Origin of the sequence: Kribbella orskensis, assembly GCF_004342085.1 — a bacterium.
In the GTDB taxonomy this organism is placed as follows: domain Bacteria; phylum Actinomycetota; class Actinomycetes; order Propionibacteriales; family Kribbellaceae; genus Kribbella; species Kribbella orskensis.
Genome location: NZ_SLWM01000001.1, coordinates 731935 through 847277, shown reverse-complemented (window position 1 = coordinate 847277; position 115343 = coordinate 731935). Strand labels below are relative to the sequence as shown.

General features: G+C 69.0%; 99 protein-coding genes (2 of these 99 only partly in view). 53 read left to right on the top strand and 46 right to left on the bottom strand.

What is annotated here, in order from left to right; genetic code table 11:
• The 3 genes in view from trpS to EV644_RS04120 are tightly spaced (at most 28 nt apart) and all read left to right on the top strand, a layout consistent with a single transcriptional unit that may run on beyond the window.
• Positions 1–926, top strand: the 3' portion of a protein-coding gene (gene trpS, locus EV644_RS04130) for a tryptophan--tRNA ligase (RefSeq protein WP_132186879.1). The gene continues 130 nt to the left of window position 1, outside the view; 926 of the gene's 1056 nt are visible here — the last part of the coding sequence; its start codon lies beyond the left edge, outside the window; the stop codon is at positions 924–926.
• Between the two features lie 8 nt (positions 927–934).
• Positions 935–1447, top strand: coding sequence for a 2'-5' RNA ligase family protein (locus tag EV644_RS04125; protein WP_132186880.1), 513 nt, complete (start codon positions 935–937; stop codon positions 1445–1447).
• A gap of 28 nt (positions 1448–1475) precedes the next feature.
• A complete protein-coding gene (locus EV644_RS04120; protein WP_132186881.1) occupies positions 1476–2594 on the top strand; it encodes a YihY/virulence factor BrkB family protein in 1119 nt (372 codons plus the stop codon).
• A gap of 19 nt (positions 2595–2613) precedes the next feature.
• Here the strand turns inward: EV644_RS04120 and EV644_RS04115 are convergent, their stop codons facing one another.
• The 3 genes from EV644_RS04115 to EV644_RS04100 form a co-directional block, all read right to left on the bottom strand.
• Complete coding sequence (locus EV644_RS04115) at positions 2614–3786, bottom strand: D-alanyl-D-alanine carboxypeptidase family protein (RefSeq protein ID WP_132186882.1); 1173 nt, start codon at positions 3784–3786, stop codon at positions 2614–2616.
• A gap of 188 nt (positions 3787–3974) precedes the next feature.
• Positions 3975–4931 carry a DUF4034 domain-containing protein gene (locus tag EV644_RS04105; RefSeq protein WP_132186883.1) on the bottom strand — a complete coding sequence of 319 codons (957 nt, stop codon included), beginning with the start codon at positions 4929–4931 and terminating at the stop codon, positions 3975–3977.
• A gap of 52 nt (positions 4932–4983) precedes the next feature.
• On the bottom strand, positions 4984–6645 hold the full coding sequence (locus tag EV644_RS04100) for a peptidase M16 family protein (RefSeq protein WP_132186884.1): 1662 nt from the start codon (positions 6643–6645) through the stop codon (positions 4984–4986).
• 232 nt (positions 6646–6877) lie between these two features.
• Here EV644_RS04100 and EV644_RS04095 point away from each other — a divergent pair, with 232 nt between their 5' ends.
• From EV644_RS04095 to EV644_RS04080, 4 genes are all read left to right on the top strand, one after another.
• Positions 6878–7603, top strand: a complete 726-nt coding sequence (locus EV644_RS04095; protein ID WP_132186885.1) for a gamma-glutamyl-gamma-aminobutyrate hydrolase family protein — start codon at positions 6878–6880, stop codon at positions 7601–7603.
• A gap of 113 nt (positions 7604–7716) precedes the next feature.
• Complete coding sequence (locus EV644_RS04090) at positions 7717–8451, top strand: FadR/GntR family transcriptional regulator (RefSeq protein WP_241997756.1); 735 nt, start codon at positions 7717–7719, stop codon at positions 8449–8451.
• Between the two features lie 191 nt (positions 8452–8642).
• Positions 8643–11399, top strand: a complete 2757-nt coding sequence (locus tag EV644_RS04085; RefSeq protein WP_132186886.1) for an AAA family ATPase — start codon at positions 8643–8645, stop codon at positions 11397–11399.
• 59 nt (positions 11400–11458) lie between these two features.
• Positions 11459–11713 carry an SCO4848 family membrane protein gene (locus EV644_RS04080; protein WP_132186887.1) on the top strand — a complete coding sequence of 85 codons (255 nt, stop codon included), beginning with the start codon at positions 11459–11461 and terminating at the stop codon, positions 11711–11713.
• Here the strand turns inward: EV644_RS04080 and EV644_RS04075 are convergent.
• Positions 11703–12494, bottom strand: a complete 792-nt coding sequence (locus EV644_RS04075) for an AraC family transcriptional regulator (RefSeq protein WP_199239623.1) — start codon at positions 12492–12494, stop codon at positions 11703–11705. The two genes, EV644_RS04080 and EV644_RS04075, sit on opposite strands and share 11 nt — an antisense overlap.
• A gap of 63 nt (positions 12495–12557) precedes the next feature.
• Here EV644_RS04075 and EV644_RS04070 point away from each other — a divergent pair, with 63 nt between their 5' ends.
• Positions 12558–13391 carry a M55 family metallopeptidase gene (locus tag EV644_RS04070; RefSeq protein WP_132186888.1) on the top strand — a complete coding sequence of 278 codons (834 nt, stop codon included), beginning with the start codon at positions 12558–12560 and terminating at the stop codon, positions 13389–13391.
• A gap of 56 nt (positions 13392–13447) precedes the next feature.
• Here the strand turns inward: EV644_RS04070 and EV644_RS04065 are convergent, their stop codons facing one another.
• Positions 13448–13744 carry a hypothetical protein gene (locus EV644_RS04065; RefSeq protein WP_132186889.1) on the bottom strand — a complete coding sequence of 99 codons (297 nt, stop codon included), beginning with the start codon at positions 13742–13744 and terminating at the stop codon, positions 13448–13450.
• A 77-nt stretch (positions 13745–13821) separates the two neighbouring features.
• On the opposite strand from EV644_RS04065, the gene EV644_RS04060 reads away from it, so the two are divergent.
• Positions 13822–14256, top strand: coding sequence for a DUF2000 domain-containing protein (locus EV644_RS04060; RefSeq protein WP_132186890.1), 435 nt, complete (start codon positions 13822–13824; stop codon positions 14254–14256).
• A gap of 74 nt (positions 14257–14330) precedes the next feature.
• Here the strand turns inward: EV644_RS04060 and EV644_RS04055 are convergent, their stop codons facing one another.
• The 4 genes from EV644_RS04055 to sdhC are packed head-to-tail and all read right to left on the bottom strand — an operon-like array spanning position 14331 to position 17643.
• Complete coding sequence (locus tag EV644_RS04055) at positions 14331–15035, bottom strand: succinate dehydrogenase iron-sulfur subunit (protein ID WP_132186891.1); 705 nt, start codon at positions 15033–15035, stop codon at positions 14331–14333.
• A complete protein-coding gene (gene sdhA, locus EV644_RS04050) occupies positions 15035–16777 on the bottom strand; it encodes a succinate dehydrogenase flavoprotein subunit (protein WP_132186892.1) in 1743 nt (580 codons plus the stop codon). Before sdhA ends, EV644_RS04055 begins: the two co-directional genes overlap by 1 nt.
• A gap of 13 nt (positions 16778–16790) precedes the next feature.
• Positions 16791–17252, bottom strand: a complete 462-nt coding sequence (locus EV644_RS04045) for a succinate dehydrogenase hydrophobic membrane anchor subunit (protein WP_132186893.1) — start codon at positions 17250–17252, stop codon at positions 16791–16793.
• A 1-nt stretch (position 17253) separates the two neighbouring features.
• Positions 17254–17643, bottom strand: coding sequence for a succinate dehydrogenase, cytochrome b556 subunit (gene sdhC / locus EV644_RS04040; protein ID WP_132186894.1), 390 nt, complete (start codon positions 17641–17643; stop codon positions 17254–17256).
• 278 nt (positions 17644–17921) lie between these two features.
• Between sdhC and EV644_RS04035 the strand changes: the two genes are divergently transcribed.
• Positions 17922–18743, top strand: coding sequence for an MBL fold metallo-hydrolase (locus tag EV644_RS04035; RefSeq protein WP_132186895.1), 822 nt, complete (start codon positions 17922–17924; stop codon positions 18741–18743).
• Here EV644_RS04035 and EV644_RS04030 read toward each other — a convergent pair.
• The 3 genes from EV644_RS04030 to EV644_RS04015 form a co-directional block, all read right to left on the bottom strand.
• Positions 18740–19840, bottom strand: coding sequence for a glycosyltransferase (locus EV644_RS04030; RefSeq protein WP_241997760.1), 1101 nt, complete (start codon positions 19838–19840; stop codon positions 18740–18742). The genes EV644_RS04035 and EV644_RS04030 overlap by 4 nt on opposite strands.
• Positions 19840–20964 carry a glycosyltransferase family 4 protein gene (locus tag EV644_RS04025; RefSeq protein WP_199239621.1) on the bottom strand — a complete coding sequence of 375 codons (1125 nt, stop codon included), beginning with the start codon at positions 20962–20964 and terminating at the stop codon, positions 19840–19842. The genes EV644_RS04030 and EV644_RS04025 overlap by 1 nt, the downstream gene beginning before the upstream one ends.
• Before the next feature lie 368 nt (positions 20965–21332).
• Entirely contained in the window at positions 21333–22706 is a 1374-nt protein-coding gene (locus tag EV644_RS04015; protein ID WP_132186896.1) for a hypothetical protein, read from the bottom strand.
• 213 nt (positions 22707–22919) lie between these two features.
• Between EV644_RS04015 and EV644_RS04010 the strand changes: the two genes are divergently transcribed.
• Positions 22920–23687 carry a DUF4253 domain-containing protein gene (locus tag EV644_RS04010; protein WP_132186897.1) on the top strand — a complete coding sequence of 256 codons (768 nt, stop codon included), beginning with the start codon at positions 22920–22922 and terminating at the stop codon, positions 23685–23687.
• A 2-nt stretch (positions 23688–23689) separates the two neighbouring features.
• Here EV644_RS04010 and EV644_RS04005 read toward each other — a convergent pair whose 3' ends face one another.
• Complete coding sequence (locus EV644_RS04005; protein WP_132186898.1) at positions 23690–24652, bottom strand: hypothetical protein; 963 nt, start codon at positions 24650–24652, stop codon at positions 23690–23692.
• Between the two features lie 132 nt (positions 24653–24784).
• Between EV644_RS04005 and EV644_RS04000 the strand changes: the two genes are divergently transcribed.
• Entirely contained in the window at positions 24785–26365 is a 1581-nt protein-coding gene (locus tag EV644_RS04000) for an acyl-CoA mutase large subunit family protein (protein WP_132186899.1), read from the top strand.
• 5 nt (positions 26366–26370) lie between these two features.
• On the opposite strand, the gene EV644_RS03995 is transcribed toward EV644_RS04000, so the two are convergent.
• On the bottom strand, positions 26371–27558 hold the full coding sequence (locus EV644_RS03995) for an amidohydrolase (protein ID WP_132186900.1): 1188 nt from the start codon (positions 27556–27558) through the stop codon (positions 26371–26373).
• Between the two features lie 257 nt (positions 27559–27815).
• On the opposite strand from EV644_RS03995, the gene EV644_RS03990 reads away from it, so the two are divergent.
• The 6 genes from EV644_RS03990 to EV644_RS03965 all read left to right on the top strand — a co-directional run bounded on the left by EV644_RS03990 (position 27816) and on the right by EV644_RS03965 (position 34722).
• Positions 27816–28895, top strand: coding sequence for a BMP family lipoprotein (locus EV644_RS03990; protein WP_132186901.1), 1080 nt, complete (start codon positions 27816–27818; stop codon positions 28893–28895).
• Positions 28896–29005: 110 nt separating this feature from the next.
• A complete protein-coding gene (locus EV644_RS03985; RefSeq protein ID WP_132186902.1) occupies positions 29006–30556 on the top strand; it encodes an ABC transporter ATP-binding protein in 1551 nt (516 codons plus the stop codon).
• Positions 30557–31765, top strand: a complete 1209-nt coding sequence (locus tag EV644_RS03980) for an ABC transporter permease (RefSeq protein WP_132186903.1) — start codon at positions 30557–30559, stop codon at positions 31763–31765. It abuts the gene before it with no gap.
• On the top strand, positions 31762–33051 hold the full coding sequence (locus EV644_RS03975; protein ID WP_132186904.1) for an ABC transporter permease: 1290 nt from the start codon (positions 31762–31764) through the stop codon (positions 33049–33051). Before EV644_RS03980 ends, EV644_RS03975 begins: the two co-directional genes overlap by 4 nt.
• 10 nt (positions 33052–33061) lie before the next feature.
• Positions 33062–33445: a cytidine deaminase gene (locus EV644_RS03970; protein WP_255511265.1), complete on the top strand. Its 384-nt coding sequence runs from the start codon at positions 33062–33064 to the stop codon at positions 33443–33445.
• Positions 33445–34722, top strand: coding sequence for a thymidine phosphorylase (locus EV644_RS03965; RefSeq protein WP_132186906.1), 1278 nt, complete (start codon positions 33445–33447; stop codon positions 34720–34722). The genes EV644_RS03970 and EV644_RS03965 overlap by 1 nt, the downstream gene beginning before the upstream one ends.
• A gap of 18 nt (positions 34723–34740) precedes the next feature.
• Here EV644_RS03965 and EV644_RS03960 read toward each other — a convergent pair whose 3' ends face one another.
• The 4 genes from EV644_RS03960 to EV644_RS03945 form a co-directional block, all read right to left on the bottom strand.
• A complete protein-coding gene (locus tag EV644_RS03960) occupies positions 34741–35430 on the bottom strand; it encodes a hypothetical protein (protein ID WP_132186907.1) in 690 nt (229 codons plus the stop codon).
• Between the two features lie 112 nt (positions 35431–35542).
• Positions 35543–36142 (bottom strand): uridine kinase family protein, encoded by a 600-nt coding sequence (locus EV644_RS03955; RefSeq protein WP_199239620.1) that lies wholly within the window; start codon positions 36140–36142, stop codon positions 35543–35545.
• A 43-nt stretch (positions 36143–36185) separates the two neighbouring features.
• Positions 36186–36989 (bottom strand): phosphotransferase, encoded by an 804-nt coding sequence (locus EV644_RS03950; protein WP_132186909.1) that lies wholly within the window; start codon positions 36987–36989, stop codon positions 36186–36188.
• Positions 36990–36995: 6 nt separating this feature from the next.
• Positions 36996–37955, bottom strand: a complete 960-nt coding sequence (locus EV644_RS03945) for a sugar-binding transcriptional regulator (RefSeq protein ID WP_132186910.1) — start codon at positions 37953–37955, stop codon at positions 36996–36998.
• A 150-nt stretch (positions 37956–38105) separates the two neighbouring features.
• Here EV644_RS03945 and EV644_RS03940 point away from each other — a divergent pair, with 150 nt between their 5' ends.
• The 6 genes from EV644_RS03940 (at position 38106) to EV644_RS03915 (ending at position 44846) form a co-directional block, all read left to right on the top strand.
• Positions 38106–39476: an ABC transporter substrate-binding protein gene (locus EV644_RS03940; RefSeq protein ID WP_132186911.1), complete on the top strand. Its 1371-nt coding sequence runs from the start codon at positions 38106–38108 to the stop codon at positions 39474–39476.
• An 81-nt stretch (positions 39477–39557) separates the two neighbouring features.
• A complete protein-coding gene (locus EV644_RS03935; protein WP_132186912.1) occupies positions 39558–40532 on the top strand; it encodes a carbohydrate ABC transporter permease in 975 nt (324 codons plus the stop codon).
• Positions 40529–41422, top strand: coding sequence for a carbohydrate ABC transporter permease (locus EV644_RS03930; RefSeq protein WP_132186913.1), 894 nt, complete (start codon positions 40529–40531; stop codon positions 41420–41422). The genes EV644_RS03935 and EV644_RS03930 overlap by 4 nt, the downstream gene beginning before the upstream one ends.
• 5 nt (positions 41423–41427) lie before the next feature.
• Positions 41428–42894, top strand: coding sequence for a mannitol dehydrogenase family protein (locus tag EV644_RS03925; protein ID WP_132187605.1), 1467 nt, complete (start codon positions 41428–41430; stop codon positions 42892–42894).
• Positions 42895–42955: 61 nt separating this feature from the next.
• A complete protein-coding gene (gene xylB, locus EV644_RS03920) occupies positions 42956–44383 on the top strand; it encodes a xylulokinase (RefSeq protein WP_132186914.1) in 1428 nt (475 codons plus the stop codon).
• Between the two features lie 40 nt (positions 44384–44423).
• On the top strand, positions 44424–44846 hold the full coding sequence (locus tag EV644_RS03915) for a DUF3592 domain-containing protein (RefSeq protein ID WP_132186915.1): 423 nt from the start codon (positions 44424–44426) through the stop codon (positions 44844–44846).
• Positions 44847–44869: 23 nt separating this feature from the next.
• On the opposite strand, the gene EV644_RS03910 is transcribed toward EV644_RS03915, so the two are convergent.
• Both EV644_RS03910 and EV644_RS03905 read right to left on the bottom strand, forming a co-directional pair.
• Entirely contained in the window at positions 44870–46123 is a 1254-nt protein-coding gene (locus tag EV644_RS03910; RefSeq protein WP_132186916.1) for a sensor histidine kinase, read from the bottom strand.
• A complete protein-coding gene (locus EV644_RS03905; protein ID WP_132186917.1) occupies positions 46120–46812 on the bottom strand; it encodes a response regulator transcription factor in 693 nt (230 codons plus the stop codon). Before EV644_RS03905 ends, EV644_RS03910 begins: the two co-directional genes overlap by 4 nt.
• Positions 46813–46942: 130 nt before the next feature.
• On the opposite strand from EV644_RS03905, the gene EV644_RS03900 reads away from it, so the two are divergent.
• The 8 genes from EV644_RS03900 to pepN all read left to right on the top strand — a co-directional run bounded on the left by EV644_RS03900 (position 46943) and on the right by pepN (position 55391).
• A complete protein-coding gene (locus tag EV644_RS03900) occupies positions 46943–47278 on the top strand; it encodes a hypothetical protein (protein ID WP_132186918.1) in 336 nt (111 codons plus the stop codon).
• Positions 47275–48318, top strand: coding sequence for an AAA family ATPase (locus tag EV644_RS03895; RefSeq protein ID WP_132186919.1), 1044 nt, complete (start codon positions 47275–47277; stop codon positions 48316–48318). Before EV644_RS03900 ends, EV644_RS03895 begins: the two co-directional genes overlap by 4 nt.
• Positions 48315–49253: a DUF58 domain-containing protein gene (locus EV644_RS03890; RefSeq protein WP_132186920.1), complete on the top strand. Its 939-nt coding sequence runs from the start codon at positions 48315–48317 to the stop codon at positions 49251–49253. Before EV644_RS03895 ends, EV644_RS03890 begins: the two co-directional genes overlap by 4 nt.
• On the top strand, positions 49250–50197 hold the full coding sequence (locus tag EV644_RS03885; protein WP_132186921.1) for a VWA domain-containing protein: 948 nt from the start codon (positions 49250–49252) through the stop codon (positions 50195–50197). Before EV644_RS03890 ends, EV644_RS03885 begins: the two co-directional genes overlap by 4 nt.
• A 22-nt stretch (positions 50198–50219) precedes the next feature.
• On the top strand, positions 50220–51149 hold the full coding sequence (locus EV644_RS03880; RefSeq protein ID WP_132186922.1) for a S1C family serine protease: 930 nt from the start codon (positions 50220–50222) through the stop codon (positions 51147–51149).
• Positions 51150–51502: 353 nt separating this feature from the next.
• Positions 51503–52384, top strand: a complete 882-nt coding sequence (locus tag EV644_RS03875; RefSeq protein WP_132186923.1) for a LysR family transcriptional regulator — start codon at positions 51503–51505, stop codon at positions 52382–52384.
• Positions 52385–52443: 59 nt separating this feature from the next.
• Complete coding sequence (locus tag EV644_RS03870) at positions 52444–52911, top strand: YkvA family protein (protein WP_132186924.1); 468 nt, start codon at positions 52444–52446, stop codon at positions 52909–52911.
• Positions 52912–52934: 23 nt separating this feature from the next.
• The gene (gene pepN / locus EV644_RS03865) at positions 52935–55391 is read left to right on the top strand and encodes an aminopeptidase N (protein ID WP_132186925.1); all 2457 of its coding nucleotides are present in this window, start codon (positions 52935–52937) and stop codon (positions 55389–55391) included.
• On the opposite strand, the gene EV644_RS03860 is transcribed toward pepN, so the two are convergent.
• Positions 55378–55917 carry an RNA polymerase sigma factor gene (locus tag EV644_RS03860; RefSeq protein WP_132186926.1) on the bottom strand — a complete coding sequence of 180 codons (540 nt, stop codon included), beginning with the start codon at positions 55915–55917 and terminating at the stop codon, positions 55378–55380. The genes pepN and EV644_RS03860 overlap by 14 nt on opposite strands.
• Positions 55918–55985: 68 nt before the next feature.
• Here EV644_RS03860 and EV644_RS03855 point away from each other — a divergent pair, with 68 nt between their 5' ends.
• A complete protein-coding gene (locus EV644_RS03855) occupies positions 55986–56999 on the top strand; it encodes a serine/threonine-protein kinase (RefSeq protein WP_132186927.1) in 1014 nt (337 codons plus the stop codon).
• Positions 57000–57041: 42 nt separating this feature from the next.
• On the opposite strand, the gene EV644_RS03850 is transcribed toward EV644_RS03855, so the two are convergent.
• The 4 genes from EV644_RS03850 to deoC are packed head-to-tail and all read right to left on the bottom strand — an operon-like array spanning position 57042 to position 61342.
• Positions 57042–58070, bottom strand: coding sequence for a S66 family peptidase (locus EV644_RS03850; protein WP_132186928.1), 1029 nt, complete (start codon positions 58068–58070; stop codon positions 57042–57044).
• 10 nt (positions 58071–58080) lie between these two features.
• Positions 58081–58956, bottom strand: a complete 876-nt coding sequence (locus EV644_RS03845) for an aldehyde dehydrogenase family protein (protein ID WP_132186929.1) — start codon at positions 58954–58956, stop codon at positions 58081–58083.
• Positions 58946–60382 carry an aldehyde dehydrogenase family protein gene (locus EV644_RS03840; RefSeq protein ID WP_132186930.1) on the bottom strand — a complete coding sequence of 479 codons (1437 nt, stop codon included), beginning with the start codon at positions 60380–60382 and terminating at the stop codon, positions 58946–58948. Before EV644_RS03840 ends, EV644_RS03845 begins: the two co-directional genes overlap by 11 nt.
• A 3-nt stretch (positions 60383–60385) precedes the next feature.
• Positions 60386–61342 carry a deoxyribose-phosphate aldolase gene (gene deoC, locus EV644_RS03835; RefSeq protein WP_132186931.1) on the bottom strand — a complete coding sequence of 319 codons (957 nt, stop codon included), beginning with the start codon at positions 61340–61342 and terminating at the stop codon, positions 60386–60388.
• Between the two features lie 106 nt (positions 61343–61448).
• Between deoC and EV644_RS03830 the strand changes: the two genes are divergently transcribed.
• Positions 61449–62009 carry a PH domain-containing protein gene (locus tag EV644_RS03830; protein ID WP_132186932.1) on the top strand — a complete coding sequence of 187 codons (561 nt, stop codon included), beginning with the start codon at positions 61449–61451 and terminating at the stop codon, positions 62007–62009.
• Positions 62010–62360: 351 nt separating this feature from the next.
• Positions 62361–62807: a hypothetical protein gene (locus EV644_RS03825; RefSeq protein ID WP_132186933.1), complete on the top strand. Its 447-nt coding sequence runs from the start codon at positions 62361–62363 to the stop codon at positions 62805–62807.
• Between the two features lie 42 nt (positions 62808–62849).
• On the opposite strand, the gene EV644_RS03820 is transcribed toward EV644_RS03825, so the two are convergent.
• Together EV644_RS03820 and EV644_RS03815 are read right to left on the bottom strand one after the other, a co-directional pair.
• Positions 62850–64505 carry a phospho-sugar mutase gene (locus EV644_RS03820; protein ID WP_132186934.1) on the bottom strand — a complete coding sequence of 552 codons (1656 nt, stop codon included), beginning with the start codon at positions 64503–64505 and terminating at the stop codon, positions 62850–62852.
• 56 nt (positions 64506–64561) lie between these two features.
• A complete protein-coding gene (locus EV644_RS03815; protein WP_132186935.1) occupies positions 64562–65023 on the bottom strand; it encodes a gamma-glutamylcyclotransferase in 462 nt (153 codons plus the stop codon).
• Between the two features lie 31 nt (positions 65024–65054).
• Between EV644_RS03815 and EV644_RS03810 the strand changes: the two genes are divergently transcribed.
• Positions 65055–66434, top strand: coding sequence for an NAD(P)H-quinone dehydrogenase (locus EV644_RS03810; protein ID WP_132186936.1), 1380 nt, complete (start codon positions 65055–65057; stop codon positions 66432–66434).
• Positions 66435–66481: 47 nt separating this feature from the next.
• Here the strand turns inward: EV644_RS03810 and EV644_RS03805 are convergent, their stop codons facing one another.
• From EV644_RS03805 to EV644_RS03795, 3 genes are all read right to left on the bottom strand, one after another.
• Positions 66482–67255: an SDR family oxidoreductase gene (locus EV644_RS03805; RefSeq protein ID WP_132186937.1), complete on the bottom strand. Its 774-nt coding sequence runs from the start codon at positions 67253–67255 to the stop codon at positions 66482–66484.
• 432 nt (positions 67256–67687) lie between these two features.
• Positions 67688–68539: a hypothetical protein gene (locus EV644_RS03800; protein ID WP_132186938.1), complete on the bottom strand. Its 852-nt coding sequence runs from the start codon at positions 68537–68539 to the stop codon at positions 67688–67690.
• An 82-nt stretch (positions 68540–68621) separates the two neighbouring features.
• A complete protein-coding gene (locus tag EV644_RS03795; RefSeq protein WP_132186939.1) occupies positions 68622–69113 on the bottom strand; it encodes a winged helix-turn-helix transcriptional regulator in 492 nt (163 codons plus the stop codon).
• 144 nt (positions 69114–69257) lie between these two features.
• On the opposite strand from EV644_RS03795, the gene EV644_RS03790 reads away from it, so the two are divergent.
• The 3 genes from EV644_RS03790 to EV644_RS03780 all read left to right on the top strand — a co-directional run bounded on the left by EV644_RS03790 (position 69258) and on the right by EV644_RS03780 (position 72939).
• Positions 69258–70445 (top strand): N-acetylmuramoyl-L-alanine amidase, encoded by a 1188-nt coding sequence (locus EV644_RS03790; protein WP_241997761.1) that lies wholly within the window; start codon positions 69258–69260, stop codon positions 70443–70445.
• The gene (locus EV644_RS03785) at positions 70442–71620 is read left to right on the top strand and encodes a SpoIID/LytB domain-containing protein (RefSeq protein ID WP_241997762.1); all 1179 of its coding nucleotides are present in this window, start codon (positions 70442–70444) and stop codon (positions 71618–71620) included. The genes EV644_RS03790 and EV644_RS03785 overlap by 4 nt, the downstream gene beginning before the upstream one ends.
• Before the next feature lie 119 nt (positions 71621–71739).
• Positions 71740–72939, top strand: a complete 1200-nt coding sequence (locus EV644_RS03780; protein ID WP_132186941.1) for a glycoside hydrolase family 76 protein — start codon at positions 71740–71742, stop codon at positions 72937–72939.
• Between the two features lie 73 nt (positions 72940–73012).
• Here the strand turns inward: EV644_RS03780 and EV644_RS03775 are convergent, their stop codons facing one another.
• From EV644_RS03775 to EV644_RS03765, 3 genes are all read right to left on the bottom strand, one after another.
• Positions 73013–73894 (bottom strand): peptidylprolyl isomerase, encoded by an 882-nt coding sequence (locus EV644_RS03775; protein WP_132186942.1) that lies wholly within the window; start codon positions 73892–73894, stop codon positions 73013–73015.
• Positions 73895–73964: 70 nt separating this feature from the next.
• Complete coding sequence (locus tag EV644_RS03770; RefSeq protein ID WP_132186943.1) at positions 73965–75740, bottom strand: ATP-binding protein; 1776 nt, start codon at positions 75738–75740, stop codon at positions 73965–73967.
• Between the two features lie 67 nt (positions 75741–75807).
• Positions 75808–76257, bottom strand: coding sequence for an Lrp/AsnC family transcriptional regulator (locus tag EV644_RS03765; RefSeq protein ID WP_132186944.1), 450 nt, complete (start codon positions 76255–76257; stop codon positions 75808–75810).
• A 74-nt stretch (positions 76258–76331) separates the two neighbouring features.
• Between EV644_RS03765 and EV644_RS03760 the strand changes: the two genes are divergently transcribed.
• Positions 76332–77264, top strand: coding sequence for an SMP-30/gluconolactonase/LRE family protein (locus EV644_RS03760; RefSeq protein ID WP_132186945.1), 933 nt, complete (start codon positions 76332–76334; stop codon positions 77262–77264).
• Between the two features lie 41 nt (positions 77265–77305).
• Positions 77306–78226, top strand: coding sequence for an SMP-30/gluconolactonase/LRE family protein (locus tag EV644_RS03755; RefSeq protein WP_132186946.1), 921 nt, complete (start codon positions 77306–77308; stop codon positions 78224–78226).
• Positions 78227–78310: 84 nt separating this feature from the next.
• Here EV644_RS03755 and EV644_RS03750 read toward each other — a convergent pair whose 3' ends face one another.
• Positions 78311–79750, bottom strand: coding sequence for an Nramp family divalent metal transporter (locus tag EV644_RS03750; protein WP_132186947.1), 1440 nt, complete (start codon positions 79748–79750; stop codon positions 78311–78313).
• A gap of 157 nt (positions 79751–79907) precedes the next feature.
• Between EV644_RS03750 and EV644_RS03745 the strand changes: the two genes are divergently transcribed.
• Together EV644_RS03745 and EV644_RS03740 are read left to right on the top strand one after the other, a co-directional pair.
• Positions 79908–82925, top strand: a complete 3018-nt coding sequence (locus EV644_RS03745; protein ID WP_158292735.1) for a helix-turn-helix transcriptional regulator — start codon at positions 79908–79910, stop codon at positions 82923–82925.
• A gap of 203 nt (positions 82926–83128) precedes the next feature.
• Positions 83129–85330 (top strand): hypothetical protein, encoded by a 2202-nt coding sequence (locus EV644_RS03740; RefSeq protein ID WP_132186949.1) that lies wholly within the window; start codon positions 83129–83131, stop codon positions 85328–85330.
• Positions 85331–85352: 22 nt separating this feature from the next.
• Here EV644_RS03740 and EV644_RS03735 read toward each other — a convergent pair whose 3' ends face one another.
• Both EV644_RS03735 and EV644_RS03730 read right to left on the bottom strand, forming a co-directional pair.
• Entirely contained in the window at positions 85353–85793 is a 441-nt protein-coding gene (locus EV644_RS03735; protein WP_132186950.1) for a YdeI/OmpD-associated family protein, read from the bottom strand.
• A gap of 1 nt (position 85794) precedes the next feature.
• On the bottom strand, positions 85795–87954 hold the full coding sequence (locus tag EV644_RS03730) for an MMPL family transporter (protein ID WP_241997763.1): 2160 nt from the start codon (positions 87952–87954) through the stop codon (positions 85795–85797).
• 173 nt (positions 87955–88127) lie between these two features.
• Here EV644_RS03730 and EV644_RS03725 point away from each other — a divergent pair, with 173 nt between their 5' ends.
• The 5 genes from EV644_RS03725 to EV644_RS03695 are packed head-to-tail and all read left to right on the top strand — an operon-like array spanning position 88128 to position 97278.
• Positions 88128–89510, top strand: coding sequence for an MFS transporter (locus EV644_RS03725; protein WP_132186951.1), 1383 nt, complete (start codon positions 88128–88130; stop codon positions 89508–89510).
• Positions 89507–95071, top strand: a complete 5565-nt coding sequence (nirB, locus tag EV644_RS45995; RefSeq protein ID WP_241997764.1) for a nitrite reductase large subunit NirB — start codon at positions 89507–89509, stop codon at positions 95069–95071. The genes EV644_RS03725 and nirB overlap by 4 nt, the downstream gene beginning before the upstream one ends.
• Positions 95068–95418, top strand: coding sequence for a nitrite reductase small subunit NirD (gene nirD / locus EV644_RS03705; protein WP_132186952.1), 351 nt, complete (start codon positions 95068–95070; stop codon positions 95416–95418). The genes nirB and nirD overlap by 4 nt, the downstream gene beginning before the upstream one ends.
• Positions 95411–96535: a uroporphyrinogen-III synthase gene (locus EV644_RS03700; protein ID WP_241997765.1), complete on the top strand. Its 1125-nt coding sequence runs from the start codon at positions 95411–95413 to the stop codon at positions 96533–96535. Before nirD ends, EV644_RS03700 begins: the two co-directional genes overlap by 8 nt.
• Positions 96532–97278, top strand: coding sequence for a sirohydrochlorin chelatase (locus tag EV644_RS03695; protein WP_132186953.1), 747 nt, complete (start codon positions 96532–96534; stop codon positions 97276–97278). Before EV644_RS03700 ends, EV644_RS03695 begins: the two co-directional genes overlap by 4 nt.
• A gap of 4 nt (positions 97279–97282) precedes the next feature.
• On the opposite strand, the gene EV644_RS03690 is transcribed toward EV644_RS03695, so the two are convergent.
• The 3 genes from EV644_RS03690 to EV644_RS03680 all read right to left on the bottom strand — a co-directional run bounded on the left by EV644_RS03690 (position 97283) and on the right by EV644_RS03680 (position 99214).
• On the bottom strand, positions 97283–97867 hold the full coding sequence (locus tag EV644_RS03690; protein ID WP_199239619.1) for a dihydrofolate reductase family protein: 585 nt from the start codon (positions 97865–97867) through the stop codon (positions 97283–97285).
• 31 nt (positions 97868–97898) lie between these two features.
• Positions 97899–98459 (bottom strand): dihydrofolate reductase family protein, encoded by a 561-nt coding sequence (locus tag EV644_RS03685; protein ID WP_132186954.1) that lies wholly within the window; start codon positions 98457–98459, stop codon positions 97899–97901.
• Between the two features lie 125 nt (positions 98460–98584).
• Positions 98585–99214 (bottom strand): hypothetical protein, encoded by a 630-nt coding sequence (locus EV644_RS03680; protein ID WP_132186955.1) that lies wholly within the window; start codon positions 99212–99214, stop codon positions 98585–98587.
• Positions 99215–99597: 383 nt separating this feature from the next.
• Here EV644_RS03680 and EV644_RS03675 point away from each other — a divergent pair, with 383 nt between their 5' ends.
• A complete protein-coding gene (locus EV644_RS03675; protein WP_132186956.1) occupies positions 99598–100149 on the top strand; it encodes a GNAT family N-acetyltransferase in 552 nt (183 codons plus the stop codon).
• A 53-nt stretch (positions 100150–100202) separates the two neighbouring features.
• Here the strand turns inward: EV644_RS03675 and EV644_RS03670 are convergent, their stop codons facing one another.
• The 3 genes from EV644_RS03670 to EV644_RS03660 all read right to left on the bottom strand — a co-directional run bounded on the left by EV644_RS03670 (position 100203) and on the right by EV644_RS03660 (position 103397).
• Positions 100203–101033 carry an amidohydrolase family protein gene (locus EV644_RS03670; RefSeq protein ID WP_132186957.1) on the bottom strand — a complete coding sequence of 277 codons (831 nt, stop codon included), beginning with the start codon at positions 101031–101033 and terminating at the stop codon, positions 100203–100205.
• Positions 101034–101132: 99 nt separating this feature from the next.
• The gene (gene nicT / locus EV644_RS03665; protein WP_132186958.1) at positions 101133–102167 is read right to left on the bottom strand and encodes a Nickel transporter NicT; all 1035 of its coding nucleotides are present in this window, start codon (positions 102165–102167) and stop codon (positions 101133–101135) included.
• A gap of 195 nt (positions 102168–102362) precedes the next feature.
• On the bottom strand, positions 102363–103397 hold the full coding sequence (locus EV644_RS03660) for a DUF4331 family protein (protein WP_132186959.1): 1035 nt from the start codon (positions 103395–103397) through the stop codon (positions 102363–102365).
• 185 nt (positions 103398–103582) lie between these two features.
• On the opposite strand from EV644_RS03660, the gene EV644_RS03655 reads away from it, so the two are divergent.
• A complete protein-coding gene (locus EV644_RS03655; RefSeq protein WP_132186960.1) occupies positions 103583–106399 on the top strand; it encodes an ATP-binding protein in 2817 nt (938 codons plus the stop codon).
• A gap of 10 nt (positions 106400–106409) precedes the next feature.
• On the opposite strand, the gene EV644_RS03650 is transcribed toward EV644_RS03655, so the two are convergent.
• Positions 106410–107342 (bottom strand): polyphosphate kinase 2 family protein, encoded by a 933-nt coding sequence (locus tag EV644_RS03650; RefSeq protein ID WP_132186961.1) that lies wholly within the window; start codon positions 107340–107342, stop codon positions 106410–106412.
• 146 nt (positions 107343–107488) lie between these two features.
• Between EV644_RS03650 and EV644_RS03645 the strand changes: the two genes are divergently transcribed.
• A complete protein-coding gene (locus EV644_RS03645; RefSeq protein WP_132186962.1) occupies positions 107489–108316 on the top strand; it encodes an alpha/beta fold hydrolase in 828 nt (275 codons plus the stop codon).
• Positions 108317–108335: 19 nt separating this feature from the next.
• On the opposite strand, the gene EV644_RS03640 is transcribed toward EV644_RS03645, so the two are convergent.
• Together EV644_RS03640 and EV644_RS03635 are read right to left on the bottom strand one after the other, a co-directional pair.
• Positions 108336–111110: a cation-translocating P-type ATPase gene (locus tag EV644_RS03640; RefSeq protein WP_132186963.1), complete on the bottom strand. Its 2775-nt coding sequence runs from the start codon at positions 111108–111110 to the stop codon at positions 108336–108338.
• Between the two features lie 102 nt (positions 111111–111212).
• The gene (locus EV644_RS03635; protein WP_241997766.1) at positions 111213–111605 is read right to left on the bottom strand and encodes a MerR family transcriptional regulator; all 393 of its coding nucleotides are present in this window, start codon (positions 111603–111605) and stop codon (positions 111213–111215) included.
• Positions 111606–111678: 73 nt separating this feature from the next.
• On the opposite strand from EV644_RS03635, the gene EV644_RS03630 reads away from it, so the two are divergent.
• Both EV644_RS03630 and EV644_RS03625 read left to right on the top strand, forming a co-directional pair.
• Positions 111679–112845, top strand: a complete 1167-nt coding sequence (locus tag EV644_RS03630) for an acyl-CoA dehydrogenase family protein (protein WP_132186965.1) — start codon at positions 111679–111681, stop codon at positions 112843–112845.
• Positions 112846–112873: 28 nt separating this feature from the next.
• Positions 112874–114403, top strand: coding sequence for an acyl-CoA carboxylase subunit beta (locus EV644_RS03625; protein WP_132186966.1), 1530 nt, complete (start codon positions 112874–112876; stop codon positions 114401–114403).
• Between the two features lie 42 nt (positions 114404–114445).
• On the opposite strand, the gene EV644_RS03620 is transcribed toward EV644_RS03625, so the two are convergent.
• Positions 114446–115343: the 3' portion of an SMI1/KNR4 family protein gene (locus EV644_RS03620; RefSeq protein WP_132186967.1), read on the bottom strand. The gene runs 275 nt beyond the window's last position; the window shows 898 of its 1173 coding nt (coding positions 276–1173); its start codon lies beyond the right edge, outside the window — the gene reads right to left on this strand; the stop codon is at positions 114446–114448.

The window sequence follows — 115343 nt, the reverse complement described above, 5'->3', positions numbered from 1 at the left end:
CGCTGCAGGAGGACCACGACGCGTTCTACTGCGTCGTGGACCTGCACGCGATCACCGTCGAGTACGACCCGAAGGTGCTGCGCGACCGCACCCGCCGGTCCGTCGCCCAGTTGCTGGCGGCCGGGATCGACCCGGCGCGGTCGACGCTGTTCGTCCAGTCCCACGTGCCCGAGCACGCCCAGCTCAGCTGGGTGCTCGGCTGCATCACCGGGTTCGGCGAGGCCAGCCGGATGACCCAGTTCAAGGACAAGTCGGCCAAGGGCGGCGCCGACCGGGCCACCGTCGGCCTGTTCACGTACCCGATCCTGCAGGCCGCGGACATCCTGATCTACCAGGCGGACCGCGTCCCGGTCGGCGAGGACCAGCGCCAGCACCTGGAGCTGACCCGCGACCTGGCGCAGCGGTTCAACCACCGGTTCGGCAAGACCTTCCGGCTGCCCGAGCCGTACATCGTCAAGGAGACGGCGAAGATCGCCGACCTGCAGGACCCGACCTCGAAGATGAGCAAGTCGTCGTCCTCGCCGGCCGGCATCATCGACCTGCTGGACGACCCGAAGGTCAGCGCGAAGAAGATCCGCTCGGCGGTGACGGACTCCGGCCGGGACGTGATCTTCGACCCGGAGAACAAGGCCGGCGTGGCGAACCTGCTGACCATCTACTCCGCGCTCAGCGGCCGCAAGATCAGCGAGCTCGAGGACGAGTACGCCGGCCGTGGCTACGGCGACTTCAAGAAGGACCTGGCCGAGCAGGTGGTCGAGTTCGTCACCCCGTTCCGGGAGCAGACGCTCGCCTACCTGGACGACCCTGCCCAGCTCGACGCGATCCTGGCCTCGGGGGCCGAACGCGCTCGCGCCGTGACCGAGCCGACGCTGCAGCGGGTCTACGACCGCCTCGGCTTCGTGCCGGGCCCGGCGTTGGGCCGGTAGGCCCCCGGATGGCGACGATCGGTGTGGCGATCCCGATCGCGGAACCCTACGGCACCGAGTTGCAGAAGTACCGGGCCGAGTTCGGCGACCCGATGGCCTCGTCGATCCCCACCCACGTGACGCTGATGCCGCCGACCGAGGTGCCCGACGAGGACCTGGCGGCGATCGACGACCACCTGCTCGCGGTGGCCGCGCGGTTCCCGAGCTTCCGGATCCGGCTGCGCGGTACGGCGACCTTCCGGCCGATCTCGCCGGTGGTGTTCGTCCCGCTGGCCGAGGGGATCTCGTCCTGCGAGGTGCTGCAGTCGCAGGTGCGTTCCGGGCCGCTGGAGGTCGCTCTGCGCTTCCCGTACCACCCGCACGTGACCGTGGCACACGACCTGGACAAGGAGGCTCTGGACCGAGCGTACGACGCCCTGTCGGAGTACGACTGTGCCTTCGACGTGGACGCGTTCAGCCGGTACGAGCACGGCGCGGACGGCGTGTGGCGCCCGCAGCGGTCGTTCCCGCTGGCAGGCTAGTTCTCTTCACCCGGGGTACAGGAGTCGCATGGGGATCATCGGTCGGGCCAAGGCCATCTGGGCTCGCCTCAGCCGGACACAGCTGTGGCGCGCGTGGAGCCGGTACGGCATCCTCCGCGGCAACCGGTTGGCCGGGGCAACGAGCTACTTCGCGTTCCTGTCGATGTTCCCACTGATCACGCTGGCCGCGGCGATCGTCGGCAAGCTGCTGGACGAGAAAGCCGTCGAGAGGCTCAAGGTCGCGCTGGAGAAGAACCTGCCCGGCATCGGCGACAAGGTCGACCTGGACGCGCTGATCAGGAACGCCGGCACCATCGGGTTGATCTCGGGTGTCGCCCTGCTGCTCACCGGCCTCGGCTGGATCGACGCGTTGCGCGCCTCGATCCGGTCGATGCACGAGCTGGACGACCAGCCTCGCAACATGATCAGGGTGAAGGGGGAGAACCTCGGGGCGCTGATCGGCCTGGGGCTGATCGGCGTGATCGCCACCGGCGCATCCTCGATCCTCACCGGCCTCTCCGAGCGGGTCGTCGGCTGGCTGGGCCTCGAAGACACCTGGTTCGCCAGCTGGGGGCTGGAGGTGTTCAGCGACCTGGCCGGGATCGGGGCCGGCGCGGTGCTGTTCCTGTACCTGCAGACCGCGTTGCCGCGGATCCTCCTGCCGCGCAAGGTCGCCGTGATCGCGGCACTGGCCGGCGGCGTCGTCTTCTTCCTGGCACAGAAGCTGGGCAGCAGCTACGTCGAGCACGTGATCGGCACCAACGCGGCGTACGGGGCGCTGGCCCTGCCGCTGGCGCTGCTGGTGTGGATCTACCTGATGACCCGGGTGATCATGCTGATCGCCGCCTGGGCCAAGGAGGCCACCCTCGACCACCGCTGGCACACCGGCGAGGCCGAAGAAGCCGCCTTCGCCGCCATGCACTTCCGAACCGAGGCCGCCACTCCGTACGCGGCCCGTTCCGCTGGTTCCGAGCCGATCAACCCCGACGGACTGCTCCCTGGCCCGCCCGGCAAGAAGTACAAGGTGGTTCCGATCCCGGCTCGCAAGGCTGACACCGTCGCGGTAGCCGCCGGAGCGCTCCTAGGCGCCACAGCCACCGCTCTGCTCGTCCAACTGGGCCGTGCCACCCGCTCGTTGCGCAAGTAGCCGCATCAGGAGCAGGGGATCAGTGGCGGCGGCCTCGGGCGGCTGCTCGGGCTGCCTTGGCTCGGAGCTTGAGTGCTCGCGGGCGACGCAGGAACAGGCTGAGCAGGAGCACCGGCGGCGCCGCGTAGGCCCAATCCGGGACCCGGAGAGCAATGGCCTGTACTGCGACGCCTGACGCGAGTACGGCGCGACTGCGCCTCGGCGGAGCCACGGGTGCCTTCTTGGAGACGTTCGGCCCGCTCCCTTCGGCTGTCTTTGGCGCGGCGACCACCGGCTTCACCAACGTCCCGACCGGCGTCAGGGCGTCGTACGACCTGAACGCCCAGTTGAGCAGTTGGGTGGCGTCCTCGGTGATGCCGTGCGGAGCGTTCATCAGGGTGACCACCAGCGTGTGGCCGTCGCGACGGGCGGCGCCGATGAAGGTGTTGCGGGCCAGCGTCGTGTACCCGGTCTTCACCCCGAGCGCGCCGTCGTAGTTGAACAGCAGCTTGTTCTGGTTGGCGACCTGGTACGTGCCCTGCTTGGCGAGCGGGAAGTTGGTGTACTTCGTCGCGGCGTACTTCGCGAAGTCGGGCCGGCCGAGTCCCGCCTTGGCGAACAGGGCCAGGTCGTACGCGCTGGAGTACTGGCCGTCCGCGTCCAGCCCGGTCGGGTCGGTCACGTGGGTGTCGAGCGCGCCGATCTCCGCGGCCTTCTTGTTCATCCGCTGGATGGTCGCCGGTACGCCGCCCTCGTCGTGCGCGGCGAGCGCGTGCACGGCATCGTTCCCAGACGCCAGGAACATGCCCTGGAAGAGCAGGTCCACGCTGTAGCGCAGGCCCGGGTAGACCCCGACCTTGCTGCCCTCGATGCCGGCGTCCTGGTCGGTGCCGATGACCCTGTCGGCCTTGTTGAGCCTCGGCAGCAGGACCAGAGCGGTGAGCGTCTTGAGCGTGCTGGCGGGCCGGAGCTTGGCGTGCGGAGCCTTGGCGGCCAGGATCGAGCCGGTTGATATATCAGCCACCACGTACGCCGACGCCTGCACCGCCGGCGGCGTCGCTCCGTCAGCGACAACCGTCGGCCCCGTGGTCAGCTGTGCGCCGCCGACCGGGCCCTGGGGGCCCGAGCCGGCGGCGGTCGCCGCAAGCGGACCAGCCGCCACGAGTGCCATGCAGGCACCCGCAGTAGCGCAGGCCGTCAGGAGGACACGCATCGGCGGCACTCTAGACGCCTGCCGGTCTAGAAGTCACGCGCGGTATGCGGTCCAGGCGTTGCTGATGCGGGTGCTCTGGCCGGGGGTGAACTGGTTGTAGCAGGAGTCGTAGGAGTAGTCCATGTAGTTGTGGATCGGGTCCAAGCCGGGCAGTGCGCCGAAGCCGGCCCCGGCCGGCGGTCGAATGGCTACCGGACAGCAGCGGAGGCGAAGGCGTTGGCACGGGCGGTAGTGAACGACGTCCGCTCGTCGCCGCCCAGATACCCCCAGGGGTGCTTCGTGACGTTGTCCCCGAGCCGCTCGAACACGGCAGCCGCAGCCGGGAGGTCGCCGCTCTGGCTGAATGCGAGCGCGAAGGTGTTGAGGTACTCCGGCCAGCCCGGCCGGAACTCCGCGGCCGGATGCCAGATGGACAGACCGGCGGCGGTCCGCAGATCTGCCCGGACGTCCGCGCGAGCCATGTAGTGCTCGGCCGCCGCTCCTTCGAGATCGATCATCTGTTCCAGGTGGGCCAGCACGACCAGGGCGTGCAGCATGCTGCCGTCGGACCCGCGCGCCACCGCGTCCCGGGCGAAGTGGTGCATCCACTCGTGGCTGCCGGACCACTTCTTGCACAGTGTCTGCATCCACTCGCCGTGGGCTTTCAGGTTGGTGGGGTGCCGCTCGATCGCCTGGCGGAAGCGGAACTCGCCGTCCTCCAGCGGAAGCTGCAGTCCACGGGCCGTCCGCACCAGGAAGGCCCAAGCCGTGACCTCGTCCGGGGTACGCGCGATCACGTCGTCAAGGCAGGTCTCAGCGATCCGGAGCCGTTCGAAGAAGAGCCTGAACTGCTCGTCGCGCGTGTACTGCGCCCCGTAGCCGCCGCGGGCCCGCCACGCCCAGGCCACGGCGTGACAACCGCGGACCAGTTGAGCCAGTGGATCGTCGGCCGCCAGGTGCCCGATCCAGTTCTGTACTCCGGGAGCGGATCCGCAGACCTCGAGGAAGAACGCCCTGTCGTCCGGGTGCTCGGCACGGACCAGGATGTCCCGGGCCATCGGCCAGTCCCGCTCCGTCAGCGCTTCGCACAGCATGCGGGCTGTCGGATCGCCCATGAAGGGGTCGATCTCCGGCATCGGCTCGGTCGGGCGGCGTCGCAGCCTCATCGGGGCGTACCTCCGGGGTCGAGGCGAGCTGTGCATGCGACGGTCCGGGCGGTCATTGGCTGCTCCTGCGGTGGCGGGTATAGGCGATGGCGCCAAGGATGGCGCCGCCGACGAGGGTCCTGCCCAGCAGTTCGGTGAGACCCATCCCTTCCGTCAGGGCCAGAGCGACGGCACAGACGCCCGCGATGGCCAGCAGCGCCACGGGGTCGTTCAGCCAGAACCTCAGCCGCTGCTTGAGCGTCACCGAGATGTGCGGGATCAGATCGGGCGTCCGCTCGGGGAGTGGCACGTGGAGTGAGCGAGGCACTGCCGAGTCGACCAGCGCCACAGCGTCGTGACCCTGCCGCCACAGCGTCGGCTCGATGGTCACCTGGTAGCCATCCCGGCGGATCAGCTGCCGGCCTCCGTCCGGATAGGCGATCATGGCTGCCACCTCGTCGTACGCCGCCGCCGCCTCGCCGCCCGTGGTCTGCAGGTGAGCCGCTGTCCGGCCGATGACCAGCGCGCCCGTCGTCACCGGGCTGCCGACGGGCCGGAACCGGCGTCCGCTCGCCACCTGCTTCGATGCCGGCGGGGCGTTCAGCCAGGTCAGCTGGGGATCACCGGAGCCGACGGGATCGACGGACACCAGCAGGTCGTTCCAGAGGCTCCGCGCGGCCTGCTGGACAGCTGCGACGGTGACTGCATCCGTTTCGGCGGCCAGCTCTTCGGTGCCCGTCGTGGCCCGGCGGCCGAGCAGCACGTCGCGTGCGGCCATGAACGGCAGCCAGTTCGCGGCCGGCTCGGTCGTGAAGCGCCGAATCTGCCGGTCGAGATCGTCGCGCAGCTCCGCCGGTTCCGGCCCTCTGTCGCGCAGCCGGCGCACCACAGCGGTGGTCTCAGCCACCACGGTCGGCAGAGCCTCGGGGATGACGTCCATGCCGGTGGTCAGCATCGCGTGGTCGGCGTCGACCAGCTCGTACGAGGACCAGGCGCTGTAACCGACACCCGAGTCGTGCCGCAGACCGCGCTGCAGGGCTCGCTCCAGCGCTCGCAGCAGGGCGGCCGCGGCGTACGACCGGGACACCGTCCCCGACAGCGCCACCGCGTTCGGGCGGCCGGCGAAGCCCGCAGGGATCGGCTGGTCACACGGCCGGGCCGGAAGGGGGAGGTCGTGCGAGCCGGGACGCAACGGCAGCTCGAGCCCGGCCGGTGGCGGCCCCGAGAGTGCGAGCACGGCGTTGCCTTGGGCGTAGGACCACGCGGCGAGCGCTCGCAGCCGGTCGGCATCGGCCGTGTACAGCCCTAGTTCGTCGTACCCCGCCAGTCCGGGTCCCCGGGCGCCGTACCGCCAGAGCAGGTGGGACCCAACCGCGCCACCACCTCGCGTCGCGCTCTCGGCGCGAAGTACCCGGCGCTCGTGCTCGAGCTCCGAGAGGTCCGGTGTGGTGAGCCAGCGGCAGACCTCGCGCAGGAATGCCACCACTTCGTCGGGCTCGCCCTCGACGTCGAAGCTCGAGTGGAGCAGGCTGACGTGACCGTTGACAGGGGCCCGGATCGAGTCCCGCCCGTGCAGTGCCAGGTGTTCGAGCAGGTGCAGCCAGCCGCGCGTCGGCAGCGACTCGTCCACCATGCCCGCCCGGAACCACAGACTGGCCCGAAGCGTTCCCTGCCCCGGCACCCAGAAGACCGGGACACCGTCCACCTCGGTCGTTCGCAGCTTGTCGCTGCCCATGCCTGGATCCCCCCAGCTCTCGACGAATGCCGGACCATCTTGCCGGAAGTCGAGGGTCTGGGCCGTTCTTTTTCCACAGTTGCAGCTTTTGACAGTGCGGCCAGGGGTTTCATCCGAGTTCCGACTCGGCCTCTTGGATGGTTCCGCCCACTCGCGGCCTCACATTGACATCAGGGCAGGCGCTTGCGTCAATGGACTGACCGCAGACCAATAGAACTCCGGGAGCGCAGCCATGGTTTCGAACGCCTCTGACCGACGGCCGCGGATCGGCATCACCACGTACCTCGAGCCGACGATCTGGGGAGTCTGGGAGCGGGACGCCTCGCTGCTTCCACGCGTCTACCTCGACTCCGTGGTCGCGGCCGGCGGCGTGCCCTTGCTGCTGCCGCCGGTCGGTACCGACCCTTCGGTGCTGGAGATCCTCGACGGCCTGGTGATCGCCGGTGGCTGCGACGTCGACCCCGGCTCGTACGACGCCGCGCCGCACCCGGAGACCGTCGACACCCGGCCCGGGCGGGACGAGCACGAGGCGATCCTGATCCGGGCGGCGCTCGACCATGGCCTGCCGCTGCTGGCGATCTGCCGCGGACTCCAGATGCTCAACGTCACACTCGGCGGGACCCTGCAGCAGCACCTGCCGGACGCGGTGGCGCACGACGAGCACCGGCCGTCGCCCGCGGTGTTCGGCCGGACGGAGGTGAAGATCGAGCCGGATTCCCTGACCAGCAAGCTCTTCGGCGAGCGAACCACCGTGCACTGCTACCACCACCAGGCCGTCGACGTCGTCGCCCCGGACCTGCGGGTGACGGCCCGAGCAGGCGATGGAACGATCGAAGCCGCGGAAGTGGCGGGCCACGACTTCGCCCTCGGTGTGCAGTGGCATCCCGAGGAGAACCCCGACGACCTCAGGCTCTTCACCGCCCTGGTGGCTGCCGCGAGAAGGAGAACAACCCGGTGACGCGCAACGTGATCAACCCCGCCTACGTGTCGCCACTCTGATGCCGGTCCGGCCCCCTCTGGCGCGCGGAGGGACCTAACCTGAGAGACGACCACGGGGGAGAAGGTGAGTAGGTGAGCGAGCAGGACGGCGGCATCCGGGCGGGCGAGGCGTTGTTCCGCCCGGTCCGGACCGGCAACCCCTTCGAGGAGACCGTCGAACGCTTGCTCCAGGCAATCAAGCTCGGGGTTGTCGGGCCGGGCGACCGGCTGCCGTCCGAGCGCGACCTGGCCGCCCGCCTGAACGTCTCCCGGGTCACCCTCCGGGAGGCGATCCGCGCGCTCACCGAGGCCGGGTACGTCGAGTCCCGCCGCGGGCGGTACGGCGGGACCTTCGTCAACGAGCGGCTGCCCAAGCCGCGGCGGGTCGGCCCCAAGCGACTGGCCCGTGAACTGGGCGGCGGCCTCGAGGACGCGCTGGTGCTCCGCTCGGCGCTCGAGGAGGGGGCCGCCGAGGCCGCGGCATCCCGCAAGCTGAGCGCCGACGACCGTGAGCACCTGTGCCGCTGCCTGGCCGACACGGACGCCGCCAAGCTCGCCGACTACCGCCGGATGGACTCCCGGCTGCACCTCGCCGTCGCTGAGGTGAGCGGTTCGCCGTCGCTCGCCTTCGCCGTCGCCGACGTCCGGATGCGCCTGAACGCGCTGCTCGACGCGATCCCGCTGCTCGAGCGCAACATCGTGCACTCCGACAAGCAGCACCGGGCGGTGGTCGAGGCGATCCTGGCCGGCGACCCGGCCGCGGCGCGCCGGGCGATGGGCCAGCATCTGGCCGGCACCGCCGCCCTCCTCCGAGCCTTTCTCACCTGAGCAGATGGGTGGCGCGGACGGGGAATCAGCGTGCCTGCGGGCGACACGCCGGAATTCGGCGCACGATGACCGGGGTGAACAGATGGGTAACGGAAGGGTGGCGGACAGCTGTCCATATGTGACACTCGCCGTGTCCGGTGGCGTTCGGCTGTGATATCAGCGAGGGTAAACCTTCGGGGAGCAGGTGATCGATGACTGACGACGAGCTGGTCGGGCGCGCCGGACTGGTCGAGCGTGCCAAGAAGCAGCTCGAGACCAGTGGCAGCGTGCTGCTTTACGGCCCGACCGGGATCGGGAAGTCCGCCGCCGGCCGGGCGCTGGTCGCCGAGCGCACCAGGGCCGGATGCCGGGTCCTGAGCGCCGCGCCGTCGCAGAGCGAGGCCGGCCTGCCGTATGTCACGCTCCTCGATCTCCTGTCCAACCAGCTCGAGCTCGCCTGGCAGGTGCTGCCCGACCACCTCCGTCAGCCGCTCGAGGTCGCTCTGCTCAAGGCCAGCGCCCCGGACACCGTGCGGGACGAGCTGGCCGTCCGCCTCGCCGTGCTCCACGTACTGCGGCGCCTGGCGGCGTCTGGGCCGGTGCTGCTCGTGGTGGACGACATCCAGTGGGTCGACCCGTCCAGTCTGGAAGTCCTGACCTTCTGCGCGCGCCGGTTGACCGAGGGCGTCCACATGCTCGCCACGGAACAGGTGGCGGACGGGGACCTGCCGGTGATGGCCGAGGCGTGCCCCGAGCCGGTGCTGCAGCTGGAAGTCCCGCCGCTGGCCGAGCCCGACGTACTGGCTCTGCTGCGCAACAGGTTGTCCAGCCCGCTCCAGGTGCGTACTGCGCGGCGGATCTTCACCGCCAGCGCCGGGAACCCGTTCATGGCGCTGGAGCTGGGCCGGGCCGTGCTGCGCCACCCGCAGGGAGTCTCGCCGAACGACCCGCTGCCGGTCTCGAGTCGGCTGAAGACGCTGCTCGGCGACCGGATGGCAGACCTCAGCCCAGCCGCGTACGAGTTGCTCCTGCATGCTGCGACCTCGCCGCGGCCGACCACCACCCAGCTCGCGCAATCGCTCGACCGCTCCGTCGACGCCGAGCTGGCGGAGGCCGAAGGGCTCGGGCTGATCGACGTCTCCTCCGAGCGGCTGCGGTTCTCCCACCCGCTGCTCCGGGAGTTCGTGTACGCCGAGGCGACGTCCGCGGCTCGGCGGCAGGCTCACGCCCAGCTGGCCGCGGTGGTCGACGAGCCGGTGGAGAACGCGACGCACAGGGCTCTGGCGACCCAGGAGGCGGACGCAGACCTCGCCACTGCCATCGAGGAGGCAGCGGTGGTCGCGGGCGGCCGTGGCGCGCTCGGTGCAGCCGCGACCCTGTGGCGGCTCGCGGCTGAGCGCACGCCGACCGAAGACCGGGACGACCGGGCCCGCAGGCTGACCAGCGCCGCAGACGCAGCCGCTGCGGCCGGGCATCTCGTCGAGTCCGCCGAGATGGCGCGCCTCGCAGTACAGGCTGCTACTCGTCCGGACACCAAGGTGTCCGCGTTGCTGCTCCTGGTGGACGCCGCGTGGCCCGAGCGGGAGCACCGGATCGAGTTGCTCGCCGAAGCCTTCGATGCGGCCGCCGGCGACGACCGGCTCGAGGCGCGCGTCCGGATCATGCGCAGCCACAGCGCGTACTTCGACCGCAGCCTCGACGCGGCTCAGGAGGACGCCCGGGTGGCCGAGGGGCTCGCCCGCAAGTCCGGTGACACCGAGGCCATCGTGGACGCGTTGAGCGCGGCCAGCTCGGTCCAGATCGCCCGGGGCGGCGAGCAGACCTCGGACGCCCTGCTGGAGCAGGCGGCCGAGCTCGCGGGTGGGTTGCCGCTCACCAAGACGGTGGTCAACGCCCGGCAGATGGCGGCGATGCGCGAGTTGTTCCGGGGCCGGACCGACGAGGCGATCGCCTCGATCAGCTCGCTGGTCGAGGAGGTCCGGGCCGGCGGCGCGATCCGCTGGCTGGCGTCCGTGCTGATCTCGGCGACCGCGATCTACGAGCGCAGCGGCCACGGAGCGGAGGCCCTGGCCGCGGGCCACGAGTGCTACCAGCTGATGCAGGACCTGGGCGACGAGCCCGAGGTCGGCATGGTGATCGCCAGCCGAGCGGAGTGGGCCGGCGGCACGGCGTCGATGGCGCGCGAGCTCGCCGAGGCGGCGCTGGAAGGCGTCAAGCTGATCGGCAACGACGAGTGGACCGGCCCGGCGCTGGCCGCGGTCGGTCTGGTCGGGGTGCTGACTGGTGACCCGCAGCGGGCCGTCGAGGCGTTCGACGCGATCGCCGAGTCGGTCGAGGCCGCGATGCCGTACGACCCGGCCGTGATCCCCTGGCACGCCGACTACGCGGAGGCGCTGGTCGCCGCCGGGCGGCTGGACGACGCCGCGGCGCTGATCGCGGAGATCCGTGAGCGCGCGGAGACCCTCGACCGCGGTGTGATCCGGGTCGGCCTGGCTCGCTCCGAAGCGCTGCTGATCGCGAAGCAGGGAGATCCGGCCGCAGCGCTGGAGCTCCTGGAGAAGACCATCAACAGCGCGGGCGACCGGGTCTACCCGCTCGACATCGCGCGGTGCGAGCTGACCCGGGGCCGGGTGGCGCGGCAGGCCCGTCGCCGGTCGGTGGCGCGGACCGCGTTCCTGGACGCGATCGAGCAGTTCGAGGCGTTCGGAGCACCCGCCTGGCGCGAGGTGGCCGAGACCGAGCTCGCGCGACTCGACGTACCGAGCCGGAGCCGGCAGCCGTCCGAGCTGACCGACAACGAGCTGCAGATCGTCGCGATGGTCCGCGACGGCTCGACCAACCGCGAGATCGCCGCTGCCCTGTACCTGAGCGTCAAGGCGGTCGAGTCGCAGCTCACCCGGCTGTACCGGCGCTTCGGCGTGGCCAACCGCACCCAGCTCCTGCGCACCGTCGACCGCGGCGGGTCTTGACACTGACCAGGCATGGGGCCGAAGCCGCCGCGCTACGCCGTCCGGGGGACAATGGCGTGGTGAAGCTCGAGCGAAAGCACGCCCTGGTCCTGATCGGGATCGCCGTCTGGAACGTCGTCACCTACGTGACCTTCATCAAGAACCTGGCCGGTACGTCAGGACGCCCCACCGGGTACTACGTCGCGCACACGGTGCTGATCGTCGTGAACCTGCTGATCGCCGCCCTGCTCGGTACCTGGGGAGTCCGCGCCTACAAGGCGGCCCAGGCCGATCGGTCCGGCCAAGGTGATCGATCCGTTGAGGTCAAGGCCTGACGAAGCGGCTCGGGCTGACCCCGAGCATCTTGCGGAAGTGCCGGTTCAGGTGCGACTGGTCGTAGAAACCGGCCAGCCCTGCGACTTCCGCCGGTGGCCGCCCCGCCAGCAGGTACCGCCTGGCCAGGTCCACCCGCCGGCCGGTCAGGTAGCGGTGCGGCGGCATCCCGTACTCCCGGCTGAACGCGCGGACCAGATGCGCCGGGTGCGCGTGGACGAGCTTCGACGCCTCGTCGAGGGTGATCCCGGTCGGCAGATGCCCGTCGAGCACCTCGCGCAACCTGGCCGCCACGCCCGCGTCCCGGCGTACAGGTGGATCGGTGACCTGGCGGCGCAGGTGCTGGCTGAGGCGCTCCTCGATCAGCGTCAGGCGGCTCTGCGCCTCGAACTCCTCCCGCCCGTCGACCAGTACGCCGTGCAACTGGTGGATGCGGTGGCGGAGGACCGGATCCACGAACTCGGGCTGATCCACCGCGGCGCCGATCAGGCCGTCGCCCAGCCGGTCGGGCTCGAGGTAGAGGACGCGCTTGCGGAATCCCTCGGGACGGACCGAGCGGCCGTCGTGCGGCACGTTCGGCGGTAGCAGGGACACCTGCGCCTGGGACAGGCCGTGCTCGCGGTGATCCAGGTCGTACTGCACCACGCCCTCGTCCACGATCAGCACGGTCCACGCGTCGTGGGTGTGCGTCGGGTAGGCGTGGGACGGGAAGTACGCGTGCAGGACCTCGACGACCCCGCTCAGTGCGGGCCGCCAGGCGCTGAGCTGCGCGGTGCCGTCCACCTGATGGACGGTACCCGGTCTCCGACAGAATGAGGGTCCGGGTCCTGGACGGAAGGTGGAGTGTTGAAGGTCTACATCAGCGCGGACATGGAGGGCATCACCGGATTGGTCGACGCGGAGGACGTCCAGCCAGGGGGCCGCGACTACGAGCGCGGCCGGCTGATGATGACCGAGGACGTGAACGCGGCGATCCGCGGCGCCTACGCGGCCGGTGCGGAGTCCGTGCTGGTGAACGACGCGCACGGCCCGATGCGGAACATCCTGCCCGACGCGCTCGACCATCGCGCCCTGCTGATCAAGGGCCGGCCGAAGCCGATGGGCATGATCGAGGGCCTAACCCGCGAGTACGACGCCGCCCTGTGCGTCGGTTTCCACGCGCGTGCCGGCGTGCTCGGGGTGCTCAGCCACAGCTTCATGGGCCACGAGATCGAGGACATCTGGCTGGACGACCGCCTGACCGGCGAGATCGGCCTCTTCCAGGCCACCGCCACCGCGCTGGGTGTCCCGGTCGCACTCCTCACCGGCGACGACGCCGCCTGCGACGAGGCGGTGGCCTGGGATCCCTTCATCGCCACGGTGCCGGTCAAGCACGCGAAGGACCGCTTCGCCGCCCAGTTGGTCCCCGGCTTCGAGGCCCGCGCCGCCATCGAATCCACCACCGAAGACGCCCTGGCCGCCGTCGCGCCACTCGCTGCCGCCGACCCTGCCGAGGACCACCACCTCGCCGTCCGCTGGCAGTCCGCCTCGGTCCCGGCCCACCTGATCGCCATCCCGGGCGTCACCAAACGCGACGACCGCACCGTAGAGCTCACCGGCCCGATGCCGACCCTCTACCGCATCTTCAACCTCTACCTGCGCGTAGCCACCGCGGTCACCACCAACCCGCCGTACTGCTGAGCTTGCGTCAACGCCTCAAGCCGATGCTGGCAAGCATCTGGCCACGTCGGCCCTGTTCAGCGGGTGCGGATCAGGTGGAGGGCGGTGGGGAGTTCGAGGCCGAGGTTCAGGCGATTCCAGGCGCGGGGAAAAGCGTCGCGGGGGTTGGTGGTCGGCGCGCGGAGGGCGAAGGCGAGGGCGGTGATGATCGCCTGGCCGATGGCGAACAGGACGATGCCGATGGTCATCTGGGTGCCTTCGGCTCCGGTGGCCTGGCTGTAGATGATCACCACGACCCCGACGAGCCAGCTCAGGAAAGCCAGTACGTAGGCCGCGGCGAGGAGGCGGGGCTTCGGCAGTTTCGTCCAGTCCATGGGCGACAGTATGGGGCCTGGCGGGTGGTTTAGAACGTACAAGACCCGGGGCTTGGTTCGGGGGCAGATTTGGGGTTGTGGACAGCGAGAATGACGGGCCGGTCAGGTTCGAAACGAAGATCGCGGTGCTGCTGCGGGACGACCTGGCGGGGTGGCAGCGGTTGAATGTGACGGCGTTCCTGGTGAGTGGGATCGCGGGGACGCGGCCGGAGGTGGTGGGTGAGCCGTACGAGGATGCCGACGGGACGCGGTACCTGCCGATGTTCCGGCAGCCGGTGCTGGTGTTCGAGGGGTCGAAGGAGTTCATGGCGGTCGCCCACCAGCGGGCCTTGAGCCGGGAGCTCGAGCACTCCGTGTTCACCCACGATCTGTTTGCCACCGGCAACGACCGCGACAACCGCGCCGCCGTGCGAGCCGTCGCCCGCGACGAGCTCGACCTGGTCGGCATCGCCCTGTACGGCCCGAAGAACGCCGTCGACAAGACCCTCAAGGGCGCCCGCATGCACCCCTGACCGCGGCACAAACCGTAACGTCCGAAGAACTGAGGGTCAGAGCCCTCGGTTCTTCGGACGCAAAGCGGGTTGGATCAGACGCGCCGGAAGATCAAGGCCCGCTTGACCTCCTGGATGGCCTTGGTGACCTCGATGCCGCGCGGGCAGGCCTCGGTGCAGTTGAAGGTGGTCCGGCAGCGCCAGACGCCCTCCTTGTCGTTCAGGATCTCCAGCCGCTGCTCGGTGCCCTCGTCGCGGCTGTCGAAGATGAACCGGTGCGCGCCGACGATCGCCTGCGGGCCGAAGTACTGGCCGTCGGACCAGAAGACCGGGCAGGAGGTCGTGCAGGCGGCGCACAGGATGCACTTGGTGGTGTCGTCGAAGCGGTCCCGGTCGGCCTGCGACTGGATCCGCTCCCGGGTCGGCTCGTGCCCGCTGGTGACCAGGAACGGCATCACCGAGCGGTACGCGTCGAAGAACGGCTCCATGTCGACGACCAGGTCCTTGAGCACCGCCAGGCCCTTGATCGGCTCGACGGTGATCTCCTTCTCCGGGTTCAGGTCCTTGATCAGCGTCTTGCAGGCCAGCCGGTTCCGCCCGTTGATCCGCATCGCGTCCGAGCCGCAGACGCCGTGCGCACAGGATCGGCGGAACGTCAGCGTGCCGTCCTGCTCCCACTTGATCTTGTGCAGCGCGTCCAGGACCCGGTCGGTCGGCTGCAGGGTGACCGAGTAGGTCTTCCACTCGGCCTCGTCGACGACCTCGGGGTTGTACCGAAGGATCTTGACCTTGACGTCCATCAGTACTTCCGCTCCATCGGCTTGTAGCGAGTCTGGACGACCGGCTTGTAGTCCAGCCGGATATTCACGTTGCCCTCAGCATCGATCGACCGGTAGGCCATCGTGTGCCGCATGAAGTTCACGTCGTCGCGCTTGTCGTAGTCCTCGCGGAAGTGCCCGCCGCGGGACTCCTTGCGCGCCAGCGCCGAGACGACCAGCACCTCGGCCAGGTCGATCAGGAAGCCCAGCTCGACCGCCTCGAGCAGGTCGGTGTTGAACCGCTTGCCCTTGTCCTGCACGGCCACGTTCGCGAAGCGCAGCTTCAGCGCCTCGATGTCGGTCAGCGCCTGCTTGAGCGAGCCCTCGGTCCGGTAGACCTGCGCGTTCAGGTCCATCGTGGCCTGCAGGTCGGAGCGGATCGCCGCCACCCGCTCGTCGCCGGTCGCGTTCCGCATCCCCTCGATCAGGTCGACCACGAAGGTCTCCGGCTGCTCGGGCAACTCCTCGAAGGGGGCGGTCTCGGCGTACTCCGCGGCCGCGATCCCGGCGCGGCGGCCGAACACGTTGATGTCGAGCAGCGAGTTCGTGCCCAGCCGGTTCGCGCCGTGCACGGAGACGCAGGCGACCTCGCCCGCGGCGTACAGGCCGGGGATGACGTCCTCGTTGTTCGCCAGCGCCTCGCCCTTGATGTTGGTCGGGATGCCGCCCATCGCGTAGTGCGCGGTCGGGAACACCGGGATCTGCTCGGTGTACGGCTCCACGCCCAGGTAGGTGCGGGCGAACTCGGTGATGTCCGGGAGCTTCGCGTCGATGTGGGCCGGCTCCAGGTGGGTCAGGTCGAGCATCACGTACGCGCCGTCCGGGCCGCAGCCACGGCCTTCGCGTACTTCGTTCGCCATCGCCCGGGCCACCATGTCGCGCGGTGCGAGGTCCTTCACGGTCGGCGCATACCGCTCCATGAAGCGCTCGTTGTCCTTGTTGCGCAGGATCCCGCCCTCGCCGCGAGCGGCCTCGGACAGCAGTACGCCGAGCCCGGCCAGACCGGTCGGGTGGAACTGGAAGAACTCCATGTCCTCCAGCGGCAGGCCCTTGCGCCAGACGATGCCCATCCCGTCGCCGGTCAGGGTGTGCGCGTTCGAGGTGGTCCGGAAGACCTTGCCGAAGCCGCCGGAGGCGAACACGATCGACTTGGCCGAGAAGATGTGCAGCTCGCCGGTGGCCAGCTCGTAGGCGACCACACCGGTCGCGCGACCGCCGACCATCAGCAGGTCGAGCACGTAGAACTCGTTGAAGAACTCGACGTTCTGCTTGATGCACTGCTGGTAGAGCGTCTGCAGGATCATGTGTCCGGTCCGGTCCGCCGCGAAGCAGGACCGCCGGACGACGGCCTCACCGTGGTTGCGGGTGTGGCCGCCGAAGAAGCGCTGGTCGATCTTGCCCTCGGCCGTCCGGTTGAACGGCAGGCCCATCTTCTCCAGGTCGAGCACCGCGTCGACGGCCTCGCGGCACATCACCTCGGCCGCGTCCTGGTCGACCAGGAAGTCGCCACCCTTGACCGTGTCGAAGGTGTGCCACTCCCAGTTGTCCTCCTCGACGTTGGCCAGCGCGGCGCACATGCCGCCCTGGGCCGCGCCGGTGTGGGACCGGGTCGGGTAGAGCTTGGTGAGCACCGCGGTCCGGGTCCGCTTGCTGGACTCCAGGGCCGCGCGCATACCCGCTCCACCCGCGCCGACGATCACGACGTCGTACTGATGCCGCTGCATCTGAAAACTGTCCTTACTTGCAGACCGACAGCGTGGAGCTGGGGTCGAGGCAGGGGTCGAAGGTGAAGATGACCAGGGTGCCGAGCACGACGATCACGATCGTGGCGGTGATCAACAGGCTCTTCAGCCAGAACCTGGTCTGGTCCTTCTCGGCGTAGTCGTTGATGATCGTGCGCAGGCCGTTGGTGCCGTGCAGCATCGCCAGCCACAGCATCAGCAGGTCCCAGACCTGCCAGAGCGGGTTGGCCCACTTGCCGGCCACGAAGCCGAAGTCGAGCGCGGTGATGCCGCCGCCGAGCATCAGGTTCACGAACAGGTGGCCGAGCACCAGCACCACCAGGGCGAGCCCGGACAGCCGCATGAACAGCCAGCTGTACAGCTCGAAGTTGGTCTGGCCGGACCGGTTCCGGCCGCCGCCCTTGAGCGAGCGGGCCCGGCTGGACGACCGGGGCTGGGCGATCTCGGGAGTCGTCATCTCAGCCTCCGAACACGTGGGTCAGATGCCGGATCACGAACGGCACGAACAGGACCACCCAGACGACGCCGACGCCGATCATCAGCTTGCGCTGGTTGCGCGGGCCCTTGGCCCAGAAGTCCACCAGGATCAGCCGGATGCCGTTGAAGGCGTGGAACAGGATCGCCCCGACCAGCCCGACCTCCATCAGTCCGACGATCGGGTTCTTGTAGGTGCCGATGACCTCGTTGTAGGCCTCCGGTGAGACCCGCACCAGGGCGGTGTCCAGCACGTGCACCAGGAGGAAGAAGAAGATCCCGACGCCGGTGATCCGGTGCGCTACCCAGGACCACATGCCCTCGTGGCCGCGGTAGAGGGTCCCTGGGATGAGTTTCAGCGGCTTGCTGGGCAAACCGATCCTCCGATCGGACGACAGACCTCAGCCGGTGAGCGCGGCGACTCCGGGGCGTCAGGTCAGCAAAGGGGCCGCGATCGGCTCGGCCCGGAAGGGAACCAGGCCGTTCTTGATGCTATCGCCGCTCCGCGCCCGTTCTGGCCCGCTCCCGTGTGACATCGCTCTCTGCAAGGGTCGCGAGCCGTCGAAGTGGCCTGCCGGCCCGGTGCTCGATTGGACCATGGCGGACGCCCCTCTCGCGGCCTAGCGTGAGCCAGGACACGATTGGGGAGGCGATGACAGTGAGTTTCTGGATCTGCGAGACCTGCGCGGTCGAGCACTCGGAGCAGGTCGACGTGTGTGCCATCTGCGCCGACGAGCGGCAGTGGGTACCCGCCGACGGCCAGCACTGGACCACGCTGGAGGAACTGTCCACCGCGGGGTACAAGGTGAAGCTCAAGGAGGTCGAGCCCGGCCTGCACGGCGTGACCTCCGAGCCCGGCGCGGGCATCGGGCAGCAGTCGATGATCGTCCGCACGCCCGAGGGGAACCTGCTCTGGGACCCGATCGGCTTCCTGGACGACGACGCCGTCGCCCGGGTCCGCGAGCTGGGCGACGTGGCCGCCGTCATCGCGAGCCACCCGCACATGTACGGCGTCCAGGTCGAGTGGAGCCACCGGCTGGGTGATGTCCCGGTCTACGTCTCCGAGGCCGACAAGGAGTGGGTGGCCCGGCAGGACCCGGTGATCCGGACCTGGTCGGGAACGCTCGACCTGCTGCCCGGCATCACCCTGATCCAGCCGGGCGGGCACTTCCCGGGCAGCGCGGTGGTGCACTGGGCGGACGGGGCCGAGGGCAAGGGAGTGATCCTGGCCGGCGACACAATCTTCGCGAACCCGGACCGCACCTCGGTGAGCTTCATGCGCAGCTACCCGAACCGGATCCCGCTGTCCGGCGCGGTCGTCGACCGGGTGGCCAAATCGCTGGACGTGTTCTCCTACGACCGGCTCTACGGCAACTTCGGCGCCTCGATCCCGACCGACGCCCGCGCCGTCGTCCGCCGCTCGGCCGACCGTCACGCGGCCTGGGCCCGCGGCGACTACGACCACCTGACCTAAGCAGCTAGCCGTCCCAGTGCCAGACGGGTGTGCAGCTTGAGCATGTGCCGCACACAGGACTCCCAGTCGTAGAGCTCAGCCCTTCGCCGGGCTGCAGCTCTACGACCTGGCACGGTGGCCAGTTCCAGTACTGCGTCCGCCAGCGCCGCGGGGGCCGGCCTCCCCCAGCGCCCGCAGGTCGCGTCCACGAGTTCGCGAGCACCACCCGTGTCGGCCGTGACCACCGGCGTTCCGGCGGCCAGCGCCTCCAGTACCGCGAGGCCGAACGTCTCACCCGGGCAGACCGACAAGGCGATGTCCGCCTCCGCCAGGTGACGAGCCAGGGTGACCCGGCCATCGACGTACCCGTGGAAGACGACGGGGGCCCGGCCGGCGATCGCGATGAGTTCGTCGAGGTGTGGTCCCGAGCCGTAGACGTCCATCCGCAGCGGGACACCGCGCCGGTGGAGCTCGGCGGCAGTGGCGACGGCCAGGTGCGGGCTCTTCTCGCGGGACAGCCTGCCCGCGTGGACGAGCTTGAGGATGCCGTCGTCGGCCGGCGTCGCCCGGGACGGGTGGAACGTGTCCAGGTCGACGCCCAGCGGGATCCGGACCAGCGGCGTGGTGACCTCGTCGAACTCGGCCGCCGCGTAGCGGGAGGTGACCACCACAGCGTCGTACGTGCGGCTCAGGAGGCGATAGAGGGCTCCGACGCCGGCGGCTACACCCAGCTGGCGGCCAGTGCGGAGGGACAGCATCGCGTCGAGTCGCTCGTGGCTGAAGAGGACCGAGCCGATCTCGTTCTTCCGCGCCCACCTTGCCACCGGCAACAAAGTGGACTTGTCCGAGATCTCCACCGTGGTGGGCCGGAAGCGTTCCAGTGCGTCGATCACCCGCCACGGATCCGTGATCAGGCGATAGCCGCCGCCGACCTTGGGGGCCTTCATCCGGACCACCGTGCCGGCCTCGGTCTCGGTGACGCTGTCGCGTTCCCCGGGAGTGATGAGGATCCGTTCCGCGCCGGCCTCGCAGTACCCCTGGCCGAGGTGTTCGATCGCGGTCCGCATGCCGCCCGAGGTCGGGCCGACGAAGTTGGCCAGCTGCGCGATCCGGAGCATCAGGCGGCCTGTCGGAGGGCCGCGACCTCGAGCAGGACCTCGGCGTAATGCCGGTCGACCAGGTCGTCGACCACCGCCGGCCAGGTCCTCGTCTGCACCCTGCGCTGTCCGGCCTTCGCGATCGCCTGGCGTTCGGCCGGATTTCCCAGCAGACGCTCGACCGCCTGACGCAGCGAACCCGGTTGGCCCGGTTCGAAGAGCAGGCCGGTGTCGCCGGGGCGGATCAGGTCGAGCGGTCCACCGGCGGCCGGTCCCACCGTGGCGACGCCGGAGGCCTGGGCCTCCTGGATGGTCTGGCAGAACGTCTCGTGCTCGCCGGTGTGCACGAAGACGTCCAGCCCGGCGAAGATCGACGCCAGGTCCGTGCCCCGGCGCATCCCCAGGAAGGTGGCCTTGGGCAAGGAGTTCTCCAGGGACACGCGGTCCGGGCCGTCGCCGACGACCACCACGTGGCAGTCGAGCTCGCTCAGCTCGGCGAGCCGCCGTACCTTCTTCTCCGCCGCGAGCCGGCCGACGTATCCGACGATCGGCTTGCCGTCGGGGGAGATCTCGCGGCGCCACTGCTCTTCGCGGTTGGCCGGATCGAAGAGGTCGAGGTTCACGCCCCGGCCCCAGTGGTGCACTCGCGGGACACCTGCCTGGATCAGCTGGGCCATCGAGGCCGAAGACGGTGCGAGCGTGCGATCCGCCCGCGAGTGGACCCGGCGTACCCAGCGCTGTACGCCGCGGTCCGCCTTGGCGAACCAGGGGTACTGCCGGGCGAAGCCGGCCAGATCCGTCTGGAACACGGCGACCGTGGGCAGCCCGAGCCGTCGCGCGCTGCGCAGGCCGTAGGCCCCGAGGATGAAGGGAGACGCCAGGTGAGCGAGGTCTGGCTTGAAGTCGGCCATCGCCCGTTCGATCGCGGGGTCGGGCAGTCCGACCGGGAACTCTTTGTAGCCAGGGATCCCGAAGCTGCGGGCCCGGAGCACCCGGACGCCGTGGTAGCTGTCCGGACCGGGGCCGGCGGCAATGATCAGCAACTGGTGCCCGCGGGCCAGCAGCCGGTCGGCGACGTGGCGAACCGTGTTCGCGACGCCATTGATCTGCGGCAGGAAGGACTCGGCGACCATCACTATGCGCACACTCCGGAGGTTCCCCACCTCGCATGAACCCTCGGCGACTGTCTCGTGACACGTCGTCGAGGCCCGGTAGACGCGTCTGCGGCCGTTTGATGACCAGGGAGTAACCAGTAACCACCCACCGGCAAACCACCCCTGAACGCCAGGCTTCGTGCTGACTCTAAATCGGGCTGATGAGTTGGACTGCGGGGAAGTAGCCGCGGTAGCGGTCGGTGTCGCGGGTGAGTAGACGGTGGCCGGAGATCGCGGCGTGCGCACCGATGTAGAAATCGGCGAGGGGAGAGCGACGGGCGCCGCCGCGCCGTCGACAGCTCACGTAGGCGGCCCCGGACGTGCGGCGGTATGGAGCCCGACCTGCAGGTGAGTTCGCGTCATCGGGTGAGGCTGGTGGTGGGGGAGGCGGAGGGGTACCAGTTTTCGAAGTCTGTGTAGCGGGCGGTCAAGGTGGTGGTTCCTCGGGGGAGAGCGTAGGTGGTGGTGAAGGTGCCGGTCGCGGTGAGTTCGGGGTTGCCGATGAGGCGTTCGGTGGCGCCGTCGGTGCTGGCGTAGACGCGGAGGAACTGCTGGTTGGTGGAGCCGCCCGGGCGGGACATCGGTGAGGTCCAGGTGACCGTGACGTACGCGGTGCTCTTGTTCTTGCCGGAGCCGGTGCGGGCGCTGATGTCGATGTCTGTGGTGGGGGCCTTCGGCGGGTGGGACGGGCCGAAGGAGTGGAGCAGCTGGGTGTTCTGGTAGACGTCGTCGTAGGTGACGGCCCAGGCGCGGGTGCCGGTGGAGTTCACCAGCAGGGTGCCCTGCCAGAGCACGTCGCCGCGGCGGAAGTCGACGGCATACGTCGGGGTGGTGCTGCCCTTGGCGTAGAAGAGCACGTCAGCGTCGTTGGAGCCGGTGTTGGAGCGGGCGACGGCGACAGTGGAGCTGTCGCCCGACCAGGCGGCATCACCCGGATAGACGCCGCTGGGGTAGACGGTGGCGTCGGACAGGTCGGGCAGCCGGTACGAGTGGTGCTCGTACGGGCTGCCAACCGTCTCGACGACCTCGGTGCCGTCGGGGCTGAGCGTGTAGTCGATCAGGTTGCTGCCGGTGTTGTCGCGCTTGCTGACGATCGTCGGGGTGGCACCGGAGACGTCGATGACGTACGTACTGACGGGTGAGTAGCCGGTGTCACCGGCGACGATGAGGCCGCGGCCGCCAGGGCTGGCGTCGATCACCGGGTGGTAGTTCGGTCCACCTGTGTAGACGACGGGTGCCGTGTTCGGCGTCGACCAGACCAGCAGGCCGCCCGACCCGATGCCGCAGTCGACGTACGCCCCGACGATCTTGTCGCCGGCCGGTTCGGCGCTGTAGACGCAGGCGCCGGCCGGAGCGTCGTACCTTGCCGACGGCACCAGAGTGTCGGCGTCCACCGCAGTGACATGGTCGAAGTCCTGCGTCACCAGCAGGGTGCCGCGGTCGTCGCTCAGCACGACGTCGGAGGCGCCGGTCACTGCCGGGACCTTGGTCTTCAGTACGCCGTCGAGGTCCGTGACCACCAGCGGCAGATCGCTTCCCGCACCCTGCGCCAGGTACAGCCGTCCACGATCCTCGTCGAGCTCGATCGCCCGGAAGTCCTGCACCGGCAGCTGGGTCCCGACGCTCTTCAGCAGCTCCGGCTCGTCCGCGGAGCTGGACCCGGCCAGCACCACCCCGGTCGAGACCATGGTGATGAGGGCCAAGCCCCCAAGGGCGATTCCACGCAGGCGCATCGATACTCCGCTTTCAGGTGTCCCGGCCGAGTCCGGCCGTGAAGCTGTACAAGGTACGAAGGTCATTCCCCCGAAACACGATCACATTAGAAGGAATCTCACCAGCGAGCAAAAGACGGAAGGCTCCGCGGTTCGGCTCGCTGATGAGGATGCTCTGTCGAGGAACCAGCGGCCCGCAGCTGACCACCCGACGACGAATGGGAGGATTCTGCTGTGCCCGCCGACCTGACCGCCTCCCTTTCCGACGATCTGCCGCCTGGCCGTCTGGTCGGTGACGCCGGCGGACCGCCGCTGTTCTGGCTGAGCGAGGGCCCGCCCGATGCCGAGCTGTACCAGCGGTTGCTCGCGGCGCACCTCCGGACCGGACTGTGGCCGGTGATCACCGACGCGCAGGCCTGGACCGACGGGCTCTTCGTCGAGCCGGTGGCGGACATCGACGACATGGATCCGCTGACAGTGATGCGGGACATCTGGACCGGGCTGGTGACCCCGGTCGAGGGCGAGGCGGAGTTCTTCGGCGACGACCCCTTCGACGACTTCAAGCCTTTCGGTCAGGAGTTCCCAGGCCTGGCCGCGGCCGGCGAGCCGATGGCGGAACCTGGCGAGGTCGCCGTGTGGTTCGCCGGTGAGCTCGGCCTTGGCCCGGACTCTCGCCTACTGCTCGCACCGGCCGCCCGGAGCGCGGACCTGCCGGCCGTGGTCGGGTGGAGCGGCCCGATGAACCACTCGAACGAGTTGGCTCCGCTGCTCGCGATCCTCCGGAGCTGGGAGGGGCGCTTCGGAGTACGGCTGGTGCGGGTCGGCTTCGACACCATGGACCTCAGCGTGGCGGCGCCTCCGGTGACACCTGAGCACGCGGTACAGGTCGCAGCCGAGCACGTCGTCTTCTGCCCGGACAACGTGGAGCAAGGACCAGGCAACCTGCTCGAGTACGCCGAGACGATCCAGGGCCGCAACACCTGGTCCTTCTGGTGGGACTGACCTCACTCAGGTACTTGCCAGACCTCTTCGTTCCTCACGGTCAGTTCCGGCTTGCCGCGAAGCACTCGCAGCTCGACTCGCCAGCCGGCCACGTAGGCGAGATGCGACCGCCCGTCGAGGTGTTCGGCCAGCCAGCGGCGCAGGGGCTCGGTCGCATCACCACGCAGGTGACCGAAGACCTTGGCGTGCAGGTCACCGAAAGCCTGCTGGGTCGGCCCGCCGACGACCAAGTACGTGATTCCGGTGTCCGGGCCCATCATCTGCACCCTCAGGCCCGGCTTGCCCTGGCAGCTCTGGTTGTCGCCAGTGCAGCTGAACCCATCGGCACGTAGGCCGTCGGCCAGATCGGCCTCGGGAGTGTCGAGCCGGAGCACCGGCACCTTGATCGGGGTGCTGCCGGCCTTGGACGCGCTGAGGCTGCCGCGCGGGCCGATCCCGACGATCTCGAAGTCGCCCCAGGAGAAGGACAACGCTCCTCCCACCGAGGTTCGGAAAGTGGTGGTCAGCTCGGCCTGGTCCGCGGGAAAGACGACTCGAGCGACGATGCCGACGAGGTCCCTCAGGGCCGGGCCGGTTTCCATCCGCTTGGGCCCCTCCACCTTGACGTTCAAGCCGATCACAGTGCCGTCCGGCTGATGCTGGAAGACGACCTCGAAAACGAACTGGTCCGCTGCCCGGAAGGTGAAGCAGCCGGCCTGCCCGCCATCCGCGCCGGTGAAGCGCGCGCTGCATTCCATCCCCCGTCCGCTCAACGCGTCGGCCAGCGCCCGCGACTGACCGACGAGCTCACCACCAGCGGTCACGCCGTCCGCGAGGACCACGTCGCTGCTGGTCGGCTCGGTCGTAGCCGACGCGTCGTCGCGCAGTACTGCGAAAGCCGCGACGACGGCGATCACCAGCAGGACGACGGCTCCGGCCACGAAGGGCCACCAGGTACGGCGAGGAGCGGGCTGGGGCAGGGACATGCGGGGTCCTTCCAGATGGGCGGGGAGCCGTGAACCTATCCCAGGGATGTGCTGGAACGCACCGGGGTGGCGTGCGCGATCTCACCTGGCTGGTGCATACCAGTGGGGGCGTGGTCCCACTACCGTGGGGGGATGAGCCATCAAACCGAGTCCGGGTGGGATTTCGAGCCCGTGTATGGGCCCGATCGGCTCGCGGGGTTCGACCCCGCGGAGAAGTTGGGTGCGCCCGGGGAGTTCCCGTTCACCCGGGGTGTCTACCCGACGATGTACACCCAACGGCCCTGGACGATGCGGCAGTACGCCGGGTTCGGGACCGCGGCCGAGTCGAACCAGCGGTACCACCAGCTGATCGACGCGGGCACGATGGGGCTGTCCGTCGCGTTCGACCTGCCGACCCAGATGGGGTACGACTCCGACGCCGCGATCGCGCACGGCGAGGTCGGCAAGGTCGGGGTGGCGATCGACTCGATCGACGACATGCGGCTGCTGTTCGACCGGATCCCGTTGGACCAGGTGTCCACCTCGATGACCATCAACGCGCCCGGCTCGCTGCTGTTGCTGCTCTACCAACTGGTGGCCGAGGAGCAGGGCGTCTCCGGCGACAAGCTGACCGGCACGATCCAGAACGACGTGCTGAAGGAGTACATCGCCCGCGGCACCTACATCTACCCGCCGAAGGAGTCGCTGCGGCTGATCAGCGACATCTTCGCCTACTGCCAGACCGAGCTGCCGCGCTGGAACACCATCTCGATCTCCGGCTACCACATGGCCGAGGCCGGTGCGACGCCCGCGCAGGAGATCGCCTTCACCCTTGCCGACGGCATCGAATACGTCCGTACCGCGGTCGCGGCCGGCCTCGACGTGGACACCTTCGCGCCGCGGCTGTCCTTCTTCTTCGTCTCCCGGACGACGCTGCTCGAGGAGGTGGCGAAGTTCCGCGCGGCCCGGCGGATCTGGGCCCAGGTGATGCGCGACGAGTTCAACGCGAAGAACCCGAAGTCCCTGATGCTGCGGTTCCACACGCAGACGGCCGGAGTACAGCTGACCGCGCAGCAGCCCGAGGTGAACCTCGTCCGGGTCGCGATCCAGGGTCTCGCGGCCGTGCTCGGCGGCACGCAGTCCCTGCACACCAACTCCTACGACGAGGCGATCGCGCTCCCCACCGAGAAGGCCGCCCGCCTCGCGCTGCGGACCCAGCAGGTGCTCGCCTACGAGACCGACGTGACCGCCACGGTGGACCCCTTCGCCGGCTCGTACGTCGTCGAGTCGCTCACCGACGAGGTGGAGGGCGCCGCCCGGGAGCTGATGGACCAGGTGGAGGAGTTCGGTGGTGCCGTCGCGGCCATCGAGAAGGGATTCCAGAAGCAGGAGATCGAGCGCTCGGCGTACCGGATCGCGCAGCAGATCGACTCCGCCGAGCGGGTCGTCGTCGGGCTGAACAAGTTCAAGGTCGCCGAGGAGGAGCCGTACGAGCCGCTCCGGGTCGATCCGGCGATCGAGGCTCAGCAGGTGGACCGGCTCGCCCGGCTCCGCGCCGAGCGTGACCAGGCAGCCGTCGACAAGGCGCTGCTCGAGTTGCAGACGGCTGCCCGCGGTTCGGACAACTGTCTCTACCCGATGAAGGAAGCCCTCAAGGCCCGCGCCACCGTCGGCGAGGTCTGCAACGCCCTCCGCGAGGTCTGGGGCGCGTACGTCCCCGCCGACACGTTCTAGCCGAGTCAGTCCAGCAACGCGGAGGTAGCGAGCAGCGTGATGCCGAGGGCGATCGCGTCCTCGGACGGGTTGAACCCCGGCGTGTGCAGGTCGGCGGCCGTCTCGACGCCGGCGGGCCGTACGCCGAGCCGGGCCATCGCGCCCGGCACATGCTCCAGGTACCAGGCGAAGTCCTCGCCGCCCAGGCTCTGATCGGTCGCGGCGACCGCTCCGCTGCCCATCGTGCGCTCGACGGCCGTCTTGAACACCTCGATCGCGGCAGCGTCGTTCATCACCGGCGGTACGCCGTGGGTGACCTCGGTGTCGACCTCCACCTCGTACGGCGCGGCGAGTTGCGCCGCGAGCGTCGGGATCAACTCGGCCGCGAGCCGCCAGGCGCTCACGTCGAGACAGCGCAGCGTGCCCTCGACCTCGCCGCGAGCGGGGATCGCGTTCGCCGCCGACCCCGAGGTGATCCGCCCCCACACCAGCGACATCCCCGCGCGCGGGTCGACCCGGCGGGAGAGCGCGGCCGGGAGTTCGGTGACCAGGGTCGCCAGCGCGTACACCAGGTCGGCGGTGAGGTGCGGCCTCGACGTGTGACCGCCAGGACCGTTCAGGCGAACGAGAATCCGGTCTGCCGCGGCGGTCAGTGCGCCGACCCGAAGGCCGATCTGCCCGACCTCCAGTCGCGGGTCGCAGTGCAGTCCGTAGATCCGGTGCACCCCTTCGAGCCCGCCGGCGGCGATCACTCCGAGCGCGCCGCCGGGCATCACTTCCTCCGCCGGCTGGAAGATCAGCCGCACCCGCCGGTCGAGCAGCCCGTCTGCTGCCATCCCCGCCAGCACGAGACCGGCGCCCAGCAGAGCAGCCGTGTGGACGTCGTGCCCGCAGGCGTGGGCGACTCCCTCGATACCCGAGCGCCAGGGGGCGTCGACCGCATCCGGGACGGGCAGGGCATCGATGTCAGCGCGCAGGGCGACGCAGGTGTCACCCGAGCCGATGTCGCAGATCAGGCCGGTACCGGTGGGGAGCACCTGTGGCGACAGTCCGGCGGCGGTCAGCCGCTGCCGCAGTACCTCCGTGGTGCGGACCTCGTGCCAGCCGAGCTCGGGGTGGGCGTGCAGGTCACGCCGCACCGCGACCACCTCTTCCCGCACCTGGGCAACGCGCCATTTCACGTCGGCATGCGCCGGATGATGCGAAGTCGTCATGCCGGGGATCATCTCATCCGGCCCGGATGGTCCTTACACCCGGTGAAGACCTGCCGCACCTTTCGGTCACTGTCCGTGATCGGGTCTTCGACATAATGAAGGAATTGCGGCGGTCTGACCTACGCGCCGGTCACTTTCCGGTATCGAGGGCGTCTTGGCGTTCAAGAAGGGCGTAGCGGCCCCTATAGTCTGCGGATGCGGCACGCTGGGGAAGGCGTGCCGGGTAAAAGGTTTTCGGTCGATAAAGGAGACGTTCGGTGAAGAACTACGTGCGGGGATTGGCGATCGTGGGTGCGGTGACGCTCGCCGTCGCCGCTTGTGGCAGCAAGCCGACCGAGGACACGGCGGGTGGCGGGGACGCCAACAAGGACTTCAAGGCCTGCATGGTCTCCGACTCGGGTGGTTTCGACGACAAGTCGTTCAACCAGACCTCGTACGCCGGTCTTCAGTCAGCGGTCAAGGAGAAGGGCCTGACCGAGGTCAAGGCCGAGTCGAAGTCGGACAACGACTACCCGACGAACATGAACGCGATGGTCCAGGCGAAGTGCAACGTCATCGTCGCCGTCGGCTTCAAGCTCGAGGACGCCACCGACAAGGCGGCCCAGGCGAACCCGGACATCAAGTTCGCGATCGTCGACTCGGCGCCGGCCAAGCCGATCGCCAACCTCAAGCCGCTCGCCTTCAACACCGCGCAGAGCAGCTTCCAGGCCGGTTACCTGGCCGCGGCGATGTCGAAGACCGGCAAGGTCGGCACCTACGGCGGCATCAAGATCCCGACGGTGACCATCTTCATGGACGGTTTCGCCGAGGGTGTGCGGTACTACAACAAGCAGAAGAGCAAGAACGTCCAGGTGCTCGGCTGGGACGACGCGAAGCAGGCCGGTCTGTTCACCGGTGACTTCGAGGACAAGGCGAAGGGCCAGAACACCGCGCAGAACCTGATCACCCAGGGCGCCGACGTCATCTTCCCGGTGGCCGGTCCGTCCGGCCTGGGCGGTCTGCAGGCGGCCAAGGCGAGCAACGGCAAGGTGAACGCGATCTGGGTCGACACTGACGGCTGCGTGAGCGCCGCGGAGTACTGCTCGGTGCTGATCTCCAGCGTGGAGAAGGGCATGGACGTCGCCGTTCACGACGCGGTCGTGTCCGTGGTCGACAACAAGTTCGACAACAGCCAGTTCATCGGCACGATGGAGAACGGCGGGACGGGGCTGGCGCCGTTCCACGAGTTCGACTCCAAGGTCCCGGCGGACGTGAAGAGCGAGCTGGAGCAGATCAAGGCCGACATCATCAGCGGCAAGATCACCATCGAGTCCAAGGTGCAGCCGAAGGCGTCCTGACGACGCGCGACGCAACCGCGTAGTACGGTGCGAGCCAGGAAGACGGCCCCTTCGGGGTTGTCTCCCTGGCTCGCCGTCTGAAGGCTGTAGTCAATGAAGGGGGCGCCCGCATGCATCTCGAACTCTCGGGGCTGACCAAGAGCTTCGGCTCCCTGGTCGCCAACGACCACATCGACCTGGTGATCGAACCGGGCCAGATCCACTGCCTGCTGGGCGAGAACGGGGCCGGCAAGAGCACTCTGATGAACATGCTCTACGGGCTGTTGCAGCCCGACTCCGGTGAGATCGTGATCGACGGCGCGAAGGTGCGGATCAGCTCGCCGAGCGATGCCATTGCCCAGGGCATCGGCATGGTGCACCAGCACTTCATGCTGGTCCCGGTGTTCACCGTCGCCGAGAACATCATGCTCGGCCGGGAGTACACCCGCGCCGTCGGCGTACTGGATCGCAAGAAGGCGGACGCGCTGGTCACCGAGCTGTCCGAGCGGTACGGGTTCCAGGTCGACCCGGAGGCGCTCGTGGAGGACATCCCGGTCGGCGTGCAACAACGGGTGGAGATCATCAAGGCGCTCGCCAACGACGCCAGGGTGCTGATCCTGGACGAGCCGACCGCGGTGCTCACCCCGGCCGAGATCGACGAACTGATCGCGGTGATGCGGCAGCTGAAGGAGAACGGCACCTCGATCGTCTTCATCACCCACAAACTCAAAGAGGTCAAGGCGATCGCGGACACGATCACCGTGATCCGCCGCGGCAAGGTGGTCGGCAGCGCCGAGCCGTCGGCCACCGAGGAGGAACTCGCCGAGCTGATGGTCGGGCGCGCGGTCGACCTGGTGGTCGACAAGGACCCCGCCACCCCCGGCGACACGGTACTGCGGGTCGAGGGCCTGACGGTGATCGACGAGCGGGGCTTCACCGCCGTCGACGGCGTCGACCTGGAGGTCCGGGCGGGCGAGATCCTCGCCGTGGCCGGTGTCCAGGGCAACGGTCAGACCGAGCTCGCCGAGGCGCTGCTGGGGCTGACCCCGATCGCCGCGGGCAGGATCTCGCTGGACGGCAACGACCTGACCGGCCGGACCACGCGCGACCGGCTCGACGCCGGGATCGGCTATGTCCCCGAGGACCGTGCCCATGACGGCTTCGTCGGCTCCTTCACGGTCGCCGAGAACCTGGTGCTGGACATGGTCCGCCGGGCGCCATTCGGCAAGGGGCTCTCGCTGCGGACCGACGAGATCGAGAAGAACGCGCAGGAGCGGGTCGAGGAGTTCGACATCCGCACCCAGTCCACCGACCTGGCCGTCTCGTCGCTGTCCGGCGGCAACCAGCAGAAGGTCGTGCTGGCCCGCGAGCTGTCCCGGCCGCTGAAGCTGCTGGTGGCCTCGCAGCCGACCCGTGGGGTGGACGTCGGCTCGATCGAGTTCCTGCACACCAGGATGGTGAAGGAGCGCGACAACGGCACCGCGGTGCTGATCGTCTCCACCGAGCTGGACGAGATCGCCGCGCTGGCCGACCGGGTCGCGGTGATGTACCGCGGCAAGGTGGTCGGCGTCGTACCGGCCGACACCCCCCGCGACGAGCTCGGCCTGATGATGGCCGGCGCCTCGAAGAGCGAGGCCGAGGTCGTGGCAACCGAGAACCCGACGACGTTGGGAACCATCTAGATGAGCAACGACACGGCCACAGAGCCGGAGCAGACACCGGTTCCCGCCGAGCCGGCGAAGGAGTCCGGCAGCGGCCTGCCGAACTGGGCGGTCCAGGGTCTGGTCTCGCTGAGCGCGATCGTGCTGGCGCTGGTCGTCGGCGCGATCCTGATCATCATCGGCGACGACGACGTGAAGGCCGCGGCCGGCTACTTCGGCGCGGCGCCGATGGACACCGTCTCGGCGGCGCTGACCGCGGTGGGCGAGGCCTACAAGGCGCTGTTCCTCGGCGCGGTCGGCGGCGTCGATCAGATCGCCGAGTCGTTGACCCAGGCCACCCCGCTGATCTGCGGCGGCCTCGCGGTCTCGCTGGCGTTCCGCGCCGGCCTGTTCAACATCGGCGCCCAGGGCCAGTTGATCATCGGCGCGATCTTCGCCTCCTACGTCGGCTTCGCCTGGGACCTGCCCCCGGGCCTGCACCTGCTGGTGGCGGTGATCGCCGGTCTGATCGGTGGTGCGCTCTGGGGTGGCGTGGTCGGCGTGCTGAAGGCCCGCACCGGCGCTCACGAGGTGATCGTCACGATCATGCTCAACTATGTCGCGATCTACCTGCTGGTGTGGTTGCTGACCACCACGACGTTCAAGCGGCCCGGCCGCGACGATCCGATCAGCCCGATCGTGAAGCCGAACGCGCAGTTCCCGCAGTTCGGTGACACCCGGCTGCACGCCGGCTTCCTGCTCGCCTTGCTGGCCGCCGTCTTCGTCTGGTGGCTGCTGAACCGCTCGACAGTCGGCTTCGAGCTCCGCGCGGTCGGTGCGAACGCCGACGCCTCGCGGACCGCGGGCATGTCGGTGGGCCGGGCCTACGTGATCGCCATGGTGATCGCCGGTGCCCTCGCCGGTCTGGCCGGCAGCCAGCAGGTGCTCGGCACCGACCTGCCGCTGACGGACGGGGTCGCCGCGACGATCGGCTTCGACGCGATCACCGTCGCCCTGCTGGGCCGCGGTACTCCGCTCGGCACCGTGCTGGCGGGCCTGCTCTTCGGCGCCCTGAACGCCGGTGGCCTGCAGATGCAGTTGCAGACCCAGACGCCACTGACCCTGACCACCGTCCTGCAGGCCGTGATCGTGCTGTTCGTCGCGGCCCCGGCGCTGGTGCGCTCGATCTTCCCGTTCCTGCCCAAGGAACGCGGAGCCGGCGCCGTCCTCGCGAAAGGCTGGAACGGATGAGCGAGACGACCACCACTCCCGACACCGTGCGGGTGCCGGCACCGGCCGCGATCGAGGCTCCGGCCGACCGGACCCGGCGGTTGCGGGTCGGCAGCCTGATGCTGGTGTTCGCGCTGATCGGCCTGCTGCTGGCGATCTTCACCAACGGCGGCAAAGCGACCTTCCAGCTCGTCTCCGGAGACCTGCAGAACAACCTGCTCGGCGTGCCGGCCCAGGCGACCGCCCTGATCCTCGGGATCCTCGGCGTGATCGCCGCGGGGGCGTACGTCATGCGGCGGGTCCCGCAGTCGTACTCCGGCTACCTCGCCACCCTGCTCGGCATCTGCTTCATCGGTTCGTTCCTGTGCTGGGCGGCGGCGGGCAAGACCTTCCCGCTGGCCAACCAGTTCCAGGGCACGCTGAACTTCGCCACCCCGCTGATCCTCGGCGCGCTGGCCGGTGTGCTGTGTGAGCGGGCCGGTGTCATCAACATCGCGATCGAGGGCCAGTTCCTGGTCGGAGCCTTCACCGCGGCCGTCGTCTCCAGTACGACGGGCAGTTCGGCGGCGGCGCTGATCGCGGCCGCTCTGACGGGTGTCCTGATGGCCGTGCTGCTGGCGGTCTTCTCGATCAAGTATCTGGTGAACCAGGTGGTTCTCGGCGTTGTCCTGGTGGTCTTCGCCTCCGGTATCACCGGGTATCTGTTCGACCAGTTCCTGCAGGAGGACGCGGCGGCGATGAACACGCCGGACGTGCTCTCGGCGGTGAAGATCCCGCTGCTCGGCGACATCCCGTTCTTCGGCCCGATCCTGTTCAACCAGACGATCCTGGTCTACCTGACCTACATCGCGGTCGCGGTGGTCACCTTCGTGCTCTTCGAGACCCGCTGGGGTCTTCGGGTCCGCGCGGTCGGCGAGCACCCGAAGGCGGCGGACACGGTCGGCATCAGGGTCAAGCGCGTCCGGTACTCCGCGGTCCTGTGGGCCGGGGTGCTGGCCGGCCTCGGCGGCGCCTTCTTCACCGTCGGGTACGCCGGCTCCTTCAGCAAGGACATGACGGCCGGCAACGGGTTCATCGCGCTGGCCGCGCTGATCATGGGCCGCTGGAACCCGATCGGGGCGATGGTGGCCGCGCTGTTCTTCGGCTTCGCCACCCAGCTCCAGTCGCAGCTGCAGATCATCCAGACCCCGATCCCGGGCGAGCTGTTGCTGATGGCCCCTTACCTGGCGACGATCATCGCGGTTGCCGGTCTGGTCGGCCGGGTCCGGGCCCCGAAGGCGGACGGTGAGCCCTACGTCACCGAATGAGCCGGCCGCGGTGGACTGGCCGTCGCTGCGGCAGGCGGCGGTCAGCGCCATGCGGCGCGCCTATGCGCCGTACTCCGGCTACGCGGTCGGGGCGGCGGCGCTGGTCGACGACGGGCGGATCGTTGCCGGATGCAACGTGGAGAACGCGTCCTACGGGCTGACGCTGTGCGCGGAGTGCGGGGTTGTATCCGCGCTGCACAGCACCGGGGGAGGCCGGCTGGTCGCGTTCACCTGCGTGGACCACAACGAGGAACTGCTCACTCCGTGTGGGCGGTGCCGTCAACTGCTGCACGAGCACGGCGGTCCGAACCTGCTGCTGGAGTCCGCCGGCGGCAGCCGTCCCCTGCGTGAGCTACTACCCGACGCCTTCGGCCCCGAAAACCTGGAGAAGTGATGTCCTTCGACGCCGTCGACGTGATCCGGACCAAGCGGGACAAGGGCGAGCTGAGCGACGAGCAGATCGACTGGGTGATCGACGCCTACACCCGCGGGGCGGTCGCGGACGAGCAGATGTCCTCGCTCGCGATGGCGATCCTGCTGAACGGGATGAACCGGCGCGAGATCGCCCGCTGGACCGCGGCGATGATCGCCTCCGGGGAGCGGATGGACTTCGCCAGGCTGTCCCGGCCGACCGCGGACAAGCACTCGACCGGTGGCGTCGGCGACAAGATCACGTTGCCGCTGGCCCCTCTCGTGGCGGCCTGCGGCGTCGCGGTGCCGCAGCTGTCCGGCCGTGGACTCGGCCACACCGGCGGCACGCTGGACAAGCTGGAGTCGATCCCCGGCTGGCGCGCAGCGCTGTCGAACGACGAGCTGATGCACCAGCTCGAGGACGTCGGCGCGGTGATCTGCGCGGCCGGCGACGGCCTGGCCCCGGCCGACAAGAAGCTCTACGCGCTGCGTGACGTGACCGGGACGGTCGAGGCGATCCCGCTGATCGCCAGCTCGATCATGAGCAAGAAGATCGCCGAGGGCACCGGTGCGCTGGTGCTGGACGTGAAGGTCGGCACCGGCGCGTTCATGAAGGACCTGGCCGACGCCCGCGAGCTGGCCGAGACGATGGTTGCCCTGGGCACCGATGCCGGCGTGAAGACCGTCGCCCTCCTCACCGACATGTCGACGCCGCTCGGCCTGACCGCCGGGAACGCCTTGGAGGTCAGGGAATCCGTCGAGGTGCTGGCTGGTGGCGGGCCCGCCGACGTCGTCGAGCTGACGGTGGCCCTGGCCGCCGAGATGCTCGCCGCGGCCGGCGTCACGGACGTCGATCCGGCCGAGAAGCTCCGCGACGGTACTGCGATGGATGCCTGGCGCAGGATGATCTCCGCCCAGGGCGGCGACCCGGACGCCGACCTGCCGGTGGCCCCGGAAAAGCACGTGGTGAAGGCGCAATCCACAGGTGTCCTCAGTGGTTTGGACGCCCTGGCTGTCGGTGTTGCCGCCTGGCGCCTGGGCGCCGGTCGCGCTCGCAAGGAAGACCCGGTCTCCGCGGTCGCAGGCGTCGAAATGCACGCGAAGCCGGGTGATCAGGTCTCCGAGGGTCAGGCACTGCTCACCCTGCACGCGGACGACACCAGACGCTTCGACCGTGCCCTGGAGTCCCTGGCCGACGCAATCCAGATCTCCTCCGCCCACACCCTGACGCCGTTGGTGATCGACCGCATCACCGCCTGAGCGCGAGGCCGGCAGGACTCAGCCGGACTTGCGGGATAGCCGGTCTTTCTGCTGTTTGGCGAGGGTGGTGATCAGCGCGGTGTCGGGGATGGGAGTGTTCTGCAGGCTGCCGGTCTGGCGGATGGTGAGGTCGACGACGAGAGTGCCGACGACGAAGGTGGTCTGAGCGACCGCCTCCATCTGGTCCGACGAGCCGACCACTTCCACCCGGGCGTCGGTCAACGCTCCCGGAACACCCGGTACGGCGAACGAGTGGCTGTGCACGTCCTGCTTCCAGAAGCCCTGCCGGAGGTCGGCCGCCTTCGCCCTGGAGCCGGTCCTGAACAGTTGCAGGGTGAAGCGCTTCTGCCGGTCCGGGCTGACCCGGAACACCTGGTATCCCTCGGTGAAGGACGCGTTCAGCAGCAGCGCCCGGTCCACCGCGGGCATCGGCGACAGGGTGTCGAGGTACAACTCGGCGGTGAACGGCCCGCTCAGCTGCTCAGGATCCGCTGCGGAGCCCTTCAGATAGCCGCCCGGTACGACCACCAGGGGCGCCAGGCTGCTACTCGGTACAGCCTTGGGAGCAGCCGTCGGCGCGGCGGGCGCGACCTGCACCTGCGTGGTGGTGCCCCCCGCGTTGCCCCCGCACCCGGTCAGACCCAGCACTCCGACGCCCAGCACTCCGACGTACAGCACAGCGGCAACACCAGGCGCGTGACGCCTCACGATTCCTCCGCCAGTCCAGGGGGTGAGGGCGAGAGCCCACCAGACCAAGGTGAACACCAGGCAAATCCTGACCAATCCGCGGACACACAGAGCGAGATCAGGCCCGCCGGGATCACTCAGCGTTGGCAGCCGACAGCAGTGCGGTGATGCGGTGCCGGGCCGGCTTCGGATGCAGGGGTTCGCACCCGGCGTCGATGCAGCGCTTGACCACCCGCGGGTCGTCCTTCAGCAGCAGCAACCCGCGCCGCAGCAGGGTGAACGGCGGCTTGCGGTGCTCCCGCAGATCGCGCTGGAACCGGCGGACGAAGGTGACGAGACGGTGGTGGTAGACGCAGATCGCCGCGGCCAGCAGGCCACGCTCGCGCAGCGCTCCGACGATCTGGTCGGCAAAGATGCCCTCGGCAATCACCAGCGGTGATCCGTCCGTCACCACCGGCCGATGCCCGACGGTCGCGTCCACCGCGATGTCGTACACCGGCATGTCCGCGGACCCCGTCGTACAAAGGGTCTCCAGCGCTGCGACCGCCCGGTCAGCGTCCCAGGAGCCCGGGTCGTCCCAGTCCACGATTCCCAGCGGGGACCGGGGCATCGCGGCGTCGTCGCCGTCCCGGTAGAAGTCGTCCAGCCGGACCACCGGCAGCCTCACCAGTTCGGCCAGCCGGGACTTCCCGGCCCCCGAAGGCCCCGCCAACAACACCACCCGCGCGCTCACCGGCGCCATTCTTCCTCACCTGGGGCTCCGCGATGGCTCGAGGTCAGGTGAAGAGCGCCCGGTGGAGGGACGTGTGGTGGGTTTCGAACCACTGGTCGGTGCGGGTGGTGAGGTCCGCTTCACCGGTGGTCCAGCGTTGGCGGAACCACGGGTGGCCGGCTTCGGCGCCGCGGCGGACGTAGTCCATGCACCAGGTGTGGTTCGCGGCGGCGGCTTCGATCAGCCGGGTGCGGTCCGCCTCGTCCAGGCCGTAGGCGTCGGCGAACCGGCGCAGGCGAGTCAGGACGCGGCCGTGGCGGGCATCGGTGATGTCCGGATCGGGGCGCAAGGGTGCCCACAGGCGGATCGCGGCGGCGACGTCCCACAGGGCCGAGCCCGGGCCGGCCAGGTCGAAGTCGATCAGAGCCACGGCCACGCCGTCCCGGAAGACGATGTTGTCGAGGTTCGGGTCGTTGTGGCTGACCAGGTCGGTCACGTACTCCGGGGGCACGGGTTCCGCCCACGGGTGGTCGTCGGGGTCGAAGTCCGCGACGGCCTGGTGGTACCGCTTCAGCAGGTCCGCCACGCTGGCAAGCGCCTCGTCGGTCATCGACCAGGCCGGGTACGGCGCGGTGACCGTCTCGCCCGGCAGGTACGACAACACCTCGCGCCCCTGCTCGTCGACCCCGAGGAAGATCGGCGCACCGCCGTCGGGGCCGGAGCTGAACCCCACCCGGCGGAGGTGCTCCAGCAGCGCCTGCACGGCGGGGCCACTCGGCCGTGGCGGGCGGCGTACGGTGTCGCCGACGCGCACCACCAGTCCCCGGTTGGCGGTGCCACCGACCAGCACGGTCTCGACGGCGGGCATCGCGGTTCAGTCGGTCTCGCCGAGCAGCGCCTTCGCCAGCGGGCCGTGGGTGACGATGCCGTTGACCAGCCCGCTCCGCACCGCGGCCAGGACCGCCTCGACCTTCGCCATCCCGTACGGGATCGCGATCACCTCGTCGATCGCGTCCATCTGTGCCGCGTTGATCGCGATCACCCGGTCGGTGACCCGGCTCTGCACCGGCTCGCCGTCGGCGTTCACGAACACCCCGGAGATGTCGGCCACGACCCCGCGACGCTGCAGTTGGTCGCAGGCCTTCTCGTCCATCGCGTCGAACAGCGTCGACTGGCCGGCCGCCCACGACCCCAGCCCGACCACGGCCTTGGTGACGGAGTCGAAGTGCCCGATCGCGTCGGCCACCTCGGGTTGCTGCCGCAGCGCCCGGGCGGTGGCCGCGTCCGGCACCACCAGCGGCGCGTAGAAGAGGTACGCCGGTCCGCCGGACAGCTTGGCCACGTTCCGGACCAGCTCGACCGAGTTCGCCTCGACGTCCGGTCGGGTCAGCGCGCCGGTCAGCTGGACGACGGGTGCCGGAGCCAGCGACGTCAGCTGCTCGGTCATCGCGGTGACGGCCCGGGCCCACGCCAGTCCGAGCACGTCCTCGGCGGTGACGATCTCGGTGAGCAGGTCGGCGGCGGCCTTGCCGAGCTGGAGCCGCAGCGCGGCGGGATCCTCCTCGGGGGTGTCCACCACGATCGCCCGCCGGAGCCCGAGGCGCTCCTGCAGCCGGGCCGACAGGTCGAGGTCGATGGCGCCGGGGTGGCTGATCTCGATCCGCACCATCCCGCTGCTGCGGGCCTGGTCGAGCAGCCGGGCCACCTTGAACCGGCTGAGCCGGAACTCGTCGGCGATCTCGACCTTGGACCGGCCGTCGACGTAGTACCGGCGCGCGATCGACGCCGTGAGGACGAGCTGCGACGGCCCGTAGGTGTTGGTGCTGGGCTCCATTTGACCTCCCCGCTCATATGAGCATGCCTGCGCCCTAGTGTTGCACAGACTCTTGACAACGCGCTCGCGCGCCAGTTGACTCATACATGAGCAGGGTCATGCTCATCTGAGCGGACGGAGCACCATGCCCGAGAAGACGTGGAGGTAGCTATGCGCAGCAAGTTCACGAGGGGGAGGACCATCGCGTTGGCGCTGCCGGCGGTTGTTGGGCTGGCCCTGGCTGGCTGCTCGGGCGCCGGCGGTGGTGGCGGCGGCGGTGGCGGCGGCGAGGCGAAGTCGATCAACGTCCTCATGGTCGGCAACCCGCAGATGGTCGACATCCAGAAGCTCACCGCCGACAGCTTCACCAAGGACACCGGCATCAAGGTGAATTACACCGTCCTGCCCGAGAACGAGCTGCGTGACAAGGTGACGCAGGACGTCGCGACCGGTGCCGGTCAGTACGACGTCGCCACCGTCGGCGCCTACGAGGTGCCGATCTGGGCCAAGAACGACTGGCTGCACGAGCTCGGCTCCTACGCGGACGCCGACACCAGCTTCGACAAGGCCGACCTGCTCAAGCCGATGGTGCAATCCCTGTCCGGTGAGGACGGCAAGCTCTACGGCCTGCCCTTCTACGGAGAGTCGTCGTTCCTCATGTACCGCAAGGACATCTTCGCGAGCAAGGGCATCACGATGCCCGAGCGTCCCACCTGGCAGCAGGTCGCCGACATGGCCGCGAAGGTCGACGGCGCGGCTCCCGGCATGAAGGGGATCTGCCTGCGCGGTCTGCCCGGATGGGGCGAGCTGGGCGCGGCCCTGACCACGGTGGTCAACACCTTTGGTGGCACCTGGTTCACCAAGGACTGGCAGGCGCAGGTCAACTCCCCGGAGTTCAAGGAAGCGACCAACTTCTATGTCAACCTGGTCAAGGCCCACGGCGAGCCGGGCGCCTCGCAGGCGGGCTTCACCGAGTGCCTGAACGCGATGAGCCAGAGCAAGGTCGCGATGTGGTACGACGCCACCTCGGCCGCCGGTTCGCTCGAGGACCCCAGCGTCAGCAAGGTCGCCGGCAAGGTCGGCTACGTCTTCGCCCCGGTGGTGAAGACCAAGACCTCCGGATGGCTGTGGACCTGGGCGTGGGTGATGCCGAAGACCACGAAGAAGGCTGACGACGCGTCGAAGTTCATGCTCTGGGCATCGAGCAAGGGCTACGAGCAGCTGGCGGGCCAGAAGCTCGGTTGGTCCCGGGTCCCGGCCGGAAAGCGGGCCAGCACCTATGAGATCCCGGAGTACAAGAAGGCCGCCGCCGCATTCGGTGCGATGACGCTGAACTCGATCCAGGAGGTCGACCCGACCAACCCCGGCGTGCAGCCCCGGCCGACGGTCGGGATCCAGTTCGTCGACATCCCGGAGTTCCAGGACCTCGGCACCAAGGTGACCCAGGACGTCGCCGCGGCCATCGCCGGCCGAGGCACGGTCGACGAGGCGCTCGCCAAGGGCCAGAAGCTGGCCGAGGACGTGGCAGGCAAGCAGAAGTAGACCCGCTCGGGGCGGACCGGTGCATCCGGTTCGCCCCCGATTCGGGACCTTGCGATCCGTGAGATCTCACCTGGAGGAACCATGGCTGCTCTGGCCACTTCGGCCCCCGCCGGCATGACCCAGCCTCGTACCAGCCGCGAGAAATGGCGCCGAAGGGGTCCGCTGCTCCCCGCGCTGATCTTCACCATCATCATCACCCAGATCCCGTTCCTGCTGACGATCGCCATCTCCACCCTGCACTGGAACATCCTGCAACCCGGCGAGAAGAGCTTCCTGGGACTGGGGGAATACCAGTCGTTCGCCGGCCTGAAGAATTACGCGACCGTGTTCAGCGATGCCCGGCTGAGGAACGCGGTGGTCAACACCGTCGTGCTGACCACATCGGTGGTGGTGATCAGTGTGCTGATCGGGCTGCTGCTGGCGATCCTCCTGGACAAGCGATTCCCGGGCCGCGGGCTCGCGCGAACCCTCCTGATCGCCCCGTTCCTGGTGATGCCGGTCGCCGCGGCGCTGCTCTGGAAGCACGCGTTGTACAACCCGGACTACGGCCTGTTCAACGGTGTCCTCAACTGGATCTGGCAACTCTTCGGCGCCGACCAGGGGCCGACGATCGATTACGTGTCACGCTGGCCGATGCCTTCGGTGATCGCCGCTCTGGTTTGGCAGTGGACACCGTTCATGATGCTGATCCTGCTGGCCGGGCTGCAGTCGCAACCTGGCGACGTGCTCGAGGCCGCCAAGATCGACCGTGCCGGGAGCCTGCAGACCTTCCGGTTCATCACCTTGCCCCACCTGCGGCAGTACATCGAGCTCGCCGCCCTTCTCGGCTCGATCTACGTCCTGCAGACGTTCGACGCCATCTTCACGATCACGCAGGGTGGACCTGGCTCGGCCACGACCAACCTGCCGTACGAGATCTACCTGACCACGTTCCGCAAGTACGAGTACGGCGAGGCTGCTGCCGCCGGCGTGGTGACCGTCATCGCCACCATCATCGTCGCCACCTTCGCGCTGCGCACCATCTCGTCCCTGTTCCAGGAGGAGGTCTCCCGATGACCACCGTGGTGGACAAACCTCAGACCGAGAGGCCCGTGACCAACCAGCGCGGCCGCCGGCGCAGGCGCCGGGACGACCCCCGCAATTCCGTCTCCCCGTGGTGGGCGGTGGGCACCTGGATCGTCACCCTGCTCTTCTTCCTGCCCGTTGCGTGGATGGTGCTCACCTCGTTCCACGACGAGGCCGACGCGGCAACCAACCCGCCGTCGCCCTTCGCACCCATCACCTTCTCCAACTACAGCGCGCTGTTCGACCGTGACATCGCCCCGTACCTGATCAATTCGGCGACAGCCAGCATCGTCTCGACGCTGCTGGTGCTGGTGCTGGCCGTGCCGGCGGCGTACGCGCTGTCCATCAGGCCGGTCGAGAAGTGGACGGACGTGATGTTCTTCTTCCTGTCCACCAAGTTCCTGCCGCTGATCGCCGCACTGCTGCCGATCTACCTGATCGTCAAGTATCTCGGGATGCTCGACAACGTGTTCACGCTGGTCATCCTCTACACGTCGATGAACCTGCCGATCGCGGTGTGGATGATGCGCTCCTTCCTGGCCGAGGTGCCCGTCGAGATCCTCGAGGCCGCACAGGTGGATGGTGCGGGCTTCATCCGCACCCTGGTCTCGATCATCACGCCCATCACCATGCCGGGGCTCGCGGCCACCAGCCTGATCTGCTTCATCTTCAGCTGGAACGAGTTCATGTTCGCGGTGAACCTCACCGCGGTGCGTGCCGCGACGGCCCCGATCTTCCTGGTGGGATTCATCTCCAGCCAGGGCCTCTTCCTTGCCAAGCTCTGCGCGGCCGCGACCCTCGTGTCGCTCCCGGTGCTCATCGCCGGCTTCGCGGCTCAGGACAAGCTCGTCCGCGGACTCTCGTTGGGGGCCGTCAAGTGACCCAGATGCTCAGCCAGGCCAAGATAGGTGCCCTCAGCGACCAGGTGGCCATGCCGGAGTACGACCGTACTGCGGTCCGCCCGGGCATCGTGCACTTCGGCGTCGGCGGGTTCCACCGCGCCCACCAGGCGATGTACCTGGACCGGCTGATGAACGACAGCAGAGCGCTCGAATGGGGCATCCGCGGGGTCGGCACGATGCCGGCGGACCAGCGGATGCGGGACGTGCTGCAGGCGCAGGACGGGCTCTACACCCTGGTGATCAAGCACCCGGACGGGACGCTCGAGCCGCGGGTGATCGGCTCGATCATCGAGTACCTGTACGCGCCGGACGACCCCGAGGCGGTGCTGGCGCGGATGACGGCCCCGGCCACCCGGATCGTGTCGCTGACCATCACCGAGGGCGGATATCACGTCAACCAGGTGACCGGTGAGTTCGACCCGGACGATCCCGGCCTCCAGCACGACCTGGAACCGGGTGTGGTGCCGACGAGTGCGTTCGGGCTGGTGGTCGAGGGGCTTGCCCGGCGGCGGGCGGCCGGCGTACCGGCGTACACCGTGATGTCCTGCGACAACATCCCGGGCAACGGGCACGTGGCGAAGAAGATGCTGACCTCGTTCGCGCGGCTGAAGGACCCCGAGCTGGCGGACTGGATCGAGCGCGACGTGCGGTTCCCGAACTCGATGGTGGACCGGATCACCCCGGTCACCGCGGATGCCGACAAGGAGGCGCTGGCGGACGAGTTCGGCATCGAGGACGGCTGGCCGGTGGTCTGCGAGCCGTTCACCCAGTGGGTGCTGGAGGACGACTTCGGCGGGGACCGGCCGCCGTTCGAGGACGTCGGCGTGCAACTGGTGACCGACGTCGAGCCGTACGAGTTGATGAAGCTGCGGCTGTTGAACGCGAGCCACCAGGCGCTCTGTTATCTGGGGTACCTGGCCGGCTACCGCTACGCGCACGAGGTGTGCCAGGACAAGCTGTTCGTGGACTTCCTGCTCGCCTACATGGACGAGGAGGCGACGCCGACGCTGCCGCCGGTGCCGGGCGTCGATCTGGACCGGTACAAGCACCAGCTGATCGAGCGGTTCGCCAACCCGGAGGTGCGCGACACGCTCGCCCGCCTCTGCGCGGAGAGCTCGGACCGGATCCCGAAGTGGCTGCTGCCCGTCGTTCGCGAGCAACTCGCCGCGGGTCGCGGGATCGAGCGGGCCGCGCTGGTCGTCGCCGCCTGGGCCCGGTACGCCGAAGGCGCCGACGAGCAGGGCGAGCCGATCGAGGTGGTGGATCGGCTGCGCGACAGGCTGGTCGAGCGGGCGCAGCGGAACCGGGAGGATCCGCTGGTCTTCATCTCCGACCGGGACCTGTTCGGCGACCTGGCCGACGACGAGCGCTTCGTGCGGGCCTACACGTCGGCGTTGGCCTCGCTGCACGAGCGCGGCGCTCGGGCGACCCTCGAAGACCTGGCCCGCTGACGGCTGGGTGGGTGCGGTTACCGTTGGCTCGAGCCTGCCGCTCTGAGAAGAAGGGCCCAACATGAGTCAGCAGAGACTGGTCGCCGGAGTGGACTGCTCCACCCAGGCGACCAAGGTCCTTGTGGTCGACGCCGCCACCGGCGAGGTACTGCGGGAGGGCCGCGCGCCGCATCCCGACGCCACCCAGGTCGATCCGGCCGAGTGGTGGAAGGCGTGGGAGATCGCGTCCGACGGCTTGCTCGACGGCGTCGAGGCGATCTCGGTAGCAGGTCAGCAGCACGGCATGGTCCTGCTGGACGGCTCTGGTGACGTCGTCCACCCGGCAGTCCTCTGGAACGACACGAGCTCGGCCGACGCGACCCAGGAGCTCGTCTCGGAGCTCGGCGGTCCCGAGGCTTGGGCTGCCGCCACCGGCTCAGTGCCGGTGCCGAGCTTCACCGTCACGAAGCTGCGGTGGGTTCGCAGCGCTGCCCCGGATGCCGCGGCCCGGGCCGCGGCTGTGGCGCTGCCGCACGACTGGATGACCCACAAGCTGGCCGCCGATCGCTCGGGCATCGAAGACCTCACCACCGACCGCGGCGACGCCTCCGGCACCGGCTGGTGGTCGCCGACCTCCAACTCCTACCGACCGGATCTGGTCGAGCTCGCCTTCGGCCGGCCGCTGACCCTGCCACGGGTCGCCGACCCCGCCGAGATCGTCGGCCGGACGTCTACCGGCATCGCCTTGGCCGCCGGCACCGGCGACAACATGGCCGCCGCCCTGGGCCTGGATCTCCAGCCCGGCGACGTCGCTGTCTCCCTGGGAACCAGCGGCACCGCGTTCGCCAGGTGCGCTGAGCCGACGACGGACCCGAGTGGTTTCGTCGCCGGCTTCGCCGACGCCACCGGCGGCTACCTGCCGTTGGTCTGCACCCTGAACGCGGCTCGCGTCCTGTCGGCGACGGCCCGGTTGGTCGGCATGGACCTCGCCGAACTCGACGCTGCTGCCCTCAACTCATCCGGCAGCGCAGGCCTCGTGATGCTCCCGTACCTCGACGGCGAGCGCACCCCGGACCTGCCGCATTCAACCGGCCTGATCTACGGCCTCACCCGCGCGACGGCACAACCCGCCACGATGGCCCGCGCCGCCGTGGAAGGCATGCTCTGCGGCCTGGCCGACGCTGTGGATGCCCTCCGCGCCCAGAACATCCCCGTTCACCGCATCCTCCTCCTGGGCGGAGCAGCCCGCTCCCGCGCAGTACAGGCCTTTGCTCCCGCTCTGCTGGGTGCGCCGGTGGTCCTGCCAGAACCAGGCGAATACGTGGCGCTAGGCGCCGCCCGCCAGGCCACCTGGGCCCTCACCGGCAAGCTCCCCACCTGGGAAGTAGCCTCTGGAAAACCCGAATCCTCAACCATGACCGACACCGAGGCAGCGAGGGTTCGCGAGCTGTACGCCGCAGTACTAGCCGGCACTCGCCCATTGCTCGCCGCGAACAGAGACGGGTCCTGACCCGACGGAACGCGCAGGCGGCGGTCGACGTCGACTTGCTGTGAAGCAGACGAATCGGGCGAACCGACGCAAGCGGCGGTTCGCCTTCAACGTCGATGGCGTCATGTGCCTTGTGGCGGCGCTGGTCCTCACCGGCCTCGGGGTCGCTGAAAATCTGGACACGTACTGGCTCGACCAGCGTGGAGAAGTGGTGACCGCCACGGTGCTGGACGAGCACGGAGGCAAGACGACGCGCATCGACGTCCGCTATGTGACCAAGGCTGGGCAGACCATCGAGAACGACACGGTGAACTATCTGGACGCCGAGGTCGGGAAGGAGATTCAGGTCGTCTACGACCCGGAGAATCCGTACCGGATGCAGGCGGCCGACTGGGGCCTCGACTATTGGCTTGGTGGCCTGTGGTTCGTCGGTGCTGTCTTCTTTGTCTACTTCGGCGTAGTCCAGCTCTGGCCCAGGACCTGACCTGCGAACCTCCGCCAGGCGGTTCAGTGGCGGGGGCCGAGGGGGTCTTCGGTGGGGGGTGTGGGGGTTCGGCGGGTGGTGTTGGTCAGGGAGCGTTCGGGGAGCCAGAGGGTGAAGGTGCTGCCTATGCCTAGTTCGGAGTGGAGGGCTACGGAGCCGCCGTGGGATTCGACGATCTGGCGGACGATGGCGAGGCCCAGGCCGGCTCGGCGTTGGCCGGTCGAGGCGACGGCCGCGGGTGGTTGGCGTTGACCTGAGCGGAAGAAGCGGTCGAAGACGCGGTCTGCGTCCTCGTCGGCGATGCCCGGGCCCTCGTCGCGGACGGCGATCCAGGCCCAGCCGTTGCGGCTTCCGACGGCCAGGACGAGTTCGCTGCCGCCGCGAGCCAGCCGGACCGCGTTGGAGAGGAGGTTGTCCACCGCCCGGCGGAGTGCCTGAGGATCTCCGGCGGCGATCGGGCCGGGCGCGAGCCGGCGTACCAGGTGGAGTTCGCGATCGGCCGCCAGCAGGGCGTATTCCTCGGCGGCCTCACCAGCGATCGCGGCCAGGTCCACGTCGGCGTCGACGAAGGCGGGGGACGAGCGGCGGGCCGACGCGAGCAGGTCCTCGACCAGCCGGGTCATCCGCTGGATCGCGCGGCTGACGATCGCGGTCGCCTGCGCGCGATCGTCCGGCGGGGTGTCGTCGTGGGCCAGTACCGCGTCGACGTTGGCCTGGATCACCGCCAGGGGGTTGCGCAGTTCGTGGGAGGCGTCGTCGACGAGTTGCCGCTGGGCGATGAAGGCGGACTCCAGCCGGCCGAGCATGTCGTCCACGGTGTCGGCCAGGTTGCGCAGTTCGTCCCGCGGTCCCTGCAGCGCGATCCGCCGGGACAGGTCGGTGGCCGAGATGTCCTGCGCCGTCGCGGTGATCTGCCGGACGGGCCGGAGTGCGCGACCGGACAACCACCAGCCGGTGCCGAGGCTGACGAGGAACAGCGCGCCCATCCCGGCGGCGGAGTAGTTCCTCAACGTCTGCAGGGTTTTGTAGTTCACCGCGGACTCGATGCTCGACAACTCCGCGGCCTGGAAGGTCTGGCCCTGCTTGGCCTTCAGGTTGCCCTCGTGGTCGCGGTAGACCTTGTTGACCGTGATCGGGTCCAGCGGCGTCGGATCGAGATAGGCCGACAGCGCGAAGTACAGGCCGCCGAGCACGAGCGCCGACAGGCCGATCAGTACGGCGGAGTACGCGACGGTGAGCCGGAAGCGGATCGTCTGGGTCCACGGTGGGAGCTTCATGTGTCACCTCTGAGCCGGTAGCCGCGCCCGATCACCGTTTCCAGCAAGGGATCCTCGCCCTCCAGGGTGAGTTTGCGCCGCAGCGTCCCGACGGTCACCCGGACGCTCTGGGTGAACGGGTCCGCGTTCTCGTCCCACACGTGCTCGAGCAGTTCCTCGGCCGACACGACGTGCCCGGGCCGCGACATCAGATACCGCAGTACGCCGAACTCCTTCAACGTCAGCGGCAGTTCCCGGCCCGCGCGGGTGGCGAGGTGGCGCGAGCTGTCCAGCACCAGGTCGCCGACGTGCAACTGGGTGGTCCCGTTCGTCACGTCCCGCCGGAGCAGCGCGCGGATCCGCGCCAGCAACTCCACCAGGGCGAACGGCTTCGTCAGGTAGTCGTCGGCGCCCTCGTCGAGCCCCCGGACCCGGTCCGCCAGCGAAGCCCGCGCAGTCAGCATCAGCACCCGCAACTCCCGCCCGGACGCCACCTCGATCTCGCCTCGCCGTACCGCACGGCACAGGTCGAGGCCGCTCGTGTCGGGCAGGGTGATGTCCAGGATCGCCAGGTCGTACGCCGTGGTCGCGAGCTTCTCCATCGCCACGGCGCCGTTCTCCGCGGTGTCCACGGCATAGCCGGCCCGGCCCAGTCCCGAGCGCAGCGCGCTGACCAGACCTTCCTCGTCCTCCACCACCAGTAATCGCACGAGACCAAGGTAGCCGTGCGGACCGCAAGTCCCGGTGAGCTCTTTCGGCGGACTTTCGCTCTGCTTTCCGGTCGTTTTCGGGCCCTCCTGATGATCTGAACCCCATCAACCTCAGTCAGAAGGAGTTGGCATGAACCTCTCCGGCAAACGTCTCCTGCTCGGTACTACGGTCGCCGCCGCCGCGCTCGGCGTCGGCGGCATCGCGTATGCGGCCGGCAACGACCCCGCGCCCGAGCAGGGCTACGTCACCATCGAGGACGGCGCGACCACCCCGAGTCCCGGCGCCGACCCGAGCACCGGGCCCGGCCAGGGCCAGAACGGCAGCGGCGCCCAGCGCGACGGCCGCGACTGCCCCGAGAAGAACGGCTCAGGCACCGAGAGCCCGGGCACCGAGGGGTCCCAGCCGACCCAGCCCGAGCAGAGCCAGCCTGAGCAGAGCCAGGCCGACCCGGAGGGCAACGCATGACCGCAGTGCTCGAGCGCGCCCTCTTCGAGGTGAAGCGGGTCGTCGTCGGCCAGGACCAGTTGGTGGAGCGGATGCTCGTCGGCCTGCTGGCCCGCGGACACTGCCTGCTGGAAGGTGTTCCGGGCGTCGCCAAGACGCTCGCCGTCCGGACCCTCGCGGAGGTGATCGGCGGCCGGTTCGCCCGGCTGCAGTTCACCCCCGACCTGGTCCCCGGCGACATCGTCGGTACCCGGATCTGGCGGCCGTCCGCCGAGGGCTTCGACACCGAGCTCGGCCCGATCTTCGCGAACCTCGTGCTCGCCGACGAGATCAACCGGGCGCCGGCGAAGGTGCAGTCGGCGTTGCTCGAGGCAATGGCCGAGAACCAGGTCAGCATCGGCGGGGTCAGCTACCCGCTGCCCGAGCCGTTCCTGGTGCTCGCGACCCAGAACCCGATCGAGTCCGAGGGTGTCTATGCGTTGCCCGAGGCGCAGCGGGACCGGTTCCTGCTGAAGATCACGGTCGACTATCCGACACCGATGGAGGAACTCACCATCCTGCAGCGGATGAGCTCGCACCGGCCGCACGCCAACGCAGTACTCACGCCCGCGATGGTCAGTGAGTTGCAGGAGGCAACGGAAGACGTCTTCGTACACAACGCCGTCGCGGAGTACGTCGTCCGGCTGGTCCACGCGACCAGGGCTCCGCAGCAGTACGGGATCGACGATCTCGGCGGGGTGCTGGACTTCGGCGTGAGCCCGCGGGCCACGCTCGGCCTGGTGGCAGCCGGTCGCGCCCTCGCACTGCTGCGGGGCCGGGACTACGTGCTGCCGGCTGACGTGTACGACGTGGCGCACGACGTGATGGCGCATCGACTCGTGCTGACGTTCGACGCGCTCGCCGACGGGGTCGACCCGCGCGCGGTGGTGTCGAGGGTGGTGCACGCCGTCGAGCAACCGCACGTCGTACCGGCTGACGACACGCCACCCGGTCCGGGCGTGAACAGCACCGGTGGGTTCGACCCGAGCGGCGGGGTCGGCGTCCAGGGGTCGGCGGCATGACGGGTCCGGACCTGCTGGCCGGGCGGGAGCGGGCGCTGCGCTCGCTGGAGTTGTCGGTGAAGCGGAAGCTCGAGGGCTTCCTGCACGGCGACATCACCGGCCTGCGCAGCGGTCCCGGCAGCGAGCCGAACGAGGCCAGGCCGTACCAGGCCGGCCAGGACGACGTCCGCCGGATGGACTGGAACGTCACGGCCCGCTCGCTCGAACCGCACGTCCGGGCGCCGCTGGCCGAGCGGGAGCTGGAGACCTGGGCCCTGGTGGACGCGTCCGCCAGCATGGACTTCGGCACCGCGCTCAGCGAGAAGCGGGATCTGGCCGTCGCCGTCGTCGGAGCCGTCGGGCTGCTCGCGGACCGCCCCGGCAACCGGCTCGGCGTACGTGTTGCCCTGGGCAATGAAGTCAGGCGGATCCCGGACGTCGGCGGAGTGGCGGCGCTGCGGCGTACCCTGCGCACGCTGCTGTCCCTGCCGCGGCCGGAGCCGGGGGAGCACCCGGTCACCGATCTCGGCCACGCGATCACCCGGCTCAACCGCGAGCATCCCAGGCCCGGGTTGCGAGTGGTCGCCTCGGACTTCCACGGCGAGGGCTGGGCGGATCCGCTGCGCAGGCTGGGCGCGAGGCACGAGGTGATCGCCGTCGAGATCCTCGACCCCCGTGAGCTCGAGCTCCCCGAAGTGGGCCTGCTGACGCTGGTCGATCCCGAGACCGGCCGGCGACGCGAGGTCCAGACCGGCAGGAAGCGGCTGCGCGAGCGGTACGCCGCGGCGATGGCCGAGCAACGCGCGCAGACCGCCCAGGCGATCCGGGCCGCCGGCGCGGCCCACCTGGTACTGCGAACCGACACCGACTGGGTCCGCGACGTGGCGGCCTTCGCCACCGCACGCCGCCGGGCCAACACTCGCCGAACCCCTCGAGGGAGGACCGGTATCCGATGAAATTCGAGCAACCGCTGTGGCTCTGGCTGCTGCTGGTGGTCGCGGCGCTCGTCGTGGCCTACCTGGTCGCACAACGCCGCCGCAGCAAGTACGCGGTACGGTTCGCGACGCTGCCGATGCTGGAGAAGGTGGCACCGCAGCGGCCCGGCTGGCGACGGCATGCGCCCGCACTGGCCTTCCTGGCCGCGATGACCGTCCTCACCATCGCGATCGCCCGGCCCGTCACCGACGTCCGGGTGCCGCGGGAACGGGCGACCGTCGTGGTGGCGATGGACATCTCGAACTCGATGGCCGCCACCGACGTCGAGCCGAACCGGTTCGAGGTAGCTAAACAGGCCGCGACCGAGTTCGTGAACGACCTGCCCGAGCAGTTCAACGTCGGCTTGGTCTCGTTCGCCCGTACTGCGAACGTGGTGACGCCGCCGAGCACCAACCACCAGGCCACCGTCGACGCGATCAACGGGCTGACCCTGACCGACAGCACCGCGATCGGGGAGGCCGTGATGACGAGCCTGCAGGCCGTCCGGTCGCTGGACGCCGATGCGGCCGAGGACCCGCCGCCGACCCGGATCGTGCTGCTGTCCGACGGTGGCAACACCTCCGGCCGACCCGTCGAGGAGGCCGCCCAGGCGGCGACTGAGGCCGGCGTACCGGTCTCGACGATCGCCTACGGAACACCGGAGGGCACGGTCGACATCGAAGGCCGGTCCATCCCGGTCCCCGCCGACACCGAGTCCCTGCGGGGACTGGCCGAGGCGACCAGCGGTTCCTTCTACGCCGCGGAGAGCGACGAGGAACTGCGCGACGTGTACTCCGATCTCCAGTCGTCGATCGGCTGGACCACCGAGGAACGCGAGATCACCAATCTGGTGGCGGGAATCGCCCTGGCCGTGGCCCTGCTGGCCGGCCTGGCATCGCTGCTCTGGTTCTCGCGTCTGCCCTAGTGCTGTACGTCAGGAGCCTGCTGTGAGCCCACATCTCGGTCAACCCTTCCGCGGGCCGCACTACCAGCCCGGACCACCGCCGGCGGCCCCGCCCCAGCCACCGCCGACCGGTTTCCCCTTCCCCGTCACCCCGGCCTCCGCCACGCCGGCACCCCCCTCCCCGGCGGCGGCACCTCAGGCCGGGGTGACGGCCCCGACCCCGGTACGCCGTACCGGGCGGGTGCTGGCGACCGGGATCGCGTTGTCCGTTCTGGCGGGTGGACTGGCCGGCGCGGTGACGGGTGGTGCATTCGACTCGCCCGCCGCGGTCGCACCAGTGGAACTGCCGCAGGCCTCGGCTCCGTCGGGATCGGGGTCGTCGATCTCCTCAGCCGCGGCGGCGGTGCTGCCCGGCGTGGTGTCCGTCCGCGCCGGCCGGGCCACCGGCTCGGGTTTCGCGATCGACCGGCAGGGACACGTGGTCACGAACGCCCACGTGGTGGAAGGAGCGAGCAATGTGTCACTGGTCCTGTCGAACGGGCGCTCGCTCGACGCCGACATCATCGGGGTGGACTCGAACAACGACCTGGCCGTCCTCCAGGTCAGCGGTGACACCTCGGACCTGCGGGCGCTCACGCTCGGCCGGTCCTCGGAGCTCCGGGTGGGCGACCCGGTGCTCGCCGTCGGCTCACCCCTCGGGCTGGAGGGAACGGTGACGGCGGGCATCGTCAGCGCGGTCAACCGCCAGGCCCGCTTCGGTGAGAGCGGTACCCGCCAGACGGCGATCCAGACCGACGCGGCCATCAACCCGGGCAACTCCGGCGGCCCGCTGGTCAACGCGGCCGGCCAGGTCGTCGGCGTCAACACCGCCATCGCCACCCTCGGCACCTCCAGCCGCTCCGGCAACATCGGCATCGGCTTCGCCATCCCCGTCGACCGGATGACGGCGATCGTCAAAGGCCTGATCGACTGAGCCTGGCCCACCGCGGTGGCGGAGGAGCCAGTCGGCGATGTCGTCGGCTGCTTCCTCCGGGTGGGTCGCGGCGAAGCTCTCGGGTGGGTTCATGCCGTGGGCGTAGGCACGGGCCGCTTCGAGGACGTGGTGGGCGGTCGCGAGGAGTTGGTGTGCCTGGGCGAGGGCTGAGGCCGGGTCGCGGGTGGTGATCGCCAGGCGGGCGAGGTCGGCGACCTGGCAGGCCTCGTGGGCCATCGCGATCCGGGCGCGGTCCTCGTCGGTCAGCACGGTTCGAGCATCGATGGTGTGGACCGGGTCGCACAATGCGTCATTTCCGAGGTCAGCCTATGGCTCAGACTTAGGCTGGTGAGATGCGCTACGACCTGGACGATCTGCGGCTCTTCGTGAACGTCGTTGCCGAGGGCTCGATCACGGCGGGAGCGGCTCGGATGCATCTCAGTCTGCCTTCGGCCAGCGCGCGGGTCAGGGCGCTTGAATCCCAAGCTGGGGTTGCGTTGCTGATCCGGGAGCGGCGCGGAGTGCGGCCGACGCCGGCCGGTACGACGCTGGCCCGCCACGCGCGCGAAGTACTGGCTCAGACTGCTCGGCTCGACAGTGCTGTCGCGAGCTACACCGCGGCGCGGTCCCGGCCGCTCGTGCTGGTCGCCGGGACGTCTGCCATGGATCGGCTGGTGCCGGCCGCACTGGCGTCGTTCCTGCGGGAGTATCCGGAGCACGACGTGACGGTGTCCGAGCAGCGCACGCCGCGGTCGCTGCGCCTGCTCAGCGAGGGCAAGGCCGACCTGGGCATCGTGTCGGACGACGAGGCCGGCTCGACCTCATTGCGGACTGAACTCCTGGCCGACGACTCGCTCGTCGTGATCGGGCAGTCCGGTGGCGTGCTCGCCGGGCGGCAGTCACTCTCGTACGCCGACGTCGCCGAGCACCCGATGGTCGGCCTACCCGCCGATGCGGCCCTCCGCGGCTGGATCGACAAACACCTCGGCCCACACGCGCCGGTCCCGCGCTACCGGACCCTCGTCCCCACCCTCCACGCCCTCATCACCCTCGCCACCGCGGGAGTGGGCCTTGCCGTCGTCCCGCTCCGCTCCGTGCCGCCCGGACCTCTGCTGGACATCCGCCCGCTGACCGACCCGTGGTCCACCCGCTCCCACCTCCTCTGCCACTCCGCCCACCGGCCGACCACCGCCACCAAGTCCCTCGCCCACCACATCCACCTCGCCGCCGGGTAGACCTGCTGCCGCCACTCGACCTCCCTGCCTGTTGGGCTGGGGCGCACTAGGGTTGGTGGATGCTGTACTTCGGTGGGTTGCTGGGCTTGATGGGGCTGACGACATTGGTGTTCCGGGATGCCGATGTCGCCGGTTTGCCCGCGGCCGCGGCCGGGGTGGGCCTGCTCGTCGTGGGGGCTGCCGTGGCCGGCCTCGGCCTGCTGCTGCGGGTGCGTCGTCGGCGGCGGGTGGCCAGGGGAGAGCCGGTGCCCATCGGAGATTTCTTCGAACGGGCCCGTGCGCTGCCCCGACTGCTGCGGGCCGCGCGTCAGGAGGGCTACGCCGGGTTGCCCAAGAGCCGGATGGCTTTGTGGGTGCTCGCGCTGGTCTACCTGGTCTCGCCGATCGACATCCTCCCCGAACTGCTGCCGATCATCGGGGTGGCCGACGATGCCGGGGTGGCGGTCTGGCTGCTCACCAGCGTGTCGACCGCGACGGGACTGTACCTCCGCCATGAGCGCGACCGGTCCGAGCTCCCGCCCGTTTAGACCGGGTTGCTAGCGTCCGGAGTATGCCTGCTCTCACCGTGGAGGACGCCCGGATCCGGGCCGCCGCCGTCACCGTTCGCGGATACCACCTCGAGTTCGACCTGACCACCGGGGACACCACGTTCGGCTCGGTCAGCCGGATCTGGTTCGCCGCGTCGGCCGAGAACACGTTCGTCGACGTGAAGCCCGACGAGTTGGTCTCGGTGACGCTGAACGATGTCCCCGTCGACGTCGGTGGTCTGGTCGACGGGCGATTGCCGCTCGAGGGGTTGCGGGCCGAGAACGAACTGGTGGTCACCAGCCGGATGGCCTACTCGGCGGATGGCGAAGGGCTGCAGCGCACGGTCGATGCCGCCGACGGCAGGGTCTACACCTACGGGATGTCCTCGCTGGAGTCGGCCCCGCGGTACTTCGCCTGCTTCGACCAGCCGGATCTGAAGGCGCCGTACACGATGTCGGTGCGGTGCCCCGAGGACTGGATCGTGCTGGGGAACGGGGCGGCGACGCAGACCGCGCCCGGCCAGTGGAAGGTCGCCGAGACCAAACCGCTCTCCACGTACTTCGTGACGCTGGTGGCGGGTCCCTACCACCTGATCCGTTCCGAGCACGACGGCATCCCGCTCGGCCTGGCCTGTCGGCAGAGCCTGAAGGAGCACCTGGACAAGGACAAGGACGACCTCTTCCGTACCACGGCCCAGGCGTTCGACGAGTACCACCGGATGTTCGGGTACCGCTATCCCTTCGGCGAGTACCACCAGGTGTTCGTGCCCGACTTCAACCTCGGTGCGATGGAGAACCCGGGCTGCGTGACGTTCGCGGACAGCCTGGTGTTCCGGTCGAAGGTGACGGACGCGGAACGCAGTACCAGGGCGCGGATCGTGGTGCACGAGATGGCGCACATGTGGTTCGGCGACACCGTCACGATGAAGTGGTGGAACGACCTCTGGCTGAACGAGTCCTTCGCGGAGTACATGGCGCACCGGGTCTCGCACGACGCGACGGATCACGCCGGGCACTGGACGGACTTCGCGTTCGTGCGCAAGTGGTGGGGCCTGCTGGCGGACCAGCGGACGTCGACGCATCCGGTCGCAGCTGACGCGATCAAGGACGCGCGGGCCTCGCTCGACGACTTCGACGGGATCTCCTACGCCAAGGGCGCCGCGGTGCTCAAGCAACTCGCCACCTACCTCGGCGACGAGGTGTTCCTGAAGGGCGTCAACGCGCACATCGACGCGAACGAGTTCGGCAACGCGGACCTGGCGGAGTTCATCGGCAAGCTCACCGAGGCCGGTGCCGAGGACCTGCCGAACTGGTCCGCGCAGTGGTTGCGCACGGCCGGTCTGGACACGATCAGCGCCGAGCGCACGGAGACCGGGATCCGCGTGCACCGCAAGGCGCCCGCGGACCACCCGGCAGACCGTCCGCACCAGTTCACGGTCGGCGGGTACGACGAGCAGGGCCGCGGCACGTCAGCCCAGGTGTTGCTGGACGGCGACCACGTGGACATGGAGCTCGATCCCGCGCTGAAGGTGATCGTGCCGGATGCGGCCGACGACACCTGGGCCAAGATCAGGCTCGACGCGGAGAGCCTCGCGAACCTGCCCACGGTCCTGCCGAGGATCGAGGACGGCACCACCCGCGCGGTGATCTGGAACAGCATCCGCGACGCGACCGCCGACGCCGAGCTGGATCCGAACCAGGCCTTCGAGATCCTGCTGGCGGCGTTGGCGCAGGAGGACAGCGACATCGCGGTGGGGTCGTTGCTGCGCTGGCTGGAGGACCGCCTGCTCGGGGTCTACCTCTTCCCGTACGAGTCGTACCGCGCGCAGGCAGCCGACGCACTGACCGCCCGGCTCGCCCAGACGCCGCCCGGCAGCAGCCTCCAGCTCGCCATCACGCGCGGAGTCATCGCCACCACGGCGGACGAGCAGCTGCTGAAGGGCTGGCTCGATGGCCACCAGATCCCCGAAGGCCTCACTGTCGACGCGGATCTCCGCTGGTCACTGGTACTGCGGCTCGTCCGGCTGGGCGCGTCCGGCAAGGCGGACATCGACGCGGAGCTGGCCCGGGACCAGTCGACCGAGGGCGTCTCCCAGGCCGCGAGGTGCTACGCGGCGACCGCCGGCGGCAAGGAAGCAGCCTGGACCCGGATCATGACGGATCCCGCGCTCGGGGTGAACGAGTTGTTCGCCACCTGCGAGGGCTTCTGGCATCCCGCCCAGGCCGAGCTCACCGCGCCGTACGTGGACCGCTTCTTCGAACAGATCGCCGGCACCGCCGACCACCGGGCCGGGATGGCGATCTCGCTGACCACCACGCGCATCTTCCCGCGGTTCGCGGTGGACCAGCGGGTGATCGAGCAGGCCGAGGCGCTGGTCGCCGACGACACCGTTGCCCCGAGCATCCGTCGGTCGGTGTCCGACCTGGCCGACGACCTGCGGCGAGCGGTCGTGGTGCGCAGCCGCTTCAGCGGACGGTGAGGTGCTCGGCGACTTCCTTGCGGGCCTGGTGGATCCGGGCCTTCACGGTGCCGAGCGGCACGGCCAGTTCGTCGGCGATCTCGACGTAGGTCATCGCGCCGAGGTCGCGCAGTACCAGCGGCTGGACGAGTTGCGGGTGGTTCGACTCGAGCGCTTCGAGCGCCTCCAGCAGGTCGAGCCGCGAGCCGGCGATCACCGAGGTGGTCCGCGGGTCCACCGACTCCGGCAGCACCTCGGCGGACTGCTCGACGGACCGGCGCTTCAGCGAACGGTAGGTCTGCCGGGCGCAGTTCGTCGCGACCACGGTCAGCCAGCCGGCGAAGCTGCCGGTGCCCTTGAAGGTGTGGATCTTGGTCGCCACCTGGAGCAGCGTGTCCTGCGCGGCCTCTTCGGCATCCTCGCGGACCGGCAGGAACTTGGACACCCGGTGCAGCACCTGCGGACGGATCGCCTGCAGCAGTTCGGGGACGACCCCCTCGTCGCCGGCCGCCGCCCTCGCCGCGAGGTGTTCCAGGTCCTCGTTCATGCTCCCCCAGCTGCTGCGTGTCGCGTCGGTGTTCGCCTAGATCCGCCCAGTCACCGACAATAGCCGGGATGGATGTCATCGGAAGGTATCGGCTGCAGTCGAAGATCGGCGCAGGCGCCTTCGCGACGGTCTGGCGCGGGTACGACGACGACCTCGACGTGGCCGTGGCCGTCAAGGTGCTGGCGGACAACTGGGCCTCCCGAGCTGACGTCCGCGAGCGGTTCCTGTCCGAGGCCCGGCTGATGCGCCGGATCGCCAGCGACCGGGTGGTCCGGGTCTTCGACCTCGGCCAACTGCCCGACGGCCGCCCGTACTTCGTGATGGACTTCGTCAGCGGCGGGTCCCTGGCCGAGGTGCTCGTCCATGGCCCGACTGACCCGGCCGACGCGCTCTGGTGGGGCGCGGACCTGGCGCGAGCGGTCGCCGCCCTGCACGAGGAGGGTGTCGTGCACCGCGACATCACCCCGGCGAACCTGCTGCTCCGGCCCAACCAGGGCAGCGAGTCGGGCGGCGGCACGCATCGGATCGTGCTGGCCGATCTCGGGCTGGCGAAACGCGCCGCGGAGGCGTCGGGACTGACCCAGGCCGTCGGCACCCCGTCGTACATGGCTCCTGAGCAGGCGCGCGGGAGCGATGGTTTCGACGAGCGGGCGGACGTGTACGCCGTCGGCGCGGTGACGTATGCGCTGATGACCGGGCGGGCGCCCTTCGTGGCGTCCTCCATCAACGACGTGCTCGCGCGCGACCCGGAGCTCAACCCACCCAGCCTGCGGCCGCTGCTGCACGACTCGCTCGGCCAGGTCGACGACATCCTGGCCCGCACGCTCGCTTACCGCGTCGGCGACCGTTGGGAGCGCGCGGACACCCTTGCCGATCGTCTGGAGGTCGAGGCCTACCGGCTCGAGCAGGAGGCGCCCCTGTTGGCAGGACAGCGCACCGCCGTCAGCAACGACGACGAGCTCAGTACGACGGTCGCGCAGGCGGCACAGGTGCGCCGGACCAGGCGCGGGTTGTTGCTCCTGCTGGTTCCGGTGTTCTTCTTGCTCGCACTGGCCGCCGCCTGGTTCTTCGTCGGGCAATGATCAGCAGGCGAGACGTGGGCGTCAAGAAGCGCAGGTCATCAATCAGTAGGTGACGGTGATCCGCTCCGCGGCAGGGTCGATGGAGACGTTGCCGCCGTAGGGGAGGACGACCTGCGGATCGGTGTGGCCGATGTCCAGCCCGGTGACCAGCAGCGCGGAGGGGTTGTACTCCGCGAGCGCCCGCGCCACAGCGGCGTACTGCGAAGCGCGGTAGGCGGCGCCTTCGTCCGGAGTGGTCTGGTGGTCCAGTTCCCAGGTCTTGGGGCGGCCCCAGAGGACTGCGTCGAAGCGGGCGAGCAGACCGCGTTCGCCGAAGTTGCGGAGTATCCGGTAGACCTGGGTGTCGCTCGGGAGTTCCTCACTGGTCTCGCAGAAGAGGACCCCGGAGTACTCCTCGACCGGGAGCATCCAGCGGCCGACGGCCAGTTGCCAGTCGAGGATCTCCAGGCAACCGCCCCAGAGTGGCCCGCTGACCGGCGTCGACGGACCGTGCCAGCTCCAGCCCTCGCCCGGGAAGAGGTCGGGCTCGGTCTCCAGGTGGACGGGGTTCGCCCAGTCGCGATCCCGGTCGGTCCAGCCGGTCGCGGGAGCCAGCTCGAAGTCCCCGGAGGTGAAGAGCGCGGCTCGCAGCGACCGCTCGCTGTCGGGATGCATCGCGCCGCCGCGGCCGAACTGCACCATCACGCTGCCGCCGTGGAACGCCGGAAGCCCTTGCGAGTAAAGGAAGTTGAGCATGTTCGTGTTGTCGCTGTAGCCGAAGAACGGCTTCGGGTCCGCCCGGAAGACCGCCGGATCGAGGTACTTCAGCAGGGCGATCTGGTCGTCGCCGCCGATACTGGCGATCACCGCGCGGACCTGCGGGTCCGACCAGGCGGCGTGCAGGTCGGCGGCCCGCTCCTCCAGCGTCGACCGCAGTTTCCGGGTCGCCGGATACTCCACCGGCTCCAGCCCGAAGGCACGGAGCCGCTGGAGGCCCAGCTCGTACGGCGCGGGGAACACCTCGGGGAGTCCACCCGACGGTGACACCACGGCCACCTTGTCGTCCGGGATCGGCTTCGCGGCGAACAGCATCAGGGCGGGATCAGACGCCGATGGGATGCCAGACGGTCTTCAGTTCGAGGTACTGCGTCAGGCGGGACAGGCCGGGCGACTCCGTCCAGTCCTCGTCGACCGGTCGGCGCACTCGCTTGAGGTTCTCCGCCGCCGCGACCTCCAGCGCCGTCGCCTCCTCGGGATCCGTCACCCCGGCCAGGTCGATCGCGTTCACGTCCAGGTGACCGGCCAGCCACGGCCCGATCTCCGACGCCGAGCCGGTCAGGATGTTGACCACGCCACCCGGCAGGTCGGAGGTCGCCATCACCTCGCCCAGCGTGACCGCCGGCAGCGGACGCTCGAACGACGTGACCGCGACGACCGTGTTGCCGGACACGATCGCCGGGGCGATCACGCTGGTCAGGCCGAGCAGGCTGGAGTCCTGCGGGGCCAGCACCGCCACCACACCAGTTGCCTCAGGCAAGGAGAAGTCGAAGTACGGGCCGGCCACCGGGTTGCTGGAGCCGACCACCTGGGCCAGCTTGTCCGCCCAGCCGGCGTACCAGACCCAGCGGTCGATGGCGGCGTCCACCACGGCCCGGGCCTTGCCGATCGACAGCCCCTCGGCGGCGGCGACCTCGGCGCTGAACTGCTCGTGCCGGCCCTCCATCACCTCGGCGATCCGGTAGAGCACCTGGCCGCGGTTGTACGCGGTCTTGCCGGACCAGCCGCCGAACGCCTTGCGGGCCGCGACGACCGCGTCCCGGGCGTCCTTGCGGGAGGCCTGCGAGGCGTTCGCGAGGAACTTGCCCCTGGCATTGTTCACCACGTACGACCGGCCCGACTCGCTGCGCGGGAAGGCGCCGCCGACGTACAGCTTGTAGGTCTTGCGCACGTCCAGGCGGGCACTGTCCTTAGTGGGCAAGGTAGGCCTCCAGACCATGGCGGCCGCCCTCGCGGCCGTAACCCGACTCCTTGTAGCCGCCGAACGGCGAGGTCGGGTCGAAACGGTTGAACGTGTTGGCCCAGACCACGCCGGCGCGCAGCTGGTCGGCCATCCACAGGATCCGGGAGCCCTTGTCGGTCCAGACCCCGGCGGACAGGCCGAAGGGGGTGTTGTTCGCCTTCTCCACGGCCTCGGCCGGGGTGCGGAAGGTGAGCACCGAGAGCACCGGCCCGAAGATCTCCTCGCGGGCGATCCGGTGCGCCTGGGAGACGCCGGTGAACACGGTCGGCGCGAACCAGTAGCCCTGGGTCGGCAGCTCGCACTCGGGCGACCAGCGCTCGGCGCCCTCGTCCTCGCCGACCTGCGACAGCTCGCGGATCCGGGCCAGCTGCTCGGCGGAGTTGATCGCGCCGATGTCGGTGTTCTTGTCCAGCGGGTCACCCACCCGCAGGGTGCCCATCCGGCGCTTCAGCCGGGCCAGCACCTCGTCGTACACGCTCTCCTGGACCAGCAGCCGCGAACCGGCGCAGCAGACGTGGCCCTGGTTGAAGAAGATGCCGTTGACGATGCCCTCGATGGTCTGGTCGATCGGCGCGTCCTCGAAGACGATGTTCGCCGCCTTGCCGCCCAGCTCGAGGGTGACCTTCTTGTCCGTGCCGGCCACCGACTTGGCGATCGCCCGGCCGACGGCGGTGGAGCCGGTGAACGCGACCTTGTCGACGCCCTCGTGCTCGACCAGCGCCTGACCGGTCCGGCCCGCGCCGGTGATGATGTTCACCACGCCCGGCGGCAGATCGGCCTGCTGGCAGATCTCGGCGAAGGCGAGCGCGGTCAGCGGCGTCGTCTCGGCCGGCTTCAGCACCACGGTGTTACCTGCCGCGAGGGCGGGCGCGATCTTCCACGCGAGCATCATCAGCGGGAAGTTCCACGGGATCACCTGCGCGGCGACGCCCAGGGGCTGCGGGTTCTCCCCGGCGCCGGCGTACTCGAGCTTGTCGGCCCAGCCGGCGTAGTAGAAGAAGTGCGCGGCGACCAGCGGCAGGTCGACGTCGCGGGACTCGCGGATCGGCTTGCCGTTGTCCAGCGACTCCAGCACGGCCAGCTCGCGGGACCGCTCCTGGATCAGCCGGGCGATCCGGTACAGGTACTTCGCCCGGTCGCGGCCCGGCATCGTGCCCCAGACCTTGTCGTAGGCCTTGCGGGCGGCCTTGACCGCCTTGTCGACGTCGGCCGGACCAGCCTCGCTGATCTCGGCCAGCACCTCCTCGGAGGCGGGGCTGACCGTCTTGAACGGCTTGCCGTCGGTGGCCTCGGTGAAGGCGCCGTTGATGAACAACCCGTACGACGACTTGATGTCCACGATCGCCCGCGACTCGGGCGCGGGTGCGTACTCGAATCTGCTCATGCCTCAGTCCAGCGTGAAGTAGTCGGGGCCGGGGTAGTTCCCGGTGGCCAGCTTGGTGCGTTGCATCAGCAGGTCGTTCAGCAGACTGGAGGCGCCGAAGCGGAACAGCTCCGGGTCCAGCCAATCCGGTCCGGCCGTCTCGTTGACGGTGACCAGGTACTTGATCGCGTCCTTCGCGGTCCGGATGCCGCCGGCGGGTTTGACGCCGATGTGCAGGCCGGTCGCCTCGTGGTAGTCCCGGACGGCCTCCAGCATCACCAGCGTGACCGGCAGCGTCGCCGCGGGGGAGACCTTGCCGGTGGAGGTCTTGATGAAGTCCGCGCCGGCCAGCATCGCCAGCCAGGAGGCCCGCCGGACGTTGTCGTAGGTGACCAGCTCGCCGGTCTCCAGGATCACCTTGAGATGCGCGTCACCGGCCGCCTGGCGGATCGCGGTGATCTCGTCGAAGACCAGCCCGTACCGCCCGGACAGGAAGGCGCCCCGGTCGATCACCATGTCGACCTCGTCGGCGCCGGCCGCCACCGCGTCCTGGGTGTCCTGCACCTTGATCGCGAGGCTGGAACGGCCGCTCGGGAACGCGGTTGCCACGCTCGCCACGTTGATCCCCGACCCGCGCAGCTCGTACTTCGCGGTCGCCACCAGGTCGGGATACACACAGACCGCGGCCACCTGCGGCGCGGTCGGGTCCGCCGGGTCCGGGCGTTTAGCCTTCGAGCACAGCGCCCGCACCTTGCCCGGGGTGTCCTGGCCCTCCAGCGTGGTCAGGTCGATCATCTGGATGGCCAGATCGAGGGCGTAGGCCTTGGCGGTGGTCTTGATCGACCGGGTGCTCAAGGTGGCGGCCCGCGCCTCGGCGCCGACCTGGTCGACGCCCGGCAGGCCCAGCAGGAACCGGCGCAGCCGGTCCTCGGACGAGGTCACGTCGGCGAGACTGTCGACGCCAGTGTCGGTAGTGGTCACACCTGGCAGTCTAATGCCGTTCCCAGCCCCGCGTTTCCGGTCACAAGACGGTCCAGAGTGGTGGCTGGTTCTAGGCCGGTGACCAGGTGGCGGCTACTTTGTCGGGGTGAAACCGAAGGCCAGCGAGAGTGAGCGGTACCTGTCCACGTCGAACCGGATCACCGGCGTCGTGGTGATGGCGATCGGGGTGATCGGGCTGATCGACATCGTGCTGGAGTGGCGCACCCTGGGCGGCCTGGAGGTCGCGGCCCTGATCGGGATCCTGATGGTGCTCGCCTACGTCGGTCTGGTTCGTCCGTCCGTCACGCTCCGCCCCGAGAACCTGCTGATCCGTAACCACATCCGTGATCACACCGTGCCGTGGGGCAAGATCACCGACGTCGACGTGACCGACATCCTCCGGGTGCACACCGAGAACGCGCGGCTGCGCGCGCCGGGCGTGCAACTGGTGATGCGGGACCTGCGCAAGCAGCGGGTCGGCGGGCGAAAGCTGAGCCCGGAGAGCTCGATCTCGCGCGCGGAGTTCGTGGTCGACCGGATCGACAACCACGTCAACCTGTACGGCCAGAGTTCCGAGGGCGAGGTCGTCACCAGCTGGGCGCGGCCCGAGCTCACGATCGTCGCCGTGCTCGCGGTCATCGCCGTGCTCGCGGAGTTCCTGCGCTGACCCGGGTCTCCCGCCGCGGTCTCCTCATCGCAACCGGCCTAATGGCTCGCTGGTCGAACCACAACTGGTGGTCCACCGCGGGCTTCAACGCGACCAGCTCCACGGCCACCGCGAGCCGGTGCAATACCTTCGCGGCGACCTCCAGCCGCGTATCCTGACGCGCAATGCGTAGATTCGCGGGTGACAAAGCGTAGATTCGCGAGTAACCAAGCCGCCTGGCACGCGTTGGCGTTTCAGGCGGCTTTCGCGTTTTGCCGACACGTTCACGATCTGCGATCGTGTGGCTACCGTGTTTCGGGTCCGCACGCCTTACAGTCTTGGTCGACCGACGAACGGCAGGAGTCAAGGATCGTGAACTACGACGAGTTCAACACCGAGTACACGAAGGTGCTGGACAAGATCAGAGGCGGCAAGTGCAGCTGGTCGGAGCTGTCCGGGCACGTCACCCGGCTGCGCCAGGGCACCGCCAACATCACCATGCCGGTGGAGCGCGCGCAGATCGACAGCGATCTGGCCGCGCTCGGCCAGATGGTCGACCTGTCCCGCCGCACGAACGACCGCGAGGACGTCTGGACCATCACCTCGGACGCGGTCCGCCGGGCCAGCAGCGGTGAGGGCACCGTGGCGGACCGGATCGCCCGGATCGCGGCCAGCATCGACGAGATCACCAGCCTCGCGAACCGCAACCCCGACGAGCGAGAGGCGCTGATGCAGTCCACCAGCACCCTCCGCCTCCTCCACTCGTCCCTCCAGTCCTCCCTCCAAGCCGAACAAGCCGAAGCCGCCGCCGCCCACTAACCAGGCGCGCCCCCACCCGGTTCATGCCCTCGGGGGCTTGGGCTAGATGCCGGCGGCGGTGGCGAGGGAGCGTTTGATGGCTGCCAGTTCCACCGCGGCTTGGGTGCGGGCTGCTGGGACGTCGTTGGCTGAGACGGGGATTACGACTTCCAGGTAGCACTTGAGTTTGGGTTCGGTTCCGGAGGGGCGGACTACTACTCGGGCGCCGTCGGACAGGGTGTAGCGGAGGCCTTCGGTGGGTGGGAGGGTTTCGGTGCCGTGGCTGAGGTCGTCCACGCGCTCAACCGAGTGGCCGCCGAGTTCCGTGGGCGGGGTGGCGCGGAGGCGATCCATTGCCGCGGCGATCAGGCTCAGGTCGTCCACCCGCACGGACAGCTGGTCCGTCGCGTGCAGCCCGTACTTCTTCGCCAAATCGTCCAGCAGGTCCAGCAGCGTCCGCCCTTCGGCCTTCGCCTGAGCGCCGAGCTGGAGTACCCGGACCAGCGTCGACACGCCGTCCTTGTCCTTCACCGCCGCCGGGTCGACGCAGTACCCGAGCGCCTCCTCGTAGCCGAACACCAGCTCCGGCACCCGCCCGATCCACTTGAACCCGGTGAGCGTCTCGACGTACCGGATCCCGTACGCCGCCGCGATCTTCCCCAGCAGCGACGACGACACGATCGAGCAGGCCGCGACCCCCTGAGCCCCGGAAGACAGCAGGAACTCGCCCAGCAACGACCCGAGCTCGTCCCCGCGCAGCATCCGCCACCCGCCCTCAGCAGCAGGATCCGGTACGGCGACCGCGCACCGGTCGGCGTCGGGATCGTTGGCGACGGCAAGGTCCGCGCCCTCGGCCCGAGCGAGCTCCAGAGCGGCATCGATCGCCCCCGGCTCCTCCGGGTTCGGGAACGACACCGTCGGGAAGTCCGGATCCGGATCCGCCTGCGACGCCACCACAGCCGGTGCTGCGAACCCGGCCCGCTGCACCGCCCGCTCCACAAGGGCGCGCCCGACCCCGTGCAACGGCGTGTACGCCACATTCAACGATCGGGGAGCGTCCGCCGGTACCAGAGTCGCGATCCGGTCGAGGTAGGCGTCGAGCAGGTCGTCGCCGGCCGTCTGCCAGTCGTCACCGCGCGGCACGGACGCCAGCGGGCCGACCGCCGCGATGGAGGCGGCGATCTCCACGTCGGCCGGCGGCACGATCTGCGAGCCGTCGCCGAGATAGACCTTGTAGCCGTTGTCCTGCGGGGGATTGTGCGACGCCGTCACAACCACCCCGGCAACCGCTTTCAGATGCCGGATTCCGAACGCCACCACCGGGGTCGGCGTTGGCTGGTCCAGCAGTACCGCGTCGATCCCGGCGCCCCGGACCACCGCGGCCGTGTCCTGGGCGAACACGTCGGACTTGTGGCGCGCGTCGTACCCGATCAGGACCGGGCCGTCGGTGAGGCCGTTCGCCTTCAGGTAGGCGCAGAGGCCGGCGGCGGCGCGGACCACCACGACCCGGTTCATCCGGTTCGGCCCAGCGCCCATCGCGCCGCGCAGACCCGCGGTGCCGAACTCGAGGGTGCCGGAGAAGCGGTCGGCCAGTTCAGCGTCTGCTTCAGCACCGGCGTCGAGCAACTGCTGGAGCTCGGCGCGGGTGTCGGGATCCGGGTCCTCGGCGAGCCAGGCCTGGGCAGCGGTACGGGTCAGAACGGCATCGTTGACGGTCACGAGCGCACGATACCGCCCGGTTAACCAACCACCCGAGGAGTCACCGGGCGGGCGAGTCAGTGGCCCGAGGACTGGCAGGGCCGCGAGCGCAAATCCGCCACGTAGTCGTCCGGGGCGCCCGCGGCTTCTGCTGCCTCGGCGAGGATGCCCACGTAGCGCGCGGAGGGCAGGCCGCCCTCGTAGGCGTTCAGCACGTACATCCAGGCCAGCTGCTCGCCGTCCAGGGTCTGCACCCGCACCTGGATCTTGCGGTAGACGCCCTGGTCGATCCACTCCCACTCGTCCAGGCGCTCCGCGTCCTTGGGGTGGACGTCGTACAGGGCGACGAAGACCTGGTTGACCGGGTCGGCCGGGTCCTCGACGACGGTCGCCATCGAGCCCTCCCAGCCGAGCTCCTCGCCTCCGAAGGTGAGTCGCCAGCCGACGATCCACCCGGTCCCGCGCAGGGGCGAGTACGGGCACCGCTCGGCCATCAGGTTCGGGTCCAGATTCGACGCAAACGCGGCGTACAGGGTCACGACGTCACAGGATACGGAACAATGGCGTCTCGTGGCGCGAGTTGTGATCATCGGTGGCGGTCCTGGCGGGTACGAAGCGGCGAGTGCGGCCGCCCAGCTGGGAGCGGAGGTGACGGTTGTCGATTCCGACGGGATCGGCGGTTCCTGCGTGCTCACGGACTGTGTGCCGAGCAAGACCCTGATCGCCACGGCCGAGGTGATGACCGAGGTCGAGGAGGCCGGTGAGCTCGGTGTCCGCCTCGATGACGGAGACGACGATCCGGCGAACTCGGTGCGTGTCGATCTCTCCGTCGTCAACAAACGGGTCAAGGCGCTGGCGACGGCCCAGTCGGAGGGGATCAGCCGGCGACTCGCCGACGACAAGGTCCGGGTGATCCACGGCCGCGGCCGGCTGGACGGTCCCGAGGCCGTGGTGGTCGACGACGAGCGGCTGGACGCCGACGTGGTGCTGATCGCCACCGGTGCAAGGCCCCGAATCCTCCCGGGCTCCGAGCCGGACGGCGAGCGGATCCTGACCTGGGAGCAGGTCTACGAGCTCGAGGAACTGCCCGAGCGGCTGATCGTGGTCGGGTCCGGTGTCACCGGCGCCGAGTTCGCCAGCGCGTACGACGCGCTCGGCAGCGACGTGGTGCTGGTGTCATCGCGCGACCGGGTACTGCCGGGCGAGGACCAGGACGCGGCCGCAGTACTGGAGGACGTCTTCAAGCGGCGCGGCATGACAGTGCTGGGCAAGTCGCGGGCCGAGTCGGTCAAGCGGCAGGGCGACGGGGTCGTGGTGACCCTGACGGACGGCCGCAAGGTGGAGGGGTCGCACGCGCTGCTGGCCGTCGGTTCGCTGCCGAACACCGAGCACATGGGACTCGTCGAGTCGGGCGTGTCGCTGGGCGACGGCGGCTTCATCACGGTCGACAAGGTGTCCCGGACGACAGCCCGGGGCGTGTACGCCGCGGGCGACTGCACCGGCGTCCTGATGCTCGCCTCGGTGGCGGCCATGCAGGGCCGGATCGCGATGTCGCACGCGCTCGGTGACGCCGTGGCCCCGCTGAACCTGTCGACCGTGTCCTCCAACGTCTTCACCGCGCCCGAGATCGCCACCGTCGGGCTCACCCAGGCCGTCGTGGACGCGGGCGGCAGTACCGCGATGGCGGTCAAAGTGCCGCTCGCGGACAACGCCCGGGCCAAGATGCAGGGCGTCCGGGACGGATTCATCAAGCTCTTCTGCCTGCCGAACACCGGCATCATCGTCGGTGGCGTGGTGGTCGCGCCCCGGGCCAGCGAGCTGATCCACCCGATCTCCCTGGCCGTCGGCGCGCGGCTGACCGTCGACCAGATGGCCCAGTCGTTCACGGTCTACCCCTCGGTCTCCGGTTCGATCGCCGAGGCCGCCCGACGGCTCCACCTGCGGTCATGAATTTCGTGGTGCTCTGCAGGTGGAGCTGAGAACCACCACCCCTGAGCTCAGAGCGTGGGCGTGAGGCCGCCGTCGATCACGATGTCCGCGCCGGTGAGATTGCCGGCCCTGTCGCTGGCCAGGAAGACGACCAGTGCGGCCACCTCCTCCGGGGTGGTGAAGCGCCCGGTCACGGAGCCAGCCGCGGCCTGCGCGGCGACGGCGTCCGGTTCGCCTCCGACGGCGCCGGCGACCGTCTCGGCCACTCCGCCCTTGCCGAGCCAGAGATCCGTGGAGACCGGCCCTGGGCTGACCGTGTTCACCCGGACGCCTTGCGGCCCTACCTCCTTCGACAACGCCTTGAAGAAGTTGGAGGAAGCGGCCTTGGCGGCGCTGTAGTCGATCACCAGCGGATCGGGCAGGATCGCGTTGACCGAGCAGACGGTAACGATCGTCCCGGTCCGCTCCAGCAGGTGAGGCAGCGCGGCTCGCGTGGTCCGCACGGCCGACAGGAAGTCGAGCGTCCAGGTCGCCAGCCAGTCCTCGTCGGTCACCGAGACGAACCCACCCGGTCGCGGATGCACAAAGCCGACGTTGTTGACCAGAATGTCGAACCCGCCCGTCCGGGTCACTGCCTCGGCGACGAAGTCCGCGGGACCGTCCGGCGTACTGAGGTCGACGGAGACAGTCTCGACCGGCAGCGAGCCCAGTTGGCCGTCGACGGACCGGGCGCCGGCGACGACCTTCACACCTTCGTCGAGCAGTCCCCGGGTGATGGCCAGTCCGATGCCTTTGCTGGCGCCGGTGACGAGCGCGGTCTTACCGGCCAGGTGCAGATCCATCGCGTACTCCAGTCTCGAGGGTCCGGCTGACCCGGACGATTCAGACTAGTGCGAGGCGATTGTCGGTCAGTGTCAGGTGGTACGCCGAGCAGCAATTGCTGAGGACGGGCGAGCGGCGTACGCACCGACAGGAAGTATTGCGTTTTCTGCATGCCTGAACCACCTTGGCCGGCGTGGGGTTGACGCCGAGGGCGACATCTACCCGTCGTTTGGTACAGCAATGCCTCGGCTGCCTGACGAGGTGGGGTGCATGGACGGATTTAGCCATGCAGGGTGGGCTGTTCGGGGTCCCGTCGAGAGTCGATCGGTCCCGTCGATAGCCGCCCTTCCCACCGTTGACCGCGACGCAGGAGCCGCGTGGGGCGTGGTACCAGAAAACAAACAGCCGGTGGGGATCACGAGGTCCGCCACCGGCTGTGTTGTTTGTAGGGGTTAGAAGTCGCCGCCGAAGTCGCCGCCGCCGAAGTCCCAGCCGCCGGAGTCGCCGCCGCCGCTGTCGCCGCCGAAGTCGAAGCCGCCGCCGTCTCCGCCGTCGCCGCCGCCGTCACCTCCACCATCGCCGCCGCCGTCACCTCCGCCGTCGTAGCCGGCCGCGTAGTCGCCGTAGCCGCCGCCGGCGAACATGCCGCCGAGCATGGTGCCGAGGAACATACCGGTCATCACGCCGCCCAGGGCGCCGAACATGCCTTGTGCGTAAGGCGAGTAGGCCGGGCCGGCCTCCCAGTACGGGACGCGCTGCGGGCCGACCATGACCTTGCGGACGTCCGGCTCGGCGCCGGCGCGGACGCGCTCGGCGTCAGCGGCGCAGGCCGGTACTTCGCGGGGCGCGCCGCCTGGGGGCGACCACATCACGTCCACCACGGACGGGCCGTGCTGCGGGTTGAAGAAGCAGGACGGGCGCCGCTGCGGCAGGGGCTCGTCGTTGACCCGGGCGCGGACGCACGCCATCGCGTAGCGGCCGTCCTCCAGGATCTCGATCACGTGCTTGATCTGCTCGGCCTCGGTGACCTTGCCGACCGCTTCCTTGGCCGCCTCGTACGAGTCGAGGGCGCGCTGGTAGTCCTGCCGGGCGCCGTCGCCGAGGTCCTTGCCGACCATGTCCAGGTCGAGGTCCTGCAGTTCCTCGCCGAACTTGGTGATGTCCTCGTCCGCGGTGCGCTTGACCGATGCGAGCTCGGCCGAGCTGATCTCGTCCCTCTTCTTGGTCTGCAGCTGCGTGCGCCGGTACGAGCGGTAAGCCAGTACGGCGATCACGACAACCGCGATCAACAGGATGAATTCCATGACGCGCCTTCCTCGACGAGTAGTGCATTGAGCCTACCGGGATCAGGAAACCGACCGAAATCTCCTGAGAATCTGCTGAAAATCAGCGCGATCGCACATCTTCGTACCGTTTCCGCATGGCCGGGCTCGCCGCGGGTCCGGAGGTGAAGACGAAGTCCGGTCCGTCGATCCGCCGGCCGGTGGCCTGGTCGACCACGACCGGCTCGACCTCCTTGCCGGTCTCGCTGTCGACGAGGATCATCGTCCGGTCCTCGGGGCCGAGCCGCTCGTTGCCCCACGCGGCCAGGGTGATGATCACCGGACGCAGCGACAGCCCGAGCTCGGTCAGGACGTATTCGTACCGCGGCGGCTTGTCCTGGTACTGCCGCCGCTCCAGCAATCCGTCTTCCACAAGGGTTCTGAGCCGGGTGGTGAGCATGCTCGACGAAATCTTCAGGTTGCGCTGGAACTCGTCGAAGCGGGTGAAGCCGTCGAAGGCGTCGTGCAGGATGAGCAGCGTCCACCACTCTCCGACGTGCTGCACGGTCGTGGACAGCGGGCAGGACAGATCCTCCAGCCGGAACCGGTTGGTCATCCCGCCTCACCCCACTCGGTACTGCGCTTCGGATCCCTGCGCTTCGGGTCCCTGCGTTCGAGTCACTGCGATTTCAGCAGTAATTCTAGCTGCCGGTCGAACGCCACGCAGGGTGACGACAATGCACGGGTTCCCAGTCACGCCGTGCGCATAATCGATTACTGCTGTCCCCGCAAGGTCTGGGACCACATCAGTGACGCCCTGGCCGGAAGGCTGACCCATGAGCCATCTTCCCCGACTGGCCCCGTTCCTTCACCGGCTGGCCCTGCCCCGGCTGGCCCCGCCCCGACGATCCGCGACGCCAGGGTCGCCCTGATCCAGCCGGGCACTCTCGCCACCGACGCGGAACCGCCGGCCACCGCGCAGGCGGTTCCGTCGACTGCCACCCAGGCAGTTCCCCTGGCGGTCAGCGCCGCGCCGTACGCGATGCCGCCTGTCGTCACCCGCCGCGGCTGGGGTGCCGACGAGCGGTTGCGCGACTACAACGGCGCGGCCTGTGCGAAGCCGAAGTACACCAGTACCGTGCAGGCGGCCTTCGTGCACCACACGGTCGACCGGAACGACTACACCCGCACCCAGGTCGCGGCGATGGTCCGCGGCATGTACGCGTACCACGTCAAGAGCCGCGGCTGGTGCGATCTCGGCTACAACTTCCTGGTCGACCGGTTCGGCCGCGCCTTCGAAGGCCGGTACGGCGGGATGCATCTGCCGGTGCTCGGCGCGCACACCGGGTCGTACAACGCGAACTCGTTCGGCGTCTCGCTGATCGGCAACTACGAGACCGCAGCGCCTTCGGCCGCGTCCTTGGAGATGACGGCCAGGATCATCGCCTGGAAGATGGACGCCAACTACCGTTCGCCCCGCACCACCCTCATCCTGGCCGGCACGAAGTTGCTCAGCATCTCGGGCCATCGCGACACCACGGCGACCGCCTGCCCGGGCAAGAATCTGTACGCCGCCCTGCCCTGGCTCCGGCAGCGGACACACATCCTGATGGGCAAGAGCGTCGCCACCGAGATCTACCGCTTCGCCCTCCGGCTCGGCGGGTTCCCGGTGGTCGGCCAGCCGGTCTGGGGCGACCATGCGACCAGGACCGGACGGGCGACCTACTTCGGCGTCCGGGACATCCACTGGTCCGTTGCCACCGGCCCCCATTCGGTGATGGGCTCGTTCCGCACCCTCTACCGGAAACTGGGGGACAGCCGGCTGGGACTGCCGATCACCGAGATGTACGCCGTCAAGGGTGGCAAGCGGCAGAACTTCCAGGGCGGGTCGATGGTCTATCACACCGCCGACCGCAAGGTTTACGTCCAGTACAAGGCGCTCTCATGAAGCGCGCGATGGTTGCCCTGGTCCTGGTATCGACGTTGCTCAGCGCAACGGCCGAGGCGCGTGAGGCGCTGCCCGCCGACCAGCAGGCGAACACCACCATCACCGGACGCGGCTACGGTCACGGACGCGGCATGTCGCAGTACGGCGCTCAGGGCGCGGCGATCGCCGGACGCTCGGTCAAGCAGATCCTCGACTTCTACTACCCCGGTACGACGGTGGGGAAGGTGACGGGTGGTATCCGGATTCGGATCACCGCGGACACCACCGACGGTGTCCGGGTCGTGGCGGCGAACCAGCTGCGGACCCGCGATCTCAAGGCGGGCCAGGTCACCACGTTGCCCACGGCATCCACCCGGAACCAGTGGTCGATCGACCCGTACGGCGAGCACGGGTCGACGGTGAGGTCGTACAACGCCAGGACGAAGGCGTGGACCCTCTGGAAGACCCTCGCGGGGATGGCGCAGTTCGAAGGGCCTACGGCGATCTCGCTGATCCTGCCCAGCGGGTCCGTGGTCAGGTACCGCGGCGCGCTCCGGTCGGGAGACATCGCCGGCGCGCACCTGGACACGATCAACGTCCTGCCGCTGGAGAGCTACCTGCGCGGCGTGGTTCCGCGGGAAGCCCTGGTGAGCTGGAAACCTGCCGCGCTCCAGGCGCAGTCGGTTGCCGCACGCACCTATTCGGCGTACTACCGCAAACGCAACACCGCGCGGATCTACGACCTGTGTGACACCACCTCGTGCCAGGTCTACGGCGGCTACAACTCGGAGCAGACCGCGACCAACACGGCGATCACCGCCACGGCCGGCCAGATCCGCCTTTACCAGGGCAACCCGATCATCGCGGAGTTCTCCTCGTCGAACGGCGGAGCCACCGCCGCAGGTAGCCCGGCGTACCAGGTGATGAAGGTGGACGGCTGGGACGCGTACCCGGGCAACAAGAATCCGTACGCCAGTTGGTCGGTGAGCAAGACCAGCGCAGGCCGCCTTCGGGGTCGGGGCCTTGCGCAGTCTGCGCGTGACGAAGCGGACCGGTGTCGGTCCCACGGGAGGTCGCGTAGTGACGGTCGAGGCGGTCGGCTCGAGCGGCATGCGGGTGTTCACCGGCGACCAGGTCCGGTCGAAACTCGGGCTCCGCTCGGCCTGGTTCACCTTCGTTCCACCAGCGGCCGCTGACAGTTGATATATCAAGCTAACCGGAAATCGGCTGACCGCGAGCCATTGACGCGGAATCCCTGCGGCGGTTAGAAACTGACATCGATGTCAACCGCTGCCGCCCCAGGAGGAGCAGGTCGATGGCCAGAAAATTTGGTATATCAACTCGGAAGATCGCCGGTGGATTGCTCGCCGCCGGGATGCTCGCCGCACTGCACGCCCCCGCTGCCGAGGCGGCACCAGCCGCTAAGACAGCGCCGACCGCAGAGAATGCCCAGATGACCGTGAACCCGGCCGCACGCGCCACCGCGTCGTACCAGGCGCTGAACAAGTACTTCTCCGCCGGCCCGGGCCTGCTGCTGGAGGAGTACCCGAACACCCAGCAGAACCCGTACTCCTACGTCTGGCCGTACTCGCAGGCCGTGGTGGCCGCCGAGAACCTGGCGGGGATCCCGGGCATCGGGAGCAAGTGGTCCGCCGAGGCGGAGCACCGGCTCGATGGCTACGAGCCCTACTGGAACGCGACGACCACGCCGAAGGGCTACGACTCGTACGTGCGCCCGCCGCTCGGCCAGGGCGGCGACAAGTTCTACGACGACAACGAGTGGATCGGCCTGAACCTGATCCAGCACTACCAGCGGACTGGTGACCGCTCGTCGCTGGCCCGGGCGAAGGAGATCTTCGCGCTCGTCGTGCACGGCTGGGACACCGATCCGGCGCACCCGTGCGCGGGTGGCGTCTACTGGACCCAGGCGCCGTGGAGCCAGGACCGCAACACGGTTTCGAACGGGCCGGGCGCGGAACTCGGCGCGCACCTCTACCTGCTGACGAAGGACGAGTCGTACCTGACCTGGGCGAAGCGGATGTACGCCTGGGCGCAGCAGTGCATGCTGGCCCCGAACGGTCTGTACTGGGACCACATCGACCTGGCCGGGACGATCGAGAAGACGCAGTGGAGCTACAACCAGGGCGTGATGCTCGGCGCCGGCACTTTGTTGTACAAGGCAACGCACGACAAGAAGTACCTCAACGACGCCAAGGCGCTCGCGGAGGCATCGCTGGCCTTCTACAACACCGATGACCGGCTCTGGAAGCAGCCGACCCGGTTCAACTCGATCTACTTCAAGAACCTGCTGATCCTCGACTCGGTCTCCCCTGACAGCAGGTACCAGGCGACCATGCAGGCGTACTCCGACCGCGCCTGGAGCGAGGTCCGCGATCCGGCCACCGGCCTCTTCCACTTCGCCGAGGGCCCGGTCACGCTGCTCGAGCAGTCCGGCATGATCCAGATCGACGCGCTGCTCGCCTGGCCCCGCAGCCGCTACGACGAACTCGCCTGAACCGTCCGATCTGCCTTGCCAAAGCCGAACACCCCGCCTGCCAGTACCGGCAGGCGGGGCGTTGGTCTGCTTGCTAGCTGGCCGCCGTGGCGGTCTTGATCTTGACCTCGAGGAAGGGCTTGCCGTCGGTCGGGGTTCCGCCCGGCTCCGGGACGACGCCGGCGTTGGCCACCTTGTCGATCACCTTCAGGCTGGTCGCGTCGACCGTGCCGACGACCGTGTACGCCGGGCTCAGCCCGGCCGCGTCGCCGTACACGATGAAGAACTGGGAGCCGTTCGTGTTGGGGCCGGAGTTCGCCATCGCCAGCACACCGCGGCCGTACTTCAGCTCGGGGAAGACCTCGTCCTTGAAGCTGTAGCCGGGGCCGCCGCTGCCGGTGGCGGACGGGTCGCCGCACTGCAGCACCTGGAGGCCTTCGACGGTGAGCCGGTGGCAGGTGGTGTTGTCGAAGTACTTCTGCCCGACGAGGCTGAGGAAGCTCTTCACCGCGCACGGCGCCAGGCTGCTGTCCAGGGTGAGGCGTACGTCGCCGACCGAGGTGTTCAGCGCGACCGGTGACGTGCCGCTGGCCTTGGTCTTGCCGTTCGGCGGCGGGTTGACCTGCTTGCTGGCGGGCTCCGCGGACTTCGTGAAGGTGCAGTCGACCTGGGCCGCCAGCGGGGTCGGGCGCTTGTTCGGCGCCGCGAGCGCGGTCGGGATCGACTTCGGCTTGTTCTCCGGACCGGGCGAGGTCTGCGCGCTCGGACTGCTGCTCGGAGTGTCACCGGCGGCCGGCGTGTCGTCGCCGGTGTTGGCGGCGATCACGAAGACACCGGCGATCACCACGACCACCGCCACGATCGCCGTGATGGTGATCGTCAGCATCTTCCGCTGGCGGGCGCGCTCGGCCTCCCGCTCGGCCATCCGTTGGGCCTTCCGCTGGGCCAACTGATGCTGATGGGTCTTCTTGGACATCCGGAGTTCTCCTCACCGCGGGGCGATCCTCGAGGAAAGCTACAACCAAACCCTGAGAAACCCCTGTAATTCAGTCCTTGATCTCGCAGATCGCCGCGCCGGCCGCGACCGTTGCACCAACCTCGGCGGACAGTCCGGTGACCGTGCCGGCCTTGTGGGCGTTCAGCGGCTGTTCCATCTTCATCGCCTCGAGGACGACGATGAGGTCGCCCTCGGCAACGGTCGCGCCTTCCTCGACGGCGATCTTGACGATGGTGCCCTGCATCGGCGAGGTCAGCGAGTCGCCCGAGGTCGCCGCGCCCTTGCCGCCGCCGCTCGCGCGCCGGCCCGGCTTCTTCTTCGCGCCGTTGCCGGTGGCGACCGCGGACGCGCCCAGTCCCGCCGGCAGCACGACCTCGAGCCGCTTCCCGCCCACCTCTACGGTGACCTTCTCCCGCTCGCCCGGCTCCTCGCCGGGCTCGGGCACGCCGTCGTACGGCGGGATCTGGTTGTCGAACTCGGTCTCGATCCAGCGGGTGTGCACCTTGAAACCGTCCTCGCCGACGAAGGCGGGGTCGGACACGACGGCAGCGTGGAACGGTATGGCGCTCGGCATCCCCTCGACGACGAACTCCTTCAGCGCGCGGCGGGACCGCTCGAGCGCCTGGGTGCGGTCGCGGCCGGACACGATCAGCTTGGCCACCAGCGAGTCGAACGAGCCCGGCACGGTCTCGCCCTGGTCGTAGCCGCCGTCGAGCCGGATGCCCGGGCCGGACGGCGCGTGCCACTTGGTCAGCGTGCCCGGTGCGGGCAGGAAGCCTCGGCCCGGGTCCTCGGCGTTGATCCGGAACTCGATCGAGTGCCCGGAGATCTCCGGGTCGTCGTAACCGAGCTCCTCGCCGTCGGCGATCCGGAACATCTCCCGGACCAGGTCGATGCCGGTGACCTCCTCGCTGACCGGGTGCTCGACCTGCAGCCGGGTGTTCACCTCGAGGAAGGAGATCAGGCCGTCCTGGCCGATCAGGAACTCGCAGGTGCCGGCGCCGACGTACCCGGCCTCGCGGAGGATCGCCTTGGACGACGTGTAGAGCGTCTCGAGCTGCTCGGGCGAGATGAACGGCGCGGGCGCCTCCTCGACCAGCTTCTGGTAGCGGCGCTGCAGCGAGCAGTCCCGGGTGGAGATCACCACGACGTTGCCGTGGGCATCGGCCAGGCACTGCGTCTCGACGTGCCGCGGCTTGTCCAGGTAGCGCTCGACGAAGCACTCGCCGCGGCCGAAGGCGCTGATCGCCTCGCGGGTCGCGGACTCGAACAGCTCCGGCACCTCTGCCATCGTGCGCGCGACCTTCATGCCGCGACCGCCGCCGCCGTACGCCGCCTTGATCGCGATCGGCAGCCCGTACTCCGTGGCGAAGGCGACCACCTCGGCGGCGTCGGCCACCGGGTTCGGCGTACCGGGGACCTGCGGGGCGCCGACCTTCTCGGCGATGTGGCGCGCCTTCACCTTGTCGCCGAGGGAATCGATGGCGCTCGGCGGCGGGCCGATCCAGATCAGCCCGGCGTCGATCACGGCCTGGGCGAACTCGGCGTTCTCGGCCAGGAAGCCGTACCCCGGGTGCACCGCGTCCGCGCCGGAGCGGGCCGCGACGTCCAGGATCTTGGCGATGTTCAGGTAGGAGTCCGCCGGGGTCGCGCCGTCCAGCGAGTACGCCTCGTCGGCCAGCCGGACGAACAGTGCGTCGCGATCCGGTTCCGCGTACACCGCGACACTGCCCAGACCCGCGTCGGCGGCGGCGCGGACCACCCGGACGGCGATCTCGCCCCGGTTCGCGACCAGGACCTTGCTGATGCGCTTGCTGTCAGACACAGCTGAACTCCCTTCGGCAACGCCTGAGTCTAGGGTCAAGCGGGCTTCAGCAGTGACAGGGTGTTGATCACATCACCGCGGGTGGCCGTTCGAAGAAGGACTCCAGCACCACGACTGTCTGAGTACTGGTCACGCCATCCACCTGATGGAGGGCGCGCAGAGTCGCCTGGAGTTGTTCCGTGCTGATGGTGCGGACCTTGACCAGGATCGAGGCGGGGCCGGCGATGATGTGGGCCTCCTCGACGGCTGGGATCGCGCGCAGGGCGTCGGCGGTCGCGTCGTCGCCCATCCAGCTCTCCGCGTCGAGCAGGACATAGGCCAGTACTCCGGCGCCGAGTGCGGCCGGATCCACCTCGGCCGTGGTCCGGCGGATCACCCCTGCCGCCTTGAGCTTCCGAACCCGCTCGTGGGCCGCCCCTGCGGACAACCCGACGGCCTGGCCGAGCGCGGCGTACGACTGGGTTGCGTCCTCCTGCAAGCGCGCGAGCAGCTCACGGTCGGTTTGATCTACAGTCATCGGCACCTCTTGCTGAATCTGATCTTGTGTCGTAGAACAATAGCAGGATCACATTCGGACTTGCGAGGAAAATCATGACCATTACGCTGGCTGAACGACCCGCCCGGCTCCGGGCCGACCTGGTCACGCTGGACGAGCGGTTCGGCGCCGTCGCCCGCGGCGACGAGTACGTGGAGCGCCTTTACGACGGCGGCCGCTGGCTCGAGGGACCGGTCTACTCACCGGCCTGGCGGTGTCTCCTCTTCAGCGATATCCCGAACGACCGGATGCTCCGCTGGGACGAGGTGTCGGGCGCGGTCTCGGTCTTCCGCCAGCCCGCCGGGTACACGAACGGCAACACCCTCGACGCGTCCGGCCGGCTGATCAGCTGCGAGCAGGGCAACCGCCGGGTCACCCGGACTGAGGTGGACGGCTCGATCACCGTGCTGGCCTCACACCTGGATGGGAAGCGGCTGAACAGCCCGAACGACGTCGTGGTCCGGCGCGACGGTTCGATCTGGTTCACCGACCCGCCGTACGGCATCACCTCGAACTACGAGGGCCACGCGGCCGAGCAGGAGATCGCGGGCTGCCACGTCTACCGGCTCTCCACGGACGGCGAACTGACAGTCGTGGCCGACGACTTCATCCGCCCCAACGGCCTCGCCTTCTCCCTCGACGAGACGCGGCTGTACGTCGTCGACACTCCGGCGCGGCATATCCGCCGGTTCGACGTGAAGGACGACGGGCGACTCGCCGGGGGTGACGTGTTCGCGCTCTGCGAGGCCGGGATGTTCGACGGGATCCGGCTGGACGCCGCCGGGCGGATCTGGGCGGCGACCCACGACGGCGTGCAGTGCTTCGACCCCGACGGCACCTTGATCGGCAAACTGCTCTTCCCCGATGTGGTGTCGAACCTGTGCTTCGGCGGACCCAAGCGGAACCGCCTGTTCGTCACCGCGACGACCTCGGTCTATTCCTGGCTGCTCACGACGGACGGGGCCCCCCAGCCGTACGATCGCGGGTGACAACGCAGTCACCCGCGCGCGATCGATCGTGAGGAGCCCGCATGACCCTGCTCGAGCCGTTGGCCGGAACCGTGCCCGCCGAGTTCCAGAAGCTGGACGACAGGTTCAGCGGGATCCGCGGGGACGCTCAGTTCGAGCGGTTGTGGACGGGGGGCCGCTGGCTGGAGGGGCCGGTGTACTCGCCCGCCGGGCGGTACCTGCTCTGGAGCGACATCCCGAACGACCGGATCCTGCGCTGGGACGAGACGTCGTACCAGGTCTCCGCCTTCCGGGAGCCGGCCGGCAACACGAACGGGCACACGCTGGACCACCAGGGCCGCCTGGTCAGCTGCGAGCACGGCAACCGCCGGGTCACCCGGACCGAGCACAACGGCCAGGTCAGCGTGCTCGCGGACAACTTCGGGGGCCACCGGCTGAACAGCCCGAACGACGTCGTCGTCCAGGCCGACGGGACGGTGTGGTTCACGGACCCGGCGTACGGGATCGACAGCGACTACGAGGGCCACAAGGGCGAGATCGAGACCGAGGGGTGCCACGTCTACCGGATCACCCCGGACGGTGTGCTCAGCAAGGTGGCGGACGACTTCAACCGGCCGAACGGGCTCGCCTTCTCCAACGACGGCAGCCTGCTCTACATCACCGACACCGAGGAAGCGACCATCCGCGTCTTCACCGTGACGGAGTCAGGGCTGAGCGGCGGCAAACTGTTCGCGGAATGTGGCAACGGCTGCTTCGACGGGATCCGGCTGGATTCCGAGGGCCGGATCTGGGGTGCGGCCGGCGACGGCGTGCACATCTACCACCCGGACGGCGGCCTGCTCGGCAAGCTCCTGGTCCCGGAGACCGTCTCCAACCTCTGCTTCGGCGGCGCCAAGCGGAACCGCCTCTTCCTCACCGCCACCACCTCCCTCTACTCCCTCTTCACCACCGTCAACGGCGCCCCCCAGCCTTACGACCACTGATCGGCGACCGCCAGGACCAGACCGGGGTCCGCCGGGCGCGATGGCGCTGTGCTCGGCAGACCCCGGTCTCGGAGGTTCTCGTCCTCAGAGCTTCTTGACCTGGTCGATGATGGTGAAGACGGCCAGGAAGCCGAAGGCCAGGAAGGAGAACAGCATGACCGCCGCGCGGACCTTGGTGATCCGGATCGCCCGCGGCAGCGCACGGGAGTTCATCCACCAGAGCAGACCCGAGTAGACGAACATCATGGTGCCGGCGGTGCAGGCCGAGATGACCAGCAGGACGAGCGGCTGGTCCAGTCCGGCCAGCAGCACGATGATGCCGAAGGCAACGAGCCCCCAGACCAGGCCGAAGTACAGCTTGGACTCGGAGATCGTGGACGTGCGCAGGTAGCGGGACTTGATCATGTCCGAGGCCAGCCGGGACGTGTAGTCGACGATGCCGGCCGCGGCCGCGAAGAGGGCGAACGCGCCGATGGCCCAGAACAGGTAGCCGAACCAGTCGCCCACCAGGGTCTGCAGCGTGGTGCCCTCGATCTTCAGGAAGCTGATCTTGTTCTCCACCGCGGGATTCCCGAACAAGGTGGCGTGCGCCAGCATCGAGGTGAACACGATCGTCACCACGGTGATCAGCACGAACGTCATCAACTGCTCGACGTTGGCGAACTTCCACCAGCGCCGCCAGCGGGCCAGGTTCTGCTCGTCGGGCGGGAAGGTGTAGCCGTTCGCGGTCGGGTCCGCCTCCGGCTCACCGGTGACGGGGGAGGTCAGCCGGGGCACGTGCGCGCCCATGCCGAACCCCTTGTCGCGGATCCAGTTGCTCTGGCACAGGTTCTGCCCGCCGCCGGCTCCGGCGTACGCGATCGCACCCATCATCAGCGCGAAGCCCAGCGTCTCGACCGGGAACTCCGGGTGGGTGACAGCGTCGCCCAGCGCGCTGTAGGTCTTGTCGCGGATCGCGAAGATCAGCGCCAGGATCACCAGCAGCGCGACGGCCAGGATCTTGACGAAGATCAGCCGCTCGAGCATCACGTAGACGACCGGCGCCAGGGTCAGGATCAACCCGATCACGACCAGGATGCCGATCGCGATCCAGCGCGGATCACCCGCTCCGAACAGGTAGGTCAGCATCGCCGCGGACGAGGTCGCCCAGCCGGGCCAGAGGTTCGCGAAGTACGTCATGATCGCGAAGAACAGGCCCCAGTGCTTCCCGAACCGGTTGAAGCCGGTCAACGCTGTCTCACCAGTGGCCAGCGTGTACCGCTCGATCTCCATGTTCAGGAACCACTGGACGAACACCCCGACGACGGCGCCCCAGAGGAACACCAGTCCCACCTGGGACGAGATGTACGGCCAGAGGATGAACTCGCCCGAGGCCAGCCCGACGCCGGCGCCGACCATGCCGGGTCCGACGATCTTCCAGGTCTGGGTCGGTGGTTCGGGTAGGTCCCGCACCTGGGGCGCGGGCAGGTTCTTGGTCGGCAGGTTGAACCGATCGGCTTGGTCTGTGGATGTGGTTTCTGCCATGGGCTCCTCACTTCCTCGACCCCCGCTTTCGGACCCTAGCCAACTCCCATGGCACAGGCGACTCGACACAAGTCGCGCGCGGACAACGCTAGTGCGAGCGCGCGTCCCAGGCGCGAGTGGGAGTGCGGTGGCCGGGCGGGCTGGCACACTCGGGTCCATGGGTGGGGCGACTGTGGCTGCTGTGGCGGTGTCGTACGCGCCGGACAGCGGGCCGCCGATCGCGCCGGCGCTGGAGCGGCTGGAGCAACTGGTCGGTGAGTCACTGGCCGGCGGCCGACCCGTACTGCGGGACGTGGCGCGGCCGGTGGTTGTGTTCGAGGATCCGGCCGAAGCCGTTGCTGCGGCGCGGCATTTCCGCGATGCGACCGCGGGTCTACCGGCCGGGCAGTTGGTCCGGATCGCCGTGTCCACAGGGATCACCGAGCGCCACGTCGTCCGCCACGCCCAACGCCTGAACGAGATCGCCAACCCGGGACAGCTCCTCCTCTCCGCCCTCACCGCCGAAATCGCCGCAGCTACAGCCGGTACGGCGGACGCGGGTTCCGTGGGCGGGTTGTTCGTGGATCTGGGGCTTCATCGGTTGAGGGACCTGGGCGCCGCGGAGCGGGTCTTCGCCGTACAGGGACAGGCGGGTGAGGCGTTGCGTTCGCTGGACGGCGTGCCGAACAACCTGCCGGTGATGTTCACGAGTTTTGTCGGGCGACAGGCGGAGCTCGGCGCGCTGCGGGCACAGGTGATGGGGAACCGCCTGGTGACGCTGACCGGCCCCGGGGGTAGCGGGAAGACGCGGCTGGCGGCGCAGATCGCCGCTGAGTTGGCGGATCGGTGGCCGGACGGGGTGTGGTGGATCGACCTTGCACCGGTCACCGACGGTGGGCAGGTACCTGAGGTGGTGGCTTCGGCTGTCGGGGTGCTGGCCGAATCCTCCGGGCGCAGCGGGCCGTTGATCGCGAGTCAGCTGAGCAACCGGAAAGCCCTGCTCTGCTTCGACAACTGCGAACACCTGCTCGACAGCGTGGCCGAGTTCGTGGTCACCGTGCAGGTCGCCTGCCCGGAGATCACCGTGCTGACCACGAGCCGGGAGCCGCTGGACGTTGCCGGTGAGGTGGTCTGGCGAGTTCCCTCGCTGACTTCGAGTGAGGCTGTCTCCCTGTTCGTCGAGCGAGCCGGACCGGGCTTCATCCCTGACGAGGAAGCCGAGCAGGCGATCAGGACGATCTGCGCGCGGCTGGACGGCATCCCGCTCGCTTTGGAACTGGCAACCGCCTGGCTCCGCACGCTCACCCCGCAGCAGATCGAGGCTGGCTTGGACGACCGGTTCGGCCTGTTGGTTCGCAGTACGCGGGGTGTGGCCGCGCGGCAACAAACGCTGGCCTCGTCGATCGACTGGAGCTACGACCTCCTCGACTCCGACGAGCGTGAGGTGTTCCGCCGGCTGGCCGTGTTCGCCGGCGGGTTCACGCTCGATGCCGCCTCCGCTGTCTGCGGAACCACCGGAGTACGAGAGGTGATCGGGCGGTTGGTGGACAAGTCGCTCGTGGTGGCGGCGGACGCGCGGTACCGGTTGCTCGAGACGATCCGCGAGTACGCCGCGACGCGGTTGGCGGATGGGCTCGATGGTCTCCGCGATCGGCATCTCGACTACTTCCTGCGCGTCGCCGAGGAGGCCGCACCGGAGCTGGACAGGAACCGCGACGCCTGGCGGGCGGTGATCGAGCCGGAGCGCGAGAACTTCCGCGCAGCCCTCGATCATGGCCTGTCCGGTTCGGAAACAGCCAAGGGGCGTCGGCTGGCGGCGGCGCTTCCGTGGTTGTGGAATCTGCAGGGGACCGGGCAGGAGGGCATCGGGTATCTGCGTCGGGCTATCGAGAGCAGTCCTGACGACAGGTCGTTGCTCCAGGCCCGCTTGCTCTACGGGTATGCGACAGTCGCCGACACGGCCGCGCCGTTCGAGTACGACGCTGCCCAGCGGGGTCTGGAGCTCGCGACCGAGCTGGGGGATGACAGTCTGCGGGCCCGGTGTCTCGCGATGGTTGCGGTGCGCAATTACTACCTGGACTTCCAGGGTGCCTGGGATCGCTGTGAGGAAGGCCGGTTGCTGGCGGAGTCCATCGGCGACGAGGTGGCTAGGGATGCGAACCTCGGCCTGGAATGTCTGCTGCTCGTCCTGTGGGATCGGCACGCCGAGGCTCGTCAGTTGCTGGAGAGCGTGTCGGAGGGTCTGATCGCCCGGGGTGAGCGCGGGATCGCGACCGCCATGGTGACGCTGCTCTCCGACAGCCTGGCTTCGACAGGCGAACTGCCACTGGCGGTCGAGACCGCGCGGAAGGCACTGGCGATCGCGGAGCCGCTCGGGGATCTCCACCGGGTCGGTATGGCGCGTGGGCAGGTTGCGCAACTCCTGGGCCGGTCTGGCGAACTGGACGTGGCGCTGGAGTTGATGCATCCGTTCCTGCGGCTGATCGAGAACGCCGGCACCTGGGTTCCCAGTCTCGGCAAGGTGATGGGCGATCTGTACCGCTGGAACGGCGAGTACGAGAAGGCGATCGACTGGCTGCGCCGCGACGTCCCGACGGAGGGGCCTATCGCCGACACCTACATCCCGGCGGTCACGTTGCCCGCGCTCGGCACTGCGCTGCGCCAGGCTGGCCGGCTCGACGAAGCTGCTGAAGCGCTGGATCGTGCGGTTGTGCTTGCCCGCCGCTACGACCTGCCGCGGATCCTGGCGGATGCCTTGGAGCAGCAGGGTTATCTGGAACTCGACGAGGACCCCGACAAGGCGGCCGACCTCCTGCACGAGTCCCTCACCTTGCGCGTGGACCACGGCCTGCGCCTCTACTGGCAGGACAGCCTCGATGCCCTCTCCCTCCTGGCCGAGCAGACGAACCGCCCGAAGGACGCCGAGCGGCTCGCCCAACTGGACCTGGACGAAGCCGTCGCCTACGTACGCCGTACCCGGGGTGCGCGTGGTCGCCCCTCAACCGGCTGGGCAAGCCTGACCCCGACCGAACGAGACGTAGTCGCCGCCGCCGTAGAAGGCCTGAACAACCCAGAGATCGGCGCCCGTCTCTTCATGAGCCGAGGCACAGTGAAAACCCACCTGGCCCACATCTACACGAAGCTAGGCATATCCAACCGCACCGAACTGGCCACCCACGCCGCCAAACGCCCCTGACCGGCTGGACTAGTGCCTCATCGAGAGGTGGCGGGGTGGTGACCGTGAGGTCCCGGAACCGGTAGAACATCCTGCCGGCGGTCTCCGGGCGGTGTTTCCACGCCGGTGAACACAATCCTGCACCCCAGAACCGCTCGTCCAGTGAGCGCTTTCCTGATCCACCGTCCTCATCCACCTTCCTCATCCACTTTCCCTCCGTCCCATTGCAGTCACGCGCCGCGTCTCGCCAGCCCGGGAAGAGCTGCGGCTGTCCCAAGCGCGACCTTGTCCATGCCTTCTCCTATAGCTTACGTGGCTTGACAGTGCTCGGCCGTCTTGACTTTTCCCTTGTGGATAAGACGAAACGAAGGAGGAGCGATTTGCGAGCGATGATGACTCAGGCTAGAATCGAACGCATGTTCGACAGAGATATCAGCACGCTGACCGCGACCGAGACGCTCACCTCGGCCGCCGAGACGTATGCGCTGCGCACTCGCGCCGATGTCGAACTTCTCGAGCTCGCGCAACACTTCGCGGATCTGCATCCTGATCCGGCGATGGTCCCGGGCCATGTGTCCTTGCCGGGCGGTGAACGCGGTCGCGTCTACGGAGGACCAGGTTGTCCCGGGGTCGCCGAGTTCGCGGTTGCCGAGTTCGGGGCGATGATCGGCCGGTCGGCAGGCTCGGCCGCGAACTTCATGGGCCAAGCTCTCGCCCTGCGCCACCGCCTGCCGCGCATCTGGGCTCAGGTCAAGGGCGGTCACGGCGAGCCCTGGAAGGCCTGCACCATCGCGACTACCTGCCTGGCGCTGTCGATGGAGGCCGCTGCCATCGTGGACCGCCAGGTCGCCTCGATCATCGACACTGTTACCCCGGTGCGCCTGGAAAAGATCGTCAAGGCCGCCGTCCAGCAAGCCGACCCGGAAGCAGCCCGTGCCACCGCCGAGGCGAACGCCAAAGAGCGAGGTGTCTGGGCCGGTCGCGCCGATGATCACGGCACCACCACCTTGTATGTGCGCGCCGCGACAGGCGACGTCATCCACTTCAAGGCAACCATCCGCCAGATCGCCGACGCCCTCGCGCAACTCGGCGACACCGACACCCTGCCGCAACGCAAAGCCAAGGCGATCGGGATCATCGCCGACCCGGCCCTCACCAACGAACTCCTGGCCGTCGCCCACCACCTCACGCCAACGACCACCACACCCCAGACCGCCACGCCTCAGACCGCCACGCCTCAGACCGCCACGCCCCAGACCGCCACGCCCGCAGCGCCCGGGGCCACCGCACCCGCGTCACCACAGGCCACTCCAGCCGAGCCCAGCGCCGGTCCCGCGGCGACCCCCTCGCCACCCAACACCGACTACGCTGCCCCTCCCACCGGCTTGGCTGCGCCAATGGCTGACGAGGACGTGGATTCCGCCGGCCGGTCTGTGCCGCTGACCGGCGAGGACGCAGATCGCATGCTGCGGCCCGTGGGGGCGGCCGACGGGGCTGCAGATAGCACCGACCAGCCCGCGTCGCACGCCGGGAGTGCCGTGGAGGCCGCCGAGAATGCCGAGCATGCCGAGCGTTTGAGGGTCGTCGGGGGTCAGGGGCTTGGCCAGACTCAGGGGAGACCGGCCGGTGATGTTGCGGGTTGTGGAGAGGAGGGGGCGACGGGATGGTTTGTTGTTGATGAGCCTGGCGAGAGCGATGAGGCTGATCGGGATCCGCCGCACCCCAGTGATCCGGCGTACGACCGCCCGTCGTGTTCGGCTGGCCTACCTGATCCAGGGGCAGCGGACGACCGTTGCGCGGAGACCGCTGAACCGGCTCGAGTTGCTGGTCCAGAGATGGACAGTGCCGCGCGCCAGGAGATCGCGAGGAAGTTGGCGGCGATCAAACACGGTGCCTACAGCAACCAGGGCGCAGGCGGCGCCGGGCGCAAGCCTGCCCGGACGACGATCTATGTGCATATCACCGACGAGACGCTGCTGGCCGGCGGTGGGGTCGCGCGGGTCGAGCGCTTCGGTCCCGTCTTCGCGGCCCGGCTGGAGGAGTTGCTCGGCCATGACCAGATCGTCGTGAAGCCGGTCGTCGACCTGAACGACAAGCTCAGCGTCGACGCGTACGAGATCCCTCGCCGGATCCGGGAGCGGGTCAAGCTCACCCACCCGATCGAGCAGTTCGTGTTCGGCGCCGCCGAGACCACCGACAGCGTCGACCTCGACCACATCGCGCCGTTCGACTTCAGTGCAACCGGGCCGCCAGGGCAGACCAGTACAGGCAACCTCACCCCGCTACGGCGCTACAGCCACCGGGTCAAGACCCACGGCGGTTGGCGGGTACGCCGCCTCGACGACGGTGGGCTGGAGTGGACAACCAAACACGGCTTCAAGTTCCGCGTCGACCACACCGGAACCCGCCCACTCACCGACCAATAGCAAGGACCCCAATGGATCGGCACTAGCTGGGCTTGATCATCTCCACGGCCTTGGCGATGCGGCGGGTGCGGGTTTCGGGTTTCTTGGCTTCGGTGATCGCGTTCACGTGTTCGCGGCGGTGGCTGAAGCTGAGTTTGTCGAAGGCCTCCCGTGCACCTGCCGCAGCGAGTGCGGCGGCCAGGTCGTCCGGTACTTCGACTGTTCGCTCGGCGTCGTCTCGGGTGACTGTTACGACTACCGAGTCGCCGGGGCCCTTGCCGAGGTCCGAGCGGATCTGTTTGAGCACGCCGAGCGCCATGCAGCCGCCCATCGACGCGATCGAGCCGCGGTAGGCGATCCCGTCGAAGGTCGCCTGGACCGGGATGCGACCACCGCCACCGAGCGCGTCGAGCACCTCGGCCGGCACCTCGACGTACGCGCCGCCGCCGTTGGCCTCCTGGATCACTGCCTCGAAGGTCTCCATCTCACTCCTTCGCTCGGGAGAGCTTGCTCGGCCACCAGACCTTGCGGCCGATGTCGTAGGCGAGGGCCGGCACCAGCAGCGACCGGACGACGGTCGTGTCGAGCAGCACGCCGAAGGCCACCATGAAGGCGATCTGCACCAGGAACAGGATCGGCAGCACCGCGAGCGCCGAGAACGTGGCGGCCAGGACGACCCCGGCCGAGGTGATCACGCCACCGGTGACGGCGAGTCCGATCAGTACGCCGCGCTTGGTGCCCTGCTCGATCGACTCCTCCCGCACCCGGGTCATCAGGAAGATCGAATAATCGATGCCCAGGGCAACCAGGAAGACGAACGCGTAGAGCGGGATGGACGGATCCGCGCCCGGGAAGTCGAAGATGTGGTTGAACGCCAGCGCGCTGACCCCGACCGTGGCGCCGAACGACAGCACGTTACAGATCACCAGCAGCACGGCCGCGACGACCGACCGGAGCAGCAGCATCAGGACCACGAAGATGACCGTGAGGATGGTCGGGATGATGACCCGGAGATCCCGCTTGCTCGCGTCCAGTACGTCGAGGTTGATCGCGGTGTTGCCGCCGACCAGGATGTCCGGGCTGACCGTGTCCAGCTCGGTGCGCAGGTGCTCGACCACCTTCGTGGCCTCGGGGGAGTCGGCCGCGACCTTCAGCGTCGCCTGCACTAGGACCTTGCCCTCGACCACCTTCGGCGGGACACCGGGCGCGGGTGAGGCCGAGGCCGCCGCGACACCGTCCACCTTCAAAGCGGTCTGAACCACCTGATCGGCTTGGTCCACCGGGGTGAGGATCTGCACGGGAGTGCCGGCGCCCGCGTCGAAGTGCTGAGCCAGCACCTCCTGGCCGGTGACCGACTCGACCTCGTTGAGGAAAAGCTCCTCCTGCGAGATACCTTCAGCCTTGAACGTCGGCAGGAACGCGCAGCAGGCGAGCAGCGCCAGCGCGGTGATCGCCCAGACCCTCCGCGGGCTGCGGCCGACCAGACCGGAGACGCGGCCCCACAGCTTGCGACCGCCGACCTGATCCTTGGCGTGCACGTGGTCGAGACGCGGGATGGCCGGCCAGAAGATCCGGCGGCCGAAGGCCAGCAGGACAGCGGGCAGGAAGGTCATCGACGACACCAGCGCGCCGGCGATGCCGATGGCGCCGACCGGGCCGAGGCCCTTGGTGCTGCCGAGCTGGGCGAACAGCAGGCAGAGCAGGCCGAGGATGACGGTGGCGGCGCTCGCGGCGATCGGCTCGATCGAGGCCCGCCAGGCGACCTGCATCGCGTCGTACTTGCTCTCGAAGTCGTGCAGTTCTTCCTTGTACCGCGAAACGAGGAGCAGGGAGTAGTCCGTCGCGGCGCCGACGACCAGGATGAAGAGGATGCCCTGACTCTGGCCGTTCAGCTCGATCACGTCGTTCTTGGCCAGTGGATAGACCACCAGGGCGGCCAGCGCCAGGCCGAAGACGGCGGTCAGCAGGACGGCGATCGGCAGCACCGGACTGCGGTAGACGACCAGCAGGATCACGAACACGACGGCCAGTGCGACGCCGAGCAGGATGCCGTCGATCCCTCCGAAGGCCACGACGAAGTCCGCGAAGACGCCACCGGGGCCGGTCACGTAGACCTGCAGGCCGGTCGGGGTCAGCGTCTGTTTGATCTCCTGGCGCATCTGGTCGGCGACCGCGAACAGTACGGTCTCGCCTTCCTTGACCACCTCGTCGGCCCGGTCCCCGTCCAGCTCGACGGTGATCAGCAGCGCCTTCTTGTCCTCCGACGGGATCACCGCCCCGACCGGCGAGGCGAGATAGTCCCCGATGGTCTTGCCGTTACCGAGGTCGAGCGTCGGCACGGTGGCGACGAATTCGTTCGCCTTCTGCAGATCGGCCGGGGTGATCCCGCTGTCCCGCACGATCAGGACGAAGTACGGCAGGGCCTTGGAGTCGATGAACTTGGCCGACTCGTTCGCGACCAGGGTGGACTCGGCCTGCTTGGGCAAGAAGTTGGCGTTGTCGTTCTCCTGGACCTCGCTCAGCCGGCCGACCGTCGGACCGCCGAGCGAGCCCACCACGAGCCACGCGATCAGCACGGCGGCGATCCCCGCCCGCCAGGCCCAGCGCCTGTTCTTGTGCCGCGGCGCCGTCTCCTGCTGCTCCACCAGGACCCCCTCGTCGGGTGTTCGTAGACAGGCACAGTACCGACTTCTCTCACTGGCCCACGGGAGGTGTGCGGGAGCCGTTTCGACGGCGTAACAACGAGATGACCGCTCGGAAACACCCCGGTCATAGCGTCCTGGCCTAATCAGTGAGGTCGGATGATCGGAGACGAACGATGACGCTCGAGGCACGACCGGAGGTCGTTACTCCACGCGACCAGGCCGGCGCGGTGGGTACGGTCGAGGCGCCCCGGCGCGGGCGCTGGATCGACGTCTGGGACCCCGAGGACGCCGGGTTCTGGGCGGCGAAGGGACGCCGGGTGGCGCGCCGGAACCTGTGGCCGTCGATCTTCGCCGAGTTCCTCGGCTTCTCGGTCTGGCAGCTGTGGAGCATCGTGGTCGTCTCCCTGCCGGCCGCCGGGTTCGGCTACAGCACGGACCAGATGTTCTGGCTGGTGGCGCTGCCGAGCCTGGTGGGAGCCACGCTGCGGCTGCCGTACACCTTCGCCGTACCGCGGTTCGGCGGGCGCAACTGGACGATAGTGTCCGCATTGCTGCTGCTGATCCCCTCGCTCGGTCTCGCGTACTTCGTCAGCCGGCCGGACACGCCGTTCTGGCTGATGGCGCTGGTCGCGGCCACCGCGGGTGCGGGCGGCGGCAACTTCGCCAGCAGCATGACCAACATCTCCTTCTTCTTCCCCGAGCGGGACAAGGGCTTCGCGCTGGGCCTCAACGCGGCCGGCGGCAACCTGGGCGTCGCGGTGGTCCAGTTGCTGGTGCCGATCGTGATCGTCGCGGGCGCCGGGCTGACGCTCAACCGGGCCGGGCTGATGTGGGTCCCGCTGATCCTGCTGGCGGCGGTGCTCGCTTGGCGGGTGATGGACAACCTGACCGCGGCGACCTCATCTTTCCGTGCCTCCGTGGCGGCGGCGAAGCGGCCCCACACCTGGGTGATCTCGTTCCTCTACATCGGCACCTTCGGGTCGTTCATCGGCTTCTCGGCGGCGTTCCCGCTGCTGATCAAGACGACGTTCCCCGAGATCACGGTGGCCCACATCGCCTTCCTCGGCGCGCTGGTGGGGTCCGTGTCCCGGCCGTTCGGCGGCAAGCTGTCCGACGCGGTCGGCGGCGCCTGGGTGACGGTCTGCGCGTTCGTGGTGATGGGTATCGGCATCCTGTCGGCGATCGTGGCGCTGAACGCGGAGAGCTTCACCGGGTTCCTGCTCAGCTTCCTGGTGCTGTTCGTGGCCAGCGGCGCCGGCAACGGTTCGACGTACCGGATGATCCCCGCGGTGTTCCGGCAGACCACCCGGGACCTCGACGGCGGGCCCGACCTGGTCCGGGCCCGCCGGGAGGCCGCTGCCTGCATCGGGATCGCCTCGGCGGTCGGTGCGTACGGCGGGTTCCTGGTGCCGCGCGGCTTCGCGATGTCGAGCAGCCACTACGGCTCACTCGTCCCGGCGCTCTACTGCTTCTGCGCCTTCTACGTGGTCTGTCTGGGGCTGACCTACTTCTGCTACCTGCGTCGGGGTGGCCCGCTCAGCCAGGAGCGCGTGTGACGGGAGTCGACACCCACTGCCCGTACTGCGCCCTGCAGTGCGCGACGACGCTGCACCCGGCCGACCGGCCGGGTGCAGGGTCGAGCGCCGTGACCGTGCAGCCGCGTGAGTTCCCGACCAACCGGGGCGGGCTGTGCCGGAAGGGCTGGACTGCTCCCGAGGTGCTCACGGTGCCGGACCGGCTGACGAAGCCGCTGGTCCGGGACGACTCCGGAACTCTGGTCCAGACGACCTGGGAGCACGCGCTGGACTTCGTCGCCGACCGGCTCCGCTCGCTGCAGCGCGAGCACGGCAACGACTCGGTCGCGGTCTTCGGTGGTGGCGGGCTGACGAACGAGAAGGCCTATGCGCTCGGCAAGTTCGCCCGAGTCACCCTGCGGACCTCGAACGTGGACTACAACGGCCGCTTCTGCATGTCGTCCGCGGCGGCCGCGACGAACCGGGCCTTCGGCATCGATCGCGGCCTGCCGTTTCCGCTGGCGGACCTCGGCGGCGCCGGCGCGATCCTGCTGGTCGGCAGCAACCTCGCCGAGACGATGCCGCCGGCCGTCGCGCATCTGGCCGGTGCCCGGGACGCGGGCGGGCTGCTGGTCGTCGACCCACGCCGTACTGCGACCGCCGGGCTGAGCGAAGACGGGGCCGGGATCCACCTGCAGGCGACTCCCGGGAGTGACCTGGCTCTGGTGCTCTCGCTGACTCACGTGATCCTGCAAGAAGGCCTGGCAGACACCGCGTACCTGGCAGAGCGGACGGATGACCCGGACGGGCTGTTCCGCTCCATCGCTGCCTGGTGGCCGGAACGAGCCGAGCGCGTCACCGGCGTACCGGCTGTGACGATCAGGAAGGCTGCGCGGGTCTTGGCGGCGGCTGCTCCGGTCCATGGCGGGGCGGGGGCGTTCATCCTGACCGGCCGGGGTGCCGAGCAGCACAGCAAGGGCACGGACACCGTCACGGCCTGCATCAACCTCGCCCTCGCGCTTGGGCTGCCAGGTCGGCTCGGAAGCGGTTATGGCTGCATCACCGGGCAGGGCAACGGTCAGGGTGGTCGCGAGCACGGCCAGAAGGCAGACCAGCTCCCGGGCTACCGGAGCATCGCCGACCCTGAGGCGCGCGCCCACGTCGCGGGCGTGTGGGGTGTGGACCCCGACGAACTGCCCGGGCCCGGCCGCAGTGCGGTCGAGTTGATCGACGGGCTTGGTACGCCGGACGGGCCGCGTGCGTTGCTCGTCCACGGCAGCAACCTGGTGGTATCGGCGCCGAAGCTGGCCTCGGTCCGCGAGCGACTCGCGGCGCTCGACCTGCTGGTGGTGGCTGACGTGGTCCCGAGCGAGACCGCCCTGCTCGCCGATGTCGTCTTCCCGGTCACGCAGTGGGCCGAGGAGGAGGGCACGATGACCTCCCTGGAAGGACGGGTGCTGCGGCGGCGGGTCGCAGTACAGGCTCCTGGCGAGGTGCGGAGCGATCTCGCGGTGTTCGCAGGGCTGGCCGAGCGGCTGCGTCCCGAGGTGCCGTTCTCGACGGATCCGGCCGCTGTGTATGACGAGTTGCGGGTCGCGAGTGCAGGTGGGATCGCCGACTACTCGGGGATCAGCTGGGACCGGCTGGATGCCGGCGAGGTCGTCTTCTGGCCCTGCCCGTCCGACGAGCACCCTGGTACGCCGCGGCTCTTCGCCGACCGCTTCGGTACTCCGGACGGCCGGGCGCGGGTGGTCGTCGTGGATCACCGGGCGGTCGCCGACGACCTGCGGCCGGACGCGCCGTACTACCTGGTGACCGGGCGGTTGCTACAGCACTACCAGAGCGGAGCGCAGACCAGGCGGGTCGCCGAACTGGCCGAGGCGGAGCCGGAGGTGTTCGCCGAGATTCATCCGCGGGTCGCCGCGCAGTTGGGGATCGTGGACGGGCGGCCGGTCCGGTTGCGGACCACTCGGGGTTCGATGGTGCTGCCGGCGCGGGTGACCTCCGACGTACGGCCGGACACGGTGTTCGTGCCGTTCCACTTCGGCGGCGAGGGTAGCGTGAACGAGCTGACCAACGACGCGCTCGATCCGGTCTCGCGAATGCCGGAGTTCAAGGTGTGCGCGGTGGAGCTGACCGCTGAGACGTCGCCCGACTTCTCCACTCGCAGCCGACTGGCCGTGCAGGCCGCCGGGTCGGCGTCAGGCGGTGGGTTCGTACCGGCTCGCGGGACCGCGCAGGCGGCCGCGCAGACAGCAGGGCAGCAGGTACGGCGCGCCGTGGTGCTGGGCGGCGGGGTGAGAGCCGTCGAGGCGGCCGCCACTCTGCGGGAGCGCGGGGTCGCGGTGACGGTGGTGCACGCCGGTGAAACCCTGCTGGACAAGGCGATTCGGACTACAGCGGGACGGCGGATCACCCGAGCTGTTCGTGAGCTCGGCATCGAGGTACTCCTCAACGCCGCGGTGGAAGGGATCGAGCTCAAGGACGGCCGATTCCGTTCCGTGACGGTGAGCGGCCGGGCTGTCTTCGGAGAACTGCTGGTTGACGAGCCCATCGATGACGGGCTGGACGATGTCGTCCGGATCACCGCGGGCGGGCTCGACGTACTGATTCTCGGCGGTCGGGACGAAGAAGGCGAGGCCGTCCGGCTGGAAGACGGCGAGCGTTACGTCCGGGCGGTACTGCGGGACGGCGTGGTGCGGGCGGCCGTGGCGATCAGTGCGCCGGAGGTGGCCGCCGAACTCGTCCTGCTGGCCGATCGGCAGACGCCGGTGCGGGCGGATTCGTTGCTGGCGGCACCTGAACCGCCGAAGCGCAAGGCATTGACGGTCTGTCGGTGCAACGGCGTGACCAGGGCCGCGATCGAGGCGGCGTGGCAAGCGGGTGCCGACAGCGTGGCCGGCATCGCGGCGTCAACCAGAGCGACCACCGGTTGCGGCAGCTGCACAGGGGCTGTCGGTGACCTTCTCGACCGGCTCCGGCGCGGCGAGACCGAACCCGTGCCGACCAGGAGGGCAACCATGACAGAGCTGAAGAAGGCCCGGCATTTGGTGATCGTGGGCGGCGGTATGGTCGCGCACCGGCTGGTGGAAGCACTGCGGTCCCGCGACACCGGGATCGAGTGGCGCATCACCGTGCTGGCCGAGGAGCCGCGGCTGCCGTACGACCGGGTCGCCCTGACCAGCTACTTCTCCGGCCGGGACCCGCACGACCTCTCGCTGGGTGAGCCGGAGCTCTGGGACGACCCGGCGGTGACCCTGCGCAAGGGTGTCACGGTGGCTTCTCTCGACGCCGAGGCGCGCACGGTGCAGACCACTCGCGGCGACGTGATCGGCTACGACGAACTGGTCCTGGCGACCGGCTCGAGCGCCTTCGTCCCGCCGGTCAAGAACAGCGACGTCAATGGTTGCTTCGTCTACCGGACCATCGACGACGTCGCCGCCCTCCGGGTGTACGTCGAGAGGTTGCGGGCCGAGGGCAAGGAGGTTCGCGGTGTCGTGGTCGGCGGCGGCCTGCTCGGACTGGAGGCGGCCGGCGCCCTGCGGGCGTTGGGTGCGGCAACGAAGGTGGTCGAGTTCGCGCCGCGGTTGATGCCACTGCAGGTGGACGAGGGCGGCGGCAGCGCGCTCGCCCGGCTCATCCGCGGCCTCGACGTGGACGTGCTGACCGCGACCCAGGTCACCCGGGTGAAGACGACCTCACAGGGCGCGGCCCGTGCGATGGCAGTTGCCGATGGCCCGGATCTGCCCGCGGACGTCGTCGTCTTCGCCACCGGTGTCCGGCCGCGCGACGAACTCGGCCGGGCCGCCGGCCTGGAGATCGGAGAGCGCGGTGGTGTGGTCGTCGACGACACCTGCCGTACTTCGGTGCCGGGTGTCTGGGCGATCGGCGAAGTCGCCTGCATCGAGGGACGCGTCTGGGGACTGGTTGCCCCGGGCTACGCGATGGCCGAGATCGTGGCCGATCGCCTCCTGGGTGGCGAGGCGACCTTCCCCGGCGCCGACTCGTCGACCAAGCTCAAGTTGCTCGGTGTCGACGTGGCCAGCTTCGGTGACGCCTTCGGAGCCACCGAGGGCGCGCTCGACATCGTGTACGCCGACCCGGTGGCGGGGGTCTACAAGAAGCTGGTGCTGTCCGATGACGCCCGCACGTTGCTGGGCGGAATCCTCGTCGGCGACGCGTCGGCGTACTCGGCCTTGCGACCGATGGTGGGGCGTGAGCTCGGCACCGACCCCGCGTCCTTCTTGCTGCCGGAGGGATCGCAGCCCGCGCAACTGGAACTGCCGGACGACGCGCCGGTCTGCTCCTGCAACAACGTCGCGGCCGGGGCCATCCGCTGCGCGGTGCGCGACGAGGGATGCGGCGATCTGAAGTCGCTGTGCGGCAAGACCAAGGCCGGTACGAGCTGTGGATCGTGTCTGCCGATCGTGAAGAACCTGCTCAACGCCGAACTGGCCGCGGCCGGTGTCGAGGTCAGCAAGGCGTTGTGCGAGCACTTCGCACTGTCCCGGGCGGAGCTGTTCGACGTGGTCCGGGTGACCGGGTTGCGCACCTTCAGTGAGATCGTCGACCGGCACGGAACCGGCCGCGGCTGCGACATCTGCAAGCCCGTGGTCGCCTCGATCCTGTCCAGCCTGGACCCGGCCGGCCACGTGCTTGACGGAGAGCGCGCGACGCTGCAGGACACCAACGACCACGTGATGGCGAACATCCAGAAGGACGGCACGTACTCCGTCGTACCGCGGATCCCGGGTGGCGAGGTGACGCCGGAGGGCCTCATCGCGATCGGCCAGGTGGCCCGCGACTTCGGCCTCTACACCAAGATCACCGGCGGGCAGCGGGTCGACCTGTTCGGCGCCCGGATCGAGCAGTTGCCGGCGATCTGGCAGCGGCTGGTGGATGCCGGGTTCGAGTCCGGCCACGCCTACGGCAAGGCACTGCGCACGGTGAAGTCCTGCGTCGGTTCTACCTGGTGCCGGTACGGCGTACAGGACTCCGTCGGGATGGCGATCGCGCTGGAGCTGCGGTACCGCGGGCTGCGGTCGCCGCACAAGCTCAAGCTCGGCGTCTCCGGCTGCGCGCGCGAGTGTGCCGAGGCCCGCGGCAAGGACGTCGGGGTGATCGCCACCGAGAGCGGCTGGAACCTCTATGTCGGCGGCAACGGCGGGATGACGCCGCGGCACGCCCAGCTGCTCGCCTCCGACCTCACCGACGAACAGTTGCTGCAGGCAATCGACCGGTTCCTGATGTACTACATCCGCACCGGTGACCGGCTGCAGCGGACGGCCGTCTGGATCAACGAGATCGACGGTGGCCTCGACCACGTCCGCGAGGTCGTGCTGAACGACAGCCTCGGCATCGCGGCCGACCTGGACGCGGCGATGGCCGCGCACGTCGACTCCTACGTCGACGAGTGGCAGGCCACCTTGCAGGACCCGGACAAGCTGGCCCGGTTCGTCTCGTTCGTGAACGCGCCGGACCAGCCCGACGCCGACCTGCGCTACGTGGTCGAACGCAACCAACCGCGGCCGGCGACCCCGGCCGAACGCGGTCAACTGGAGCCGGTGCTGCTCGCCGGCCCCCGATTGGAGGTACGTCGATGACCCTGTCGCCGATGACGGAGGCGGCGATCACCGCCGTACCGGTCTGCGCGTACGACGCGCTGCTGCCGGAGCGAGGTGTCGCCGCGCTGGTCGGGGATCGCCAGATCGCCCTGTTCCGCACCTACGACGGCGAGCTGTACGCCCTGGGCAACCAGGACCCGGTGAGCGGGGCGAACGTGATGTCGCGCGGCATCGTGGGCAGCCGTGGTGACGTGCCGACGGTGGCGTCGCCGATGTTCAAGCAGGTGTACGACCTGCGCACCGGTGTCTGTCTGGACGACCCCGAGGTCTGCATCCCGACGTACCGGGTGAGGGTGGCCGACGGCCAGGTGATCGTCGGTGACTAGGCCCGGTCCGCTGAGCGGCTGCACGATCGCCGTCACCGCGCACCGGCGGGCGGACGACCTGATCGCGTCGTTCGAACGCCGGGGCGCGAAGGTGCTGCACGCGCCGACGCTGCAGATCGTGCCGGCCGCCGACGACCAGCCGCTGATCGAGGCCACTCGGCGAGTGATCGCGAACCCGCCGGACGATGTGGTGGTCACCACCGCGGTCGGGTTCCGCGGTTGGGTCGAGGCCGCGGACACCGCCGGTCTCGCGGCGGACCTGCTGACCACGCTGGAGTCGTCGCGGCTGCTCGCGCGTGGTCCCAAGGCACGCGGCGCGATCCGCGCGGCCGGGCTGGTCGAGCACTGGTCCGCCCGGTCCGAGACGACGGCCGAGGTCGTCGACTGGTTGCGCGACCAAGGTGTCGCCGGTCGGAAGATCGTCGTTCAGTTGCACGGCTTGTCGGATCCCGCGCTGCAGGACGAACTCCGTGCGGTCGGTGCTTCGGTGCGCGGACTCGAGGTCTATCGCTGGGGGCCGGCGCCGGATCCGGCCGCCGTCGAGCGGGTGATCGCGCAGATCTGTGCGGGTGGAGTCGATGCTGTCGTGCATACCTCGGCGCCGGGTGCGCAGGCCTTGCTGGATGCGGCCGCGCTGACGGGTCAGTACGACGCGTTGGTGTCGGCGCTGCGGACCGGGCGGGTGCTGAACGCCTGCGTCGGGCCGATCACCGCGGGGCCGTTCGCGGCGTTGGGGCTGGAGCCGTTGGTGCCTGATCGCTTCCGGCTCGGTGCGTTGATCCGGATCGTCACGGATCGGCTGACGGACGACAATGCTCGCTCGGTCGAGACGGCCTTTGGGCAGTTGGTGATTCGCGGCGCCGCCGCGGTGCTGGATGGGGTTGTGTTGCCGCTCGGGCCGGGGCCGCGCGCAGTACTGGCTGCGTTGGTGGCGGCTGGTGGAGATGTCGTGTCTCGGCCTGCTTTGTTGGCTGTTCTGCCCGGTGCTGAAGACGTTCATGCGGTGGAGGTGACGGTCAACCGGCTTCGTACCGCGGTTGGGCGCCCCGAGTTGGTACGGACGGTCGTGCGGCGGGGGTATCGCCTGGCCGTGGAATCGGCAGGCGTGCCCACATGACGGCCGCTGTAGGTGGCGTCGACCTGATCGCGGCAGCGCACGGGACCGCGGATCCTCGCGGGATCCGGACGATCCACGCGCTCGTGCGGCTGATGGCGGCCCAGCGACCGGAGATGCCGATCTCACTCGGCTTCGTGGACGTGGATGTGCCGGCGCTGCCTTCGCTCGTGGACCGGGTTGTTGCTGACAGCAACCAGGCGGTCGTAGTGCCGTTGTTGTTGAGCAGTGGGTATCACGTAGCTGTGGACGTTCTTGGCGAGGTTGCGCGCCGTCCGGGTCAGGTGCAGGCTGCTGCGGCGCTGGGGCCCGATCCTTTGTTGGCTGAGGTTCTTGCCGATCGGTTGCGGGAGAGTCTCGATCCGCGGTCGGTCGGTCTTGAGGAGATCGATCAGGTTGTTCTCGCCGCCGCTGGGTCCTCGGACCGCCGAGCGCTCCTCGATTGCTCCGCCACCGCCGCGATGCTCTCCGCCCTGATCGACCGCCCCGTCGAGGTCGGCTACGTCTCCGGCGCCGGCGAACGCCTCGCACCCGTTCTCGCTCGGACTACCGGCCCCGCAGCCCGCGGTACCGGGCGGGTTGCTGTGGCTACCTACATGCTGGCGCCCGGGTTCTTCGCGGATCGCGTGCGGCGCATCGCCGGCGACCTGCCGGTCAGCGCGCCTCTCGGCGCGGACCCCCGCGTGGCTGGGCTGGCTCTGGCCCGGTACGACGCGGCGCGGGTCCTGTCGGCGGTGGCCGTCTAGGGAGTCAGCGGCGGACGCGGTAGCGGATGTGGGTGGCGTCCGGGGTATCGATCACCCGGACGATGTCCAGCTCGATGCGCGACGGCAGGACGTCGAACAGCCGGAGACCCTCGCCGAACAGCACGGGGACCTGGTGGATCTGCAACTCGTCCAGTACTCCGGCCTCGAGCGCCCGTTGTGCCGTGTACGCGCCATGCACCAGCACGAACTTGTCGCCGGCAGCAGCCTTCGCCTGAGCCATCGCACTCGCGATCCCGTCGGACACGTACGTCACCTTCGGATAGTTCGCCACGGAGGGACCCGGCGGCCGGTGGCTCGGCACGATGATCGGTACGCCGTGGCGATCACCACCCCAGTGATCGACCTGCTCCGCGGTACGCCGGCCGACCACCACGGCGCCGTACTCGTACATGTCGTCGACCAGTTGCCCGGCCGGCCCCAACGGCCGCCTGACCTCCCCGTCCGGCCCGATGCACCAATCGTGCAGCCGGGAGAAGCCGTCACCGCCGGGATTGCCCGGTTCGTCGTTCGGACCCGCGATGTAGCCGTCGAGGGACATCGACATGTAGAGCACTGATTGAGAAGACATTTCGACCTCCTGTGGTGTCAGCCGGTTTGGGCTACCGCGCGGGGCGGCAGGTGGCGATGATGACGCCGGTGGTTGTGGTCACGCTGTCGGTGAGCTCGAGGTCCTGGCGCGCAGCGGGGTCGAAGAGACGTTGGCCGGTGCCCAGTACCAGTGGGTGGATGAGGAGCTTGTACACGTCGATCTGACCCTGGATCGAGCTGATCAGGGCGCCGCTGCCCAGGATGATCAGGTTCTGAGATTCCTTGAGGGCGGGGATGTCCGCTGCCTTGACGACAGTGGAGTTCGCCCAGGGGAGCGGCTCGGCCAGCGTGTTCGAGACGACGTACTTCTGCTGCCGGTTGAGCGCCTCGGTGTACGGGTTGTCCTTCTGCTTCGGCCAGAAGTCAGCGAAATCCTCATAGGTCCGACGCCCGAGCAGCAACGCCGCCGGCGCCGCCTCCGGGTCGCCCATCACCCGCCCCATAGCGTCCTGGCTGTACGGAACAGCCCACCCGCCGTACTCGAACCCACCACGGGTGTCCTCATCCGCCCGCCCCGGCGCCTGCATAACACCATCCAGCGTCACATTGCAGACCACCACGATCTCGCCCATCACACACTCCTAGGGTTGGCAGCAGGCCTCCTTGCCGGCCTCTCACCCCCTACACGAGCACGCCCCGCCCGAATCGACAGCTCTTGTACTGCGCCCCGCATCGCGTCGCACCTGCCATCGGGAAGTTACCTCAAGCTGTGCCAATCGATGGCCTTCACCAGGTCGTCGCGGAGGCGCTGCACCGTCCCGGCGACGCCAACCGGCAGGGCAGCCAGGTCGATCTGAGCGTTGACCACCGCTGTCTGAAGTTCGTGCCAGGTGATCCACGCAACCGTCTCCGCTATCCGGGCCAGCAACTTGTCGAGGGAGGTGTCCAAGCCGGCAGTGCGGGCCAGGACTGGCTCGAGGTACAGGCCGATTGCCTCCTCGACGGGAAGCCGACCGTGGCCCCTTACAGCGAACGGCGGCGGCGCGGGCGTGATTAGAAGGAGCAGCGGTCGGGCATCACCGGCGTCGCGGGCGACGCAGGCGAATTCCCGTGACAGCTGCTCCGACTGGAATGCGGAGTTGCCCATCCCTTTGGCTTCGAGGAGGACATGGCAGCTCGGCGTGGTCAGGAGTCCGTCCGGCTGCACGACGGTGCCGCCGGGAGCCAGGCGCGATTCGTCGGGCAGCAAGGTGACCGTGGCTAGCTCGGCCTCGACGGCAATCAGCTCGCGCGTCTTGTCGGCGCCGTGGGCAGCGCGGAAGACAGCCGCGAGGAAGGTCGAACGCGGCAGGTAGGTCAGTGACCCGAGAACCTCGGCCGTCAGCACATTCTCCCGCCCACGGCCTCCCTCGCGGTAACCGCGGACTTTGGCCCCTTCCCAGGAGATCTCCTCGAGAAGCCGCCCGAGAACGGAACTGTTCGACAAGGTATCCGAGGGTGGTGTGTCCAAGGTCGGCATCCCCCTTACTCTCCAGGCTTTCCAGTGGTACGGCGAGTGCGCCAACGGTCTCACGGAGGTGCTCGGAGAAGAAGCTCAACGCGCGAGTGGGTGAGTCGAGCCCGCCAGCCAGGAATCTCCGGGTGTGGTGTCCGAGGGCTACGCGGAACTAGTAGTCCAGTCGTGGATCGGTATGTGCCTTGGGCTTGGGGCTGTCTGCCGCTGGTGAAAAACCATGTGGCTTCGGCGTACCGCCTGGGTAAGGTTAGGCAATGCCCGAGCTGAAGCCGCTGCATCCTGGTCATGCCCCGGCGGTCTTGGCCTTCGAGTTGGCGAATCGCGCCTACTTCGCCGCCTCGATCTCCGACCGCGGCGACGACTTCTTCGCCCAGTTCACCGACAGGTTCGACGCCTTGCTGGCTGAGCAGGAGGCGGGCATCTGCGCCTTCCACGTGCTCGTCGCCGAGGACAGCTCGGTACTCGGCAGGTTCAACCTGGTCGACATCGAGGACCACACCGCGGAACTCGGCTACCGGGTCGCGCAGCACGTCGCCGGCCGCGGCGTGGCGACCGCGACCGTCGGGGAAGTGTGCCAACTGGCGGCGACCCAGTACGGGCTGCGCACCTTGCGGGCGGCCACGACCCACCAGAATGTCGCGTCCCAAAAGGTGCTGACCAAAGCCGGGTTCGTCCCCGTCGGCCGCGCCGACCCAGCCCACATCGGCGGTAAGCCAGGCACCTGGTATCAGCGCGACCTGGTGCTCGAGCCAGACAGCGCGATCTTGCCTGGGGACCGGCTGCGGGAAGGCCGCGGCCACCGCTGATCATCGGTGTGTGAAGACCAAGGATCTTGCGCGCTGGGGTGCCGGGGGAGCTGCTACTTGCCGTAGAGGGTGGTGAAGTTGTCGGCGAACATCAGTCGACCCAGCTCGCCGTCGCCTGTTGCCGCCGCGAGACGGGCAGCTTCGCCGGCGTAGTCACCCCACGGCTCGTCGCTGGCGAAGAGGACGCGGTCGTGGCCGATGCCCCGGCGCTCGATCTCGCTTGCCAGCCAGCGCGGTGCGAAGCCGACCGCCCAGCTGGTGTCGGTGTACACCTGCTTGCCGGCTTCGATCCAGTCGAAGAAGCGGGAGCTGATCAGCTTGATGTGGCCGCTGATGCCGCCGCCGAAGTGGACCAGGTGGATCTTCGCGTCGTCGCCGTACTTGTCGACGAGCTGGCCGACCTTGTCGATGTCCGAGGCCGCGCCTGGCGAGGTGTGGAAGTGGACGACTAGGTCGTGCTCCCGGGCGACTGCGAACATGTTGTCGAGTTGCGCCTGGCACTCCGGGTCCTCGACGCTCCCACCGAGCAGGAAGCTCGTCTTGAGCGCCTTCACGCCGGGCTCGCCCGCAAGCTCCAGGGCCTTTGCCGTCATCTCGGCGTCCTGGGGCCGCGGTGATACCCACAGACCGCAACTGATCCGGTCGTCCTTCGCAGCGGCCTCCAGCACCAACTGGTTGAAGCCGAATGACACCTTGGCGTCAGGCACCCCGTAGTTGGGGAGGACCAGCGCACGTTCAGTGCCTTCACGGTCGAGGTCGGCAATGAGCTCCGCCAGGGTCGCGCGTGCCGACATGTCCGGATTAACAGGTGCCCCGCCGTAGAACGGGTACGCCGGCATCACACCGATGTGGCGATGGGCGTCGTTGGTCAACTGAGTGGTCATGCACCTGAACTGTAGTCGCGCAGCGTCTCCTATACAAGATAGTTGTGCATTATTGGAAAGATTCGCTCCAGGTCTCGCCTGCCTCGCCAACCAACTGGACTAGTGGGCCCGGTCGGTTGGGCGGATGGTCCAGCGTTCCTCGATTCGGCCGTAGCGCCAGACGAGCAGCGCGACTGCCCAGGTGACGATGAACACGCCGGTGATGACGAGGCCGACGCCGTTCAGGTCGAGTCGGCTGATGGCGGTCAGTGGTCCGGACTTGATGTCGAGCCGGTCGGTCACGATGGACAGGATCTCGATGGTGCCGATGCCGAGTGCGATGGTGACGGACAGCGCGGTGATGACGAGGTTGTAGAAGACTTTGCGGACTGGTTTGATCGCCGCCCAGCCGTAGGCGTAGCTCATGAAGCAGCCGTCGATGGTGTCCAGCAGGCTCATCCCGGCCGCGAAGAGGATGGGCAGGACGAGGACGGCGTACCAGGGCAGGGCGAAGGCCGCGGCTCCGCCGGCGAGCACGAGCAGGGAGACCTCGGTCGCGGTGTCGAACCCGAGGCCGAACAGCAGCCCGATCGGGTACATGTGGCGCGGTTTGCGCACGGCTTTGGTCAAGGGGCGCAGCAGCCGGTTGAGCAGGCCGCGGCGGTCGAGTTGGGCTTCGAGCTCGGTCTCGTCGAGCTCTCCTTGCCGCATCCGGCGGAAGACCCCTGCGATGCGGACGAGTACGACGAAATTGATCAGGCCGATGGCGACGAGGAACACGCCGGACACGGCCGTGCCGATCAGGCCCGTGGTCGATTGGAGCGTCGAGGAGCCGTCCTCGACCTGGCCGACCAGTGAACGGACGCCCAGGGCGAGCAGAAGGCACAGGCCGAAGACGACGCTGGAGTGGCCGAGGGAGAACCAGAACCCGACGGATACCGGTCGCTGCCCGGCCGCGGTCAGCTTGCGGGTCGTGTTGTCGATCGCCGCGATGTGGTCGGCGTCGAACGCGTGCCGCATGCCGAGCGTGTACGCGGTCAGCCCGAGGCCGATCCCGAACCCGCCTTGGACGCCGAGGCTGTAGTGCCCGGGCGCGACCAGCCCCACGAGCACACCCCACCCGGCCACGTGCAGCAGCAGGATGAACGCTCCCATCGCCAGGATCACCAGCCGCACTGGGCTTCGGCCAGCGGTTCTCAGGTCAGCGGTTCTCGGGTCAGCGGTTCTCGGGGCATTGCTCCAGTTGCCGGTCACTTGGTTCTCGCTCCCCGGCCACACCGGACGCGGGTGGTCGCGTCCGGTGTGGCTCGTCTCGTCGGATTCTTTTCGTACTTCGGTGCCGCCGGTGCTTCAGATCGCCGCCGGGACGTAAGGGAAGGAGGCCCGCGGCCTCGAGGTGACGGATTCCTTGCCGATCCCGAGGGAGACCGGCGTGTTGGCCGCGATCGAGAACATGACGTTGGGTGCGTTGTCAGTGAGCGATCGGCCGTTCCAGGAGTTGAAGCCGAAGCTGGCAGGTGTGCCCACGACGTACGGAAGGACATTGGGCAGGAACCGGTCGACGACCGACGTCGCGTACGCGTCCGGGTCCTCAGCCGTGCCGTACGCGCGAACCACGCCGGCGATCTCGTAGCTCAGCAGCTTCCCGTAGGTCTCGAGGTCCTCGCTGGGCCCGCCGCCGTTGAGCTCGTCTCCGAGTTTCTCGTTGAACTGGGTGAACAGCGGGTGGATCATCGGCAGCCCGATCCTGTTGATCGAGCGCCAGCCGCCCGCGTCCGTGGCCAGGCTGGCAACGGCCCAGACATCGATCGGCCGGGTTGTCCGCGCCGGGTCGAGCAGTTCGGTGTCAGGGATCTCGAGGACGATCGAGTAGACGGTGTGCCCGGCGAACAGGTTCTTCGCCTGGTCGGGAGTCCAGGTCCCGAGGTCGATCGTGGTCCCGTCCTGGAAGGCGTGGCCGACGGCGTGCAGGACGTCGGGCTCGATCCAGAACGGGTCGCCGGCCTTCCCTGTCCACACGCGAAGTCCGCCGTCCCCGGCCAGCGTCTGCTCCGTCTGTCCGGTGGCTACGACCGTGCCCGCGGCGAACGGGTCGGTAGCCGCCTCGCCCGTGATCCGGTGCACGGTCACAGGCTGCCGGCCTTCGTCGTCGCGTTCTCCGAAGACGAACCGGTAGGTGAGGTCCTCGACGCTGTCGTGGTCGAGGTCGATCTTGAACTCGTACATCCCTTCGGGGTGGTAGCCCGGGTTCGGGATGTCCCCGGCGAGTGAGTGACAGACGTTGATGGCGAGGACGGTGCCGACTTCGCCACGGAACACGTAGAGGTCGGTGATGTCGAGACGGACATCCTGACGTGCCAGCGGTGAGTCCAGGTGGTGTGACATGGGTGGTGCCTTTCTTCGATCAACTCTCGACGAACCTGGTGGCCCGTGTTGGGGCCAGACCACTGTGGCGTTCCGGCTGCCTGCTGCGGATGAGTCATCTGACTCGATCGGCTGTGGTTGAGTAAGTGCGGCCGGTTTGTCGGCACTCCTTGCACACTGGAGCTGACGGATCACGGAGGTGAGTCATGACGCCGATTGAGGGTGGCCGTCACGACGTACCTCCGGCCGCGCCAGGAGATTTCCCGCCCGCGCTGCTCGTCGGACGGCTGCCGGAGTTGGAGTTCCTGCGCACTTTCGTGCGCGAGGCCGCTGTCACCGGCGGGGCTCTGGTGGTTTCGGGAGAACCTGGTGTCGGCAAGTCGACGCTGCTGGACGCCGCTGATGACTACGCCCGGGCGTCGGGAGCGACCGTACTGCGGGTCGCGGGCACCGAGCTCGAGGGTCAGCTCAGCTACGCCGCGCTGAACCAGGCGTTGTACCCGCTCGCCGACGAGTTCGACCAGCTGAACACCGCACAGCGCGACGCGCTGCAGGTGGCTCTCGGGTTCGGCGACGGCCCGCCCCCTGGCCAGCTGCTGGTGTCCAACGCCGCCGCCGTCCTCCTGCGCAGAGCGGCAGCCCGATCGCCGCTGTTGCTGATCGTCGACGACATGCCCTGGATCGATCGGGCCAGCGCAGGCGTCCTGAGCTTCGTCGCCAGGAGGCTCGCCGGCAGCAGAGCGGGGTTGCTGGTGGCCAGCCGAACCGGCGAGGACCAGGGCTTCTTCGACCGCGCGGGACTGCCGGAGTACGAGCTGAAGCCCTTGGATGACACAGCCGCGGGCCAACTCCTCACAGCTCGGTTCCCGGATCTCCACTCGACGGTCAAGGCTCGGATTCTCGACACGGCGCAAGGCATCCCACTCGCACTGCTCGAGCTCCCGAGGACCCTGAGCCAGTCGCAACGCACCGCGGGCGAGCCGCTCCCCGCAGTACTGCCGCTGGGGCAGCACTTACAGAGGCATTTCGTGTCCCGCGTGGCGAAACTCCCCGACGCGACGAAGAAGCTCTTGCTCACGGCTGCCCTGGAGGGCACGGGCGACCTCGCGGTACTCGAGGCCGCGAACGACGGGGCGTACCGGATCGACGACCTGGCGCCGGCCGAGCGTGACCGGCTGGTGCAGGTGAAGGAGCACTCGCACCGGGTGGTGTTCCGGCACCCGCTCATCCGCTCGGCGGTTGTCGAGGCGACGACCTCGGCAGAACGCCGCTCGGCACACCGCAGGTTGGCCACGGTCCTCGTGAACCAGCCCGAGCACCGGGCCTGGCACCTCGGCGAGGCCACGGTCGAGCCTGACGAGCAGGTCGCGGCGGTCCTGGAGGAGGCAGCTCACACCATCGTCGCGCGAGGCGACTACACGTCCGCGGTCGCGCTGCTCACGCGCGCTTCCGATCTCAGCCCCAGCCCTGCCGAGCGCGGACGCCGGCTGGCAGCGGCGGCGTACATCGGCGCAGAGGCGACAGGCGAGGTCCGGAGTACGGCGGAACTGCTCGAAGGCAGCCGGCGAGCCAGCAGCCAGGCGAGCTCATCGCTGCACTATGCGTCCGCCGCCACGCTGGTGATGCTCAACAGCGACGCGCATATCGACACCGCCCACCGCATGATGGTCAGCGCCATCGAGGGTAGCCAGGACCGTGGCGATGCCGACCCCGTCGAACTCGTCAACGGACTCGCGACGCTGCTGCTGATCTGCTTCTTCGGTGGCCGCAGCGAGCTGTGGCAGCCGCTGTACGCCGCGCTCGGGCGGCTCTCGCACGAACCCCCACCGTCTCTCACGCTGACCTTGGACATGGTCGCCGATCCGGCACGCACGGGCGTCGCCGCGCTTCCTCGTCTCCAGGCCGCGCTGCAGGCTGCTCGCGAGGGGACCAACTCTCATCAGGTGCAGAGCCTCGCGGAGGCCGCGTGGTACGCCGACCGTCTCGCGGAGCTTCGCGAGCCGTTGTGGCGCGCGGTTCTGCAGGGCCGCGAGGGTGGCCCGGCCAGAAGGCACCTGGTGGCACTCATGGACATCTGCGTCGACGACTTCCACCGAGGCAGGTGGGACGAGGCCGCGGAACCCGCCGCAGAAGGGCTCTCGCTCACCGAGGAGGGCGGTGGCAGATTCTTCGGCTGGTACTTCCGCTATCACCAGGCGCTGCTGGCCGCGGTGATGGGCAGGTTCGAGACGAGCCGGGCGCTGGCCGAACAGATGATCGGCTGGGCGGGTCCGCGAGGCGTCGGCACGGCAAGGATCTTCGCTCACCATGCCCTCGTCCTCGGCGACCTCGGACGCGGCGACTTCGAGAGCGCGTACCACCACGCGACCACGGTCAGCCCCGCCGGCACCCTCGCCTCACACGTTCCGCACTGTCTGTGGATCACCATGGACCTCGTTGAAGCCGCCGTGCGTACCGACCGACGGGCCGAGGCCGACCGCCACGTACGCGCCATGCAGGACGCGAGACTGTCGGAGCTCTCGCCCAGACTAGCGATCCTGGCTGCGGGGTCCGCTGCGATGGCGGCCGCGGACCAGGATGCTCCCGCGCTGTTCGACGAAGCGCTGAACCTTCCCACGGTCGATCAATGGCCATTCGACGTCGCCCGGGTGCGCCTCGTCTACGGAGAGCGCCTGCGCCGCGCCCGGGCGCTCACCGAGGCCAAGGTCCAACTCCAGGGGGCTCTCACCGCGTTCAGGACGCTCGGCGCCGATCCTTGGACCGCCCGAGCCGAACGGGAACTACGAGCCGCCGGGCTCGCTTCCAGCCAGTCAGCTCCGGACATCTCCAACCTGACCGGCCAGGAACTCCAGATCGCGACCCTCGCCGCTTCAGGTCTGACGAACAAGGAGATCGCCGCAAAGCTCTACCTCTCACCGCGCACCGTGAGCGGCCACCTCTACCGAATCTTCCCCAAGCTGGGCATCACCACCCGAGCCGCCCTCCGCGACGCTCTCGGAACAGACCTGAACTCCTCTGGATGACGACCTCGGCCTACCCGGCTTCGAACGGATCGGGCGCCGCCCCCTCCGGCGACTGTGCCTCCAGGGTCTTCTTGACCTCCAGGAGCGCTTGTCGTGCGTTGCTGTCGATCGTGGGGTAGCGAGGATCGATCTCGATCATCGCGTTGGCGATCACCGCGGCCGAGGCGATGCGGGCGTACCACTTGCGGTCGGCGGGAATCACGTGCCACGGGGCCCACTCGGTGCTGGTGTTGGACAGCACCTTCGAGAACGCCCGCTGGTAGTCGTCCCAGTACTCCCGCTCGCGGAGGTCGGCCGAGGAGAACTTCCAGTTGTGGTCCGGGAGGTCGATCCGCCGCAGGAAGCGGGTCCGCTGCTCCTCCTTGGACAGGTTCAGGAAGAGCTTCACGATCTTGATGCCGTTGCGGCTGAGGGTTCGCTCCCACTCGTTGATCTCCTGGAAACGCTGTTTCCAGATCCCCTGGCCGCGGGCGCTGCGGGGCAGGTTCTGCCGGTCGAGGAGCTCTGGGTGCACGCGGACGACGAGCACCTCCTCGTAGTGCGAGCGATTGAAGATGCCGATCTCACCGCGGCTGGGCAGGCGCAGCCCGTAGCGCCACAGATAGTCGTGATCCAGCTCCGCGCTGGAGGGGACCTTGAAGCTGTGCACCGACACACCCTGGGGATTGACCCCGGTCATCACGTGCCGGATGGTGCCGTCCTTGCCGCCGGCGTCGAGCGCCTGCAGCACCACCAGCACGCCGTGGGTGTGCTGTGCGTACAGCCGCGACTGATACTCGGCCAGCAGTTCCGTCCCCTCGGCCAGCAGCCGACGGCCTTCCTTCTTGGAACGGATCGTGCCCTTGAAGGCTGGATCGAAGTCCTTGGGCAGCCTGACCTTCGAACCCGGCTCGACGCGGAACGCCTGGATGAAATCGGCGATCCGTTGCTCGCGAGATGTCATCCGCTGCCCCCTACCGGCTGGATCCGGCACTGCCGTTCACGGGATCGTGCGACCACCAGTCGAACGCCTGGGGGAGCGTTCTGCATCACCCCTCCCGGATGAGGCCGGACCCTGGCGGACCCGTCCCGGCCGCGAGAGAATCCGCCATGGCTACCGACGACGGATGGGTTACGGAGCACGTGCGCGTCGAGGGCAGGTCCGTCCACGTCCGGCGCAGTGTGGGTGGCAGCGGCGTGCCCCTCGTCCACATCCACGGTTTTGCCATCTCTGGCACGTACTTGATGCCCACGGCACGCAGCCTGGCCGGCCGCCGGCTCAACGTAGTCCCGGACCTGCCGGGCTACGGCCGCAGCGAGCGGCGCGACCACGTCCTTGACGTTCGCGCCTTGGCCGGCGCCCTGCTGGCGATCCTGGACGCTCTGGACATCGACAAGGCAGTGCTGGTCGGGAACTCGATGGGCTGTCCGATCGGGCTCGAGGTGGCGCACGAGGCGCCTGAGCGGGTCCACCGCCTTGTCCTGGTCTCTCCCGCTGGGGGCGGGCAGAACCAGCCGCTGGCCCGCGGGCTGGGCCAGCTGGCGTTGGACGTGATGCGTGAGAGCCCGAGGATGGCCCCGGTCGCGCTTCCGGACTACCTGAGGTTCGGGCCGGTCAACGGCCTGCGCCTGTTCCACGAGCTGACCCTCTTCCCGTCACTGGAGCGATTACTGCACACTCCCGTCCCGACGTTGGCCGTCCTGGGTGGCCGGGACCCGCTCATGCCGTCTCCGTCCCGCGTCGGCGAGGTGGTCCGGCTCGCTCCCGAGCAGCTGGCGGTCGCGGTCGTCGAACAGGCGGCGCACGCGGTGAACTTCAGCCACCCGGAGGAGCTGGCGAAGCTGATCGAGGCCTGGCTGGACGGCGCGCTGCTCGCCGGTGGCGCCGCACTCCCTGCCGGGGTGCGCGTGGTCCATCTCCCCGGGGACGCCGTCTGACCCGTGCCTCCTCCGGGATCTACGCCTGGGACGTGCTCCGGGCACGAGCCGGCGCGACGGCGTACTCCGGGTCGAGCGTCGCCGGCTTCGGCTGCCGGCGCCTCCTGATCGCCTTGCTCACCTCGACGACGATCGGGAGAAGCGCGGCCAGGCCGGCACAGGTGAGCCACTGGCGCGGACTGAGCTGGACGGTGAGCAGCCCCTTCTGGAGCGAGGGGAGCTGGGTCGCCAGGAAGAGCAGGACGACGGGGATGAGGCCGATCGCCAGCGCCTTGATGATCGGTGGGGTCAATCCGCTGGTCGGGTCGCGGCGGTTGACCAGCGCGTTGAACGTGGTCCCCAGACCCATCACCACGAAGGTCATGGTCATCGACACGCTGCCTTGCGTGGTACTCGGCTCGTCCGGCCCCGCGACCAGGGGTGCCAGCGCGGCGATGAACAGCACGAGGGCATAGCCGATCCACATGATCACGGCGCTCCGGTTCGTGATCGGGACGGCGGGGTCACGCGGTGGACGGTGCATGACGTCGGGATCACCGGGATCGACAGCGATGATGACGACACCGACCGCCGTCGCGAAGAACAGCAGGAACAGCACCATCTGCGGAGTCATCGCGACACCGTCGTTGATGTTGACCACCGAAGCGGCGAGGAAGAGGAAGACCAGCGACAGCAGTTGCGTCATCTGGTAGCGCACGTACGAGACGACCTTGTCGTAGACGCGCCGGCCGATCTCCACGGCGTGCACGAGCGTGCCGAAGTTGTCATCGGTGAGCACCATCCGCGCGGCCTGCTTGGTCACCTCGCTGCCGCTCCCCATCGCCACCCCGATGTCCGCCTGTTTGAGGGCTGCCGCGTCGTTGACCGCGTCGCCGGTCATCGCGACGATCATGCCCTGCTCCTGCATGGCCCGGGCGAGCCTCAACTTGTCCTGGGGGGTGACCCGCCCGAACACGTGCAGCTCGGGCAACCGCTGCTTCAACTGCTCGTCGGTCATCGCCCGCAGTTCGGTGCCGCTGACCGCTCCGGGGCCAAGGCCCAGGTCCTCGCCGATCGCCTGAGCGGTGACCGCATGGTCACCGGTGATCATGCGTACGTCGATGCCGGCCTTGAGCGCGATCCTGACCGCGCTCTTCGCCTCCGCGCGCAGCGGGTCGATGATTCCGGCCATCCCGACGAACGACAGCCCCTGGGTCAGGGACATCGGATCATCGGTCATCGTGGCCAGTTCGTCGTCGGTGACGAGGCGGGCCGCGAACGCCAGGACCCGCAGGCCTCTCTGCCCCATCCGTACGTTGGCCTCGTCGATGCCGGCCCGCGACTCCGCGATCGGGACCTGCGAGCCGCTGAGCGGTCCCCCCGCCTGGCTGCAGCGCGCGACGACGACGTCAGGCGCACCCTTGACCAGCTCGATGACGTGCTCGACACCGTCGATCTTCACTCGGTGGAACGTCGCCATGAACTTGTACTCGGAATCGAACGGAACCTCGGACAGCCGCGGGTAGGCCCGCCGGGTCTCCTCCGCGTCGATGCCGAGCTTCGCCGCCAGCACCACCAGCGCCGCCTCGGTCGGGTCGCCGATCACCGACCCGTCGTCATCGACCACGGCGTCGCTGTCGAGGGCCAGTCCGAGGCCGAGGCGGGTGAAGTCCGGGACGGGGGTGCCGGCCACCGAACGGATCGCGCCGCTCTTGCGATACCCCTCTCCGTCGACGGTGAACCACGTCCCGCTCGCGTACAACGTCGAGACCATCATCTGGTTCAACGTCAGGGTCCCGGTCTTGTCGGTGTTGATCGCGCTGGTGGCGCCGAGAGTCTCGACATCGGTGAGGTTCTTCACCACCGCCTTCGCGGCGGCCAACTGCTTCGCGCCGAGCGAGAGGAGGCCGGAGACGAACGCCGGCATGCCGGTCGGGATCGCCGAGATGGCCATCGCGGTGCCGAGCAGCAGCACGTCCTTGCCCGGTACCCCGCGGAGCAGGCCGGCCACCACGATGATCGCGACCGACCCCCAGGCAACGATCCCCAGGATCTTCGTCAGTGAGTCCAGCTCCCGCTGCAGCGGCGACCGGGTGCGGGTCACCGAGGTGAGCATCGTCGCGATCTGGCCCATCTGCGTCTGCATCCCGGTCGCGGTGACCAGGATCGTGCCGGTGCCCCGGGTCACCGAGGTGTTCTGGAACAGCATGTTGGTCTGGTCGCCCAGCGCGACATCGGTCGAGGTCAACGTGCCGGCGTCCTTGGCGATCGGCGCGCTCTCCCCGGTGAGGGCCGCCTCCTGCGCCTCCAGCGTCGCGGACCGGACGATCCGGCCGTCGGCGGGCACGATGTCGCCCGCCTCGACCTGGACGATGTCACCCGGAACCACCTGAGTGGCCGCGACCAGCGTCAGGTCGCCGTCGCGGACCACCCGCGCCTGCGGTACCTGCATCTTGGCGAGGGCGTCGACGCTCGCCCGCGCCGTCAGCTCCTGGCGGGTGCCCAGTCCGACGTTCAGCAGGATGAGCAGGGCGACGATGATCCCGGTCGAGAGTTCCCCGAGCAGCAGGCTCACGACCACGACGGCGACCAACATGAGGTTCATGGGGTCGCGTAGCTGCTGAACCGCGATGGCCCGGATCGATGGCGGCTTCTCCGCCGCGATCTCGTTGGGGCCGTACGACGAGAGCCGGCTTGCCGCCTCGGTCCCGGAAAGCCCTGAAACGGCGTCGGACCCGGCCGCGGCGACAACCTCGTCCGTCGCGAGCGAGTAGGACGGCGGCCCCTCGATGCCGGTCGGTGCAGACGATGTCATACCGGTCTCGCTCACGGGTTCCTCCCCCTCCGCCTCGTGTGCGGCGGCCCGTTCACGGTAGTCCCTGCGTCGCCTCACGCCTATGGCTCCGCGTCCCGCGATCTACCTGGTGCGGAGGGTGTTGAGGTCGGCTTCGCAGCGGCGTTCCACCTCGGCCAGTTCTTCGAGGGTTTCGTCGATGTCCTGGCGGCGTTGCTCGAGCTCCGCGCGGCGGGTGGTGATCTGGTCGAGGAGGTAGACGAGCTGACCTTCCTCGCCGGGTTCGGCGTCGTACATGTCGACGATGGTGGCGATCTCGTCGAGGGAGAAGCCGAGGCGTTTGCCGCGCAGGATCAGGCCGAGGCGGACCCGGTCGCGGGGGTGGTACACGCGGACCGTCCCACGGCGTTCGGGGGTGAGCAGGCCGCGGTCCTCGTAGAACCGGATCGTGCGCAGGGTGACGTCGTACTCGGCGGCCAGCTCGGCGATCGACCACGTCTGTGAATCCAGGGGCACCGGAACATTGTGCACGCACCCCATCGTGCTTTACGTTTACGTAAGCGTCAATCACGAGGGCCGGGAGAGAGTCATGTCGTACGAGCTGTCCGAAGAGCACCGCGAGTTCGCCCACAGCGTGCGCGACTTCGCCCGGGCCGAGATCGAGCCGCACGCCGCCGAGTGGGACCGCAAGCACTACTTCCCGGTCGAGGTGGTCCAGAAGATGGGCGCGCTCGGGCTGTTCGGGCTGACCGCGCCGGAGGAGTTCGGCGGGTCCGGCGGGGACTTCACCAGCCTGTGCGTGGCGATCGAGGAGATCTCCAAGGTCGACCAGTCGATGGGCATCACGCTCGAGGCCGCGGTCGGGCTCGGCATCAACCCGATTCTCACCTTCGGCACCGACGCCCAGAAGCAGCAGTGGCTGCCTGATCTCGTCGCGGGCCGCAGGCTGGCCGGGTTCGGGCTGACCGAGCCGGAGTCCGGGTCCGACGCGGGCGCGACCAGGACAAAGGCCGTCCTCGACAACGGCGAGTGGGTGATCGACGGCTCGAAGCAGTTCATCACCAACTCCGGCTCGACCATCACCTCGCTGGTCACCGTGACCGCGCGGACCGGCGAGAAGGCCGACGGCCGCCCGGAGATCTCGACGATCATCGTCCCGACCGGTACACCGGGCTTCGTGGCGGAGGCGGCGTACGACAAGCTCGGCTGGCACGCCTCGGACACCCACCCGCTGTCGTTCAGCGGCTGCCGGGTACCGGAGGCGAACCTGCTCGGCGAGCGCGGCAAGGGGTTCGGCCAGTTCCTCGCCACCCTCGACGACGGCCGGGTCGCCATCGGCGCGGTAGCGCTCGGCTGCATCAAGGCGTGCCTGGAGATGTCGATCCAGTACGCCGGGGAGCGCAAGACGTTCGGCGTACCGATCGGCCAGAAGCAGGGGGTCGCCTTCCAGATCTCCGACCTGAAGGTGATGGCCGACGCGGCCGAGCTGCTCGTCTACCGGGCGGCCGCGCTGAAGGACGCGGGGGCTCCGATGAAGGAGTTCAAGCAGGCCGCCGCCGTCGCCAAGCTCTACGCGACCGAGTCCGCGGTCACCGCGACCCGGATCGCCACCCAGGTCTTCGGCGGCTACGGCTTCATGGAGGAGTACCCCGTGACGCGGTTCTACCGGGACGCCAAGATCCTCGAGATCGGCGAGGGCACGTCCGAAGTACAGCGGATGCTCATCGCCCGCGGCCTCGGCCTTCCCGTCGAGTGACCAGCCGGCAGAGTGACAGGATGACTGCATGAGCAGGGATCACTGGACCGAGGTCAAGGTCGCGCGTGAGGCGACGCTGGGGCCGCCCGAGAAGGCGGCGGCCAAGCTCGCCTCGCAGAACAAGCTGTACGTCCGGGACCGGATCGCGCTGCTTGTCGACGAGGGCAGCTTCGTCGAGGATGCCCAGCTCGCCAACGCGCTGAACCCCGGCCTGCCCGCGGACGGCGTGGTCACCGGGCGAGCGCTGGTCGACGGCCGGCCCGCGCTGCTGGTCGCGAACGACCCGACCGTCAAGGCCGGTTCGTGGGGTGCGCGGACGGTCGAGAAGATCGTCCGGATCACCGAGGTCGCGATCCGCGACGAACTGCCGATCTTCTGGCTGATCGACTCCGCCGGCGCGCGGATCACCGACCAGGTGGACCTGTTCCCCGGCCGTCGCGGTGCCGGGCGGATCTTCCACAACCAGGTCGCGCTGTCCGGCAAGGTGCCGCAGATCTGCTGCCTGTTCGGCCCGTCGGCCGCGGGCGGCGCGTACATCCCGGCCTTCTGCGACCTGGTGATCATGGTCGACGGCAACGCCTCGATGTACCTGGGCTCGCCCCGGATGGCCGAGATGGTGGTCGGCGAGAAGGTGACGCTGGAGGAGATGGGCGGCGCCCGGATGCACACCAGCGTCTCCGGCTGCGGCGACCTGCTCGCCTCCGACGACGCCGAGGCGATCGACCTCGCCAAGCAGTACTTCTCGTACCTGCCCGGCTCGTGGCAGTCCCGCCCACCCTCGTACGACGCGTCGCCGGCCGGGCGTGACTTCACCCGGGACCTGGTCCCGGCCGAGGAGAGCATCGGGTTCGACATCCACGACGTGATCGACGCGGTGCTGGACGCCGACACCTTCTTCGAGATCAAGCCGGCGTACGCGCCAGAGCTCGTCACCGGGTTCGGCCTGCTCGAGGGCCAGGTGGTCGGCATCGTGGCGAACCAGCCGGCCGTGAAGGGCGGCGTGCTGTTCGTCGACTCGGCGGACAAGGCGGCCCGGTTCATCTGGCTGTGCGACGCGTTCAACGTGCCGCTGATCTACCTGTGCGACGTACCGGGCTTCATGATCGGCTCCGAGGTCGAGCGGGCCGGGATCATCCGGCACGGCGCGAAGATGATCACCGCGGTCTCGGAGGCGACCGTGCCGACGGTGTCGGTGATCGTCCGGAAGGCTTACGGCGCTGGGCTCTACGCGATGTGCGGACCGGGTTTCTCGCCGGACGCGTGTATCGCGCTGCCGACCGCGAAGATCGCGGTGATGGGCCCGGAGGCGGCGATCAACGCGGTCTACTACAACAAGATCCAGGAGATCCCGGACGGGACCGAGCGGGTCGAGTACGTCTCCAAGCTCCGCGAGGAGTACGAGACCGACATCGACATCCTCCGCCTCGCGGCCGACCTGGTGATCGACGCGATCGTCGAGCCGGAGCACGTCCGCGACGAGCTGATCGCCCGGCTCGCCGCCGCCCAGACGAAGGACCGCCACTTCTCCAACCGCCGCCACGGAGTACCGCCGGTCTAGAAGGCCGGCAGGCCGCAGTACGGCGTCAGCAGTGCGACGCGGTCAGTGGTAGCTCGTGGCGTCCCACTGCTCGAAGGTGCAGTAGTCCAGCGGGTCCTCGCCCTCGTCGATGTTCGCGAAGGCGGGGATCGGCCGTCCCCGGAGCCAGTCGAGCAGCGTGTCGATCAGCCGGCCGGGCAGCGGCGGCCCCTGCTCCTCGTACCTCGGATAGACGATGAGCGGCCAGTCGTCGGGCTCGCCGAGCGTGAGCCAGCCGAGCACGTCGCCGTCGATCGAGTCGGCGAACGGCAGGAAACCGCCCGGCTCCGGCCAGACGGCGAGCGGCTGGTACTGCGGATGGTCGGCGCGCAGGCTGCGATACCCGTCGAGGATCTGTTCGACGAAGTCGGGCAACCCCTTGTAGCCCTGCGTCGCCTCCACTCGCAGGGGGGTGATGAAGTTGAGCCACGACGACCAGGCGCCGCCGCCGTAGATCTCCATCAGGTCCACGTACTCGCGGGGCAACCGAGTGCCCAAGGCATCGAACAACTCGTCCCAGTCGCCGAGTCCGACGTACGGACGAGCCGGGGGAGGAACGAGGCGCCGCAGCGCGTCGAGTCCGCTGCCCTCCGTCAGCGCGGTACGGCGTACCGGGTCCTCGGGCGGGTCCGGGAGCGGCGGTGTCCAGGCGGTTGGTGTCGGCAGGAACGCAGTACGCCCAGCCGTCGCCGGGAGTGGCCCAAGCGTGCGCGCATCGGTCAGCGGCACACCGGTACGGAAGAGCGAGTCCAGCAGTTCGGTGAGCGTGAGTCCGAGGTGCCGCCAGGGATTCCGGCCGGCGTTGACCTCGTCCTGGACGTAGACCACGACCGGCCACCGATCCGGCTCGTCCGAGGCACTCGTGTCCCAGAACAGGCAATCCGCCGACCTCGTCTCGCCGAACGCGAGCAGTCCGCCGGGC

Excerpts from the sequence above, each read along its gene's own strand:
- EV644_RS04125 (WP_132186880.1), top strand. The coding sequence starts at position 935 with ATGGCGACGATCGGTGTGGCGATCCCGATCGCGGAACCCTACGGCACC.
- EV644_RS04120 (WP_132186881.1), top strand. The coding sequence starts at position 1,476 with ATGGGGATCATCGGTCGGGCCAAGGCCATCTGGGCTCGCCTCAGCCGG.
- EV644_RS04115 (WP_132186882.1), bottom strand. The coding sequence starts at position 3,786 with ATGCGTGTCCTCCTGACGGCCTGCGCTACTGCGGGTGCCTGCATGGCA.
- EV644_RS04105 (WP_132186883.1), bottom strand. The coding sequence starts at position 4,931 with ATGAGGCTGCGACGCCGCCCGACCGAGCCGATGCCGGAGATCGACCCC.
- EV644_RS04100 (WP_132186884.1), bottom strand. The coding sequence starts at position 6,645 with ATGGGCAGCGACAAGCTGCGAACGACCGAGGTGGACGGTGTCCCGGTC.
- EV644_RS04095 (WP_132186885.1), top strand. The coding sequence starts at position 6,878 with ATGGTTTCGAACGCCTCTGACCGACGGCCGCGGATCGGCATCACCACG.
- EV644_RS04085 (WP_132186886.1), top strand. The coding sequence starts at position 8,643 with ATGACTGACGACGAGCTGGTCGGGCGCGCCGGACTGGTCGAGCGTGCC.
- EV644_RS04065 (WP_132186889.1), bottom strand. The coding sequence starts at position 13,744 with ATGGACTGGACGAAACTGCCGAAGCCCCGCCTCCTCGCCGCGGCCTAC.
- EV644_RS04055 (WP_132186891.1), bottom strand. The coding sequence starts at position 15,035 with ATGGACGTCAAGGTCAAGATCCTTCGGTACAACCCCGAGGTCGTCGAC.
- sdhA (WP_132186892.1), bottom strand. The coding sequence starts at position 16,777 with ATGCAGCGGCATCAGTACGACGTCGTGATCGTCGGCGCGGGTGGAGCG.
- EV644_RS04045 (WP_132186893.1), bottom strand. The coding sequence starts at position 17,252 with ATGACGACTCCCGAGATCGCCCAGCCCCGGTCGTCCAGCCGGGCCCGC.
- EV644_RS04035 (WP_132186895.1), top strand. The coding sequence starts at position 17,922 with ATGACAGTGAGTTTCTGGATCTGCGAGACCTGCGCGGTCGAGCACTCG.
- EV644_RS04030 (WP_241997760.1), bottom strand. The coding sequence starts at position 19,840 with ATGCTCCGGATCGCGCAGCTGGCCAACTTCGTCGGCCCGACCTCGGGC.
- EV644_RS04015 (WP_132186896.1), bottom strand. The coding sequence starts at position 22,706 with ATGCGCCTGCGTGGAATCGCCCTTGGGGGCTTGGCCCTCATCACCATG.
- EV644_RS04005 (WP_132186898.1), bottom strand. The coding sequence starts at position 24,652 with ATGTCCCTGCCCCAGCCCGCTCCTCGCCGTACCTGGTGGCCCTTCGTG.
- EV644_RS04000 (WP_132186899.1), top strand. The coding sequence starts at position 24,785 with ATGAGCCATCAAACCGAGTCCGGGTGGGATTTCGAGCCCGTGTATGGG.
- EV644_RS03995 (WP_132186900.1), bottom strand. The coding sequence starts at position 27,558 with ATGACGACTTCGCATCATCCGGCGCATGCCGACGTGAAATGGCGCGTT.
- EV644_RS03985 (WP_132186902.1), top strand. The coding sequence starts at position 29,006 with ATGCATCTCGAACTCTCGGGGCTGACCAAGAGCTTCGGCTCCCTGGTC.
- EV644_RS03980 (WP_132186903.1), top strand. The coding sequence starts at position 30,557 with ATGAGCAACGACACGGCCACAGAGCCGGAGCAGACACCGGTTCCCGCC.
- EV644_RS03975 (WP_132186904.1), top strand. The coding sequence starts at position 31,762 with ATGAGCGAGACGACCACCACTCCCGACACCGTGCGGGTGCCGGCACCG.
- EV644_RS03965 (WP_132186906.1), top strand. The coding sequence starts at position 33,445 with ATGTCCTTCGACGCCGTCGACGTGATCCGGACCAAGCGGGACAAGGGC.
- EV644_RS03950 (WP_132186909.1), bottom strand. The coding sequence starts at position 36,989 with ATGCCCGCCGTCGAGACCGTGCTGGTCGGTGGCACCGCCAACCGGGGA.
- EV644_RS03945 (WP_132186910.1), bottom strand. The coding sequence starts at position 37,955 with ATGGAGCCCAGCACCAACACCTACGGGCCGTCGCAGCTCGTCCTCACG.
- EV644_RS03940 (WP_132186911.1), top strand. The coding sequence starts at position 38,106 with ATGCGCAGCAAGTTCACGAGGGGGAGGACCATCGCGTTGGCGCTGCCG.
- EV644_RS03935 (WP_132186912.1), top strand. The coding sequence starts at position 39,558 with ATGGCTGCTCTGGCCACTTCGGCCCCCGCCGGCATGACCCAGCCTCGT.
- EV644_RS03930 (WP_132186913.1), top strand. The coding sequence starts at position 40,529 with ATGACCACCGTGGTGGACAAACCTCAGACCGAGAGGCCCGTGACCAAC.
- EV644_RS03925 (WP_132187605.1), top strand. The coding sequence starts at position 41,428 with ATGCTCAGCCAGGCCAAGATAGGTGCCCTCAGCGACCAGGTGGCCATG.
- xylB (WP_132186914.1), top strand. The coding sequence starts at position 42,956 with ATGAGTCAGCAGAGACTGGTCGCCGGAGTGGACTGCTCCACCCAGGCG.
- EV644_RS03910 (WP_132186916.1), bottom strand. The coding sequence starts at position 46,123 with ATGAAGCTCCCACCGTGGACCCAGACGATCCGCTTCCGGCTCACCGTC.
- EV644_RS03900 (WP_132186918.1), top strand. The coding sequence starts at position 46,943 with ATGAACCTCTCCGGCAAACGTCTCCTGCTCGGTACTACGGTCGCCGCC.
- EV644_RS03895 (WP_132186919.1), top strand. The coding sequence starts at position 47,275 with ATGACCGCAGTGCTCGAGCGCGCCCTCTTCGAGGTGAAGCGGGTCGTC.
- EV644_RS03890 (WP_132186920.1), top strand. The coding sequence starts at position 48,315 with ATGACGGGTCCGGACCTGCTGGCCGGGCGGGAGCGGGCGCTGCGCTCG.
- EV644_RS03885 (WP_132186921.1), top strand. The coding sequence starts at position 49,250 with ATGAAATTCGAGCAACCGCTGTGGCTCTGGCTGCTGCTGGTGGTCGCG.
- EV644_RS03875 (WP_132186923.1), top strand. The coding sequence starts at position 51,503 with ATGCGCTACGACCTGGACGATCTGCGGCTCTTCGTGAACGTCGTTGCC.
- EV644_RS03870 (WP_132186924.1), top strand. The coding sequence starts at position 52,444 with ATGCTGTACTTCGGTGGGTTGCTGGGCTTGATGGGGCTGACGACATTG.
- pepN (WP_132186925.1), top strand. The coding sequence starts at position 52,935 with ATGCCTGCTCTCACCGTGGAGGACGCCCGGATCCGGGCCGCCGCCGTC.
- EV644_RS03860 (WP_132186926.1), bottom strand. The coding sequence starts at position 55,917 with ATGAACGAGGACCTGGAACACCTCGCGGCGAGGGCGGCGGCCGGCGAC.
- EV644_RS03855 (WP_132186927.1), top strand. The coding sequence starts at position 55,986 with ATGGATGTCATCGGAAGGTATCGGCTGCAGTCGAAGATCGGCGCAGGC.
- EV644_RS03850 (WP_132186928.1), bottom strand. The coding sequence starts at position 58,070 with ATGCTGTTCGCCGCGAAGCCGATCCCGGACGACAAGGTGGCCGTGGTG.
- EV644_RS03840 (WP_132186930.1), bottom strand. The coding sequence starts at position 60,382 with ATGAGCAGATTCGAGTACGCACCCGCGCCCGAGTCGCGGGCGATCGTG.
- EV644_RS03805 (WP_132186937.1), bottom strand. The coding sequence starts at position 67,255 with ATGGATCTGCACCTGGCCGGTAAGACCGCGCTCGTCACCGGCGCCAGC.
- EV644_RS03800 (WP_132186938.1), bottom strand. The coding sequence starts at position 68,539 with ATGGAATTCATCCTGTTGATCGCGGTTGTCGTGATCGCCGTACTGGCT.
- EV644_RS03795 (WP_132186939.1), bottom strand. The coding sequence starts at position 69,113 with ATGACCAACCGGTTCCGGCTGGAGGATCTGTCCTGCCCGCTGTCCACG.
- EV644_RS03785 (WP_241997762.1), top strand. The coding sequence starts at position 70,442 with ATGAAGCGCGCGATGGTTGCCCTGGTCCTGGTATCGACGTTGCTCAGC.
- EV644_RS03780 (WP_132186941.1), top strand. The coding sequence starts at position 71,740 with ATGGCCAGAAAATTTGGTATATCAACTCGGAAGATCGCCGGTGGATTG.
- EV644_RS03775 (WP_132186942.1), bottom strand. The coding sequence starts at position 73,894 with ATGTCCAAGAAGACCCATCAGCATCAGTTGGCCCAGCGGAAGGCCCAA.
- EV644_RS03765 (WP_132186944.1), bottom strand. The coding sequence starts at position 76,257 with ATGACTGTAGATCAAACCGACCGTGAGCTGCTCGCGCGCTTGCAGGAG.
- EV644_RS03760 (WP_132186945.1), top strand. The coding sequence starts at position 76,332 with ATGACCATTACGCTGGCTGAACGACCCGCCCGGCTCCGGGCCGACCTG.
- EV644_RS03755 (WP_132186946.1), top strand. The coding sequence starts at position 77,306 with ATGACCCTGCTCGAGCCGTTGGCCGGAACCGTGCCCGCCGAGTTCCAG.
- EV644_RS03750 (WP_132186947.1), bottom strand. The coding sequence starts at position 79,750 with ATGGCAGAAACCACATCCACAGACCAAGCCGATCGGTTCAACCTGCCG.
- EV644_RS03745 (WP_158292735.1), top strand. The coding sequence starts at position 79,908 with ATGGGTGGGGCGACTGTGGCTGCTGTGGCGGTGTCGTACGCGCCGGAC.
- EV644_RS03735 (WP_132186950.1), bottom strand. The coding sequence starts at position 85,793 with ATGGAGACCTTCGAGGCAGTGATCCAGGAGGCCAACGGCGGCGGCGCG.
- EV644_RS03725 (WP_132186951.1), top strand. The coding sequence starts at position 88,128 with ATGACGCTCGAGGCACGACCGGAGGTCGTTACTCCACGCGACCAGGCC.
- nirD (WP_132186952.1), top strand. The coding sequence starts at position 95,068 with ATGACCCTGTCGCCGATGACGGAGGCGGCGATCACCGCCGTACCGGTC.
- EV644_RS03695 (WP_132186953.1), top strand. The coding sequence starts at position 96,532 with ATGACGGCCGCTGTAGGTGGCGTCGACCTGATCGCGGCAGCGCACGGG.
- EV644_RS03690 (WP_199239619.1), bottom strand. The coding sequence starts at position 97,867 with ATGTCTTCTCAATCAGTGCTCTACATGTCGATGTCCCTCGACGGCTAC.
- EV644_RS03685 (WP_132186954.1), bottom strand. The coding sequence starts at position 98,459 with ATGGGCGAGATCGTGGTGGTCTGCAATGTGACGCTGGATGGTGTTATG.
- EV644_RS03675 (WP_132186956.1), top strand. The coding sequence starts at position 99,598 with ATGCCCGAGCTGAAGCCGCTGCATCCTGGTCATGCCCCGGCGGTCTTG.
- EV644_RS03670 (WP_132186957.1), bottom strand. The coding sequence starts at position 101,033 with ATGACCACTCAGTTGACCAACGACGCCCATCGCCACATCGGTGTGATG.
- nicT (WP_132186958.1), bottom strand. The coding sequence starts at position 102,167 with ATGGGAGCGTTCATCCTGCTGCTGCACGTGGCCGGGTGGGGTGTGCTC.
- EV644_RS03660 (WP_132186959.1), bottom strand. The coding sequence starts at position 103,397 with ATGTCACACCACCTGGACTCACCGCTGGCACGTCAGGATGTCCGTCTC.
- EV644_RS03655 (WP_132186960.1), top strand. The coding sequence starts at position 103,583 with ATGACGCCGATTGAGGGTGGCCGTCACGACGTACCTCCGGCCGCGCCA.
- EV644_RS03650 (WP_132186961.1), bottom strand. The coding sequence starts at position 107,342 with ATGACATCTCGCGAGCAACGGATCGCCGATTTCATCCAGGCGTTCCGC.
- EV644_RS03645 (WP_132186962.1), top strand. The coding sequence starts at position 107,489 with ATGGCTACCGACGACGGATGGGTTACGGAGCACGTGCGCGTCGAGGGC.
- EV644_RS03640 (WP_132186963.1), bottom strand. The coding sequence starts at position 111,110 with ATGACATCGTCTGCACCGACCGGCATCGAGGGGCCGCCGTCCTACTCG.
- EV644_RS03630 (WP_132186965.1), top strand. The coding sequence starts at position 111,679 with ATGTCGTACGAGCTGTCCGAAGAGCACCGCGAGTTCGCCCACAGCGTG.
- EV644_RS03625 (WP_132186966.1), top strand. The coding sequence starts at position 112,874 with ATGAGCAGGGATCACTGGACCGAGGTCAAGGTCGCGCGTGAGGCGACG.